This is a genomic window from Woeseia sp. D3-10 (genome assembly GCF_055809415.1).
Map to the genome: position 1 here is coordinate 1,095,760 of NZ_JBVVTW010000007.1, position 114,466 is coordinate 1,210,225.

A 114,466-nucleotide genomic window follows, 5' to 3' on the forward strand; every position below is an offset into this window, starting at 1 on the left:
TCGCTTGAAGTATTGAAGCTAAGCGCCGCAGATGCATTGATGATTGGTCGCGGTGCACAGGGAAAGCCGTGGATTTTTCGCGAACTGAATCAATTAATCACGCCGGAAAAAGACTATCGGCCGCTAGAAAAAAATGACGTGCGTGATATCATGCTCGACCACCTCAGCGACCTGTACCGGTTTTATGGGGACACGACCGGCATAAGAGTCGCCCGCAAACACCTCACCTGGTATTGCAAAGGGCTGAAGGACTCCACTGAGTTCCGATCCAAGGTGGTTCGTGTGGACAGTGCAGCGGAACAGGTACGATTGACGCAAGCGTTTTTCAACGAACGCATCGACGACGACCTGCTAGCCGCCTGAACTGCATCGCACTGGGGGAGGCGCCAAGCCTGAAATAGTCATTCTCAATCGGGGAAATTTCAGATCGTGGCTAAACAGAACACAACAAAGTCTAAAGAATTGAGAACACTCAACACAAAAAAGCCGTTGCGCAAGCACACCGAAGAAGCACTGGGTCAGTATTTCGCCAGTCTTAATGGCGACCGGCCCGGCGATCTGTACGACCTCGTCATGGGCGAAGTTGAACAGCCGCTGTTCAAGGCCGTCATGGATTACACCGGCGGCAACCAAAGCCAGGCGGCAGGCATACTCGGCATCAATCGCGGAACGTTACGCAAAAAGCTCAGAACTTACTCATTGCTGCAATAAAAGGCCGCAAAGCATGACCACAGTGACCAGGGCGCTTGTCAGCGTTTCGGACAAGCGGGGACTCACTGATTTCGCCAGTGGGCTCGCCAAACTCGGTATCGAGATTCTTTCCACCGGCGGTACAGCGCGACAGCTCGATGAAGCCGGCATTCCTGCCATTGAAGTCGCCAGTAAGACAGGCTTCCCCGAAATCATGGGCGGACGCGTGAAGACGCTGCACCCCGTGATACACGGCGGGCTGCTGGGACGCCGCGGCACGGATGAAGCGGTCATGGCCGAACACGGCATCGAAGCGATCGACCTGCTCGTCGTTAATCTGTACCCCTTTGAAGAAACGATCCGCAAGCAGGACGCCACGGTCGACGACGCTATAGAAAACATCGATATCGGCGGTCCGGCCATGATTCGTGCGGCATCAAAGAATCACGCCAGTGTTGCCGTTGTCGTTGATCCTGAAGATTACGCCAGCGTACTGACCGCATTGCAGGACGGCAGCCTCGACGCTGACATGCGCCGCCGCCTCGCCGCCAAGGCGTACGCGCACACAGCGAGTTACGACACGGCCATCAGTCGCTACCTGTTCGGCGTACTCGGCGACGATCCGCTCGGCGAGCGCGCGCTGTACGCCGGTGAGCGTATAGAGGCATTGCGCTATGGCGAGAACCCGCACCAGTCGGCCGCGTTTTATCGTGACCAGACAGCCGCTGCGGGCAGTCTTGCAAACGCCGAACAGTTGCAGGGCAAAGCACTGTCCTACAACAATATTGCTGACACTGACGCCGCACTGGAATGCGTGCGCCAGTTTGCCGAGCCGGCTTGCGTAATTGTCAAACACGCCAACCCCTGCGGCGTAGCAGTCGACAAAGACATAGCGAGCGCGTACGAACGCGCCTTCAGCACAGATCCCACGTCCGCTTTCGGCGGCATAATTGCATTTAACCGACCGCTTGATGCAGCCACGGCCAAGGCAATTATCGACCGACAGTTTGTTGAAGTTATCGTCGCACCCGAAATTGACAGCGCTGCGCGCGATGTACTCGGCAACAAGAAAAATGTGCGGGTACTGTGCACTGGTGCGCACGTCGCCGTCGAAGGCGGTCTCGACTTCAAGAAGGTGTCAGGCGGACTGCTCGTGCAAACCGTCGACAATGGCAAGGTTACGGCCGCTGAATTGCGTACCGTAACGAAAAAAGCACCGGATGCCGCGCAATTGAAAGACCTGCTGTTTGCCTGGCAAGTTGCGAAATACGTGAAGTCGAATGCCATCGTTTTCTGCAAGGACGGCATGACCATAGGCGTCGGCGCAGGTCAGATGAGCCGCGTCTACAGCACGCGTATTGCAGCAATCAAGGCGGCCGATGAAAACCTCGAAGTCAAAGGCTCGGTCATGGCATCGGATGCCTTCTTCCCGTTTCGGGACGGCATCGACGCAGCCGCCGCTACCGGTATAGCCGCTATAATTCAGCCGGGCGGATCCATGCGTGACGACGAAGTCATCGCCGCAGCCGACGAACACGGCATTGCGATGGTCTTCACCGGCATGCGTCATTTCCGGCATTGAGCACAAGTCCATGAAAGTACTGATCGTAGGCGGTGGCGGCCGAGAACATGCGCTGGCATGGAAATGTGCCCAGTCTCCGTCGGTCAGTGAAGTCATCGTCGCACCTGGCAATGCCGGCACTGCTCGCGAAGCCGGAATTCGTAATGCCGCGGTCGCGGCCGACGACATCGACGCTCTGCTCAATCTGGCTAAAAGCGAAAATATCGGTTTGACGATAGTTGGCCCTGAGGTGGCGCTTGTTGCGGGCATCGTCGACCGCTTCCGCGATCACGGTCTGCCTTGTTTTGGCCCTGACGCCAAAGCCTCGCAACTCGAAGGCTCCAAGTCCTTCACCAAGGATTTTCTGGCCCGGCACGCCATTCCAACGGCAGCCTACGCCAGCTTCTCCGACATTGAACCGGCACTGGAATGGATACGCGCGCGCGGCGCGCCCATTGTCATCAAAGCCGACGGACTCGCTGCCGGCAAGGGCGTCGTCGTAGCACAGACTCTCGCCGAAGCCGAACAGGCCGTGCATGACATGCTCGGCGACCGCCGCTACGGCAACGCCGGTGCAAGTATTGTTATCGAAGAGTTTCTGGCCGGCGAGGAAGCGAGCTTCATCGTCATGTGCGATGGCCAAAGCGTCCTCCCTCTCGCCACCTCACAGGACCACAAGGCCCGCGACGACGGCGATCAGGGCCCGAACACCGGCGGCATGGGTGCCTATTCACCCGCGCCGGTCGTTACTGAGGAACTCGAACAGCGCATCATGCGCGAAATTATCGAACCGACATTGGCCGGCCTTAAGAGCGACGGTATCGACTACCTTGGCTTTCTGTATGCCGGGCTGATGATAGACAGCGAAGGCACGCCGCGCGTGCTCGAGTTCAACTGCCGTTTCGGCGATCCGGAAACCCAGCCCATTTTGGCGCGACTGAAATCAGACCTTGTCGAACTGTGCATCGCCGCACTCGATGGCAAGCTCGGTGAACAAACCATCGAATGGGACCCGCGCGCCGCGCTCGGGGTGGTAATGGCTGCCGGCGGATACCCAGAGAAATACGCGAAGGGTCGTCCGATCAGCGGCCTGTCAGACTCCAGCGCCAGCAAAGTCTTTCATGCCGGAACCGCACTGATCGACAACACGGTGGTCACTGCAGGTGGTCGGGTACTGTGTGTGGTCGGGCTCGGTGACAGCGTCGCAGAGGCCCGCGATACCGCTTATGCCGGGGTCGATAAAATCAGTTTTGACGATGCCTTCTGCCGCCGGGACATCGGCTACCGAGCCATCGCCCGCGAGGCGCAATAAGCGGCATGTTGACCGTTACCGCCGCCATCGAAGCAATACTGGCAGCGCTAACCACCTGGCCTGAAGAAACTGTGCCGCTGGATGTTTCCAACGGCCGCGTATTGCGGCAAGACGTGCTGGCTGAGCGCGACCAGCCGCCGTTCGACCGCGTCACTATGGACGGCATTGCCGTGCAGCACAGCGCGTACGCCGCAGGACGTCGCGAATTCGCCATTGCAGCCTCGCAACTTGCCGGTGACCCGGTGCTGACACTCACATCGGAAGACGCGTGCATTGAGGTCATGACCGGCGCGGTATTGCCGGTCGGCAGCGATTGCGTCATTCCCGTCGAACGCACTACCCGTGCCGGCGGCACTGTTCATGTAGAGCCGGACTACGACGCCACAGTCCGACAATTCGTGCACGCGCGCGGTTCGGATCACAGCAAGGGATACCGCCTGCTTGCAGCGGGACGCCGGATCTCGGCAATCGACATTGCCTTGCTGGCTTCAGCCGGTCTTGCCGACATTCAGGTAACAAAACTCCCGCGCATTCGGGTGATATCTACAGGCAACGAACTTGTAGCGCCCGGTGCCAGCCATCGAAGCACACCAGATACGCATGTCGAACGGCCCATCAATCGTCGCCATGCTGCAGCAACAGGGCTTCCGGGACAGCCTGCATCTGCATTTGCGCGATGACCAGAGCGTGCTCGAAACCCGTATTGGCGAACAATTGGCGGACAGCGATGTGCTTATCCTGAGCGGCGGCGTATCGATGGGTCAGGCCGATTTTGTGCCGCAGGTACTCAGCAATTTGCGGGTACGCAAAATCTTTCACAAAGTAAGCCAGCGCCCTGGCAAACCAATGTGGTTCGGTACGGGTCCGCAAGGGCAATTGGTGTTTGCGTTACCCGGCAACCCTGTATCGGCACTGACTTGCTGCCGACATTACGTACTGCCTGCGTTGCTCACGGCGTCGGCAACTACGCCGCAACGCGCGACGACGGTGCAACTTTCAGAGTCGTTCCGCTTCGCGCCAGCGCTGACCTGCTTTCTACCCGCACGCCTGACCGTCGATGAGCACGGCCAGGCATGGGCGCAGCCAGTACCTACCAACACCTCGGGTGACTTTACAACGCTGGCCAGCACCGATGGTTACCTGCAACTAGCCGCCGGTGAAACAGAGTTCGCGGCCAACAGCCGGCAACCGTTTTTCTACTGGGCACAAGCCTGAGAGACTGCGCTCAGGTTCGGGAATAACCCTCTGCGTAGTTTGGGGTAGCAGGGGCATCGGTCATAGCAGGGTCCGGCAGCGGCTTGCCTGAAGTTAACGACAACGGAATAACGCCCGCCCAATGCGGCAACCCGTAGTCACTTGCTGTGTCCTTCGGCGGACCCGACCGCACCTTGACGCTGGCCTCGTCTATGCGCAGGGACAACACCACGGTGGCGGCAACTTCCTTGCGGTTCGGTTGCCGCGAATCGTCCCAGCGCCCCGGCAACATATGATCGAGAAATGCCTTAAAGGCATGTCGCTTCTCTTCGTCGTCGCGAACCGTCGTCGCCGTACCAAACGCCACGACCGAGCGATAATTCATCGAATGAGAAAACGCTGACCGTGCCAACACCAGGCCATCGAGCAGCGTGACACAAACACTGACATCGCTGCCTGCGTCGAAACTCGCTAACCAACGGCTCGCAACAGCACCGTGCAAGTACAGCTTGTCGCCAATGCGCGCGTAGGTCATCGGCAGCACCACAACCCCGTCCGGCATCGTAAGGCCGACATGCGCCACCAAACCTTCGTCCAGAATCGCAAAGGCCGTGTCGAGTTCGTAGGATGCCCGCTCAGAATGCCGGCTCATTGTTGACCGTTGGGTTTTCGTTAGCTCGGCAGTCACGTGCGCAGCCTCCACAGTTGCTGTAGCACTGAAAGTAGCGCGTGCCGCAGGCCCTCGCCAATGCACAATTGCCGGACAATAACGGCCACACAGTAGCGCAATTGTGCTAATTCATGCAGTCTGAGCAAGATCGAATACAGCCCGCCGACTAACTACGAAGGGATCGAACATGCTAAAAGTAACTGCGCGCTTCCACGAACAAGCGTATGCGCTGATGCGCATATTCACTGGCTTTCTTTTCTTATGGCACGGCAGTCAAAAGCTGCTCGGCTACCCACCAATGAGTTACGAGCCACCCGCCTTTGTCACCTGGGTGGCGGGCGGCATCGAATTGGTCGGCGGCGCACTGGTGATGATCGGTCTCTTCACGTCGCCCGTTGCGTTTCTCTGCAGCGGCCTGATGGCTGCAGCGTACTGGATGGCACACGGACCGGACCCCTTTCTGCCAATCCTGAACGGCGGCGAACTCGCGGTGCTGTATTGCTTTGTCTTTCTGTATATTTCCACGAAAGGCAGCGGCATCTGGAGCATCGACAACCTGCGCAAATAGCCGATACACAGTCCCGACCGACGGCTCACTACTGCCAAATACACAAACGGCCGCATAAGCGGCCGTTTGTTTTTCCACGATAGACTGAACGTCAGCGCTTCATTGCTTCGAAGAACTGGGTGTTGGTCTTCGTGTCCTGCAATTTGTTCAGCAGGAACTCGATTGCCGCCAGCTCGTCCATCGGGTGCAGCACCTTCCTGAGTACCCACATTTTCTGCAGTTCATCAGGCTGGGTCAGCAGCTCTTCTTTGCGGGTACCGGAGCGGTTGATGTTGATCGCCGGGAACACACGCTTCTCAGCAATACGGCGATCCAGATGGATTTCCATGTTGCCGGTGCCTTTGAATTCCTCGTAGATCACTTCGTCCATCTTCGAACCGGTATCGACCAGTGCCGTAGCCAGAATAGTCAGACTACCGCCTTCCTCGATATTGCGCGCCGCACCGAAGAAGCGCTTCGGACGGTGCAATGCGTTCGCATCCACACCACCGGTAAGCACTTTTCCTGATGAAGGTACAACCGTGTTGTAAGCACGCGCCAGCCGGGTGATCGAATCAAGCAGGATGATGACATCGCGCTTGTGCTCGGTCAGCCGCTTGGCTTTCTCGATCACCATCTCGGCAACCTGCACGTGACGGCTGGCAGGCTCATCAAACGTCGATGACACCACCTCACCACGCACTGTGCGCGCCATTTCCGTCACTTCCTCAGGCCGCTCGTCGATCAGCAATACGATCAGGTCGCAATCCGGGTTGTTGGCTGAAATCGCGGTCGCAATGTTCTGCAACAGCATTGTCTTACCCGCTTTCGGTGGGCTGACAATCAAACCACGTTGTCCTTTACCAATCGGCGCCACCATGTCGATGATGCGAGCGGTAAGGTCCTCGGTACTGCCATTGCCCTGTTCGAGGGTTAAGCGATCGCGAGGAAACAGCGGGGTCAGGTTTTCAAACAGGACCTTGCTGCGAGCGTTCTCGGGTGCGTCGTGATTGATCTGGCCGACTTTGAGTAACGCGAAGTAGCGCTCCCCGTCTTTCGGCGGACGAATCAGGCCACTGACGGTATCGCCCGTGCGTAAATTGAACCGACGTATCTGACTGGGAGAGACATAGATGTCGTCTGGCCCCGCCAGATAGGAGCTGTCCGAAGAACGCAGAAAGCCGAAGCCGTCCTGCAGGATCTCCAGCACACCATCGCCATATATATCTTCGCCATTCTTCGCGTGTGCCTTGAGAATGGAAAAAATAATGTCCTGTTTGCGCGAACGCGCCAGGTTTTCGAGGCCAAGGCTGGTGCCAAGATCAACAAGGTCGGATGCCGGACGGTTCTTTAGATCCGTCAGATTCATCGCGTTCTTGGTGAGCTCGAGCTGATCCGGTGGAATTACTTCGAGGTTATCCTCGTCGTCAGGAAACTCTTCCGATTCACGCCGTCTTGGTCGACGACGCCGGTTCCCCTGCCCCCCGCGTTTTTTGATTTTGCCGGCTGTTTAGGGCGGCTTCTAGTTTGATTACCCAAGTATCCTCTCACAGATTGGTTTCCAGAAACTCTGTCAGTTGCGACTTCGACATGGCGCCCAGTTTCTGCGCATGCACGGAGCCGTCCTTGAACAGCATTAAGGTCGGAATACTACGAATACCGAACTTGGGTGGAGTGTTCGGATTCTCGTCAATGTTCAGTTTTGCCACAGTAATGCGGTCAGCGTATTCCATCGCGACCTCATCCAATAACGGTGCAATCATCTTGCAGGGGCCGCACCATTCAGCCCAGAAATCCAGCAGTACAGGCTTCGCTGACTGCAGTACATCGGCCTCGAATGAGTCGTCATTGGTGTGCACAATATTGTCGCTCACCGGCATCTACCTCCAAAATTGGCTTCGTGTGGTTGGCTGTTTGGCATCGCTCGCAGCCGCCGTACGGCGTAGTGCGAACTGTGCAAAATGGATGACGCTGCCCGTCCAATCAGGCAATATGTCGCAGCTTTACCGCGGCTTCTCTTGGATTTCGTTGAAGGCGAAACTGGCAGGTGCGACGACTGTCGCGTCGATATTGACCAATTTGACCGGTTCACGAACCAATTTGCAAGCCCAAATCCGCAATTTCTCTATGGAGTCTCATGTCAGACAATCACCTGAGCGACCTCAAATTCGACGCACTTGACCTGCACCCGGACCTGCGCGCCGGAATCAAAGCCGCAGGCTTCGAATATTGCACGCCAATCCAGGCCAGTACGCTGCCGATGGCGCTGAAAGGAAACGACGTTGCCGGCCAGGCCCAGACCGGTACCGGCAAGACTGCCGCCTTCCTGATCGCTGCCTATCAGCGCTTGCTGACCACGCCACCCGCTGAAACCGAGGGGCAAAAGCAACCGCGCGTATTCATACTTGCGCCAACCCGCGAACTCGCTGTGCAGATCGCGAACGACGCCGAAGTCCTGAGCGAACACACGGGCTTCACCATCGGACTCGCGTACGGCGGCACCGATTATGAAAAGCAACGCAATCGCATCGCGAATGGCATCGACCTGTTGATCGGTACGCCCGGCCGCATCATCGACTACTACAAGCAGGGCGTATTCAAACTCGATCAGGTACAGGTCGTCATCCTTGACGAGGCCGATCGCATGTTTGATCTGGGCTTTATCAAGGACATTCGTTACCTGCTGCGCAAACTTCCCGAACCGGACCAGCGCCTGAACATGTTGTTCTCGGCAACCCTGTCACAACGGGTGATGGAGCTGGCGTACGAGCACATGAACGAGCCTGAGTTAATTCGCATCGAACCGGACAAAATGACGGCGGACCGCGTACGACAGGCCATCTTCTTCCCGTCCAACCCGGAAAAAATTCCGTTACTGGTTGGTTTGATCCGCGAAATGGGCACCGGACGAATCATGATTTTCGTCAACACCAAACGTGAAGCCGAACGCATACAAGCCTATCTGCAAGCCAATGGCATTGATGCCGAGGCAATCTCCGGTGACGTGCCACAGAACAAACGCCTGAAGATGCTGCTGCGTTTTCAAAGTGGTGAATTGCCGGTATTGATCGGTACCGACGTGGCCTCGCGCGGTTTGCACGTTCCCGAAGTGCAGTACGTCATCAACTACGACCTGCCGAATGACCGCGAAGACTACGTGCACCGCATCGGTCGAACCGCACGCGCCGGGGCATCGGGTGACGCCATCAGCTTTGGTTGCGAAACCTATGTGGAGTCGTTACCGGATATCGAAGATTACATTGGCCACAAAATTCCGGTGGCGAGCTACGACCCGGATCTGTTGCCAACCCTGGAGCGTCCACCGCCCAGACCGCGCAAAGACCGCAACAGCAAGCCACGCCGCAGTGGCGGTGGCCGTTCGTCTCGTCCACGCCGCTAAGCGTCAACAGGGACCCGTTGCCTCACGAGGTCCCTGTCAGGCAGGCAGCAGCTCCGCCACACCTTCCACGCTGAGGTAAGTTCCGCCATCCCGTACAGCGGCGGATGTATCCGGGCGCGTAATCCGCACAACGTGCTTCACGCCATATTCGCGCGCGCTCGCCAGTACCGTTTCCGTATCATCAACAAACATGGTTCGTTGTGGATCGAATCCCTCTGCCGCGGCAAGTGCGTGCCAAAAACGTTGATCTTCTTTCGGATAGCCGAACTGATGGGACGTGTAGACCCCGGCGAAATAATTTTCGATTCCCGTTACTTCGGACTTGACGGCCAGCGTGTCCGGGTGTGAATTCGTCACCATCAAGACCCGCGGTCCGCTCTGCTGCACGGTCTGCAGAAATTCCATAGCGCCGGGCAACCAGCCGATGCGCGCTCGTTCCGCGCGATGCAGAGCCAGCACATCGAGATCGAGGCGCTCGCTCCAGTGATCGAGGCAATACCAGTCCAATTGCCCCTGCAAACTCCGAAACGTTGCGTGCAATTGCCGCGTCGCCACTTCATGTTCGAGACCGTGCTTACGTGCGTACTCCAGCGGAATGTGCTGCAGCCACATGAAGTTATCGAACGCGAGATCCAGCAGGGTCCCGTCCATGTCCAGCATCAAAGTGTCGCAATCCCGCAATAATTGGCTGGTGCTCATGGTTTTTCGTCTCTCCCGCATACGTTTATCAGTGATGCTTTATACTGCCCCGCCCAGCGACAGGCAATCGAGTACACCATGCAGTTAGAGCCCCTGATTCAGCCCGTTACCGACCTGGCACATGCAGCCGGCGCAGCCATACTCGCAGTTTACGGCAGCGAATTCGCCGTCGAACAAAAAGATGATGACTCGCCGTTGACCAAAGCCGATCTGGCCTCCAATCGCATCATTGTGGACGGTTTGCAGGCGCTGACGCCGGATATTCCGCTGATCTCCGAAGAAGTTGGCCTGCCGCCGTTCGCCGAACGCCGACAATGGCCACGCTACTGGTTGATAGACCCGCTCGACGGTACCCGCGAGTTCGTCAACCGGAACGATGAATTCACCGTCAACATCGCGCTGATAGACAACCACCGACCCGTTCTCGGCGTCGTTTATGTGCCGGTACTCGGACTTACTTATGTAGCCGCCGCCGGCGTCGGTGCAAGCCGCCAGATTGGCGAGGAGGCGCCGGAACCGATTTCTGTAGCAGCACAGTCAGCCACACCGCCGCGCATCGTGGGTAGCCGCTCACACCGCGGTACCAGTCTGGATGCCTACCTTGCCGCGCTGGGCGAATTCGAGTTGCTGCCAATGGGAAGTTCATTGAAGTTCTGTCGCGTCGCCGAAGGCGCCGCTGATCTCTATCCACGGCTGGGCCCTACCTCGGAATGGGATACGGCGGCAGCGCAGGCCATCGTTGAACAGGCCGGCGGCCAGGTTTTGTGCCCCAACGGCGAGCCGTTGTTATACAACACCAAAGAAGACATACTCAATGGTCACTTCTTTGTCATCGGACCGCGCGATCGGAACTGGCTGGAAGCGGTTATCACCGAGCATCGCGCGTAACGCTAGACTAGAATTACTATGTCGTTAAACATTTTCGGCACCCCCATGAGAGACAAGATCGACACCGAATGTTTTCGCGAATACGCGAAACTGCGCGAGCTGCGAATCGACCATCGCGATCTCAACGATCTGATCGACCGTCTGTCGCACGATCCACTGGTTGATCAGCTGCAAATCCGTCGCCTGAAAAAGCGTCGCTTGATACTCAAAGACATGATCACTCGTCTCGAAAGCGACATCATTCCGGATCTCGACGCCTGACCTGTATCAGGCGTCTTTCTTCGGCAGCTGCGCTGCGCCGATGTGATGCCCGCCCCGCTCGCGTGCCAGTTGCACCTGCCGGCGCCGCTCTTCCAGACGCACCTCGCGATCACGTTCCAGTTCATTGATGCACTGCGGGCAGGACACACCCTCGCGGTAATCCGGCGACTTCAGGTCGTCGGCAGACAACGGCCGGCGACAGGCATGGCATTGTTCGTAGCCGCCCTCTGAGAGGTCGCGATCAACGGCAACCCGGCTGTCAAAAACAAAACACTCACCGTCCCAGCGATTGTCGTCGTCGGCTGTCGTGGACAGGTAATTCAGTATGCCACCCTGCAACTGATAGACCTGCGAGTAGCCGAGTTCCTGCATCAGGGCGCTGGCCTTCTCGCAGCGTATGCCACCGGTGCAGAACATAGCGACGGGCCGGTCGCGATCGCCCGCATCCAGCTGTTCAACGAATTCGGGGAATTGCCGAAAGCTGTCGGTGCCAGGATCAAGCGCCCCGGGAAACGTACCCACTTCAATTTCGTAGTGATTGCGGGTATCGATGACGAGTGTTTCAGGATCGTCGAGCAGCGAATTCCATTCGCCGGGACTGACGTGCTGGCCGGTACGCTGTTGCGGCCGGATGTCTGGCCGGCCGAGGGTCACAATTTCGTTCTTGATGCGTATCCGCAGTTTTCGAAACGGCGCGGTGTCAGCCTCGGTCCAGCGGGCATCGACCGGCGTCGGCAATGCCAGCGTGTCCTGCAGCCATTGCAGGACCGCGGCTATGCCCTCGCCAGCGCCCGCAAGGGTGCCATTGAAGCCTTCGTCGGCCAGTAACACGGTGCCCAGCAAATGCTCTTTCTCACACAGCAACTGCAGATCACGCTGAATCGCGGCAGGCTCAGGTACATCGACAAAACGATAAAAGGAAACAACGTTTAACACGCGTGAACTCGCAGGTCTGGCTCAGGAATTATCCGTCGCGTCGGAAAAAGTGAGCGAGAGAATACTATGGCGTATCTCTTCACCCAAGACGAGTCGCGCGTCTTCACCGATACGGGTGATGTCCTCATCGAACTCGAGCCGGCCCTCGTCGTTGCGCCGCAGGACGTCCTGCAATCTGAGCTGCGCGATAAAGTCGCGGAACAATGCCCGGTCGAAAAAGTCCGGTGAATGCAGTCCGTAGATCATCGCCAACCGCTGGGCACTTTGCTGACATAACGACTCCAGCGCCGCGCGCGTCAACTGGCCGGAACCGTTACGCACCAACAAGGCAATGACGAGATAAAAGCGCTGCAGCATTGGCACCATGGAATGGCCGAGCATCAGCAGTTGAAATGCCTTACCTGAACCTGCCGTAGGCCGTACCAGTGTCGAACCGTCGGCGTCGCGCTTGAGTATTTCCAGATCGATCAGCGCGTCAATAGCCGTCGTGGTTACGTCATCAATGGCTTCGATATCCCATTGCAACGTCAACTCTTTTTTCATGAACGGGTAAATCAGCCGAACGAGTCGTTGCAGTTCCGTGTGCGCCAGCCGCCGGCCCTGAATAAAGCAGCAGGCAATAGACGCCGGGATAGCAAACAAGTGCTGAACGTTATTGCGGAAATAAGTCATGAGCACGGCTTCGCGCTCTTCCATGCGAATTACATCACCCAGCGCGTGCTTGGTGCGACTGATCACACCAAGCTTGACGCCGTGCTCGATAATCTCGGACGGCGTCCAGTCCGGCAGCGTTACCGAATCGGAATAGTGAAAATGCCCCAGCAGATCAATGCTCAGTTTCAGTTGCCGCTCCAACTCCCGCTCACCCATGCTTTGCTTGGGCGTCGACAACAATGCGGTAGCCAACAGGCTGATGGGGGTGACTGCAGCTGCGGAATTGATGCCGGTCATGATTTCGGCGCCGAGCTTATCGACGACCTCGTTCAACCACAGCGGTCGGTCTTCACTTTGTTTCGCTTCTTCGCGCCAGTTCGGATTGTGTGCGTCCAGTAGCGGCTCAACAGCAATCGGCTCGCCGACGTTGACATAGACCTTGCCGAAGTTCTCGCGCAATGCGCGCACGCTGCGAATCAACCCAAACAGCGACTCTTTTTTCTTTTCTGCACCGCTCAGCTCCTGAATAAAAGCATCGCCTTCGATCAGCTTTTCATAGCCAAAATAAACCGGCGCAAATACGACCTCGCGTTTGGGGTCCTGCATGTAGGAATGCACCGTCATGGCCAGCATGCCGCCTTTCGGCGCCAGCAATCGCCCGGTGCGGCTGCGGCCGCCTTCCACGAAATACTCGATGGCATGTCCGCGCACCAGTATCTGGTGGAGATACGCATTGAATACAGCCGCGTACAGACGATTGCCACGGAAGCTGCGCCGCAGAAAAAATGCACCACCGCGGCGCAGGATGGGGCCGATAACGGGCATATTGAGATTAATGCCTGCCGCGACGTGTGGAATCGTCAAGCCCTGGTGATAAACGGTAAAGCCCAGCAACAGATAGTCGATGTGACTGCGATGGCAGGGCACGTACACCACTTCTTTTTCTTCGGCAATCTTCTGCAGGCGCTCAACGTGCGACAACACGATGCCGTCGTAGATTTTATTCCACAACCAGCCGAGGAAACGCTCGAGTATGCGTATTGCCGGATAGGAAATATGCGCGGCAATTTCCTCAACGTAGTAGCGTGCTTTCTTACGGGCTTTTTCCATGGCCGCCGGGTCATCGCCAGCTTCCGCTTCGATGATTTTCTGTACCTGCGGATCCCGCAACACAACGTTTGCCAGCGTGCGCCGATGCGATAAGTCGGGACCAAGCGTCGCCGTACGTCGCTGGCGAAAATGCACACGCAAAATTCGCGAGACCTTGCGCCAGGCGACCGACTTATCCGTTTCTTCCTGCACGATCTTGCTTAGCGCTAAAGTCTCACTGAAACGCAGCAACGTATTGCGACCATGCAGAACCGTTGCCAGCAACTTGCGCGTGCGCCCTGCCACTTCCCAGTTTTCCGAGAACAGCAACTTGAACCAGGAGCGTTCCTTATCCGGTGAACGTCCCCAGTAGATAGCGACCGGCACGAACACCAGCAACTGGTCGCGTTCCCGAACGCCGGCATCAACGAGCCGGCGCAGGCGGGTTGAACCCGCGCGGCTGGGGCGTTGCACCAGCAAGCCGCGGCGCCGGCGTAATACGACGGTGCGACTCGACTCTGTAATACCCGCAAATTCGAGCGGCTCCGACGGCGATGGCAAACCGTGCCGACGGCACTCCTGTTCCAGCGCCAGCATGTCAGCGAGGCCACCGCTTTCCAGCACGTAGCACACTGCGCCGTCGCAATTGGCGAGCACTTCCGCCGGCACTTCCGGCTGCACCGTTGGCCGGGCCCACAGGCTGAATACCCAGCCGGTTAGCAAGTACAGGGGACGCAGCAGAATACGAGCAACGTTCATGCGCGGACCGCGACTGTGGCGACGGAATTGGTCATTGGGGTGTTGTACATCAAGGGCGCGGCTCGTCCGCTTCGCCGTCAGCCGCCTTCAGCGCTTCGTCCATGCGCTGCTTTTGCTCCATGAGCTGGCGTTCGACATCCTCGGCCTTGTCAATCGGCTCGTGCAGCCCGTCAAACGGCGATGCCGTCGCTTCGGTGGTTTCAGCCGGCTGCTCAGCGCCACCGCAGGCGGCCAGCATCAGCAACAGGCTCAGTGTTATGCCTTTCATGCGCTCTCCTGGCCTGCAATACGCAGCAAGAACTGAGTCAATAGCTGATTGATCTCATCGATGTTATCCGTCAAGCGGTGATCACCGTCCAGCACGTGCAGGGTTGCCCGGCACTCGCGAGCGTAGCGGATGCTGTTTTCAACGGGGACGATGTCATCTTGCCATCCGTGCACGATCATCATCGGCATTTCGGGTGCGGCAGGTGTCAGGTCTTCATAGCCTTCCATGTAGTAAGCCGGCGCGAGCACAAACAAGCCACGTGCAGCCAATGCGGCCGCGGCCGCCGTCGCCACGTGTCCGCCCATGCTGGAACCAACCAGCACCAGCGGCTCTTTGACATCCGCGCATTCGGCCAGCAGCTTTTCGACCCGCTCGGTCGGGTCCGCAATGCCCTGGTAGTCCACACTTTCCGCACGGCAACCCAGCTTGCGCACGGTATCAGCCATGCTGAGGATCTTGGTTCCCCAGGGACCACTTTCCTGACCGTGCGAAAAATACACAGCCGGCATCGCCGCGTTGTTGTTGTTCGACACTCTTGAAACCTTTTGTAGTTGTTATTGGGCCGGCGTTCCGGGCCGGGCGAGCCCGCCTCGGCGAAGAGCCCATTCTAAACGCCTGCAGGCCAGACTTCCTGTGCGCTGGCCTCCGCGGCCCTGATTGTCGTCAATCCCAGGCGGCAGAAGGCTTCCAGAGCAGTTCGTCAAGGTCCGGTTGCCAGCGATACAGCGCCATATTCACCCGTCCGTTGGTCAGAACCACCTCCTCGGCCGCCAGTTTGTCCACTTGCCGCCGCCACGCCTTGCTGCCCACCGCAAACGCCAGCCGGCCGGAAGCAGTGACGATTCGGTACCACGGTACGTCGTGGCCCGCCGGCAATTCGCGCAATGCGCGACCAACCTGACGCGCCCCACGCGGGATACCGGCGATCTCGGCAATCTGCCCGTAGCTCGCGACCGAGCCAGGTGGCACGTCGCAGATCGTCGCGTAGATGCGCTCAAGGCGGCGTTCGCGTTCTTCTTTCGCGGATAGACCCGACGTCATGCGTCAACTCGCCGCCATGCCAAGCCGCTCGCGTATGTCGCGGCGCGCTTCCTGGAGTACCGACTCCTTGCTCAGGCTGTCGAGGATTTCGCTGACCACCTGTTTCGGTCCGCCATCGCCCCACGACTTGCCTTTGGACAAATACTCCCCCGCGACCCGCCCGACGAGGTAGGTGCTGTACCACGCGATCGCACCCTGGGCTGTCGCGGTCAGTATCGTCGACAAACCCAGCGTACCGACTTTCAGTGCGCTGGAAAGCAGGTGCAGGGCCCAAACGGTCCCCATCAGCGCCGCCGCCTCAGCCGCAATCACGGCGACCAGCGAACCGGCCTCGCGGCGTGACAACGGCAGGCCGTACACACGGGACAAATGCATCACCATGCCGACATCGATGAACGCGGCGGCAAACAAATCCGCAACAGGCACCGGGTTGAAGGCCACCGCCACGCCTTTACCAATGCAATACGTGCGCACGAGGCGATCCGCGATCTCGCGTCGTGCTTCGAGTATCCGTCGTCCAACCTGGTCGCTCAGGTTTGCGGCGAACAAACTCGCGTTCAGCGCAACCAGTGTCATACCCTCGGCTTCCACTATTTCCCAGAGTCGCAGGCGCAGTTCTTCGATCATCGGTTCACGGGCGCGCGAACTTTTTGTCTCGTTGCCGGCTGCGTCAATCTCGACGACCTGTTGCGCGCGCGGCTCAGCCGCCACGGCCAGCACATGTTGCGCGGGCACGATACCTGCGCACTTCTTGCGTATCGCGTTTAACAGACTTGCCGCTTCGTCGGCGGTGTACAGATCGCGCTTGTTCAGCGCGACGAGCACGGGACGACCGGTTTCAACTATCGTTCGCAATGCCTGCAGTTCCGTGTCGGTAATGTCACCGTCGAGTACAAAGATCACGAGGTCTGCACGTGCTGCCGCTTCGCGCGCGATGCGTTCGCGATCTTCACCGCCTGCTTCGTCGAGGCCTGGCGTATCGATCAGAAAAACCCCGCCCGCACTGACCTCATTCCACTCCGCCATTGAGGAGTGGCGGGTTTCGCCGTGCAAGGGACTGGACGCGAAGCGCGTCTCACCGATCAACGCATTGAGCAGCGACGACTTGCCAGTACTGACCCGACCAACCGCAGCAATGTGCAAGTGACCGTGCTCGAGCTTATCGAGCATCGCCTGCACCTCGGCATAGTCGTGCGCCAGCGATTCACGCACACCGGGCGGCAGGCGCGAGTCGTCGATCAGTTCGGTTAGTGATTCGCGGGCGAGCGTCAGGTGGCGAGAGCCGTTGTTGTCAGTCTCCGCTACGCTCTTTTTCGGAGAGCGCAATCCCGACAACTTGCTTAACACCCGCTTGAATATGCTCACCAATATTGTCCTCAAAGGCCTTCGCCGCCACATCCGGCTGCAATTCGCCGTGCTGCTGCAGGGTCAGTATGAGACTTCTGCCCAGCGCGTCGAATATCAAACCGTAGGCTACCGCATGAACCAGACCACCGGCGACCGTACCGATACCCGGGAATGCCTTCAGGCCATTGCCCGCCACGGCCAGCGACAGCGGCAAAGCCCGGCCTACCCGGCTCTGACTCAGGCTAAGGAACTCCTCGACATCCAGGTCGCGCGGTGCCGCACCGTACAGGCGGCACAGTTCCCGCGTCATGGTCGTACCGATGTAACCCTGGATGATGACGTCGGTACCGGGACTGACTGCCGCCAGCGCCCCAATGACCGCCTTGCGTGTTGAGTTGCGCGTAATTTGTTCGGCGCGCTGCTCGCGATATCGCGCCTCCGCTTCCGCGAGCTTGCCGGCCGCCAGCCGAAACACGGCGCGGTCGCGACGGCTATCAATAGCGCTCGACTCGCGTTCCATGAGCTGGTTGATCGCCACGACCAGCACGCCAACGTCGGCGGGGCGTTGCCGGCGCGTTGTCAGCTCAGTGCCGTCAGCGTGTTTTTCGATGACCTCGGTTTCACCACCGGCCGACACGGCCACTACCTGGTCGCGCGCCCATTCGCCACCGAGTTCTTCCACGTACTGCAACAAACGCGCGATGAGCTGCGCCTGTTCGGCCGCGTCGTACCGGTCGGATTTGTTCAACACCAGGATCAGCGGCTTGCCTATCGCAAGCAGTCGCTCCAGTGCCTGCTTTTCTGCCCGGGTCAGATCCCCGTCGGTCACGAACAACACGATCTGCGCCCGCTGTGCTTCTTCTTCGGCGACCCGGTCCAACCCGTCGGCTGTACCGCCGGTACCGGGCACGTCGGTCAACAGAACTTCGTTGCCTGCGCTGTTGGTCCAGCGGTAATGCTGTATGTCGAAAGTCGAACCGCCAACCGCACTGACCGCCACGTTCGCATCGGGGATCAACGCCCGAACCAGCGAACTCTTACCGGTACTGATTTCACCAAAAAAACACAAATGCACATGACCGGCCGCTTGACGCGATGCCAGCTCATCGAGCTCGGCGCGTGCGGCCTGGGTGTCCACACCACTGGCGTCCGCCGCACGCAATCGTGCTTCGATTTCTTCGCGCGTCAACGGAACGTTCTGCGACGAATTCTTTTTGCGAGGCTGACGTTTAACCACCAGCCGAACCATGAACCAGATCGCCGCGACGATCAGCGCAACCACGACGAATACGTAACCGTAGAGCAGCAGCCGCGGTCCTTCGAGCAGACGGTCCCAGACGTTCAGCGCCGATTCGGTGACGAACAACAGGGCCGCCAGCGCGATAAGGAACACCAGCAGGATCAGGAAGCCTAGCCCCAGGCGAATGAATCTATCAAGCGTCATGGGCGCAGAGACTGCCCGAAAATCAGCAACATAGGAAGCGAAAAGCGGTCCGCCGGACAACCCAACTGTCGCGGAAAAGAGACAGTATATTGTTGATTTTTTTATAAATAACAGCAAACTTCGCGCCCACTTCGGGACTCTAAGGGTAACGAAGAGCGACAGCCTGTTTCGAAATCACTGCCCGGGCGTGCGTGACGCAAGGTGCGGCTGATCAATAAGCAATAATCACGCATAGGAGATAACTAAGGATGAACAAACGACTTGGGCAAACAGTCGTGCTGGCAACAGCAGCAACGTTGTTCGCAGGCGTTGCAAACGCTGAACTCAACTACGACTACCTCGAGCTGCGTTACGTTGATGCAGAGCTGGACGCTGGCAGCAGTGATGTTGACGGAGACGGCTTCGAATTTGGCGGTTCCTACAAGATCGCGGACAACTGGCACTTGTTTGGCAGCTACGAAACGCTGGACTTCAGCGGCGTTGACGTCAATGCATTGCAGATAGGTGGTGGTTACATGACGGCCATTTCTGCCGACACTGATCTCGTCGCACGTGTGTCGTACATCGACGGCGAAGTTGAGTCAGGCGGCGCCGATTTTGACGACAGCGGTTTCGGTCTGTCGGCTGGCTTCCGGCGCATGTTCACGCCGGAATTCGAAGGTCGGATTTTCGTCAACTACGCCGACCTTGACGAATCCGGCAGTGACACCACGCTGGAACTGGCGGGTGACTACCACTTCAATAACCAGTTCGCCGCCGGCCTGTCGCTGGATTTCGGTGACGATGCAACCTCATGGAGCATCGGCGGTCGTTACTTCTTCGGTGCACGCCGTTAAGTAATACTCGCAATGACCGGCGACCTTACGGGTCGCCGGTCTTTTTTTTTGGCCTGACTGAAACGCAACGGATACCTGTATTGGCACCCAGAAAGAAACCTCGCCGTCCTTTCTTACGTTACCTGCTGGCCGCACTGCTGGCAGTGATCGTCGCGAGCGTACTGTTGGTACTGCCCTTGCGCTGGGTCGCGCCTGCCACCTCGGCGTTCATGCTGCAGGACCAGAGTGGCCGGGTGCCGGTCGCGTGGCAATGGAGTGACTGGGATGCGATCAGTTCGCAGGCAGCACTCGCGGTGGTCGCCGCCGAAGATCAAAAATTCTCTGACCATGCCGGCTTCGACGTCGACTCAATACTGAACTCTGTGGAATCACGGCGCGACGGTGGACGCTTGCGTGGCGCATCAACCATCAGCCAGCAGGTCGCGAAAAATTTATGGCTATGGCCAGGCCGCAATTTTGTGCGCAAGGGTCTTGAAGCATGGCTGACCGTGTTCGTAGAACTGTGCCTGCCGAAGCGCCGCATTCTGGAAATCTACCTGAACATCGCCGAGCTCGGCCCTGGCGTGTACGGCGTGGAAGCCGCCAGCCGCGCGTATTTCGGCAAACCAGCCGCCGCGCTCAACCGGCCTGAAGCCGCGCTGCTGGCTGCCGTACTGCCCAGCCCGAGAAACTACAATGCCCGCCAGCCGTCGGCCTATGTCCGTAACCGGCAACAATGGATCATCACGCAAATGGCTCGCCTTGAACGGGAGGGTTGGCTGACAACGCTGAACTGAGGTGACCCGCGGAGTACACTGCGCACAGCAGAACTCATCTGACCGGGGGAACCCATGCAGCAACGAATCCGCAGTTCGTTCGCAATCTTAATAAGCACCGCAGTACTCGTCGTCTCGTTGGCCGCGTGCAGCAAGTCTGCCGATACGCCCGCGGCCGCTACCCTGGTCGTTCGCAATGCCATTGTCTGGACAGGCGACCCGAATAAACCATGGGCCGAAGCCATCGCCAGTCGCGGCGAGGATATCGTGGCCGTCGGTACAGACGCCAACGTCGAACCGTTCATCAACGAATCAACGGAAGTGATCGACGCCAACGGCGCGATGCTGGTGCCCGGCTTTATCGACACCCACGTGCATTTCGCCGACGGCGGCTCCAGCCTCGCCTCCGTGCAACTGCGAGACGCAAAAACACCGGCAGAATTCACGCGCCGCATCGGCGCATTCGCGAAAACAGTGCGACCCGGTGAATGGCTGCTGGACGGCAACTGGGATCACGAAAACTGGGGCGGCGAACTGCCGACGCGCGAGTGGATCGATGCCGTAACGCCTGACAACCCGGTGTGGCTCTTTCGGCTCGACGGCCACATGGCGCTCGCCAATTCGCTGGCACTGAAGCTGGCCGGTGTTGATGCCGACACGCCCGATATCGACGGCGGCACCATCGTCCGCGATGCCGACGGCTACCCGACCGGCGTACTCAAAGACAACGCGATGCCGCTGGTCATGGCGGCGGTGCCGGCACCCGGCAATGAACTCATGGATCGCCAGATCGAAGCGGCGATGCAATACGTTGCCGCGCAGGGCGTGACCACCGTCCATGACATGGCGAGCTGGACGTCACTCGCCAGCTACCGCCGCCTGAAGGCGGCCGGCAAACTTCAGACCCGCGTTTATTCTGTCGTGCCATTGAGCGAATGGGCACAGTTACGCGATGAGGTGGCAAAGAACGGCCGTGGCGATGACTGGCTTCGCATCGGCGGTTTGAAGGGCTTCATGGACGGTTCGCTCGGCTCGCACACCGCTGCGATGCTGGAACCGTTTACGAACGCGCCGGAGGAGCGCGGCTTTCTGATCAACACGCTGGACGATATGCGGCAATGGGTCAGCGATGCTGATGACGCCGGCTTGCAGATCATGGTGCACGCGATCGGTGACAGCGCCATACGCGACCTGCTCGACATCTACCTCGATGTAACAGATGCGAAAGGCCCTCGCGACCGGCGCCTGCGCATAGAACACGCGCAACACATACACCCGAACGACCTGCCACGTTTCGCCGCGCAGGACATCATCGCCAGCATGCAGCCTTACCATGCAATTGACGACGGACGCTGGGCCGAGAAAGTGATCGGCGCAGAGCGTTCTGCAACCACCTACGCGTTTCGCAGCCTGCTCGATTCAAACGCTCACCTGGCGTTCGGCAGCGACTGGCCGGTTGCACCGGCTGAACCGCTGCTCGGTATCTACGCGGCGGTTTCCCGGCAAACACTCGACGGCGCCAACCCCGGCGGCTGGACACCGGAGCAAAAGATCACGGTCGAGGAAGCATTGCGCGCCTACACCACTGAAGCGGCTTACAGTTCGTTCGAGGAAAACCGCAAGGGCACGCTCGCGCCGGGCATGCTGGCCGACTTCGTGCTGCTTGACCGGAACCTGACCGCCATACCACCGGAAGACATACGCAACGCCAAAGTGCTGCGTACCGTCGTCGGCGGTAAGACAGTTTACGAAGGTCCGTAGCGCCGGCCGCTAGTCGGGCACCGGGTTCAGGCGGTTGTGCTCGGCGAGTACGCGCTGCAGTTCTGCATGATTGATCGCACGTACGGTGTGACCTTTATGGCCAGTCATGTCGCGTCCCGCGATCATCGCATTGATGATGGCTTCTTCGGTCGCTTCTACTGTTGCCTGGAAGAACGGACTGATGTTCTCGTTTGATACGGTGCTGACCTGCTTGATGGGCCCCGACTGGCTGGCGGCCTCATTGGCGGTCGAAAATGCTACAAAAATATCGCCGGAGCCATTACTCGCGATTCCGCCATTACGTGCCAAACCCAGTGCCGCGCGTTTTACTACGCGCTTCAGCTGATGTGGCAGCAATGGCGCATCGGTAGCGACCACGATAATGATGGAACCCAGTTCGCGCGGCCCGCCCGGCATCGCGGCGTAGGCCCGATCGCTCGTCAGGAATTTGCCAACCGGCACACCCGCAATTCGCAGCGTGTCACGCAATCCGTAGTTCGCCTGCACCAGCACACCGACGGTGAAATGACCATCGTCCACGTCCAGCGTGCGCGACGCGGAGCCTGTGCCGCATTTGAACTCGTGGCAGGTCATTCCGGTACCGCCGCCCACGTTGCCCTCGGGCACGGGACCGCCTTTGGCGGAACGCAGCGCGCTGAACACGTGCTCTGCGCGCACATGAAAGCCATTGATATCGTTCAAAAATCCGTCCCAGGTTTCCGCGACGACCGGCAATGACCACCAGTAGCCACTGTCGTCCGGGCTGCCCTGCTCGACACGCCAGCGGATCGCGGCTTCGTGCACCGTACCCACGCTGTGGGTGTTAGTGATCAGCACCGGACCTTCCAGAAAACCGGATTCTTCAACCCAGGTTGTGCCGGTCATTTCGCCGTTACCGTTCAGCGCAAACCAGGCTGCGAACACGGGCTTCTGACTGGTCGCTTCGCCGCGCGGCAGGATCGCAGTAACGCCCGTGCGCACAGCGACGCCCTCTTCCGGGTCAGCGATGATGGTGTGCACACCGACTGTCACACCGGCCACGTCAGTGATCGCGTTCAACGGACCGGGTTTACCGTCGAAGGGAATACCAAGATCGCGGGCGCGTGGCGCATCATCTGCAGCGCTAGCAGGCAGCGCTGCGCACGACATTAAGGCCATGAAAAAACCGAGTCTGACGAGTTGCATAATTCCCCCGAAACTTTGGAATAGTGAAGTTGCGTCCATGATACCGGCAAAACCCGAGACAACGTCGAGCGGATAAACGGCGCTGTTGAAAACAACGACGGGAGAGTTCGTCGATAGCGGGCGAGCAACGCCGTTCGTTCGCACAGAAAGCGAGTGTTCGGCGCATCGGAACGTCGGGCGGCGACGGACACATTCTCAAAATCAATATCAGCATCCGTTCAGGCGATCGGCCAATTGCGCATTCCGGGAGTAAACAGGCAGGGCTTTCGCAGTCCCGATTCGGCACAACAGCGCGCTCGACTGGAGCGCTGGCAGTCGACGAATACGCACCCTTTGGTCGTCGGGCTCACTCTCAATTCCGGACTCGGTGCAGCAGCGCGTTCAAGCGCAGCGACGCAACGACTCCTATTAGTCAGCCCGGTTCCGACGGTCTTTGCGGTCAGTCATCGCCCGCGTGAGAATGTCCCGGTGCGCGTCACTGATCGGCATCGCTTTGAACGGATTGACGTTAGCACCGCCGGTGTTGCCATGCGGCACGAGACCGATGCCCGTCTTTGTTGCTGCCCCGACGATACGCAACAGCTGACCGGCGATTTCCCGTACGTCGCGGCGCTTGATGGCCCACTGCAGCATTCGCACGTGCACGAGCGTGTGCAACCGGGTGGAAGCCTGACCCAACACGTGCGCTGATTCGAGATGCCTGAATGCTGCCTCGGCCTCGCCCTGTTCCAGCAGCCCGGCAGCAGCGTGCAACTCGGACTCTACGAACGGCTGGATATTCCGGGAAAATGACATAGCGATATCTCCTTAGTGTCAGGCAGAGATCGAAACCGCCGCACTCCTACAGCCAGCGACGAACCCGGGATTTGTACGCAAGGTATTCCTTACCGAATGTCTTCTCAAGGTAGTCCTCTTCCGGCCGGATGGCAGCGAGCCACAGGCCCCAGGCCACCAGCGGCGTCAGCATGATCGTCCACAGGCTCATCAACGCGATGCCAACACCAAGACAAACCAGCACCATCTGCAGGTACATCGGGTTGCGGGTAACTGCGAACGGCCCGCGTTCTTCAATGTTGGGTGTTGGTCGCCACGGGTTGGCACTTTGGCCGCTTTTCCTGAACAGCAAGAAGGGCCAGAGCCCCAGCAGCAGAATAGCGCAGACGATGACCGCGCCGCCGATAAAGTAACGTTCCGGCACCGCAATCGACCAGCCTGACGACAGCGGCACGTAACGGTCAAGAACGTAGCCGGCGATGATGGCAATCAACGGAATACCCGGCGGAAAAAACTTCACCTTTGCTGCATCGGCCTGTTCATTCATCGGGTGACTCCGGCTGTGTGGCTCTCTAGCGCTCTTCGGGCGGCAAATGCCGAATGTTTTCCACGAATACCGCGTGCTCGGCGGGATCAACCGGTCGATGCCGGACTTCTGTGCTCGCCGGATCGTTGCCAAGGTAGTTATTGCGCCGCCAGTTTATCGCCGGACGAATCGGCCGTTGCACAAAGCCACCGCCGCAATTGGGGCAGACGTTTTTGAGTATGCCGTCCACGCAGGTAGCGCAAAACGTGCACTCGTAGGTGCAAATGCGTGCTTCCAGTGAATCTGGCGGGAGAGGTTTGTTGCAATTCTCACAACTGGGACGAAGTTCGAGCACGTGCGATCTCCTCGTCTAAAACGGTAGTTTCAGTTATAGCGTTGCCAGGAGCAACACCGTGCATATTCTACTTTACGACTAACACCGGCTCCGACAACCAACGACTCCAGCAGCACGTTACCGCGTTTCTCCGGTAAAAAAGAACATTGTTCGCTAAACTGCGAATTGCTGATACTCGGAGGACTGCGAAATGAATGTACCTGGCTCACTGAAACGTCGCTGTCGAACGTCCTGCTGGGCTGTGCTTTTGCTGTTGCCGACCCTGTCCGCGTCTGCGGCAACAATCACCAACACTGATCGCAACCTGAATATTCGCGTAGACGATGCACGCGAATTCGACGGTGGTACGCGCTTGCTGTATCACACGATGCCTGACATCACCCAGGCGCATGTCAGTGAAAAATGTGCGACTAACTTTTACACCGTCGATCTCAAGCCGGAACTAGCCAACGTAAAACCGCAAGCACTCGCCGAAAACTACTGCGCATACACCGGATTTACCGGAACGATCACCGACTCCGGTGACGTAGTGATTGTTGCCAATGACCGGGTTGAAACCTGGCGTCCCGGCATCGGCAACATCGGCATTTGGGAGTTATCCGCAAGTGAATGGGACGCTGGCTACGGGCGTACTGTGAATTCCGACAACATCATTTACGACGTAAGCCACAACGGCGAACTGCTGGTCTGGCGGATGCTGCCGCGAAAGAGAAATGACACGACCTCACCATCCGGCACGGTTGTACGTTTCACTGCGAATGGTGAGCCGCTCTGGAAAAAGGAACTGCACACGCCTGACGTTTTGCTGGGTGTCACAAAACTCTGGGCCTCTGCGGACGGTGGCGCGCTGTTACTCGTCGCTGCATCGCCACTCAAAGGCGGTCAACTGGCCGATGTCGAGCCTCCGGCAGGCTCGGTCGTCGGACAGCAAGACAGGCTCTACCGCGTGGATTCCACCGGCACGATTGTGGGTCAGATTGCCCTGACAACCAACAAGATGCCGGACCCGTCAAAGCCAATGGAGATGCCTGACCTCAGCACGATCGGTAGCGACCCTGATGCGTTCAAAGCGATACTGGAACGTCAGCAGTCCATGTCACAGATCGAAAATGTAGATCAGATTGCAGCACGCGCGAGCGCTGACGGTCGGGTGCATGTTCTGTTCAGGCGTGGCAGTAGTGACAAGGCACGCAAGGGAACCGCGTACCTCGCCTCTCAGTCCGATGGCACGTTTTCCGATGAATTTTCTTTGCAGCCTGCGCTGGATAACCAACAGCTACGAACCTGGGTCGACTTCGACTACAAAGACCAGAACGTGCTCCTGTACGGCGTAACAGGAACACGTGCCAATCGATTGCCGCAGGGTTACATCAGTCAGGTTGATTCAAAAACAGGTAACGTTCGAACACAGCTTGTGCCGCTCAACCCGATGGGGCTGCAGGAAGCACGCAATGCCCGTGACGAGGAAGTGCAGAACCTGGAACACAATCCCAGTCAGGACGCCGTCATGCTCAGCTCATTGAACGGCAAGCCGCTACTGATTTCCCTGACTCGAATGGCGAAACGTCCGACGATTCAAGTCGATGAAGGCACTGCTGCGCTGCCCGCGTACGACCCGGCGCAGTAATCACGCTTGTCCGGCCACATACCGGCAACGCGTTACTTATTGCACTTGGCACAACAACAAGCGATCCATGGCCGGGTTACACCAGCCCGGCCAGCGACTGCTCACATGAGCAGTCGCATCGGTTATTCCAGCACGACGTTCTTGCCTGCCGCGATCTCAACCCGGTCATACGTTCGGGCCGGTGAACTCCGCACCACAACGCGGTAATAACCCTGCGCAAGCTCCAACGCTGCACCCCCGACCTGCCCCTCGGCCACCAGCGTACCCGCCTGATCGTAGACGCTGTACGGCACGGTCAGCGCATCCTTGATCGCCGCGCTGAGTCCGGCCTGATCTTTCGCCTGGAAGTAACGACCACCACCGAGTTCTGCCCAGCTTGCGAAGGCGGCTTCCAGTTGTTCGTCGTCAATGGCGAAACCCACCACATTCAGCGTTACATTGATGTCCTTGTCCTGCAGCGCTTGCACGACCGCGGCCGGATCCCCTTCGCAGGTTTCTTCGCCGTCGGTCAGCAGGACAACAATTTTACGGCCACTCACGCCTTTCAGGTCCGACTCGACGGCAGCGAGTGAATCCGCAATCGGCGTCTTCGCCAGATTCATCGCGTTGATGGACTCGATTTGCTTCAGAATGGCAGCAGGCTCAAGCGGGGCCAACGGCACTTCCAGATCGCTGCGGCAAGCATTCGGCTCCTTGTGACCGAACACCCGCAGCGCGACCGGCGTGCCGGATGGAATGTGCTCGGTCACCGCTTCGGCCAGTACTTCCTTGGCAATTGCGATGCGGCGCTTGCCGTCGAGACGTTTGAGCATCGAACCTGATGCATCCAGAATCAATTCGATGGCGGCACCGCCGGTTGAACCGCTGCCGGCAGCGCCGCTGCCGTCGCGAACGCTCAGGCTGCCAGGGCCGGGTGCTTCGATGAATGACAAGCTCGCGTCCAGCGTGTACCCGGCCGGACGACGCAACATCGTGATGGCGCGGTCAAACGCCACTTCCATTTCGCCTTCACTTTTCATGAGGCTGTAATGGCCGCCATTCACGCGCGACCAGTCCTGCATCAGGTCCTGCTCGCGCACCGGGTTGCGCCCGAACGCGCCTTCCGAACCAACACCAAGTGCAAAAATCCGCGGTCGTACTTCACGAAAGGCATCCCACACTGGCGCGTGGAGACCGGTTGCCGCATCCGTAACCATAACAATAGCTTTGGTACCCGCACGGTTCGCCAGCGCCTTGGCCGCCGTGTTAAGGGTTGCCTCGGCCTCGCTGGAACTCTCCTTGCGCGGATAGTCATTAAGTATCGTCTGCAAGATATAAGGCTCGCTGTACCAGTCGCGGGTCAGCAACTGGCCGCCGAACGGCAGCAGGTTGGCGGCATCCCGGCCCGGCACCACGTCTTTCGCATACTCAAGCATCGCGTTGTAGATCACTGGCAGATAGGCACCGACACTCGCGCTGGTATCCCACAGGAACACGACATTGCGCGGCGGTTCTTCAACCTGCAGGAACACGGTTGTACCCGGCTCAACGACAGCTTCCAGCACGTGCAGCTGCGGTGTGGTTTTCGAAGAATTCTGAGTCAACGGGATCTCTGTGCCAGCATTGGTCTCGAGCCGCAGGCGGGTCCGCACAGTCGGATCACCCGCGAGTTTCAAACTGAGGAAGTTTTGTTCAGCCGGGACTTCCAGCCGGTACCAATGCGTATGCTTGCCGAGTAAGACCTGACCGCCCGCCTGCTGTCCCGCCACCAGTGGCGTTGCTTTCGCTTTGGAGTCGTTGCTTGCAGTGACGAACGCCTTGTCGAGTTGCAGCGGCTGCAGTTCTTCGAAAATGGCGGACTGACTCGCGAAACCCCACTCGGTCATGATCGAGCGATAGGTATCGTCGGTCGGCTGTTCGTGAATGCGAATGACATCGGGCAAAACGAAGTTGGTCAGCTCGGCAACGGGCGCGATCGTAAACTTGACGAACCGCGCCCAGGTCGCTTCATCCAGCTGGAACACGGACGGTGTTGTTCCGGCGCTGTGCTGCCACTCACCTAACGAACGCCACGGCCCTATCGGAGAATCTGTACTGACAGAAACCGTGACGTTCGGAATCCTGTCTTCGACGGCCGCTTGCGCTGCATCCAGCCACTCCAGACGGGTGATCTGCGCCGCCCGGTTGTGGTTGAAACCGATCACCCATTCATAAGACTCACCGGCTCGTACCCGCCGGCGTTCGAGTGCGTCGTCCTGTACCAGCAATTTCCGGTCCGTGGTGGATGGCGGTACCGGCCTGGACCACACGGTATGACCGCCGAGCTCGGGGTCGGCGAGGTTATAGCCTTTGCCGTTCGAAATATCCTGACCCGGTACTGCGATGACTTTGAACTCGCCGAGGCTTAACGCCGGACCCGAGGTCCCTTGAAATGAATGCTTCAAAACCAATCGTGCGTAACGCGCGGCCACCGGCTCGTCCAGAACGAAGAACTGCTCGGCTTTGATTGGCAACAATTCGTCGCTCAACACCTGCGTGTAGCTCGTGCCGTCCAACGACAGAAACACGTCAAGGTTCTTAAGGACGCCCTCGGCCGAAGTCATTGCAAGGGCATTCAGCGAGACTCCGGCAACCTCAACAGCTTCGTCGCCAGCCAGGTCTATATCAATATTGATTGAGTGCAAGGCGGTCTGGCCACGGAGTTGCATCCCGGCATTTTTAACAGCCAAGCCATCAAACAGCTCGGCGAAACCCCGACCGACAGCCGTGTCATAGTCGTTCAGCCATTTGGCGCCTAGTGCCGCCCGCGCCACGTTAAGTCCGCCGCGTAGCTCGGTGGGGATTTCAAAGGCTCGATGCGCCCGCACCGGTGGCGCGTCTCTGCTTACCTCGACATCGATCGATGTACTGCCGCGCGAACCGTTATCCGCTACCGACTGCACGGCAAGGTTCACCGGTCTGTCGGCCCATACATCGGGTGGAACGTTGACCGTAACCGCTACCTTTGTAGTTCCGCCTGCCGGCACAGTTGCCTGGCGCGATGCAAACTCGAGTTCCCAGCGCCGGTCACTCGCCGCCGCATTGAGTGTTACTTCGCGCGGCGTGGCACCGCGGTTGGTCAGTTGCAGCTCACCCGTCAAACGCTGGCCAAACTGTCGATAAGCGCTGACCGCATTGCTCTCCACTGTCAGGCCAAGCTCTAATTCGGATGCCGTAATTGTTTGAGCTGCCGGCCCGGATGGGAACGCGACCTCGACGCGATAGGGACCAACGTGATCTATCCGCACATAGGTCTGCTTACCGGCAGGAATTGTTGCGCGCAGCACGCCAGCTTCATTGTCCCATTCGATTGGCACACGGGACGCGTATTCGCGGGTTGCGAGATGCACCTTCGGCCGTTCCTCGGCACTGAAGATCACTGCGGTCGGCGCATCGAATACCGGCAGGCGATACCAGTCGTAATCACGCCAATCCATAGCCACGCCTTCCAGAACGTGATCGGCGGGCAACGGATTTGCAAAATCAATGTTGTCGTTCGGTTCACAATCACTCGAGCAAGCAAAGCGCGGCAAGCGCTCCAGACCGAGTGTGTATTCCGCATCGCTGGGCTGCTTCGCTTCCAACCGGAGGCGGTAGTCGCCCGGCGGGAACAAGCCTTCAAGCACAACCTCTTTGCCGACTTCGGGCTTGTTAAACAGTTTGAAATTGCTGTGATCCCAATAAAGCTGGGCGACGATCGCGCCGTCGACCGGCGGTTGCAGCGTCACGCGGATACGGTCCCAGTTCGCGAGATGAAAACGGTAGTTGTCCTCATCCTGATCGTCATGCAACAGGCCGGTGCGGGTTTGACCAAAGCCGAGTGCGTGCATCCGGCTGGTGTCATCATTCGACTCCATCTCGCCATTGGGATTCGGCGGGCCAATGGGCCGCGCGAGTAAGGTGTAGTCCCCGCCATCGCGTCCCGTCACCCGGAAATGGTGTATACCCGGCAGCAAAAACAGGTTTTCGAGCCGTACCCGCCGCTGCCCCTTGGGTATCCGGTAACGTTGACTCTGGATACCGGCGCCATCGTAATAAGCCAGCTCAAAAGATCTCGTCGCCAATAACCTGGACACGCCAGAGTTGCGGCTCGTCAGTGACCAGCAGCTTGTAGAAGTCCGTGTCATCACCGGTGAAACGACCCTTGATTCGGTTGTTGCCGGGGATAGCAACGGCATTTTCAATTTTGTCGTTCGGCTCGAACTCCGCGCCGTTGACAATGGCACCCTGCTCCACAAGCTGCACTGAATATTCAGCGCCTTCTTGGCCACGCTCAACGACAAAGCCCCAATCGCCAGCATTGAATACCAGGTCCGGAAGCGCTACACCGCCTTCGCTTTCCCGGCATTGCAGCCTCGCTCCCTTATCGCTGGTTATACACAGTGTGAATTTGACGCCCGGTGCGGCATCGAGCTGCAACGCGTACATCGTGTCGGCGGCAGACTCGTCCAGCGTGAAGGTGAAAAAGTCAGACTCGTTGACCTTCGCCATTTTTCCGCTAAGGGGCTGCAGCGGATCGACCCTGTTGGCCAGCCCCCGGTGGTCGTTGGGCTCCGCTTCGGCACCTTCAACGCGCACGCCGGCAGGCCGCGCTTCCATTCTGCGCAAGTAGGCGCCCGGGCTCGCGTTGAGTTCGACGAAATACTTGCCCGGCTCCAGGGTCAGATCCGGGAACGACAGTTTGCCTTTGTCGTCAGTCTTCGCCGTTGCCAACTTGGTGTCATCGGCGGCATAAAGACTGCCACTGGCGGATCGACCAACCGGCACCTGGGCCATCAAGTCCCACTTGGAGAGACTGTGTTTTTCGGTGACGTCGAACTGGTACCAGGAAATCTCGTCGGCCGTTAACAGCGCCAACTGGGTGTCCATTCGAACCTCAAAGGCCTCGTCGCGAGTGGGCAGCGAGTGGACGCCATTCCTGACGTGGGTGGTGTCACCCTCGCGTATCGTTAAGCGATAACCGCCGGGTTGTTCGGCAACCTCGCCCTGGTCGCTGCTGCCAAGCTCGTCAAACTTGATACTGCCCACCGGTGGCCGGAACGCACCTCCCTGAGATTGTCCGGCAAAGGCCACACCGAGCAGGTACTCGCCGGCTTCGAACAACAGGTCTTCGTGTATCGATGGTTGTGAGCCATCGCGCGTGCCCATGGTGAACAAGCGTTCACGCGCAGCGACGTCAACGCCGTTCTCCGCGTACTCAATGCGCATGACTTCGACGATGGTGAGCGCGCCCGGTATGCCCTGCAGTTCGAAGTTCCAGCGCTTGCTGGAGTCGGTGTCAGAAACGCTCCACTCGTAGGCATCCTGATCTTTGCCAACCATCGAGCCGATAAGCACAACTTCTCCGGCCACCTGCACGGCATTGGCAGGCTCATTGTTCGGCTCCGACTCATAGACAGAGGTCTGCGCTGTGACAGCAATTGGCAGACAGGAAACAAACAGGATGAGTGACGCGGAAAGCAGAGGTCGGAACTTGAGCATGAATAAGACTCTCATTCGGCCGTGCGTGTTACGAATGCACGTGAGTACACGGAAACGGGATTATGGAGAATAACAATACTGTCACTGCGATGCAGGGTAACCCAGATTAGAATACGCACAAATTGAACAATCATTCTCAGCGCGGCATGAGACCGCTGAATTCGGTTAATCCGGATCGGTTCAGAGACGAGCGGTCACACGTCTTGAGAATAGCGCTCTGTTAATCCGCGACCTACTGGATGAAACCCGCATTGTTGTACACGGGTGGACCGACTAACTCCGGGCATTGAGCCGGCACCGAGCCCTGTCGTTTCGACAGCCATGCGTGAATCAAATCTGCCTCAAGAACAACACGGATGAATCGATTCCAGCGGCAGTGACTATTTCTTTTTGGCCTCCATTACTGAGCCCAGTCCGGCACCAATCGCAATACCAATACCAATGCCCGCACCGAGGTTGTCAATTGCGAGGCCAAGGCTGACACCCAGTGCGACTCCCATGCCGATACCAATGGCAATGTAAGAGCCACTTGCCGCATCGCCTGCTGCTTTATCGTCGTCCTTATCGTCGCGCTCGGTCATGCCGTCATCTCCGGGGGTTGTGGTCGCCGTCGACCAACAACTGAAAGTATATGCCTCATCGGCCAAATGCCGTTGCAATATCCTGAGCCGATTGGCTGCCGATTTAGAAGAGACTATCGCTGGCTATCATCCCCTGCAGTTGTAGCCGGCCTGTTTCATGTATTGTCCACTAACAGACTCCCGAAATAGTCCGGCCACGACTGATGCTTTCGGTCGGCTGCGATTTCAAACTGACTTGGGTTGTCCACTGCGCCCAGACGAATACCGGCGTAGATACCCGCGATGATCCCACCTAGAAACTCCCCAAGTTCCGCTGTCCGTTCACGCCGGTAGTCCTCAATTGTCATTTCCCGGTACGGTAGATCGACCCCGGACAACTGGCTCAGATAGTCGGCCAATTGAACCTGGGTCAGCCCATCGCCGTGCAAATTGTAGGTTTCGCCGTTGTGTTTGTCGTCGATCAGCATGCGTGCGTAGGCGCAGGCAAGTTCGGGACGGGTCGTGTATCCGCACTTTGCATCACCCGCGCAATTGGCTACGCATCCCGCCTTCTTGTAGGAATCCATATATTCAATGTCGGGTTCGATATAAATGCCGTTGCGACCAATAACCCACTCAAGGCCGCTGTCACGAACGTCCTGCTCTGTTTGCCGATTACTCTGCACGACCGGCGAAAACCCGGTTCCCGTCTCCGCACCCTGGATGCTGGTGTACACGATCTTTTGAACGCCCGCACTCCGGGCCGCCCGAATGACGTTTCGGTGTTGTTCGATTCGCTTCTGCGGTTCGTCCATGCCGGACACCAGCAGCAGCGTTGAGACTGAACCAAGTGAAGCTGCCAGATCGTTCGGCGAATTGTAATCACCTTTTCTGATCTCGATACCAGGGTGTTGAGCCTTGGCCGGTGTGCGCGCCAGGCCAACCACCGGCACGGAATTCGATCGGGAAACGGCTTTGAGAACTTCCGAACCCAGCTTGCCGCCGGCTCCGGTCACTGCAATGGTCATCCCCTGTTTCTCCCCGACTTTGCGGTCGATTAATTTAGTTGACACAGTCAATCATCCAGAATATGGTTGATACTGTCAACTATTTACCGAGCCGACTATGAAGAGCTCTCTCCTTAAGTGATGCACTGCACCGTCTGATGCATGCCTACAAGAAACAGATACGGGACGGCATTGAGGAACAACAAGTCTCGATTCCGGTAACACAAATCCGCGCATTGAAAGGAATTTGCCGGCGTCCCGACATCACCGCACAACAGATCGCAAAACGGATGCGGCAAGACAAGGCGCAGATTACCCGTGCCATCAATGGGCTGATCGAGCCTCGGGCTCGTTGAGAAGGCGGAGAACCCCGACGATGGCCGCAGTCACTTCTTAAAACCTACGTGGAAACGACTGCTGTCGAAAATCGATCGCCTCGAAGAACAGGCCAGCATTCGTATGACCGGCAACCTGAGTGAGAAAGAACTGAAGACATTTATTCGCATTGCCAGCGTCATGACCGAAAACTCGGTTGGCGTCACTGATGCAGAACAAGGAACTCACTCCTATGGCTAAACCACCCATGCAAGAACTGGAAGTCGTTCGCTCCGAACGGATTACCGAGCACATGCTGCGCATCACTCTGGGCGGCGAGCCGCCGCCCTCTATTCCAGACAATCACGAGAGCGCTTACATCAAACTGGTTTTCCCACGCGGTGATGACGAGCGGCCTCTCTTGCGCACGTACACAATCCGCCACCAGCGAGCGACTGAGATCGATGTGGATTTTGCGCTGCACGGTCAAATGGGCCGGCGACCGCATGGGCCGTCAATTCGCAACCGGGGGACCGGATACTGATTGGTGGCCCGGGTCCAACTCGATCGCTCAGGATGCTGACTGGTACTTGCTGGCGGGAGACATGACTGCGCTGCCTGCAATCAGCGTCAACCTGCAGGAACTGCCGACAGATGCTCGTGAAGATGCCGTCCTTGAAGTTCCCAGCGAAGCAGACATCCTGCCATTGCAGCACCCGGAGGGCATGATCGTGCACTGGGAGATTAACCCGCAGCCCGATCCGGACGGCGCGTTCCTGTTGTCGAAGATTCGCGCGTTACCGTGGCTGGAGGCCAGCCTGCCGTGTGGGCGGCCTGCGAGTTCAACAGCATGCGCAGCCTGCGGCGTTACTTCAAGCAGGAGTGCGGCATTCCCAAATCGCAGCTGTACGTTTCGAAGCTACTGGAAGATCGGCCTTGCCGAAGAAGAACACAAGCAAGCGAAAAACAGCAGGATGCGGCGGAGGCAGAGGCGGCATAACGACTCAAGCCGATGCCATTTGAATGGCTGCGCTGAAAGAACAAACAGGGGTTCTGCAAATCGTTCGCCGCGAGCAGGCTCTTTCTGCAAAACCACGCCGCGCCACCAGATTCCATGCAGAATGACGTCCGCGTTGGCTAGTGGGAAGCGACCGTGAAACCCTGACCAACGCGCCTGATACCTTTCTGGGCCTGTGTCGTGCCGATGGACGGGCTACGCGCCAACTCCGGTTTTTCTATACAATTGAGCGACCACTAACTCGCCGTCCGGGGGAACACCATGACAACCGAGCAACATACAGGTAAGTGTTTTTGCGGTGCGGTGGAAATCACCGCAACGGGTGCCCCATTCGCCATGGGCTATTGCCACTGCAAGGATTGCCGCGCCTGGAGCGCCGGTCCGGTAAATGCATCGACGCTCTGGAAGCGTGACGAAGTGAACGAAGGACAACTACTGGCCAACTACGCGCTAACCGATGCAAGTCAGCGCAAGTACTGCAAACAGTGCGGTGGTCACGTCATGTCTGATCACCCGGGTGGCGATTTCATGGATGTTTACGCCGCAATTCTACCCACTTTGAAATTCGAACCGGGTATTCACGTCAACTACGAATCGGCTGTGCTGCGTATGAAAGATGGCTTGCCGAAGATGAAAGATCTTCCTGCCGAGATGGGCGGGTCAGGCGAAATATTGCCTGAGTAGAACCAGGCGAGCCCGTTCAACCATTTTCGTCGTTTTTCCAAAAGTGCGCAGTGGATGGATCGCTATCTACAGCTCGATGCCCGAAATCGTTGATCCGTTCGGGAAAAAAGTATATTTGATCCAACTCTTTCTCATCGACGAACAGAAAAACCGATTGATGCTGGTATATTGATAGCTCACTCACCAACACGGACACTTGGGGAATACGAAAATGTTGAAGAATAAAAAGGTGGCTGTAAAAGGTCTCGCGCTCTGCGGATTGGTCGTCGCAGGCCTGGCACTGGCGCAACAACCTACAGGGCCGATGTCCTTCTTTTTAACCAGCGCGGGTTCCGGGAAGGCGGAGACCTGGGTGGCCTTAAAGGCGCCGATGCCATTTGTCAGAATTTGGCGGAAGGCGCTGGCAGTAGCGGCCTTACCTGGCGCGCTTACCTCAGCACTCAGGGCGAGAACGCGGTAAACGCCCGCGACAGAATCGGCAAAGGTCCGTGGTTCAACGCCAATGGCAACCGGATCGCCGCCGACGTGGACGAACTGCACACCGTGATGAATCGCGTAAACGCCTATACGGCAGTCGACGAACGTGGCCGCACCATTCCTGGCAGCTGGTCTGCATGAACTGCATGACATTCTCACCTGCGCCGAAAGCCGACGGAACGGCCTACCCCAGTGGCGAAGACATGTCCTGCGCCAACTGGACGAGCAGTTCGACAGTGGCAAAGCCCGACTCGGCCACCATGACTACGAGCACTGAACCGACCATGACTCCAGAGGTTGCAGCCAGTCTGCACTGATCAGCACGGGCGGCGACGGCCTGTTCTACTGTTTCGCTGTGCAGAATTAAGCCAGCGTCGACATGCCACATTGGCCGCTGCTTGAGGTTTTTACTGGCTGCCATTGAGGTCTGGAGTTTGCGAGTAATGAGTGAGCTGCTGTTTACTGCGCATGGCAGCTGGCTTCTTGCATTTAGAGCGTCCCCTATTACGCCTTTCGCGCGGACCGCACCGCACTTAACTTCAGGGCGCTGCTGCATCCGGCGCACGTAAGGCTTTGCTGTAAAAGCCCGACGGGATTCGAACAACACACCCGCTTCTTGCCATCAGCCAGCATCTCGCACGCATCGACGATCTGGGCCCGGTCTCGGCCTGCTGGCGAAACAATCCAGTGTATCCAGTCCACCCGTGCGATGGTCGTCGTGGCTTTCCACACCTTAAGCGCCTCAGGCGCTGCGGATAGTGCCTTCTGAAAATCTGCGGGACTTTGGGCTCCGGCTCTTTCTTTACCGGTGCGATCTCCAGAGTGACGGTATCGCCAATCTCCGCGCCAGCCGCTTCACGCAACGCCGCACTGATTTTTAGCCAATGGCTCTGTTGGCCATCGGGTTCGAGCGTTTCCTGGAATGCATGTCCGTTGAGCGTGCCGTCTATTGTGGTCCTGTCCTTCGTGGGAGCTTGTCACTCGCGCTTTTTGGCAGCACTACGAATGACCACCCGTCATCGCTGCCGGGCTTGGCGGGGCGAAACAGCGTCGTTTTGAACTGCGATCGTGAATCGGCCATAGGCATGTAGACTCCAGCGGGCAACACCGCTGCGGTTAATGTCTGTTTTCAACTCGGGATTTTGACCAATGGTCGCAACGCCCGTTGAACCGAGTCAAGTCGGGAGATTCTCCGCATAGGTGCGTACCTAAACTCAAAGGCTCCCAGGCATCCTCAGTCTTCTTGAATGCAGTGGGAACTTGACGGACCCCACTAACTGACCTGGAACTGGCGACGAAGTTGATGCTAGAGAGAACCAAATCCAATCGCAGCCAATTTATCAAAGCACCGGCGTACGTGGTGGCGCTCCCCGCGAGCCGTCAATACGCCAGCTGTTGCCTACTCGCAACCTGCGCATTGATGAATTCAACTTGCGCCGAATCCTCGCCGTACTTATCAATAAATCGCTTGGCAAACCGGGCCTGGTCGCGAGCCATGCTGTGGCACAGATACGGGCGGGCAAGGTCTGAATCCACCGTTTCGGGGAGATCAACAGCGTCGCAGAGCAAAAGCCGGGCGTGCCAGAAATCGATATCACTGCCGAGGCCCGTTGGGTTGGCAGCGGCGAGTGCGGCAAGTTCTTCGTCAACCGTAAGGTGATCGGCGAAGCAGTCGTGGTAACCGCCAAAGGGTGTGATCGAGCGATCTTCTTCGTAGAGGCAGATTGTCGCTATCGTGCTATCACTCTCGGCCTGATCGGTGCGGGCCCATTTGATTGCCTGCAGACTGTTCCGTGAAAAAGCACGGCAACGTGTTCGGCATTGGTATCAGACCAGGGGTGCGCGGAGCGGTAATCCTGCGTGACCCAGTTTACGAACTTATCTTCATGGTAGTTCTCTGACGTAAAAACCATGATGGATTTTTCACCGCGAACCGTCGTGGGCATCGGCAACCCAGCCTCAAAAACGGGCCCACCGGTTTTATAGCTAACGACACTGAACGCGATGATTGCCACCGGAACCACTGGAATCGCGAGCCACGATCGCGCGGAAGATGAACACCCTCTCATCAAACCGTAGAGCGCAACCCAGAACGCATCCGTTGCGACGAACAACAACAGTGGATTGCCATCAAGCCTGAACGGCGAACCGGCGGGCTGGTAGTCGGTGAACATCCAGGCATGCAGCCGATCGAACTCAAGCATCAAGGACAGCGACGCGGCCAAGACACTGAAGCCGATAACCGGCAGGTAACGATACAAACCCTCTGTCGAATTGCGGCAAGCAAGAATGAGACCCGCAGCGATGACAAAACTCGGGCACGTGAAATACACCACCGGCAACGGGCACCGGAATCAGGTATTCCGCAAACGCGGATCCCGTACCCCAGATGCCGGACCAGCCCAATGCGCCAGCGATGGCGGCGGGCGTTATCCATGCAAATACCAGTATAAAGACGTGCATGCCTGTACCTCGGTGATGACCTCGGGCCCCTAGATCTTTTTGGCCGTGAACCCGAAATTGCAGCGACACCCATTGTAATAAGGGGCTCAGAATTCGACTGTGACCCAAGCCTCAAGCAATAGTTGCGAAGGCCAATTGCATAGAGAGAGAGCGCTAAAGTGTTAGGTTGGTTTCAACCCGGTGACCCACACAGGCGAACCCCGGGGCCGCAAGAAATAACCCTGACTCCATTCTTTGATCTACTCGAAACGGTAGATTGGACTAGGGCGAATCCACAAATTCCGGGTAGAAGATCTGGACCACCACACTCGCTATGAGCAGTCCACCCAGGGCGAGACTCCACATATTTCTGACGACGTAACGGCAGCGATCACGGTTTGCCACTCCGATCAGACGCCAAAGGCGTCCAACGATCCAGAAGCAAGCGACAACTACCAGAATAATCTTTACGGTGTTCCCGAGGTCCTGTAGGACCCCACCGGACTTCATGTTTTGAAACAAGAACGGTACGGCGAAAATACTGCTGACAAACGCCAGTACGAATTCGGCGATGACGCCCGGCGCCTGCAGCCGCAACGCCCGAAACTTCCTTACTGCCCCGAATAGCTTGTTGCGATACTCGGCGGACAGCCTGCGAGAGGTCTGCTTTTCCGCGGCGATATCGTCGGGCAGATGGGAGTCAATCTCTATCATTTGGCCAGTATCGACGGATCCAATAGCCGAATTCTGTGCTTGCCGTCTCAGTCATTGACGGTGCCTGAATCATAGCTGCAACGAAAAAGGCCTCAGGCATATTTGGACCTGGCGACGCTCACCGGCTTTTTCTGACGCCACGAAAATAAACCTGACACCCTTTCTGCATTGTTGGTCTGCAACAACGTCTCTATCGACATGTGCCGACCGAAGCCGATGCATACACGCCAACCAGTGACCCGACTTGCGCCCGAGAAAATTTCCCAGTTGTCTTGTCAAGAACGATAGAATCCACACTACCGGTCCCAGTAGCCACAAGCTGCAGAACCATAGTTTTCTCGGTTTCATAGACTCTCTGCATTGGAGACGTGTTTCCACTCTCGAACAAGATGCGGACTTTCTCATCATCTAAACCTTGCATCGTTATTGCCATTCCAACTTCGGCAGTTGTCGACGATCGTGCAACGGAACAAACAAGAGCGTCTTTCATTGTGAAATCCGCAGCGAAGGTCAACCCGCTATCATTGATCTCCTGCGAACATCCAGAAAGCAACAGAACAATGTTAAGAATCAGCAGCGCCGACGGCGAATAGGGTGCGCAATCCATCGTTTCAATCCTTCATTTGCCAGAATAAACGACAGTCGCGTATTAACGAACACTACGATCCGCACGCATAGAATAGGTGCGGAATAGTTCCAAGTAATGCGACGACCGGTAAATGATTTCAACACCGCATATGTTTTGATGCTCAGCACCGAAGTTGCCTATGCAGCCAAACTTCTGATATTACACGCACTTGACGCGGGCCGCCTGGAGCGGCAGCGCAAGGCGGGCCGGGTCAAGTGAGGGATGCAGCGCATTTTTGGGCGTCATTACCCGCCTCAGCATAACGGCATGACTTCCGGACTTTGACCGGCAACGACTACTGTTTTCGTACAGCAGCATCCAAGGACGGAAATGGCCCGAGCCATTTCGCATGACTTGGATCATATCCTCCAACTCTTCCCGCACGATCATTGCAGAAGGTGCATTCACCGATATGAATTACGGCCTTATGAAGTGCGGCCTGCCCATTTTCATGAATGAAAAAACTCATGACGCTGCTGTCCCGACCTTCCTACCGAAGGTCTTCAAATCCAGAAATACTTGCCTCCCCGATCTTGTATAGGCCCTTCGTCCCTTTGTCTCGGCTCGAGACACGTACCGCCCACCCTTGAATAGTGACCTTATCAAAGACGACAGATTCGTCTTCCTCTTCCGAACCGGCCGTCTTCGTATTTCCATATTGTCCACCTGGAGAGATGCGAAACGCAATCTTCCCCGTCTCACGATTCTTTACACGAACGGGGTAGAGGCGTTGTCCGCTTTTGTGGACAAGGCAAAATGTTTTACCTAAGACTTCGTCAGACAATATGTTCTCCAAAACTTCAGAATGGTGCGAATTCCTTCGCAAATAGCAGGTGACGCCACAGGTCTAAACTCAGTCGCACGTGACGCAGGTCGCCTAGAGCGGCAGCGTAAGGCGGTCTGAGTCAAGTGACGAGTACAGAGCATTGTTAGGCGATCCCACGACTAAGTCTGAATTATGAAGTGGGTGTATTTATGATGTCATAGCTGCTAGTTCTAATAAACTGTCTCCCAGTCATCTCTGTGGCGATTGCAAAAATAAATTGTGCAGGCGCCATACGAAGAAACTCTGTGATCAGCCAATTCTGCCTCGCGTCAAGATGTTTGTTTAGGCGATCCGGTGCGTATCGGGTTAATTCGCTAAGCCTGTGCATCGCCGCAAACGTCATGGCCAATTGCGATCGCCTTATCACTCGCGGATCGGCAATTGCTTTACGAAGATACCACCGCGTTTTGGTGGAGTGTATGGGCGTAATAAATCGGCGAGTGTAACTATGGTATTTTTGAAGTCGCGCCACACTCGCTAGTTTCTGTTGCCCATTCCACTCAAAGCGCGCCTTTCTTCGGACAATCATCGATTCCGACGAGCTTGGAATGCGCTCCCAGCCAGCTGGCAGAACACGGTCAAAGTGCGAAGATGCATACTGTCCGGCGACCTTCCCCTGAATCCAGGTTTCCTTAGACTTTCTCCTCCGAACGAATTTAAGGTCAAAGACTGGAAGAAATAGTTCAGTCGTCGCAGGATACGTAAGAACGAATGCCCGATGAACCCATGGAATATTGTAAAGAAGCCTCTCGAGATTATGTGACTCCTTAGCTCCAACAGGTTGCCCCATTACACCGCACAGCATCGGAAGTACGCCGCCGGTGTGAAAGATTGCTATTTCGTTCTGTAAAGCGGCCCGGGAATCGGGAATATGATAGCCACTGACACCGTGGCGGTCAGTAAAGGGCACTGACTTTAGGATTAGAAGCGCTTTGGTCGCATTGAGAAAGCAATAGTAAGCACTTAGTGGCGCTGAAATCCCGGGAAGCAGCTCGGTGGCTTTATAGAACGCAGCCGCCTGATTCCAAAAGAACAATGCTTCTTTCTGATTCTCTCTGCGAAGCCAAAGCCGAACGAAATCCCATGGGTCTGAGCACAAAACATTCGGTGCGCCGAATACCGGACTGGAGACGGCTGTATGCGGCCTTAATGGCTTCTTATTGACGAGGAGAGTATCAGCCATGATCAATTTTCTGCCTACGATTAAGCTCACCGGCACTTAACGGAGATCGCCTGGAGTGACAGGGTAAGGCGGGCTGGGTCAAGTGACAGGCCAACATAGTTGCGTATTAGGCCGTGTCATTCGATTATTAGTCCGACTGTTCCACGTCGGTTTGCACTCTTGAAAACTTGGTAGTCCATTCTTCCGCGCGAGTCTCTTATTACATCATCATCATTACGGAAAGATTCTTTCGCGCAGCCTTGAACTCGGATTCAGCCTCCGACAACTCTTCAGGCAATCCAGTCTCACGGAGTTTGGCTACTTTAGTCGCACAAGTCTCGAACCTTTCCAGAGCAGATTCGAGCCGAGTGCCAGGAAGGCTTTCCAATACCTGAGTTAGGTCTTTATGGTTCTTACTAGTAATTTTCGAAGCATCACCTCGAAGCAACGCAATTCGATGTCTACAGAAGTTGCCATATTTTCCGGCGGGGCAATCGCAATCTGCATTCAAATACCCCTTTCCAATATAGAAAGTCACTATGAATTTCGCTCTCCCCTCGGCTATGAAAAAAATAATTTCCGTAGTAGTGGCTGCCATTGACTATGCACCTTGCTCGTAGCGAAACCGGTGATTGGCCGTGCTAAAGCCTTCGTCACGAAGTTGCACGGTACCGATCGTTCTCATTACTTGCATATCCGGCCGGGGGCGTAATTGTTTCTGCTGCGGCCTAACTACATGTAGTAAATAAAAATACAAACTAAAACTCTAACTTTCCTACATTTCTCCGTACGGAGGTCTGGACAAGTTACTCATTCGACTACAACTCGACTTTCGAAACATTGTAGATAAACGGTATGTAGAATTTGCGCTCAAAACTATGGCCGTTAAACAACCAACGCGGACAAACTCAAGCACAAGCCTCAACCACCGGCGCGAACGCCGTACTGGCTATCCGGCTTCCCGAAACAGTTTGGTACAACGTCAATGCCAGTACCTCTGCACTGCTCACTGGCGTAAAGCTCAGCAAAATCGTCAAGCCACGCTCCGTACCCGGCGCGTTAACGTCTCGCTGCAGTTCGCACTGCACGGTGTAGTGGTCATCGGCAAACGCACCGGCGGCGGCCAGTTCGTGCATGTACTCCTCGACCTGGCAGTGCACGCGCTCCAGTGCATGGGCGCGGTCGTTGTCGAAGATTGCCCAGCGGGTGGCGCTTTCTATCGCTTTGCCAATGAACAGGCACATTCTGCGTATCGTCAGTCTTGCAAACTGCTGGTCTGATTGGCCGCTGCAGCCCAGCGTTACGCCGCCGGTGAAATGCAACCGGCCGTCGTCGCCGGTGACGATGGCGTTCAGGCCGGCGCGGTGCAGCCAGCGTTCTTCTTTTTCTTCTATTTCAACTTCTGCTTGCAGACGGCGGTTGAACGCAAACTGTCGGCCGCTCAATTCCGCCCACGGTCCGTCGTGTACATCCAGTTTGCACAACAGGCCTGCGAGTGCGCCGCCGGCCGGTTGGGTTTTGCCTTCCACGTTCAGCCGCGGAAAGTAGGAAACGATATTGCAACTGGTGAAGCCCGCGTTGCGGGTGCCTTCGGCGGCCGCTCGTGGTGAATCCCAGTTGCTTGGTGGGTCCACGATCAGCATCGCGCCGCGTTTGCGGCAATAGAGTTCGGCCGCCAGGGTTGCCGCCGGCCCCGGCTCGCGAGCACCTGAGGGTGGCGGCATGTACAGGAGATCGAATTCCGCTATCGCGTTCAGGCTGAAGATTCCGGTGCCGCGCACGGCCGAACCAATGAGATCGTAATCGCACAATTCGCCACCATCCGAGCCGCGCTCGTTGGGGCCGATGTACGGCGATCGGGAATCCGCATTGCGGCCCATCGTCGCGTTCGGGCGGCGCGCGGGCAGCGGCAGGTTCAGCTCCACTATGGCGGACTCTTCCAGTGCTTCGACAATACTTGCCGTGCTTTCCGGGTCGCAGCTGATGCGCTCGAAGATTTCCTGGTCAACCACCACGCCGTTCGCGGGCGAAAGGCGCTGCACAATCAGGTTGAAATGTTCGTCATCGTCGATGCCGTCGTAATCGACCGCCGCACGCAGCAGCTCGGTCGAGCCCGGCTCCACCGCACGCATCATCAGGGCACCGTCACCGGCGGGAAGCTGCAAGCCCGCGCCGATGGCATTGTTCGCCACCCGTATTACGTAGAGTTTGGGTCCGCCGTGGGCGAAGAACTGCTCCACCGCGTGGCTCAGGCTACTGCGTTTCCAGGTGCCACCGAAGCGACGCGTGAAGGCCGCGTAGCTTTCAATCAGCACCGGGGTATCGAGTGGGCCGCGCAATGTTCGGCCGATGAATGCTGGCAGCGTGTGAGCCCGAACTCCGATGGGCTCGTCCATCGGCGGAATCTCAGTCACGGTGATGCCGTGATCCACCTCACCCAACATCATAGGCGAGCAACCTCAGAAACCCGGGCGAAGGTGTAAGCGGACGAAACCAGCAGAGGATAAATCGCGTCGGCGCCAGGGAAGCTGGCACGCAGGTCGGGTGAGCAATACTCGGGCGACGCTACATCTGACAAATCCGTCTCCGCGATTTCCTGTCAGATAAAGATGCGCTTCATTCTAGAGAGCGAATCGCAAAGATGCCATTTTATTTGACAATAATTGATCCGACGACCGCATCTGTTAATAATCGGAGCATGCCGGAGCAAGATGAGTTGCAATCAACCTACCCCGTACTCGGACGGCAACTCCCTCGTTTGTCGCTCACGAGTTTGCCAACGCCGATACGCCTCGTGCATCTCGAACACAACAGCGGCACGCGTCGCATACTCATCAAACAGGACGATCGCAGCGCCCTGCTCTACGGCGGCAACAAAGTGCGCAAACTCGAGTACATGCTCGCCGCGGCGCGCAAGAAAGGCCGCAAAACTATCGCCACGTTTGGCACCACCGGTTCGCACCATGCACTGGCTACAGCGCTTTATGCGCGCCAGCACGGCTTTGCGAACATCGCGTTTTTGTCGCGACAGACACATACGGATGCGGTCCGGCCGGTGCTCAACATGCACCAGAAAATCGGCAGTGAAATCGTGCCGTTCGACGGCGATCGCGCTACGCGTATCGCCACACTCCGCCGGCACTTGCGCGGACGAAATGCCATGGTGATTCCCGCTGGCGGCTCGTCCTGGCTGGGTACTTTGGGCTTCGTGAATGCCGCGCTCGAACTGTCGGCACAGATCAGTCGCAGGGTCTGCGACTTGCCCGATCGGCTATACGTCGCCACCGGCACAATGGGCACGGCGGTCGGACTTGCGCTCGGTTTTGCGCTGGTTGGCATGCCGATAGACGTGCACGCGGTGCGTATCTCGCACAACTCGATCACCAACGATGAAAAACTGGCGCGGCTCGCGGCCAAGACCGTGCTGATGATTCGCAGACTTGATAGCAGCATTCCTGCAAACCTTGCCGATGAAATGCGCTTGACGCTGCGTCATGAATTCTTCGGCGATGGCTACGCACAAACCAACGCCGCCACCGAGCACGCGATTCGGGTCGCGCGTCGTGGTCTCAATTTAAAACTGGAACCTACCTACACGGGCAAGGCCATGGCGGCGATGCTTGCGGATCTCAAAGACCCGGCAACCGCTGGCATGAGCATGATGTTCTGGCAGAGCTATCACGCGGCTGATTTGCCGGTGAGCGCGGATGCGCCGTTGGACCGGGCAACGATGCCCGCAGAGTTTCTGCCTTACTTTTCCTGAGCGGTCGCCTGTTCAGCCGCTTGCGCGCGGCGCGCGGATTCTTCTTTGTCTTCCTGATCTTCGTCGCGACGCCGGTCTATTTCACCCAGCATGATGTCCAGCCATTCGCTCATCAGTTTACTGCCTCAATAATTACGGGGTCGGCGTCCGGTAGCTGATCGATCATCTCCCGCACTTCAGACAAGGTCGGTACGTCCGGGTCCAGCTCCACCGTGTTGTGAACCAGCACGGCACGCTCAAAAATTTCGTCAAGGTCGCCGCGGGCCAGTTGCACCGGCACGCCGCGCGCTTCGCTGGCTGCTGCCTGCATGTGCGCACTCAGCTCCGGGTCAGCGACAAACGTTTCGTCACTCTCAGCCATTGCCGCCAGCAAGCCGGCGATACGTTCTTCGGCGGGCTGCTCATCTTCTTCCAGCGGCGGATGACTTTCGAAATACAACTCGCCGTCACGCTCACCGAGCAGGTACGGCTGATTAACGATAGTGACTTCGAGACCAAGACCCACCAGCTCGTAAAGCGTCTCGATATTCTCCGGGTACATGCGTACGCAGCCGTGACTGACCCGCATGCCCACACCGTAAGGCTGGTTGGTGCCGTGAATCAGATAACCGGGAAGACCGAGTTTCAGCACGTGGCGACCAAGCGGGTTGTCCGGACCCGGCGGCACAATGGCCGGCAGCGGGTTGCCGAGTTCCGCGTGCTCTTTGCGCACCGAGGTTGGCACATACCAGTGCGGATCGCGTGCTTTCGCCGTGACCGTGGTTGCGCCGGTCGGCGTTTCCCAGCCGACGCGACCGATGCCGATCGGGTAGGTCATGACTGTCTGTGCTTCACCTTCAAGCGCTTCCGGGAAATAGAACAAACGTTTGCTCGCAATATTGAGAACAACGCCGCGTCGCGGTGTTGCTGGCAACACGTACTGCGTCGGCAACAACACGGGTGTTCCGGCCGGCGGGATCCACGGGTCTACCGTCGGGTTGGCGGACACAATTTCGTCGTAACCCAAACCGTACTCGCGGGCGAGATCGGAGAACGTGTCGCCTTCGTTAATGCGCACGACCTGCAATTCGCCGATGACAGACTGCGCTTCGTCATCGAGCTGAAAATAATTGCGGCTGATCGGATCAGCGAGCGGCAACTCGGCGTCGGCGAAGATTTCCTCACGTACCGGCGCGCTGTCTTCGCGGCCCTTGTCGAGAAAGCCCTCGAACGTGGAGCACGCGGCCAGCGGCAGCAGGAATACAAGGCTGGTGATTCGAAGGCGAGATAGTGACATGGGCATCGTGTTTCAGGACTGAGAGAGGGAGTTTCGCAGAAATTCGTCGTGCGCACCAAAAGCCGTGTTCATGCGGGTCGGCGTGCCGCCTTCAGGTACAGCGGCCAGTGCACGGCCCGCTTGGCCGCGCCCCAGGCTGCGCGCAACGGCCCGGCAATCGCCAGTACCGGGTCTTTGCCCATTTCGCGCAAACAATGCTGGCTCGCGGACCAGGTGGCAACGTAATCGAGCATGTCGTCAGCGGTCCACTCGACCGACATGGAAAAGCGCGGACAGTCGATGGCCTCGAACGGCATTTGAATATCACTGTAGCCGCGCTCGACGATGCGCCGTTCCGGCGGCCACCACGGCGACAGTCGTTCGTAGAGGTCATGCACGATACGATCGCAAGTGGGCTCAATCATGCACGTGCCGTAACACCAGACGGCGAGCACACCGGTGGGTTTCAGTACCCTGCCGGCTTCGGCGAAGAAACGCTCGATGTCGAACCAGTGCAACGCCTGAGCAACAGTGATGAGATCGACACTGGCGTCGGCCAGCCCTGAGGCTTCCGCACTCGCCACACGAAATTCGATGTTATTGGCGCCGCTCGCCGAGGCAATCTGTGTGGCACTCGCGTCCGTCGCAACGACATTCTGAAAGTCGGCGGCCAGCATGCCGGCCGCCTGTCCGTTGCCGGTCGCGCAATCCCAGGCCAACTCGTGCTCGGCACAGCAACTGCTCAGAAAGTGGTACAGCTCAACCGGGTATACCGGGCGGGCGCGGGCGTACGCAGCCGCGTGGCCAGAGAAGTGATCTTTAAAAGCGCCGCTGTCCGTCATGGCGTTATGCCGCTGGCGACTTGGTGCGTCGTGGTTGCGTGGCAGCGCCGCTTATCTGTCGCAGTTAGGGTTCTTACCCTGTGCCTGTGCTTCGTTGTACAGCGCCAGCGCTTTCGGGTACTGCGCAACCAGGTTTTCGATACGGGTTTCACCGGAGGGGTGAGTCGACATGTATTCGGGAATGTTGGTCTTGTTCTTCTCGTTCATGATCTTCCACAAGGCAACACTCTCGCGCGGATCAAAACCGGCGCGTGCCATGTACTCCAGGCCGACGACGTCAGCCTCGGTTTCCTGTTTGCGGTTGAACGGATTCATGATGCCGAGCGAGGCACCGGCTGACAGTGCCTCGTAGGCACCACGGGTCTGGTTGCTGTAGCCGCCACCGAGCAGGATGGCAGCGACATCAATGCCAACACCGGCGAGCATCGCGCGCGAGGCGCGTTCGTTAGAGTGATGCGCCGTGACGTGCGCCACCTCGTGGCCCATGACGGCCGCGAGCTGATGCTGGTTTTCCACTATGCCCAGGATGCCCGCCTTAACGACGATCTTGCCGCCCGGCATGACAAACGCATTGACGTCCGGCTGATCAACCACAGCCAGCTCCCAGTACAGGTCGGCGTAGTCGCCTTCAAGCTCTGCCACGATGGCATCGGCCACGCAGGCAACGAAGTCGATCGTGTTGCCGTTCTTAACCAGCGGCACCTGCTCCTGCAGTACGCGGAACTGGCGCGTGCCTTCCTGCTCAAGCTCCGCATCGGATTTCAACACCAGCTGTTTGCGGCCGGTCGGCGATGAGCTGCAGGCGCTCACGACCAGGGCCATAAACAAGGTGGTCAACAGGCTCAGTCGGATCGTCTTGGTCATCGCTTAGTCCTCGGTTCAGGCACGTATTATAGCCGCGCGCCATTGATCGGTGAGACAGAATTTGCGCCGGCAGGTTCCCGTACAGCGCCTCAATCAGCGCGGCAGACGGGACTCAAACTCGCGCCGCCAGCGGGTTGTGTCGAATTTCTCAAAAGCGGCATCCACGCCACCCATCAGGCGTTTTTGCAGCGGCTGCTTCACTTTATAGCTGACCCGGTACAGGTCGCGCTCGGCCGCCATGGCCGCCAGTTGTTCGTCACTGGTGGCGAGCTCATCGGCCAGCCCCAGTTCCAGCGCACGGGTTCCGTACCAGTACTCGCCGGTCGCTACTTTCGCGAGATCGAGCTCCGGCCGGTAGCGGCTGACGGCAGCTTTGAACAATTCGTGCACTTCTTCGAGCTGCTCTTTCAGGCGCGCCCGGTCTTCGTCCGTGTTCTTGCCGAACATCGTGACGTTGCGTTTGTACTCGCCGGCCGTGACCTGTTCGAAATCAACGCCGTGGCTGTCCAGCAAGCGGTTGAAGTTCGGCAACTGGGCCAGCACGCCTATCGAACCGAGAATTGCGAACGGTGCGGCAACGATTTTATTGGCCACACAGGCCATTAGATAACCGCCGCTTGCAGCGACCTTGTCGACGGCAACGGTCAACGGAATATTGCGTTCGCGTATACGCGCAAGCTGAGACGCCGCCAGACCGTGTTCGTGGACGACGCCACCGGAGTTGTCGAGACGCAGGTAAATTTCATCCTGATCAGTCGCCACCGCAAGGATCGCGCTGACCTCTTCGCGCAACGACGGTACGGCACTGGCTTTCAGGTCACCTTTGAAATCGATAACGAAAGTGCGCGGACGTTTGCTGGTGGATTTCTCAGCCGCTTTGGCTTTTTCCTTGCGCGCTTTAACGTCGGCTTTGAAGTCACTCTTGTTGAACACGGCCTGTTTGACCGCGCCGGCAAGATTGCGAAAACGCTCGTTGAGGTTTTCGATTTCAATGCTTTCGTCTTTGGAGGCTTTGCGCCCTGCCGCTGCAGCAAAACCAATGATCAGGATAATCGCCACAACGATGGTGACGGTTTTCAACAGGAACAGGCCGTAATCGGCAAAAAAAGCAGTCATGTCAGCAGTGCCTCAGGATCCGCAGGCAGCAAAGCCAACGTTGTTCTTTTCAAGTACGCGCTCGGCACGGTAGCTGGAACGCACCATGGGACCGGATACCACTTCAAGGAAGCCTTTCTCTAGGCCTTCGGTACGGTATGCCGCGAATTCGTCGGGCGTTACGTAACGCTCGACCGGCAGATGATTCGGCGTTGGCCGCAGGTACTGGCCGAGGGTCAGAATATCGACACCCACTTCGCGCAGGTCATGCATGGTTTGCACAATTTCATCGTCACGTTCGCCAAGACCGAGCATCAGGCTGGTCTTGGTCAACACGTCGGGGCGGTATTTCTTGGCGTGCTCAAGTACGCGCAGCGTTTGCTCGTAGCCGGCACGCGCATCGCGGACCGGGTGGGTCAGGCGGCGCACGGTTTCGACGTTCTGAGCGAACACTTCCAGGCCGGAATCAACCACGGTTTCAATGTGCGCCTGAACGCCGTCGAAATCAGGCGTCAGTGCTTCGACCGCCGTTTCCGGCGTCAGCTCCTTGATCGCCCGCACGCAGGCGGCGTAGTGAGCGGCGCCGCCGTCGTCGAGATCGTCACGATCTACGGAAGTAATAACGACGTATTTGAGCCCCATGAGCTGCACAGCCAGTGCCGTGTTCTGTGGTTCCTCGGCATCCAGCCAGCCGCGCGGGTTGCCGGTATCAACAGCGCAGAAACGGCAAGCACGCGTGCAGACAGAGCCCATGACCATGATGGTTGCGGTGCCGGCATTCCAGCACTCGCCGATATTCGGGCACATCGATTCTTCACAGACCGTGCTCAGGCGGTGATCGCGGACGGTCTTGCGGGTAGACGCAAAGCCCGTACCGCTCGGCATTGGCGCTTTCAGCCATGACGGTTTGCCACCGGTAAGCCGTGCCGGAGCGTCGGCGCGCGATTTCATGCCGTTCTTGATCGCCGTAAAGCCGACATCAGTGCGGTACTTGCTGCCCGATTGCACAATCGGGATACCACGAAAATCTTTGGTCTCGTTACTCATCAGGTCTGGGACGATTCCGGAGTGGATGGTGGGCGGGCCCGTAGAAGTGGGGGCATTTTCGCACGAATCAAACCCCTGCGACAGGCCCTAGCAGCCCGCCACGCCACGGATCACGGGCTTTTCGGGCAAAAAAAATCCCGGCACAAACCGGGACAATCAGGGGGAAATCTTGCCAGAAGAGTAATCAGTGCAAACGGGACCAGCTCACCAGCTTGACCGCATCGCGATGCAGGTCGAAATTCTTGGCCAGCACGGCTTCAATGTCGTGGACATCCGAGTCCTTTTCCATCGGCCGGCTGAGCTCAACTACGCCGCTAAACTCATTGCCGTCGTGGTAATTCACGTCGGTGAGTAAGAACTGTGTGTAGTACTTTGCGGACATGGGCACAGCCTACGCCCCTCCCTGGGCCCGATCTGTGAGCCAAGGCACATATTCCTGCCGACAGCCTCCCCGGGCTGTTAAATCGGTGATTTCCGTCACAGGTGGAAAAGGCGGGTTCTGACTGGAAAAGCGCGAATCTTTAGGCAATCGATTACAAGGATAGGTAATATTCGCCAGATTGGAGCCTTCTATGGCGCCACGTAAGTCACACAGGATCGTGTTATGAGCCTTAAATTGCGTTTTATCCACACTCTGTTTCTGACGGTTCTGCTGATCGGCAGCGCCAGCGCGCAGAGCCCGCTACGCGAAACGTTTTTCAAAGACGCTGACGTCGCAATGGCTGCAGCCGAAGCAGCCAATGCCAGCTTGCTGTCGCCGCGCAACTACGAGCGCGCCAAGAAAGCCTTTGACGACGCCGAGGAAGGCCTGCGTCGCGGCCGCAATATCGAGTACGTCCGCGACAAGACCGGCGAAGCCACCGAATACTTCAACAATGCTGTCGAATCCGCAAAGCTGGCCCGTACCGCGTTGGCACAGGTCATGAAGAGCCGGCAGGACGCTGCCAATGCGCGCGCGCCCGAGCTGGCTCCCGACTTATGGGAAAAAGCGCAGCGCGAGTTCGCTGATGCGATCCGCTATCTCGAGCGCGGTGACCTGCAGCGCTCCAAGCGTCAGGACATTGAAGCAACCACGCTGTACCGCGATGCCGAACTAATCGCGATCAAGACCCAGTACCTGAGTGAAACGCGGCAACTGCTGGCTGACGCCGATCGTGCTCGCGTTGGTCGTTATGCACCGGTCACGCTCGGTCGCGCGCAGCAACTGTTGGCTGACGCCGAGCGCGAGCTTAGTGAAAACCGCTACGACACCGACCTGCCGCGCAGTCTCGCGCAGCGTGCGAACTACGAAGCGCGTCACGCGTTTTACCTGTCGGAGGTGGTTCGCAAAGTTCGCGACAAAGACCTCACCGTAGAAGAGCTGGTTCTGGAATGGGAAGACCCGCTGGTTGCTGTTTCGGGCGCGGCAGATATCGTTCCTAACATGGCCGGCGGTCACGACGAATTGCAGGCCACGCTGGTCGAATTCATCGAAACGCTGCGAGCTGACAAGCAACGACTCGAACAACAGTACGAAGAAAGCACCGTTCGTCTCGCCGAGATGGAAGAAGAGATACGCACGCTGGACGAACGTCTGGGCGGCGCTACCGAAGAGCGTGCCGCACTGGTGCAACGTCTCGAAGCGCAGGCACGTATCAAAGAACAGTTTGAGCAAGTTGAGAAATTGTTCAGCCGCGAAGAAGCACGCGTATTTCGCGAAGGCGACACCGTTATTCTGCGCCTCGTTGGCCTGAGCTTTGACAGCGGCCAATCCGAGATCAAGCAGGAAAACTTCAATCTCCTGTCGAAAGTCGAGAAAGCGATTGACCTGTTCCCGCGCAGCGAACTAACCATTGAAGGTCATACCGATTCGCATGGCAGTGACGACCTGAATCAAACTTTGTCGCAGGCTCGTGCTGAAGCGGTGCAGCAGTACATGATCAACGCCATGCGTATTCCGAGCTACCGCCTGATTGCTACTGGCTTCGGTGAAACGAACCCGGTCGCCAACAACGAAACAGCATCGGGTCGCGCAAGCAATCGGCGCATCGACATTGTGATTACGCCCAATCTGGAAACACCAGCCAGCTAGAACTGCCGACTGATAAGCGGGTAGCTGCGACAGCAGCTACCCGCTTTTTTTGTGCCCGCGCCACCATTCAGCGATATGCACCGCCGTATCGCGATTCGCCAGATAACCGTACTCGGCGTGCACGTTTAGCGCGCCGTGGTCGCGGTACCAGTTGTAGATTTCGTAGTCTTCAATCGAACTCACCAGATTCAGCTCAACCATTTCGCCGAAGTCCCGGCGCAGCGCGCGATCAAGCGCAGTCAACTCGCCGACCGCAGCAATGTTTTTCCAGCGGCCGATATTGTTTGGATAACGCGCCCTGCCCGTTTCGCACCGCCCCAGCAGACGACGCTGGATGTAGCGCTGACCAAGCGGGCTGCCCAGCGTCATTAGCAGGTCCAGCGTGAACTCGTTTTCGGGGTTCTGGCTGAGTTGCCACAGGACATCCCAGGCAATCACAGAGCCCATGCTGTGTGCGAGCAACAGGACGGGGCGACCCGCTGCCGCCGCCGCGAGTAACGGCACCTTCAACTGGCGCCGCGTATTCTCCGCAACGTCGTTCTCGTTACGTACGTAGCGCCGCAAGTCGCGCAGGTGCAAAGCGACGTTTTCATCCGCAAGCCGCGGAATCAGAAACGGCAGACGATCACCGATGTGATAAAGCCAGCGCAACGTTCGGCGACGCCAGGAACGCGCCGACTTGCGATCGTCATCATCCGCTGCCTCTTTATCCAGCAACGCATTGATACCTTGACGGTCATGCGCCATGTCGCGGCTTTCGCCGTAGAAATCGTAGGTCCAGCTAACAATGTCGAATATGGCGTCGCCGCTGCGCACCTCTGCCGCAATTTCCGAATCGACTTTTTCGAGCCCGGCCAGCAGGCAGCGTCGTAATGCGTCGCGATGCACCGACGGTTCCGGCTTCGGTTTAAGGCCGGGTATGTAAAGTATCAGTGGCGGGGGCGTTGCCATGATCAGTCCTGCCGTAGCGCATTCACCGGCTGCAACCAGTCGGCGAGCTCTTCGATCGTGCTGACCGTAATATCGGGACTCAGCATGGCTTCAGGCCAGACACTACCGATACGATTGACCCACGCTGCATGCATGCCGACTGCGCGAGCGCCGTCAACGTCCAATTCAGGGTGATCACCGACGTGCAAAATTTCCTGGGCGCTTACGCCCGCGCGTTCGCAGGCTGCCGCGAAAATTCGTTTGTCGGGTTTGGCCGCACCGACCTCAGCCGCCGTAACGACATCGTAGAACAGGTGGCGAATACCGATCTTCTCCAGATTCGCATTGCCATTGGTCAGCGCCAGTACACGAAAATTCTGTGATAACCGTTCCAGGCCCGGAATGACATCGGCAAACAAGTTCACCGTATTGCGTTGCTCGTCGAAGACCTCAAACGCGGCATCAACAAAGTCATCACTGTAACCCGCTGCTTCTGCCATGCGTGCCAGTACGGTACGCCGCAGGAAGCGCAAGTCGTGCAATTTATCGGCATGCTTCGAGATAACGTCGCCGCGTAGCGCTATAACCGCATCTTTGTCAAAGTGGCTGCTGATACGCGGGTAGTGTTCGTCCAGCCATTGCGCGAGTGTGCGTTCGGCGCGGGCTATAACCGGCGCAATTTCCCACAGAGTGTCATCAAGATCGAGTGTAATGGCGCGAATCGTATGCATCTTGCTGGTTGACCCAATGGCCGCGGGGCTGCAAAGCGGACCGGCATTGTGTTCTCATATGCGCTGATGATTCAACTCTGGCTATAGCGATATGAAGTATTTGCACACTATGGTTCGCGTCCGCGACCTCGATCAGTCATTGGATTTCTACTGCAATAAACTCGGTCTGCGCGAATTACGCCGCAAAGAAGTTGAGCAGGGACGGTTCACGCTGGTCTTTCTCGCCGCGCCCGGTGACGACGATGCGCAGGTAGAGCTGACCTGGAACTGGGACCCGGAAGAGTACGGCGAAGGCCGCAACTTCGGCCACCTCGCCTATCAGGTCGACAACATTTACGACGCCTGTCAACGGCTGATGGACGGCGGTGTCACCATAAACCGGCCGCCGCGCGATGGTCACATGGCCTTCGTCCGTTCACCTGACAACATCTCAATCGAACTGCTGCAGCGTGGCGACGCATTGCCTGCCGCGGAACCGTGGGCGTCAATGCCGAACAGCGGTCACTGGTAGACCGCAATCGCGGCGACGTATCGAGGAGGTCTAACCCGCCGGCATTAGTGGCGGCAGACCATCGTCCTCGCGCTGTTCAAGCGCTTCTTTCCTGACCGTCACTGTGCGCAACGCTTTGGCCAGCGCTGCGGTATCAAAGCCTGCGGCTTCGCGGCCATAGCGACTGGCTGCCATCTTGCGCAACTCATCGCTAAGCGGCGCACTCACTCGCTCGGCAATTGCACCGATACTGCGCGGTGTGTTTTGCGGCCATTCGAGCCGGGCCCATTCGATTAGTGCTGCCTGCACCCCTGCACTGTCGCCGTCTGTTGCCGCCTTGCGGGCCGCTTTCAGACAACGCGACTGTTGCTTGTGCAGCGGCATGACCGGCGGCTCATTGCTGGCCTCTTCACGCGGACCACGACGTGACCACCACCACGCGCACAGCGTTAGCAACCACGCGACCGCGAGCCCTTCGCTGATGCGCTGCCAAAACGGATCATCGATGTAAACGGTTTCTGCTTCGGCGCTCGGCTCGTCCGCAACCGCGACCGGCTGCTGCGGCAAGGCGATGGCCGACGGTTTGATCTGCAAGGTGCGGGCCGGCAGGCTGGCCACTTTCCATTCGTTCGCGCCGATATCCCACCACGGCAGCTCGACAGCCGGCAATTCGATCGGGCCGGCGTGGACGCCGATCATTGCGTACTGTTCGCTACGAGTGGCAAGTATGCCGCGCGGTACTGCAACGACACTAAGCTCGGGCTTGTCGGGGTAGATTTTCAGCTCGCTCGTTGATTCCGGTTCGATAACCGGAATCTGTGTGGACAACTGACCCAGCGCGGTCACCGTGATGTGCCGGGTGATCGGCTCACCCGCCGGCAGATCGCCAGGCTCACGCGACCAGTCTTCGCTGAGCTCAACATTGTGCGCCGGCAACCACACGGCATCCGGGTACGATGCGGGCGGCGGCGGTATAGGCTGCACACTGATGGTCACCGGTTCGGAACGAAACACTTTTCGACCGGTGATGCGGCCGTCGCGCAGTACCCGCGCCTCGAACCGCACAGGCGCAACGCTCAGTTCGCCACTGGCCTGCGGGAACAAGGCGTAAACACGTTCAACGACGTTGTAGGCCTTGCCATTCAGTATTGCGTCATAGCTGCGTTCGTCGCCGGCCATTTCGACCAATACATCCACACCACTGATCTCAGGCTCGGACAAACGTGGCTGCCGCGTCGACACCGCTCGATACACCTTGAGCGTGTACAAGATCTGCGATTGCACGTAGCTCTCGCTGAGATCGGCTTCTGCCGTGATGAAAATATCGGCCTCGCCAGGCGCATCACTGGTCACGGGCTTAACAAAGATGTGCAGCGGGTCACTGCTCTCGGTAGCGACCGAAACGGGCGGAATCTCCAGCTCACCTTCGCGTTTCGCCATCAGCACGTAGGTCCAGGTGCGGCTGCGGCTGATCTGGCCGTTGACGATGGTGGTGTTACTCATGTGACTGCGCGTGCCAATGTAAAAGTCGGCCTCGAGCGCAGCGACGTCGGGTTCGACATCAATGGCAGTGTCGACTGTGATTTTCAGCGTGAAGGATTCATTCAACTCGACTTCGGGTCGGTCAACACTGGCAACGACAGCCGCCATTGCGGGCAGCATTGCCGCGCTTAACAACAGCGCAAACGTCGCCTGCAAAATCCGTCGTGCCATTCCGCTGTCGCACGCAGCAACCGTACTTACCATGGTTTCACCTCGTCGTCAGGCCAGACATTATTGCCGTCCTGATCGCGTCCCTCACGTTGATACTGATAGCGAAATTTGCGTCGCAACAAACCGCCCGGATCATTGGGTATGCGCCGCAACCACTGTTCCATCGCTTGTTCCTCTTCCTGCACGCGACGTGCGGCGGCACCGGCTTCGCCATCCTGTGGATCGGTTTCGTCACCCTGCTCCGCCGCTTCCTGCGCGGCGCGTTCAAGTTCTTCCTGCATCGCGGCGAGATCGTCCTCGCTCACTTCGCGTTCGCGGGCGGAATCTTCGCTTTCCGATTCTTCGCCCGGCGAACCTTCGCTGCCTTGGTCGCCCGACTGGTCCGCTTGACTGTCGCTTTCGGACTGCTGCGCCTCGCCACCGGATTCACCGTTGTTATCCTGAGACTCATTGCTCTGCGAATCCTGCGCGTCGCGCATGTCTTTCAGCAGAGCGCGGTTGTATATGGCGTCGTCATTGGCCGGGTCTAATTCCAATGCTTTGTCATACGCCTCGATCGCCGCATCAAACTGACTCATGCGCGCCAGCGAGTTACCAAGGTTGTACAGCGCCGTGGCGTCGTCGCGACCCGAGAACACCTCAGCACTTTCCGCATACTGCCCGGCGCGGTAACGCGCAACGGCTTGCCAGTCGGAATCCTCAAAACGCTCTGCCGCTGCCTCCGCATCACCTTCCGCAAGCAGTGCGCTGGCTTGCTGATCAGGCGTTTTCCACAGATCGGACCAGGTCAATGCCTGTGCTTGTTGCGGGAATGGCAACACGGCGACTACCAGCACCAGCACCCAGCCACGGCGGAATGCCAGCGCGGCGAGCGGCACCAGCAGCAACAGCAGCCACGGCCCTTCTTCCCGCCACTGATCGGTCGCCCGCTCGTCATCGGACGCCGCGTTACTGCTCGTTGGCGTCGCCAGCAGGCGTTCAATGTCTTCGTCGTCAGTCGTGATGACGCTGTAGCGGCCGCCGCCGGCTTCCGCCAGTTTTTGCAGGCCATCGGCTTCGAGCCGCGGCACGGCGATCTGCCCGGAGCGGTCGGTAACAAACCCGCCTTCGGCACGCGGAATTGGCGCACCGTCGGGCGTGCCAACGGCTAGTACCGACAATCGGTAGCCCGCATTCTGAAGATCGCGGGCTGCCTGTTCTGCAGCCAGTGACGAGCCGCCATCAGCAATTAACAGCACTTCGCCATTGATCGATCCGGCCTGGTCGAGCAACTGGCGGGCTTTGTCGATCGCCGCAACCGGGTAGCTGCCGCGACTCGGCATGATATCGGTACTCACGCTGTTGACGAGTGCGGCGACGGTGTCAGCGTCGGTCGTCAACGGTGTCACCGTAAAGGCATTGGACGAATAGACCACCAGCGCGGTTTGACCCGCCGAGCGCCTGTCGACGATGTCGAGAATCTTGAGGCGCGCACGTACGAGCCTGCTCGGCGTCAGGTCCTGCGCGTCCATCGAACGCGACAGGTCGAGCGCAATGACGAGCGCCTGGTCGGACCGAAATACCGGTTGATCAACGCGATTCCAGGCCGGCCCTGCCAACGCGGTGATTGCCAGCACAGCACCCAGCAACACCAGCCACCAGCGGTATATGCCCTGATGCCGTTGCGAACTCGACAACACGTAAGGCGCCAGCGCCGGGTCAACGACCCGTTGCCAGCTACCGGCCGAAAGACGTCGCTGGGCGAGCAAGGCGATCGCCAGCACGACGGGTGGCAATGCCCATAGCCAGTCCGGTCGCAGGAAATGAAACTCAGCCGGCATCGCGCACTGCTCCGTAACCGCGCTTCAGTTCGCGTGCCACTCGATAGCCGGCCAGCAAATTCGCCAGCGCCATCAACATCGCCAGAACCACCGCGCCACCGAGCGGCCAGTAAAAGAGCGCCGTCACTGGCCGGAAACCCGCTTCTGGCTCAGCGACCGGTTCCATTTCATCCAGCAAACGATAAATATCTTGTAACGACGCCGTATCGCGAGCGCGGAAGTAACGACCACCGGTCTGATCAGCAATCGTCGTTAAGGTTGCTTCATCAAGGTCCGCCGACGGATTAACGCGGCGCAAGCCGCCGGTAATTGACGGGACCGAAATTGTTTCGGCGCCAATACCGATCGTGTAAATACGCAGGCCGATCTGTTGCGCAAGTTCGGCTGCTTTGAGCGGATCAACCGCGCCAGCGGTGTTTGCGCCGTCCGTGAGCAGGATCAGGACCTGCTCACCGCCAACATCGCCCTGGTCGTGTATGCGCTTAACGGCCAACGTGATTGCATCACCGATCGCGGTTTTCTCGCCGGCGAGACCGATGAACGCTTCCATCAGCAGCACGTTGACAGTCTCGCGATCCAGAGTCAGCGGCACTTGCAGATAAGCACGCTCGCCAAACAGAATCAGACCGATGCGGTCTCCTTCGCGGCGGGTAATGAAGTCGCTGGCAACGGCCTTGGTTGCCGTCAGGCGATCGACCTTGCGACTGCCGAGTTCGAAATCCTTGGCGTCCATACTGCCGGACAGATCCACAGCCAGCATCAGATTGCGACCCGACACCGGCACTTCCAGTTCATCGCCAATGCGTTCCGGTCTGGCGGCCGCGAGTACGAGTAAAGTCCAGGCGATCACGGCCAGCCAGAAGCGCCAGTTCAGCAGTTGCTCAACTTCGGAACGATCCGCCAGCACCGAGAACCCGGACAAGCTCGGGACCCGCAATCCGGCTTCCTGCGCACCGCTTACGGGCGGCAGGAGCTTGCGCACCAGCAACGGCAGCGGCAGCGCGAGTAACATCCATGGCCAGGCGAGCGACCACATCAGACCTGCTCCTCCGGCAATGGCGTCGCCAGCCGCTGTTTGACCGCGGCAATCAATGCCGTGACATCCACCTGTTCGGTATCCGCTAGTTCCGCGCGATAGGGTAACGATTCGAGATTGCGGCCAGGCCCGGCAACAAACACCGGGCTCTGCAAGCCACGGTCAAGAAACGCGAGCCAGGCCTCGCCGGTCAGACCGGCAATGTCGAGGCGCGGCGCGTAGGCCAGCATGGTGCGCCGGGTCAGCGCCGATAGTTGCCGCGCCAGCAGCAGGGCATTGCCATCCTGTTGATAGTTGCCCTCAAGCCGGTTCAGCTCATGCAATGCAATACGTCGCACCGCGGCGCGTTGCCACTTGCGCCACGCAAGCCACAGCAGCCAGACGATACCGGCCGCTAAGAGCGCGATCAGAACCCACCAGCCGGGCGCGAGCGGCCACCAACCGATAGGCTCGGGCAGGTGCAAGTCGCGTAGTGGCAGGTTCTCAGGATTCATCGTTGCTGTTGCATCCGCTTAGTGGCTGCGACGGCCGAGTGCCTGCTGCAGGCACTCCACCGGATCGTCGTCAGTGGACATCGGCATCATGTGAATCCGGTAGCGTTGGCAATACGCTTCCAGTGCTTCCTGCCGTTCTGCCCAGGCATCGTGATAATCAACGCGCGCCGCTCGCGAATAGGTATCGATGGCCATTTCGCGTTCAGCCGACACCAGACGGTAGTGACCGGGCGGTGGCAATTCGCGCTCCAGCGGATCGCTGACGTTCACGACCAGCACTTCACTGTGCCGCGCAACACCCGATAGATATGCCTGTGCAGTGCGGTCGAAGCCCAGAAAATCGCTGATCACAATAACCAGACTGCCCGGACGCGCAACGCGGCGCAGTGCTGACATGGCCGAAGACAATGGCGCGCTGACGTCACTGTCCGGCACCTGTACTTTGTTTGACCAGTCGGGGTGACTCGCAAGCTGATGCACGTAACGCAATGCTGCCTGACGTCCCAGTCGCGGCTTTAATTCGCGGTGCATGGTGTCGCCAAAAATTATGCCGCCGAGACGATCGCCGCGATGGTGTGCCGACCACGACAACAATGCCGCCGCACGACTCGCTGACACCGATTTGAAACTGCCGCGTGTGGCGAAGTGCATATTGCTGCGCAGATCGACCATGACCAGCACCGGTCGCTCACGCTCTTCGCGAAACAGCTTGGTGTAGGCCTCGGTACTGCGGGCCGTCACGCGCCAGTCAATGTTGCGCGGATCATCGCCGGGCTGGTAGGGACGCGATTCGTCGAACTCCATGCCGCGGCCTTTGAAGTGCGACACGTACGCGCCCGCTTGCAGGGAATTGACACGCAGCACGTCCAGTGCGATTCCACGGGCAGGCCCGGCCAGCCGTATCAGTCCTTTCTGACTGACGCTGACTGGCGATGCATCCGTAGGTAAATGGTCGTGGCGCACGATTCGTCCTTCTGCCGTTCTCCCGCTCAGGGAACGCCGACGCCGTCGAGGATGCGTTCGATGATGGAATCGGAGCTGATGCCATCGGCCTCGGCCTCAAAGCTCAGCACCAGGCGATGCCGCAGCACATCAGAGGCAACAGCCTGGATGTCTTCCGGACCAACATAATCACGGCCGGCAAGCCAGGCATGAGCACGCGAGGCGCGGTCGATACCCATGCAGGCACGGGGGCTGGCGCCATACAGCACTTGACCCGCGAGTGTTGCATCCACGTTCTGTGGGTTGCGGGTCGCGACCACGATATTGACGATGTATTGCTCAAGTTCGTCGGACAAATGCAGGTTGAGAATTTCCTGGCGACCGGCCATGACGCTGGCCTGTGACAATTGCTCGGGCGGCTTGAACGCATCGCGTTCGCCGGCTTTGGCCTCGTCCCGGTTCAGACGCAGGATTCGGCGCTCGTCTTCAACGCTCGGATAGCCAACCTGCACATGCAGAAGGAAGCGGTCAAGCTGGGCTTCGGGCAGCGGGTAGGTACCTTCCTGCTCGATCGGGTTCTGGGTCGCCATCACCATGAACAACGGCGACAGCGGGTAGCTCTTCTCACCAACCGTGATCTGCCGCTCTTCCATTGCTTCAAGCAGCGCAGACTGCACCTTGGCCGGCGCACGGTTGATTTCGTCCGCGAGGATCAGATTATGGAACAGCGGACCGAAGCGAAATTCGAAACTGCCATCAGCGGGACGGTAAATCTCGGTACCCGTCAGATCGGCCGGTAATAAGTCCGGAGTGAACTGCAGGCGGTGGAAATCACCTTCAATGCTCTCGGAAAGCACCTTGATTGCGCGGGTCTTCGCCAGACCGGGCGCGCCCTCCACCAGCAAATGACCGTCACACAGCAACGCAATGAGCATGCGGTTAATCAGGTGCGCCTGGCCGATAATCAGGCCGCTTACATGCGCTTCGAGCTTTTGGAATTGTTCTGCTACGCTCATCCGGTACTCCGACTTTGAAAACGGGCTTGCCAAAAGGCGTGCCATTGTAGGGCCTGCTCCCGCTTATTTGAACCAGACAGTTTTTCGGCTGCGATGTTCACGGCGGCGGCATTGCCTGCCCTGCTTGTTGCAAGCGAAACCGCCAATCCAAAATGGCCAGGCAACAGTAAATGCATTACGACCATCATTTGAGCCAGACATTGCATAAACTAGGCGCTTTTCCACGATTGACCGAATCGATGCGATTGATTTTTGTTTTCGCCGCGCTCATCGCCGCCCACTCCGCCGGCAGCGAGACGGCCGCCACAGCCTGTGACGAAGAAGGCCACTTCGCAGTGCAGCTCTACGGTGATTTGCGCACAGAGCTTAGCTGGACCGCGGCAGATTTGACCTGCGAGGGGATGCCACGCCCGTTCGGCAACGGCGCACGATTGCGTTTTGCCGGCACGGCCCAGATCGACGGCAGCGATCGCCAGCTCGCCTTTATTGTCGCCCTGCCCGCGCTCGAGCCCGGCAAGATTGCCACCGAACTGGTCACCACCATCACGCTGATAGAAGAAAACAGCGGCCGCTTCTACAGTAATCAGGACAGTGAGATCTGCTGGTCTGATGTCACTGAGCAGCAGGCTCTCGACGATTCCGGCGAGCAATACGCTGTCACAGGCATCGCCTATTGCCTCGCGCCACTGGCCGAACTCAACGGCAATGGCAGCGTCACCCTTCGCGAGCTGAGTTACAGTGGCCGCGTGAACTGGCAAGCGGCAAAATGATGAAGAACTCCGGACTTCTGATCGGCGCAAGCCTCCTGCTCGCATCGGGTCTCGCTTTCGCGGACGACGCGCTGGATGCATTTTTCCCCAAGAGCAGCATCGTCATCAGCGCCACTGCGAACGCCTGTTACCGCTTCGACATACACGTCGCCGTCAATGATCAGCAACGTCAGCGTGGCCTGATGCACGTCCGGCATATGGATCCGTGGCGCGGCATGTTGTTCGTCTACCCGGACAGTGACATGTACTCGATGTGGATGAAGAACACCTTCATCCCGCTCGATATGCTGTTCATTCGCAAGGACGGCGCAATTTCGTCGATTGCCCGCGATACCGAACCGCAATCGCTGAAGTCAGTGCGATCCATCGAGAACGTGAGCTACGTGCTGGAGCTGAACGCCGGCACCAGCGATCGCCTCGGCATCAGCGCGGGCGATCGCATGTGGTGGGCGGGCGACCTGGTACCGCCACAAGGTTCAGAGAACTGAAGCTATCGATTCCGCGAGATATTCAACGTTTGCGGGTGTGATACCGGCGACGTTGATGCGGCTGGAACCGACCATGTAGACGCCGCAATTCTTTTTGAGTTGCTCGACTTGCTCTTCCGAAATACCCACAAAGCAAAACATGCCCTTGGCGCGCTCGATGTGTGAGAAGTCGTGGTCCGGCGCCTTGTCGCGTAACTTTGCTACGAGACCTGCGCGCATCGCGTGCAGCCGCACGCGCATTTCTTTCACTTCGTTCACCCAGGTTGCACGCCGCTCGGCATCGCCGAGGATCGTGCGGACGACAGCCGCGCCATGATCGGGCGGCATTGAGTACATGGTGCGCACCAGATTGTGCGCCTGGCTGCGGACGATGCCCGCAGTCTTGGCGTTGCTGGTGACGATGGACAGCGAGCCAACGCGATCTCGGTAAAGCGCAAAGTTCTTGGAGCACGATGTGGCAACGATCATTTCCGGCACCATTCCGGCGAGCAGGCGTATGCCATAAGCATCTTCCTCGATGCCCTCGGCAAAGCCCTGGTACGCAAGGTCCACGAACGGCAGCAATTTGCGACTGGCCAGCAACTCCGCAACGGTCTGCCACTGCTCACGGCTGAGGTCCATGCCGGTCGGGTTGTGGCAACAACCATGCAATAAAACGATATCGCCTTCCGGTGCCTGCGACAGCGCCTCCAGCATTTGCTCGAAGCGAATGGTCCGCTTGTCGGCATCGTAGTAAGGATAGGCTTTGAGCTTCAGGCCCGCGCCGGCGAGCAAGGGCACGTGGTTGGCCCAGGTCGGGTCCGAATGCCAGACCGTCGCGTCTTCGCGCGCCCGGCTGATAACCCCGGCCGCTACCCGCAATGCGCCGGAGCCGCCCGGCGCCTGCAACGTCATCACCCGCTCCGCCGCAACGTCGTCGCCAAAGGTCAGTTTCTGAATCAGCGCATTGAACTCGGGATCGCCACCGGAGCCAAGGTAGGTCTTGGTGGTCTGCGTTTCGAGCACATGGCGCTCAGCCGCTTTCACGGAATTCAGGACCGGCGTTGCGCCGTCTTCGGTGCGATACACACCCACACCGAGATCGACAGTATTGCTGCGGGCATCATTGGCATGTTCGGCAATAAGCCTGAGGATCGCGTCGGATGGCAACGCATTTAGCGAGTCAAACAAGGTAGTTCTCCACGGACTGAAGCTGCTGGTGTGTAGGCCGGCGAATTGTACACAGGCTGCAGCGTCCGTGAAGTGCGGAAAGCACTCCGGTCGGGTCAGACGAGGTCCAGCGGTATTTTCAGGTAGACGACCTGATTGTCCTCGGCTGGCGGCAGGTTGCCGGCGCGTATATTGATCTGCAGGGCTGGCAGTATCAGGGCGGGCAGGTTCAGGCTTCGATCGCGGGTCTCACGAAGCTCAATGAACTCTTCGCGGCTGCGGCCATTGCCAATATGAATATTGTTCGCCGCCTGCTCACTGACCGTCGCCTGGAATTGCAGCTCACGGCCGCCGGGCTGGTAATCGTGGCAAACGAACAGCCGGGTATCCGCCGGAAGACTGAGGATTTTGCTGATTGAATCAAACAACAAACCTGCATCGCCGCCTGGAAAGTCACAACGTGCCGTGCCCGCATCGGGCATGAACATCGTGTCGCCGATGAACGCGGCATTGCCTATGCGATAGGTAACACTGTCGCTGGTGTGACCCGGCGTCGCGATGACCTCAACCGGCAGCGAACCGATCGAGAAACTTTCGCCATCGGCGAACAATTGATCGAACTGATGACCGTCGGCGCGAAACGGTGGCTTCAGATTGAATATCTTGCCGAAGTGTTCCTGAACATGGCGTATGCCTTCGCCGATAGCCACGTCGCCACCGAGACTTGCGCGGATGTACTGCGCGCCGCTCAGGTGATCGGCGTGGGCGTGCGTTTCAAGTATCCACTGCAGCTTGAGGTCGTGCGCGCCGAGGTATTCGACGATGTCGCGCACCTGGCTCGCATCGCTTCGGCCCGACACGATGTCGAATCCCAGCACCGGGTCGATTACGGCCGCCGCGGCCGTCGCCGGATCACTGACCACGTACGACAGTGTGCCGGTACCGGCGTGATAAAAGTGTTGGATATCCACGTTGGTCATTCGATACATAGCCCCGGCCAAGTGCCGGGGCATGTTTCAAGTCAGGCTTTCGGCGCCCAAACGGAACACCAGCCATTAGCATTGACCAGTTTGCCTGGGAATATCTGGCAGGGTCGCCACTCGTCGCCATCCGCACCCTGTATCAGCGCGCAGTTAGAGCAGTTCTGGTTCTCGGCGGGATTGGCGCGCGCTGCAGCATCCACCGTGCTGGTGTCGTGCGTGTACTTCATCGCCTGTGCGGTCGGATCGTCTTCAGCCAGATGCGGCGCATCCTGTGCCTTGGCTTCCCGACCCGGACTGACGAAATAACCGGCAGTAGCCACTGCCGACAACTGTATAAACTGACGTCTCGCGATTTTACTCAAGGGTCTCTCCTTTTTACGTGCGCATAACATGCGAATTTCTAACCAGCCCGCCGCGCCATCTTAAAACATTTAGAGCGCCTGACGACACGCCAGCATCGAGATGCGAATGCATCTCATTTGTAACTCTGGCCTGCCGTACAGCCGATCATGCCTTAACGTTCCTGAACGGCAGCAAAACCGCCGTGTGATCTGTGCCGTCATTGCAGACTTACGATTGTGACTCTAATCACAGTCATAAAGTGCCGCACTTACATGCCAGTGGGACAGCGGCATAATGTCTCGCAGTGCGGCGCCACGCGGAATAAGTACATGACGCAAGCGGCGCGCCCGGGTCCAGGGCCTGGAAACTCAAGAGCGATGCAACGCAACCACGGCGTGAACCCGACAATGACTACAAGCAAGACAACGAAACACCTTGCGCTGGCGGCGATACTCAGCCTCGGCGGGCTGTTGCCATTGACCAGCAATGCGTTTGACAGCGTAGCGCCCGCGTTGCACCAGTACACCGTCACCGTCAGTGATGATCTCGAACACATGACGGTCGAGGCGCGCTTCGACGGACGGGTACACAGTGTCGCCGCACGTTCTCCTCGCGCCGGCCGCTACCTTGCAGACTTTCAAAACTGCGATGACGATCCGCGGTTGCGCATGCGCAACCGGCGCATGATCGTGCCCGCCGAGGGCATACGTTGCATGAGCTATACCGTTAACTTGCGCGACGCGGCCAGCGAGCAACGCCAGAATCACGGCCTCAGCGCCGACAACATCATCGTGTCACCGTCACTCTGGTTGTGGCGTCCGGAAATCACATATACGTCCGAGTTGCTGGTCGACTTCAAGTTACCGCCCGGAATTGATGTCGCCGTGCCGTGGCAGCCTGTGGACGAACACCGCACGACCTATCACGTAAGCAAGTCACCAGAGAACGCCGACGTTGCCGCGGCATTCGGTCGTTTCGAATACCGCGAGCTTGCCGTTCCCGGAGCAACCTTGCGGGTTAGCCTGTTGCGCGGCAAATCGGTCGTCGACAACAGTCAACTTCTGCGCTGGGTAACAGCGGCAGCTACCGATGTCAGTCTCGCGTACGGTCGTTTCCCGAACCCGTCCCCGCAGGTACTCGTCATTCCTGTCGCCGAGAACTCACGGCGCGGTGGTGGTGCGGTCCCGTTCGGCAGAGTAGTTCGCGACGGCGGAGAATCGGTTGAACTGTATGTTGACCCGGCGCAACCGCTGACAGCGTTCCTGAACGACTGGACTGCAACTCACGAATTCAGTCACCTGATGCTGCCTTACGTGAACCGCAATCATCGCTGGATTTCCGAAGGCTTTGCGCAGTACTACCAAAACGTTCTGTTAGCACGTTCCGGCACTTACGATGCACAGCACGCGTGGCAAAAATTGTACGAAGGCTACACCCGCGGACGTTTGTCACGGCCGGAGTTGTCGCCGAATGATGCGGCCGAAGGCGGCAAACGTGACGCGAACATGAAGGTTTACTGGAGTGGTGCCGCACTGGCTTTGATGGCCGATGTCGCCCTGCGCGAACAAAGCAACGGCGAGCAGACGCTGGATAGCGTGCTGCAACAATTGCAAACCTGCTGCTTGCCGTCGGACCGCGTCTGGAGTGGCCCTGAATTATTCGCCACCCTCGATGACCTCAGCGGGCGCACGGTATTCATGCCGCTGTACCGGCGCTACGCGGACACCGCGGGATTTCCGGACACGGGCCCGGTATTTACTGACTTGGGACTGAAGATCGACGAAGGTCAGGTCCGGTTGCTGCGCGATGCGGAACTCATGGCCATACGCAGTGCGATTACCGAAGTGGATTCAGAAACCGCCAGCTGGCGTCAGCAACTCGCGTCAAACGTTCGCTAAGCCGGCTTATCGCCGTTGTCATTGTTACCCGACGTTTGCGCGACGGCCGGCAATGCAGAATCTGCATCGGCAAACAACCATTCCGTCATCGGCGCTTTCAGAAACTGAGAAAACAGGAAGTAGCTGATCGCGATACCGCCGAGGCCCCACCACTCGTACTCGCCGATGACAAGCGCCGGCCAGATAAACGCCTGTACGGTATTGCCGATGGATTGCAACGAGAAACGAAACAGGAACTCAAGGAGTTGATCACTCAGGAAAGAGCCAACTCCGCTCGCTGACGCCAGCTCGGAGAACAACGTGGTTATTTCGAGCCAAATGAATGTGAGCGCGAAGCCGCAGGCGTAGTAACCACCACCGCGGGCTTCCCACATCGTACGGAACGAACGTTTCAGCAGACCGCCGCAGGCACCAGGAAAGGCGCGCGGCTCATGTACCAGCGTCTGGCCAAGGCCATAGGTTTCCCGGCCACGGCGTTTCATCTTCGCGATGAACGGCTCTTTCGGCTTCTTCGCTTTCTTCGGCTTTTTCTTGTCTGTACGCGCCATATCTGCCAGTCCGGCGATACCCGCAAGCGCTGCGCGTCAGCTCTTGTCCAGCTTGCTGATCTTTGAACCTTCCAGAGTCAGGTTGTACATCAAGCCTTTGGAGCCAAACACGAAACCCACCACGGGGTCTTTTACGTTTTGTGAATCAATCGATTTTCCTGCGCCGATATCAATTAATGCCACCGAGCCATCGACACCCACTTTCCAGCCCGAGCTGTTGCGAAATTTGTCCAGTGCGGCACTCGTCATGAAGACAATCACGATGGACTTGGCCTGCGCACCCAACTGCAGCCCGAACGAACCGGCCGAGGTGCGAAAGTAGTCAACGCTTTGGCCATTGACAAGCAGCGCACCTTCGCCGGTTTCACCGCCAATGCCGATACCCACTTTGATTACCCGGGGAAATACCAGGTAACCCGCGGCGTTGTTGAGAAAAACTTCAGCGCCGTTTACTTCTTCATTGAACTTGACCAGCGTCTCACGAACTTCCGCGTCAATTTCAGCGGCGCTTGCGGCGAACGCAGTGACCGGCAATGCGGCAAGCAGTAACAGAGCAAGGCAAGCTCCAAGGATTCGATAGTTCATGTACTGCTCCTCTTACCGGTACCGCGTTCAGCCGCCGCTGTCAGCGGCAGGTCGCGGTGGCATTAACTGTGGCGGAATGGGTGGGCGCCGACGATCCGACTGCGGTGCGTAATTTGCCGCAAGGTAATCGAGTATGCCCTTCTCAGTTGCATCATCGAATTGCCAGAGATTCTGTGTGGCCTGCATCCAGCGGATGATCGCGAGCCAGGTCTGCCGGTCTGCACGCTGCCCGGTGACCAGCTTGTGCGAATGACAACCGCCGCAGTGAATGCGCACGAGCTGCCAGCCATCGGCTTTTATCAGGCCGCTGGCCTCGTCAACTTCCTGCGCGGAAACCGAGACTGCCAGCAGGCAAAGCAACAGCGTAACAGCGCGCATCACGCCGTCACCTGCACCGCAATTCTGTGGCAGGCATTGTTGAGATAGCCGCGCGGGTTCCAGCCCGGCAAGACCATCGGCTGCTGCCTGCCCTGGGCATCTTCAGCCCGCGCCCACACTTCGTAATAGCCGGTCTGAGGAAAGCGCAGGCTGGCGTCAAAGTGTTGCCAGGCCAGACGGTTCGCTGCTTTTTGCAGGCGGGCACGCTGCCAGCTCGCACCAAAATCAATCGAGGTATACACCTGACGTATGGCGTCATCGCCAGCCCAGGCGTGGCCGCGCACCGCGAGCGCATCCGCCATACTGTGAGTAATGCCCGACTTCGGCATCGTGATGAGCGACTTCACCGGCATAGATTCGATAATGCACATGTCTTCGTCGGCGACTTCGGTGCCCGGCGCAACCGGTTTGCACGGTACGCGGTAAGACTGGCCGGTCATTTTTTCGCCGTCATGCACCCGATCGCGTATCAGCAATTTGTTGAGCCATTTGCCACTTACGGAAGCAGGCCAGCCGCCGCACACCATGCGCAATGGATAGCCGTGCAACAGCGGTAATGGCTCACCGTTCATGGCCCATACCAGCATCGATTCGTTTTCGAGCGCCTTTGCCACTGGCACACCGCGCGATATCGGTCGCTTCGATGCATCGCCGGACAAATGGCTGTCGGCACCTTCATACGCCACGTAAACAGCATCGTCTTTCATGCCCGCATGCCGCAAAACGTCTTTCAGTCGCACGCCTGTCCATTCCGGGCAACCAACCGCACCGGTACTCCATTGATTGCCGCGGGCGGGAGGATTGAATTCCGCGCGGCCGTTACCGCCGCACTCGATCTGCAGTTGCAGCGTGTGCTGTTTGAATTTCTGCTTCAGCTCACCGACCGTCATGCGCATAGGTGTCGCGCAGGATTCGCCGCCGATCTCGAACACCCAGTCATCAGCCGATGTATTGGCAGTGGCGGGAGGAACGCCGTTATTTCGCACGAACAGCCGACTTGCCGGAGTGACGTTGTCGTTCAACAGGTGCGCAGGAGTTTCTGCGTTGATGGGCCGATCATTGAGGACGATCAAGCCCTCTTTGCCCGGCAATGCGAACGGTTCGGCGCTTTGCGCCAGGGCCGCGGGGATCAAGCCACCGGGCATGTATTCAGCAAACGGGATGGAGGCGCCTACTGCCGCTGTCATCGCGGCCAGCCCGCTGCCCCGCAGAAAACCGCGACGCGATAGCGGGTCAGTCTTGCGGCCCCACAATTGCCGGTCAGCCTCTGCGGCATCTGCCGCGTATAATTCGTGTATGCCTTTCTCGTCGCTCATCGTTCCCCCGGAGCGCCCACCTCGCTATACGGGCGCGAATTCAGATTTTGCGCTCTGCATGAATACCTCAAGCAAACCGCGCAGCGTCTCAGCAAGCTCCTTGCTGCGGCTGGCATCATAACGCAAAGTCTTTTCATTCATGTAACTGCGCTGCGCCAGCTCCAGTTGCACAGCATGCACGGCGTTTGCCGGTTGGCCATAGTGGCGGGTGATAAAACCGCCTTTAAAGCGACCATCGCATACCGCTGAAAACGACGACCGAGCCAAAAAGCCTGCCAGTTCGCGGCGGATATGCTGGCTGCAGCTCTTGCCATCGAACGTTCCGAGGTTCAGCGCAGGTAACTCCCCGGCGAACAATGCAGGCACTTCACCGGCAATCGAATGTGCGTCCCACAGCAACGCGTAACCGTGTTGCCGCTTCAGTTGTGCGAGCGTCAACTCAATTTGCTCGTGATAAGGCCGCCAGTACTGCTCAATGCGTTGTGCAGTTTCTTCCGCGCCAACGACTGCCGCGTCCTGATAGATCGGTTCACCGCTGAACGTCCTTGCCGGGCACAAACCAGTGGAAACCTGGCCCTCGTACAAAGGCAGGTCAGCTGCCGGCCGATTGAGATCGACCACGTAACGCGATTGACGTGCAATGATGAGACTGGCACCGAGCGACTTCGCAAACTCGTACAGCCGGGCGACGTGCCAGTCAGTATCCGGCAACTCCCTGCCCACGGCGGTCATGCGATTGGCAATCGCTGCCGGCACTTCGCGGCCGTCATGCGGGATGCTGATCAGCAGTGGCGCAGCGCCTTCATGCAAGGTGAAAACAGAATCGCTCATGCGGGAAAGCTGGGTAGCACGTGCTGGCAATATTCCGAAAACGAACCGCCATCGATCAACGCAGCAAGTTGCTCAATCTCTCCGGACAAAGAACGGTCCGAGTCATAGGCCGGCGAAAACCGGCGCACCTGCCCGATGATTTGCTCTATCGTCTTCGAGCTTTTTTTCGGCCGGTGAAAGTCGATGCCCTGCGCTGCCGCCAGAATCTCGATTGCGATAATGCAATCCACGTTGTCGAGCATGCCGTGCAAACGATTGCCCGCGAACGTTGCCATGCTTACGTGGTCTTCCTGATTGGCCGACGTCGGCAGACTGTCCACGCTGGCCGGGTGCGCCAGCGACTTGTTCTCCGACGCCAGTGCGGCGGCGGTCACTTGCGCCATCATGAAACCGGAATGCAGCCCGCCGTCCCTGACCAGAAATGCGGGCAGCCCGCTCAGGTGGGAATCGATCAGCAACGCCGTGCGCCGTTCTGCCAGCGCGCCGGTTTCTGCAATAGCCAGTGCCAGGTAGTCCGCTGCCATGGCGACAGGTTCGGCATGAAAATTACCGCCAGACAGGACGTCACCGGAATCGGCAAAGACCAACGGGTTGTCACTGACGGCATTCGCCTCAATCTCAAGCACGCGGGCAACGTGCTGCAGCACATCGACACACGCGCCCATGACCTGTGGTTGACAGCGAATTGAGTACGGATCCTGCACGCGCTGACATTCGATGTGGGAAGCACGAATCTCACTGCCTGCCATCAGTTCGCGCAGTACCCGCGCGACGGCGATTTGCCCGGGCTGGCCGCGCACTTGCTGGATTCGTGCATCAAACGGCGTATCGCTGCCCTGTACAGCATCAGCGGACATCGCGCCGGCGCTGAGTGCAGCCGCAACGACGTGTTCGGCCCGGAACAACGCGGCAAGAGTCAACGCCGTGGACACCTGCGTGCCGTTCAGCAAGGCCAGCCCTTCCTTCGGCGCAAGCTGCAGTGGTTCAAGCCCCGCAGCGGCCAGCGCCGCCTCGGCCGGCATCACTTGCCCACCGACACTGACCTCACCAATGCCGAGCAACGCTCCCGACATGTGTGCAAGCGGCGCCAAATCACCGGATGCGCCGACAGACCCTTTGACCGGAATCGACGGATAGATGTCGTGGTTGAGCAACGCGCACAACGCATCGACCAGCGCTTCGCGAACGCCGGAGTAGCCTTGCGCCAGCGCCACGACTTTCATGACCATGATCAAGCGCACGATAGCGTCAGGCAGCAAGGCACCAACGCCGACCGCATGCGAGCGCACCAGATTCTCCTGCAGCTTCACCAGGTCGTCGTTGCTGATTCGCACCTGGGCAAGCTGCCCGAAACCGGTATTGACGCCGTACACGGAATTGCCGCCGGCGACGACCTTTTGAATCTGCGCCGCTGAGGCGCTGATGCCGCGACGGGCATTATCCCCCAGCGTGATTCGTGCAGGCTCTGCCCATACCGCGCGCAGTTCGGCGAGCGTAACGGCCTGGCCATCTATGTGCAGGTTCATGAGGGTTCTCCCAGCATCGGCATCTTGAGTTTGTTTTCACGGGCACAGTCGATGGCTATTTCGTAGCCGGCATCGGCGTGCCGCATCACGCCAGTGGCCGGGTCGTTCCACAGAACCCGGGCAATGCGCCGGTCCGCGGCGTCCGTGCCGTCACAAACGACGACGAGACCCGCGTGCTGTGAATAGCCCATGCCAACACCGCCGCCGTGATGCAGCGACACCCACGTCGCCCCACTGGCCGTGCTTAACAAGGCATTCAGCAACGGCCAGTCGGAAACGGCGTCGCTGCCATCGCGCATGCTTTCCGTTTCGCGATTGGGACTCGCCACGGAACCGCTGTCGAGGTGATCACGACCAATGACAACCGGCGCTTTGAGTTCGCCGTTACGGACCATTTCATTGAAGGCCAGACCCAGGCGATCGCGCTGCCCAAGGCCCACCCAGCAGATGCGTGCGGGCAAACCCTGAAACTGAATGCGCGCACGCGCGGCATCGAGCCAGTTGTGCAGGTGCGGGTCATCCGGGATGAGCTCCTTCACCTTGGCATCGGTCCTGTAGATATCCTCCGGATCGCCCGACAACGCTACCCAGCGAAACGGCCCGACACCACGACAGAACAACGGCCTGACGTAGGCCGGGACAAAGCCGGGGAAATCGAACGCGTTGCTGACACCTTCGTCGAAGGCCACCTGACGAATGTTGTTGCCGTAATCGAAGACCGGAATGCCTTGCGCCTGGAATTCCAGCATGGCTCGTACGTGTTGCACCATCGATGTCGCCGCTTCTCGAGCCACCCGCTCCGGGTCATGGCTACGCGCAGCCAGCCATTCGGCGATGCTCCAGCCTGCCGGCAAATAGCCGTTTGCGGGATCGTGCGCCGAGGTCTGATCGGTCACGGCATCCGGTCGAATGCCTCGTCGCAGCATCTCCGGCAACAATTCGGCCGCGTTACCCAGCAATCCGACCGACACTGCTTTCTTGCCGGATACAGCACGCTCGATGATGGCCATCGCGTCGTCCAAAGTGTCAGCACGCTCATCGAGGTAGCCGGTCTGCAAACGCATATCGATACGGTCCGACTGACATTCAATTGCCAGCATCGACGCACCAGCCATGGTCGCCGCCAGCGGTTGTGCGCCACCCATACCGCCGAGCCCGGCCGTCAGTATCCATTTGCCGCTGAGGTCACCGTTGTAATGCTGGCGACCCATTTCCACGAACGTTTCGTACGTGCCCTGCACGATGCCCTGACTGCCAATGTAGATCCACGAGCCCGCGGTCATCTGGCCGTACATCATCAGGCCTTTACGATCCAGCTCACGAAAGTGTTCCCAGTTGGCCCACGCGGGGACAAGATTGGAATTCGCAATCAATACGCGCGGAGCATCCGCATGGGTAGGAAATACACCCACTGGCTTGCCCGATTGCACCAGCAAGGTTTCGTCATCGCGCAGTTCGCGCAGCGCTTTGACAATGGCGTCAAAGCACTCCCAGTTGCGGGCCGCTTTGCCGATACCGCCGTAGACAACCAGGTCTTCCGGGCGCTCGGCAACCATCGGGTCGAGGTTGTTCATCAGCATTCTGAGGGGCGCTTCAGTCAGCCAACTTTTTGTCTGCAGCGTGGACCCTGTGGGCGCTCTTACAATTCTCGTGTTGCTCATAGGTCGTTCACCGAATGTGGGTTGTGCGCCCCGGCAACGCTTTGCTGTGGTTTGCTGCGCGGCGTTCCTGGCGGTGTGTAGTGCCCGGTCAGTTCAAAGCGACTGCCGGGATGACTGAGTCGGCCGAAACTCACCGGCCGGCCGTGCGCCCAGGTACGACGCACAATGACGAGACAGGGTTCACCCGTCTCCATGTTCAGATGTTTGCGAACAGCCGCGTTCGGAATGACGGCTCGTACTACTTGCTCAGCTTCCTGCAGAGGTGCGATAGCGCTGAGATAGGCACTCGGTGTGATCTGCGTGAAATCCTGTTGCAAACAGTCCGGTGCAAACTCCGCAACGATATGCCGGTCTTCAAGCTGCACAGGCTGTTCGTTTTCTTCATGCACGATTAACAGATGAAACACGTCACTGCCCGGGCTCACCTGCAAAGAGCGCGCAACCTCGCCGCGGGCGTGTTGTTTCGATAGCCGCAGCACCCGCGCTGAATGCGTGTGTCCCCGCAGCGTGATTTCATCGGCGATACTGCGCACTTCGAGCACGTTCGAGGTCGCACGCAAGTCAGCGACGAACGTGCCAACGCCGGCCACGCGTTCAACGTAACCTTCAGCGTGTAATTCACGTAGCGCGCGATTGGCGGTCATCCGCGAGACGCCGTAGGTGTCGACCATTTCATTTTCAGACGGCACCCGGTCGCGTGGTCGCAGCTTGCCAGCGGAGATACTTGCGATGATGCTGTCTTTGAGTTCGCGATAGCGCGGTTTGACTTTGGCGGCCATCAGTTTGTCGCCCCGAGAATGGCGGAAATTTCCGAAACGGTTTCGCGATATGCCGAGCGAGCCTGGTCTCTGTTCAGATGGCGTCCGCCAACAAACTGCCACTCGCCGTTCACCATGACCCGATCCAGCGGCAAGGAGTAGCCCGAAAAAACCAGCGCATCCAGCACCGTATCGGCATCGTGACCAGCAAGCATCGGATCATCTCCGTCCAAGAGCAGAAGGTCCGCCACGCAGCCCGGCTCTATGCGGCCACTGTCTGTGCCGGCAGCGAAAGCGCCACCGATCGCAACACGTTCGAACAGGGAACGACCGGTATTGCACTGGCCGATGGCGGCGATGTTGCGTTGTTCAGCAAGCAGGCGCTGACCGTATTCAAGCCAGCGCAATTCCTCGAAGGGGTTGATGGAGATATGACTGTCGGAACCAATCGCTATGTGCCCGCCCTTCTCCAAAAACGCTGCCAGCGGAAACAATCCGTCGCCAAGGTTCGCCTCTGTGCTGGGACACAAACAAACTACCGCACCGCTCTCGGCGATAGCCGCGACTTCGTCTGCATCGACGTGGGTTGCATGCACCAGGCACCAGTTCGAATTCAGCGCATACTGCTCCAGTAGCCAGCGCACGGGGCGGCGATGACGTATAGCCAGACTCTGCTCAACTTCACGTTGTTGCTCAGCGATATGCAGGTGTAGCGGGGCATTGTCGCGGGTCGCTGCCGCGACGATTTCCTGCAATGACTCTGCCCTCACGGCACGCAGACTGTGCGCACCGATCCCTACCGTGGCATCGCTACCGGCACGCTCGCGGCAACGGCGGTAGTGATTGAGAAACTCCGGCAGCTCGTGATGAAAACGCTGTTGCTGCGGGGACAGCGGTTCGTTGTCAAAACCGCCGCGTTCGTAGAGCACCGGCACGTAGATCAAGCGGATCCCGCTGTCGCGCGCGGCCTCCAGCAAGGCGTCGTACATCCGGTCGTCAACTTCACCCTCGCCTTGGGCGTGCAGGTAATGAAACTCGCAGACAGACGTGTAGCCACTGGAGACCATCTCTGTGTAGGCCTGGCGCGCAATCGCGGTCAACCGCGGCCCATCCACCAGCGCCGACAATCGATACATTCGTTCGCGCCAGCTCCAGAAGTTGTCGCGGTGCGCCGCAGCACGTTGTTCGGTATGGCCAGCCAACGCGCGCTGGAAGGCGTGACTGTGTGCATTGCACAAGCCCGGAATCAGGATATCTGCGTGGTCGTCATCGCCTGCATGCCGGCTGTCGGGAGTCACCGCAGCAATCCGTCCAGCCGTGATCTGCAGCCGCACGTTGGCGCGCCAGCCATCTGGCAGCAAGGCTTTGCGGGCAAATATCGTCGTCACCGAACGGGCTCCCAATGGTTGTATATACAAGTTGCCGCATGCTACCGTTTGCCTCCACTGAAATGCAACAGGGATTGCGCACACCATGTCGCACTGGGACCTCTTGATCACTGACGCGCGAATCGCGAGCATGCGTGCCGATGCCGACGCTTACGGCATCGTGGAGGACGCCGCACTGGCCGTGCGCGACGGCCGCATCGCCTGGCTGGGCGCTGCTGCCGAACAGCCAGCGGCAACGGCAACACGAACCGTATCCGCTGCCGGACAGTGGCTGACACCGGCGCTGATCGACTGCCACACTCACCTCCTGTTCGGCGGCAACCGCGCGGCCGAGTTCGAACAGCGCCTGCAGGGCGTCAGCTACGAGACGATTTCGCGCGCTGGTGGCGGAATCATGTCGACTGTCAATGCGACACGGGCAGCCAGCGATGCTGAATTGCTTGCCGAAGGCTGCAAACGTATTGATGCCTTGCAGCGCGACGGCGTCGCCACCGTGGAAATCAAATCCGGTTACGGTCTCAATCAGGAATCCGAGTTGCGACTGCTGCGATTGGCCACACAACTCGCTGACTTGCGCCGGGTCACAGTCAGCACGACGTTTCTGGGCGCGCATGCGGTGCCGACGGACTACGACAGCAGCGCCGATGAGTACATCGACATGCTGTGCGACGACATGCTGCCGCAAATCGCGGCCGAGGGTCTCGCCGACGCAGTCGATGCCTATTGCGAATCCATCGCGTTCTCAACGGCACAGGTCAGCCGCCTGTTTGCCGCGGCCACCGCGCTGGGGCTGCGCGTCAAACTGCACGCCGACCAACTGAGCGACACGGGTGGCGCGGCCCTCGCTGCCCGCTACAACGCACTGTCGGCGGATCACCTCGAGTACAGCGCGACCGACGGCATCGCAGCCATGGCCGCTGCGGGTACCGTGGCGGTTCTCCTGCCGGGTGCGTTTCTTACATTGCGCGAAACTCAACTGCCCCCTGTTGACGCACTGCGCCGGCACGGCGTGCCCATCGCCCTGGCAACAGACTGCAATCCCGGTACATCGCCGGTCGCCTCGCTCCGCGCCATCATGGCCCTCGCCACCAGTCAGTTTCGTCTAACGCCGGAGGAATGCCTGGCCGGCGTCACACGCGTTGCAGCACAGGCGCTGGGACGGCAGGACAGCACGGGTACGCTCGAAGTCGGCAAGCGTGCAGACATTGCTCAATGGGATATAGAGCATCCGCGCGAGCTGAGTTACTGGCTGGGGCTGAACGAATTGCGGCAACTATATGTCGGCGGCCGGGCAGTGCACGAGAGTCTCTGAGCGGTTACGAGCCACGCCGGACGGCAACGCCCTGCTCTGGCATACTTCGACCCCTACTCCGCAATACCTGATGAAACCGCAATGAATTCCGGACTCGCCGGCACGCGCCGCTTTGTTCTCGTCCTTGGCTGCCTGACGGGCCTCGCTGCCATATCGATCGACATGAGCCTGCCCGCCATCCCGGAAATGGTGCGCGAGCTCGCAACCAGCCTGTCGCTCGGCCAACAGATAGTGACCTGGTTCATGGCCGGTCTCGCACTGGGACAACTGCCCGCTGGACTGGTGTCGGATCGCATCGGTCGCATGCCGGTGCTGTACGCGGGCGTGCTGACCTTCATCGTCGGCGGCGCCATCTGCGCGTTCACAGGTTCAATCGAACAAATGCTGGCAGGTCGTTTCCTGCAAGGCCTTGGCGCGTCTGCCGGCGCGGTCGTCGCCCGCGCTATCGTGCGTGATGTTGCCAGCGGCAAGGAAGCCGCCCGCCTGCTGACTATCATGGTGATGATCTTTACAGCCGCACCCATGCTGGCACCCATGGTCGGCTCTTTGCTGGTCACGGTATCCGGCTGGCGTGCGCCGTTTATCGTGATCGCGATTTGTGGCGGACTGATGCTGGTCGGTGTCAACCGGGGCTTGCGAGAAACGCGCCTGCCGATGCGCGACCACCACATTCTTCGGCAATTGTGGATCAGCGTGCGCGAGTTCTCGCGCCACCGTCAGTGCCTGTTTGGTGTCTTACTTGTGCTGCTGACCGCCAGCGGCTTCATGTCATTGATCACCAGCTCATCGGCGCTGATCATCGAAATTTACGGCTACCCCGTCTCCCAGTTCGGTTTCATATTTGCGCTCGCCGGCTTCGCGATCCTGCTCGGTTCGACGTTCAATCGCCGCCTGCTGCTGACCTGCAGCTCGATGCAGGTGATGGCTGTCGGCGCGGTACTGATCGGCATCGCCGCGTTGCAGATGCTCCTGATCGGCTGGCTGGATGCCGCACCATTCTGGTGGCTGTGGGGCAGTGTCTGCCTGTACATGTTTGGCACCGGACTATTGTTGCCAAATGCCACCGCTATGGCCCTGGACCCGGTACCCGCCTTCGCCGGCGTTGCGGCTTCCATTATCGGCACAGTGCAAAATCTGGCCGCCGCACTTAGCTCGATGGTCAGCAGTCTGCTCTACGATGGCAGCGTGCGTAACGCGGTTATCAACATGGGTTTCTGCGGTACAGCGGTGCTCATTTGCTTCCTGCTGCGTGCACAGATTTTGGGCAGCAAACCGTTGTTTGCCGAAGAAGGCGCGGACTAAGTTTCGGGCTGGCGGCTGACCGTTTATTCACGGATACACGACCTCCGCAACGACTGCGCGGGTCCGGTCAGCGTATGGCCTGCCGACCGGCAACAAGCTATGTAGCGTCGATGCCCTTGCCGTACGAGCCGGCTTTCACGAACCTGTGGGCCAACGCAGGTGGCATAGCGACGACAACGTGATCGGCTAGCGCACCATTGTTGCGCCGGCGTGGTCCGGCAAAATGCCGGAAACACACCTGTAACGGCTCAGGGTAACTGCGTAGAAATTTCAGCTACCGGCCGCCGTTTCTGTTGCGGTGTGATCTTGGGGTAGCCGTAGAAAATCAGGCCAACGACAAATTCTTTCTCCGGATCTATACCCAGTGCCGCAAACAATCGCGGGTCGCGGTTGATAGCGCCCGTCGCCCATTTCGACGCGAGCCCAGCCTCCGACAGGTACAGCATCAGGTTCTGAATCGCACAACAACAGCTCGCGTAATCCTCTTGCTGGGTCAGTTCGTCGGCAGAATAGCGGCAGGTCACGACCAGCCAGCCGGGACGGGCGGCGGCCGCTTCGGCTTTGAAATCGCCTTTTTCCGCGCCCTTTTTCTCGGTCACGATCGTGCGCGTCAACTCAACACATTTCGCAATAGCCTCTGGCCCGAGGATGTAGAAATGCCACGGCTCGGTCACGTGGTGATTGGGTGCCCAGCGGGCGACCTCTATTGCATCCAGAATTAACTTGCGACTGACAGGCTGCTTGAGAAACAGGTTGATAGTTCGTCGCGCCCGAATGCGCTCCGCCAGCAGGCGCAACGATTTCTGCGTCCCGTCCGGGTAATTATCTTTCATTTGCATTCGCCTGCATTGTCGGGCGGACTGAAGTGCCGCTCTGCTGGATAGTGATGCCTGCCTGAACAGGTTCGCGGCGGCGATTATAGCAACGCGCTGTAGCTGAACCATCGAAGATTCACGCTGCCCAACAAAAACGGGCCCATCCGGGCCCGTTTGCCTGGCACGTTACTGCATTGAACTAATCAGCCGCGTTCTTCGCAGCCGCCAGCAACTCGTCGGCAGGCAGGCGCACTTTGTAATCCGCGTTGACGAAATCAAAAACAATTTCGCCATTTTTGCCGATGACGTATACGGCCGGCACAGCCAGTGCGTTGTGTTGTCCTATCGACGAGCCACTGTAGTCGCGACCTTTCTGGCCCAGATAGTTGGTCAGTCCGCCGTCGACCAGAAACGCCGTGCCCAGCGCGCGTGCCGCATTGACATCAGCATCGGACAAAATAACGTAGTCGCGTCCGTCTATGTCTTCCTGCGTATCGGCTTGCAGGCTGCTGTAGAGCTGGTCCGGCCTGTCACCGCTGAGGAACAGCACATCCACGCCCAACGCGTTGATCTCGGGAATGACGTTGCGCAATTCAGACAAATGCAGGTTGCAATACGGACACCAACCGCCGCGGAAGGAGATTAGTATCGTTGGTTTGGCCAGATTGTTCGGATCAAACTGATAAATTTCGTTGTCGACGGTACGGACTGTGAACGCGGGCGCGTGATCGCCGCTTGTAAGGGGCTTAACATCGGCAGCACTGGCGGGCAGCGTCTCTGCATCCGCGGCGGACGCAGACGTAACCAGGGACAGGCCAATACTGGCCAGCAACATAGCGAAGAAAGTCGAGCGATTGCGGGTGCGCCGTAAATTCATTCCAGATCTCCATGGGAACCGATGCAACTGACCGGCCTTTGGGAATGAATATACAGCACTGCAGGGCGAAGCCAATCCGCCACTCAAAGCCCGCCACTGACCTCCAGAATACTACCAGTGACAAATCCGGCGCGGTCGGATGCCAGCCACAGTATCGCTTCGCCGATTTCACCAGGCTCGCCACCGCGACCCAGCGGAATATTTTTGGCAACCCGCGCCACCCGCTCAGGTTCGCCGCCAGCAGCGTGAATCTCCGTGTGTACCGTACCCGCCCGTACTGCATTGACTCGAATGCCCGCATTCGCGACTTCTTTGGCCAAACCAATGGTCAGCGTTTCGACAGCCGCTTTGGATGCCGCGTAGTCGATGTACTCGCGAGGCGCACCCAGTCGTGCCGCGACGGAAGAGACATTGACGATCACGCCGCCATCGCCACCGCGGGCCGTGGACATGTGTCGAACGGCTTCGCGCGCGCACAACATGGTGCCTATTGAGTTGCTGGCAAAGACGCGGTGCAAGCGAGCCGCTTCCATGTCTTCCAGTGGCATCTGCTGCTCCAGCGTGCCGGCGTTGTTGACCAGCACAGCGACCCGGGGAAAAGCGCTCGTTACCGTGCTCCACGCACGGACTATCGAGGTTTCATCGGCAAGGTCGACCGGAACCGCCAGGGCTCGACGACCGCGGGCTTCTATTGCCGCGCAGACTTTGCCGGCTTCGTCATCGCGTTGTCGGTAGGTCAACGCCACGTCGTAACCGGCGTCGGCCGCCAATATCGCAGTCGCCGCACCGATGCCCCGGCTGCCGCCGGTAATGAACATCACGCGGGCGATGTCAGTTCGTGGCTGTTTCGTGCTCATGCCGCGGCTCTCGTCTTGCTGCTGCTCATGCAACGATTCTAAGCGCCAGATAGGGTGCAATGAAAAACAGGATGTTGCCGAATTTGAACACAGCCATGCCGGCGTAGTGAATGCTGTCGAACTGCTGTCGTGGAATATCAAACCAGCGACCGTGCAAGCGATGCATAAAGTCGTGTGCGAATACGAAGAACAGGAACCAGACCAACATTACAGTCATATTGATCAGCGCGGTCCAGCCAAGAACGGCACGTAAGGTTTCGGTAAGCATAGTCAGTCCTCTTGTGTGGCCAGCCTAACTCAGAATATCCACCAGCCGTCGTCGAGATCTTTCTCACAGCGCTTTATCTGCGCACCCCATTCTTTGGCCCGGTACTCGACCTTGCCCGCCACATCGCGCAACCAGCGCTTCTTGTTGTAGCTCTTGCGTTTCCAGCCATTGTGGCCTTCGTGATACGCAAGATACTGGTTGTAAGGGTCCCATTTCGATATGCCCAGCGTTCGCTGGGATACACTCGTATACCAGCCGACAAAGTCGATGGCATCGCCAAAGTCGTCGCGATCCGCAAACATCCCCCCCGCTTCGTCCTGATACCACTTCCACGTGCTGTCGAGGACCTGTGCATAACCGTAAGCATTGGAAGGGCGGGTCCAGGGGATGAAGCCAAGTAATTTACGTCGCGGTGGTCGTGCATCAAACTTGAATGACGACTCCTGCCGAATGATCGCCATTTGCACGTGCACCGGCGTGCCCCACTTTTTCTCGGATTTTTTCGCGTCTTTGTACCAGGCACTTTTTTCTTTGAAGATCGCGCAGATGTTTTCGACATTTTGCGGCGGCGTGGTTGCGCAAGCCGCCGCAATCGCGAGCCACAGGAGTCCAAGACCCACTGCCAGCAACCGCAGCTTCACGAGTTTGCCCCCGAAACTATCGCGCGAACGTCCATGGATTGATTCGTTTGCATAGGCAGGGAGTATACCGGCCTGATCACGATGCGCGTGGAAGTATGCGGACCGCGCGGCCACTGCCCGGCGATGACGAATTCCATGCTTTGAGAAGGCACTACGCTAATCCGCCATCTGGTCGTAAGATGCTTCTGTTGCGCACCGAGACACGCAGCCAGCAGGCTGTGCCGGCGCGCCCCCTAACAAGAGGAAATAGCTGATGCACTTTCGCTACTTGTCGTTCCGGCCTGTCACCGCGGTACTCTTCGCCCTGTTATTCGCCAGTGCCGCCAGCGCACAGACTGCAAGCCCCGATAGGGCACTGACTATTGACGATATTCTGGCACTCACGCATGTCTCGGATCCCGTAATCAGCCCCGACGGTGCCTGGGTCGCTTATATCGTCGAACAGGTCGACAGCGAAAAGGACGAGAAGGTCAGCAGCCTGCGCATGGTGTCAGCCGACGGCTCGGAGACCGTGCAACTCACCTCAACCGATCGATCGGTTTCGAATCCCGCGTGGAGCCCGGATGGGCGCTACATTTCGTATCTGGCGGGCAAAGCCGGCGACGAAGACGCGAAACCGCAGGTCTGGACACTGGACCGGCGTGGCGGTGAGCCGCAGGCCTATACCAGCGTCGAACAAGGGGTCAGCGACTACGGCTGGGCACCCGACAGTCAGCGCATGTGGCTGTTGATCAAAGACCAAAACGCTGAAGGGCTGGAAGCCTTGCGCGCCAAAGAGGTCGGCGAAGAACCAAAACCCATGCCGTGGGTTATCGACCGCCTGCAGTTCAAGCGTGACGGTGTCGATTACCTCGACCGCAGCCGTGTACACCTGTACGTCCTCAATGAACGCGACGGCACACCGCTGCAACTCACCTTTGGCGATTACGACGATAGTCAGCCAGCATGGCGACCGGACGGTCAGGAAATTGCGTTTGTCAGTAATCGTACCGAGGACCCCGATAGCAGCGACAACAGTGATATCTGGGTGGTAACTGCAACGGGCGACCAGGCGGAGCGCAACGCTCGCCAGGTCACGCGCAATCCCGGCGCGGACTATGCACCGGCCTGGAGCGACGATGGCAGACAGCTTGCGTACGTTACGGTCGTGGAACCCGAGCTGATCTGGTACGCGACCAATCACCTTGCAGTCATTCCCGCACGCGGTGGCAATCCGCGCGTGCTGACCGCCGATCTCGACCGTAATGTGAGCTCGCCCCGGTTCGCAGCGGGTGGCAAGGCCATCTATTTCGTCGTAGAAGACAGCGCCGAGCAGCACCTGGCACTGTATGACCTCGGCAGCAACGCCATCAGCCGACCAATTCAGGGCCAGCTCAGCGTCGGCCGGTTCGACATCAACAGCGCCGGCGACATTGCCGCGACCGTCTCGTCGCCGCACATGCCGGACGAAGTGTTCCTGCTACAAGGCAACCGGCAGAGCCGTCTCACACATTCCAATGACGAGGTATTGAATGCTGTGCAGCTTGCCGAGGTGAAGAACATTACCTTCCCAAGCAAAGATGGCACAGAAGTCGAGGGCTTCATCTTCACACCACCGGACTACAACCCGCGCCGTCGTTACCCGACTATCCTGCGCATTCACGGTGGACCGGTATCGCAGTACGACTTCTCATTCAATGCCGACGCGCAACTGTTCGCGGCAAATGGTTACGTGGTCGTAATCTCCAACCCGCGCGGCTCCAGCGGTTACGGTCAGGACTTCTCAGCCGCACTGTGGGCCAACTGGGGCAACCCGGATTTTGAAGATGTATCGGCGGCAGTCGACTACGCCATCGAGAATGGCTATGCGGACCCGGACCGACTGGGCGTTGGCGGCTGGTCTTACGGCGGCATTCTGACCAACTACGTCATTACCAAGTCCACTCGTTTCAAAGGCGCGATCACCGGTGCCAGCGAGGTGTTGTATGTGGCCAACTACGGTCACGATCACTACCAGCACGAATGGGAAAAGGAACTGGGCCTGCCCTGGGAAAACCGCGAAGCCTGGGAAGCAATCTCGCCGTTCAATGATGTCGACAAAGTCACCACGCCTACGCTGATCATGGGCGGCAAGGAAGACTGGAACGTGCCGATCGCCAACTCCGAACAGTTGTATCAGGCATTGAAACGGCGTGGCATCGATACCCAGCTCGTTGTCTATCCGGGTGAGTCACACGGCTTTGCGCGGCCGAGCTTTATCAGCGACCGCTATCAGCGTTACCTCGACTGGTACGACAGTCGCGTACGCGGCGAGTAGTCAGCGCTCGAAACGGGCGAGGGTTTCCTCGCCCAGCGCGTCAATAAGCGGTTGCAACTGGCTCTCAAAATGCCGCCAGTGTGCAACCCCTTTGCGATAAATCGGTTGCCGCACCTGCTCGCTGCTCGCCGTACGCACCGGTCGTCGGTTCTCGAAAAAGCGCAAACAGGATTCCTCGTAAGGGAGTTCGCAATGTTGCAACAAGCGGCGCACAGCCGCTTCCGTATCAGCAACGACGTCTTCGTAGAGCATGCACAGCACCTTGCCGGCGAGCACCCGATCCCAGTGATCCATCAGCGCGAGGTAGCTGTTGTAGTACGCCGCGATATGCTCCAGCTGGTAACTCCACAAATGACCGCCGGCAAAATGCTGCTTGAACGCACTGAAACCACAGTCAAGCGGATGCCGGCGCGCATCGATGACGATGGCATCCGGCAGGATCTTGTGTATGAGGCCGATCTTGTCGAAATTGGTAGGCAGCTTGTCGATGAAATAAGATTTGTCGCTGCGGTACATCGCCGTGTCATCGAGATAGGACTGCCCGTACGCGGCCAGTTCGGCAGCGGAAAAACACACCATTGACGACGGGTATTCGATATTGCGTTTACCGCCGTCGATCGTAATTCGACGCACGATATCGGGCAGCGTCGCGAGCTCCATCGTGCCTTCCACCTGCGTATGGCTCGCGAGTATTTGTTCAATCAGTGTCGAGCCGGAACGTGGCAGACCAACGATAAAAATCGGTCGAGGACCGTGCGGACGCGGTTCCGCTTGTACGGTAAGTCCCGACGCATCAAACGCCCGAACAATTTCCGCAACGCCCTGACGCTGCTGTTCCGTGCTGAAATTGACGCCATCGCGCATGGCGTTTGCCTGGGCATAGCTGTCGAAAGCCTCGGCGTAGCTGGCGCGGTCTTCGAATGCCTTGCCGAGCGCGAATGCCGCTTGTGTTCGCTGTGCATTCTTTGCCGACTCGTTGGCCAGCAAAGATTGCAGTGCGACGATATCCGCATCTGAGAACGTCACGGTCTTCATGTCGGCCAGGCCCCACCAGCCAGCACCGTTATTCTCACTGCTGGCAATACTGCTGCGATATGCCGCCACACTGTCTTCGTATCGGCCGAGAATTTTCAGGATATGACCGCGCAGCAGCTGCACGTTGCCGATCAACTTCGGGTCATTCGCACACAACCCCAGCGCCGTGTCGTAGCCTGCAAGCGCTTCGCTGTAATTGCCGCAATGACCGTGCACGCGGCCGAGTATCAACCAGGAAGCGAGCTTATCGGGTTCGAACGCGACGACCTCCTGTGCCGCCGCCAACGCACGACTGTAGCGCCCTGCTTCTTCCTGACTGACCACATAGGCAGCACGCAAATTCACATCAGCTGGATAAATAGCGATAGCACTTTGCAGAATTTCGCCACCCTCCTCGAACGCGCCGACGCGCGCGGCAAGTTGCGCCAGGGTGTACGCGGCTCGCGGGTAGCCCGGCTGGGTGTTGAGCAAGGTGCGGCAGCGCTGTTCGGCTTCTGCGAATTTTTCCGCGCGCATCAGTTGCTGCACATCGTGAAAAGATTCCAGTAAAGGATCGCAGGTTTCAGCGCGCTCGAAGGAGGCCCGTGATGCCTTGAGCTCATTGCGGCCGAACTGCAGGCGGCTCAGGTAACACCAGCCATGATAGAAATCCGGGTTCAGCTCTACCGCTCGCTGAAACGCCGACAGCGCCTCGTCTTCACGATCAGTTCGAACGCAAGCGAACCCTAGGTCGCCGAACGCAGCAAACGAATCGGGATTGCGCTCGCAGGCCGCGCGAAAAACCTCAACGGCCTCGTCCGGCTGATCACTGCGTAACAGTGCCGAACCCAACATGCTGGTGCCGACCGGGTCGGCCGGCTGCGCCTGTAGCCATACACGAAGCTTTGCGACCGCATCCGCGCTGCGACCGCTGCGAATCAGCTCGGACACTTGCTGGTAAAACGCCTGCGGGTCGCCACTCACGCTGAATTACCTGCCGCCAAATGCAAAACGGCGAGCCAGATGGCTCGCCGTTCTGGTTTGCGTTGCGAACTGTCAGAACGTGAAATCAAACCGCAACGAGTAAGCACGCTGTTCACCGTAGTAGTAATACTGATCGCCAAGCGCCCAGTCACCACGCAGTCTACTTCTCTTGTAGGTAATGATTTCGTCATTCAGCACGTTGTTGACGTAGAAGCCGAGGCGAACATTATCATTCAGGTCAAGGCTGGTGGACAAATTCAGCACTTCGTAGGCCGGGGATACATCCTCGTCCTTGGTGTTGAAGTGTGATTTGTATTCACCGTACCCGGCATAGTCGAGCCGGACCGAACCTTCACGATTCCAGACATTCACGGCCTGATCGAGCGCGATATAGAAGTTGTACTCCGGCACCATCGTCATGCTGTCGCCGTTTTCCGCACCGAGAGTGGGCACATCGGAGGTCATGCGAGAGTCTGTATACGCCGCATTGATCTGTAACTGGAGGTTGTCGGTCAGTAAGGTTGTACTCTCGAATTCGATGCCTTCAGACACCGCGGATGCTGCGTTTGCGGTATAGCTGAAGCCGCAACTCGGCATGTAAACGCTGGCCTGAACACCAGTCCAGTCGATACGGTAAACCGCTGCCGAGAACTGGAAGCGGCGCTCGAAGGCAAGCCCCTTGAAGCCGATCTCAGTATTCTCGATCTGGTCTGACTGATAGCGATCGACGTAACCACCAATGTTTGTATCGCCGAGGCAATCATTTGGCGCGTTCGGACCATTGTTACCGCCCGGACGATAGCCCTCTGAGTAAAGCGCGAAAATCGACATGGAATCGTTCGGCATCCATGACGCGGCGAACTTGTATCGGTTGCCGTCCTCACCGTCATTGGTAATCGTCTGCTGCGCATCCGGACCGATCCAGATACCGGAGACCTCAGTGTGTATGTCGTCTTTCAGATCATAGTTACGTATGCCCGCGGTAAACTCGAGGCTTTGACCATTACTTAGCTCGAAGGTGTAGCCGATCTCGCCAAAGAGGGCCGTTTCCTTGCTGTTGTACCTGATCTGGTTGTAGTTGTAGTTTTTGGTCGGATCGCCGTACAGATCAATTCCGATCTGAGTCGGATCGCCAAGGCCCCAGTAGTAGCCCCACAAGTACTCGGCTATGGCCCGGCTGCGATTGTCGCTGGCGTGATACTGCCACTGACCATTGGGCGTGCTCTTCCAGTCCGTCTCATCGAAGAACGCACCAACCGTCCATTCAAACGGGCCATCGCCATTGGACTGCAAACGTAGTTCGTGAGAAGTACGATCGTAGCCGTCATCGTTGATAATCCAGGTCCGGAACATGTCATTCGCGTCGTTACGCGACCAATTGTCGAGCGAATCGTGCTCGTACTTCTGGAAGGCACCGGCGTAAACAAGATCCGCACCGGCGAATACATTGTCTTTGGCCACTCGTACCGAGAATACGTCTTTCTTGTCGTCGGTCCAGGGGTCAAGCGTCTCCCAGACCGAAAACTTCGCGTTATCGACCTGACCACCGGTACGGCACGCTGCGCGCTCGTCCGTGACGTTAGGGCAATCCGGGAAGGTCAGTGCAACGTCGTAGCCATAAGTTGCAGCCGGGTTCTCGGTCAGTTCGGCCTCGTAGTAGTAGCCCGGTGTCGAACGGTCAGCATAGTCATAACCCGAAGTCTGCTCACGTTCGTTAATGAACGTCAGGTTGATGTTCCAGTCATCAGTGGGTTGAAACATCAGCTGAGCGCGGAAGAAATGGTCTTCTTCGCGGCCATCGTTGTTGGTAAAGGTATTGCGGATCTTTCCGTCTTTATGGCCGTAGCTGCCAATGACGCGTGCGGCAACGGTGTCACTGATCGGAATGTTGACGCCGGCATAGACCCGCGTTGCTGTGCCTGAGCGATTGACTTCGTCACCAATGACGGTCGCACCAAAGACTTCAAACTTATCGAAATTCGGCTTGTTGGTGATGATACGAACCGTACCGCCGATCGCGTTCGAGCCGAACAGGGTGCCCTGCGGTCCGCGCAATACTTCCACACGCTGCACGTCGAACAGGTCGCTGGAGTCGTAGGGGATATCGTCGGTCCAGGCGCTCGTCGTGTCCGGTGTTGAATCGTTGCCGCCGGACAGGCCACGCAGAATCAATTGCCCGCGCGGGCTCGCAGCACCGGCTACCGTTCGGTAGATGTCTTCTTTCTTGAAGAGGTTGCGCGCCAGAATTTCCTGTGCGTTGACGGTCGCGATATTCATCGGGACCTCAACCAGCGATTCTTCGCGTTTGCGGGACGTCACGATGATCTCTTCGATCATCAGTTCTCCAACTTCCGAGTTCTGAGCGTATGAGATCGACGCAGGTGCGGTGGCGAACAAAGCTAGCTGTACTGCAGCACTTATCGGGTTGCGAATGCGCTGCAATGAAATCTCTTTCATGACCTTCCCCTATGCATACAAAATTGACGAACAACCGACCGGATCTTGCAGTCCGGTTTTGCAACATCTTATGCCGCCGCCGTCACGGCGTCTAATAGTATTCACCACTAACACAACAAATTCGCGAGCAAATACTATTAATTATTGAATTATATGGAGTTTACTAATATTTATAGCGTGTTGTTTTAGCAACACACGCCGGAAATACCTCGCTGAATGGGGCCTCGGGCGGTCGGCAAGTCCGCGATAACTCGGCCGCATACGGCAAGCGGCTGGCCGCCAGATACTCAGCTCAAATGGGGTGATTAAGCGGGACACAGTCAGGAATGGCGCGCCGCGGGTGGAGGATCGCTTTCGCGTCCGGTTTAGCCGGCTTTTTCCAGGAAATCTGCCCGGTGCATTTCGGTAACACCGCGGCTGCGCTCCTTAGCGCGGTACATCGCCTGATCAGCGGCCCTCATTAGCCCCGTCAGCGTATTCGCATGCTGCGGATAGAGCGCCATGCCGATACTCGCCGAGCAACGCAGCCGGGCGTCACCGATACGGTACGGCTGCTCCAGAGTCTGGCTCAGGCTGGCAGCGAGAGTATCGGCCTGTTCGGAAGAGACATCCGGCACCAAGGCGACGAACTCATCACCACCGGGCCGACCAATGATGTCGCAACTGCGCAGCGTCTTGCGCAAACGATCCGCCGCGATGGTCAGGAGCCTGTCGCCCACTTCGTGCCCACAGCGATCGTTGATTTTCTTGAAGTCGTTCAGATCGACGAACAACAACGCGCCGCTGGCCGAGTCGGCACTGTCTGACAGTCGGCGCGCGGCGTCCCGCTCGAAGCCGCGCCGATTGAGCACGCCGGTCAACGGGTCCGACCAGGCGATGGACTCCATCTGCAATTCCTTGGCCTTGCGGTCCGTAACATCGACGAACGTAACCGCCACATTGTCGCCAACCGGCTCACCAATGACGCGCAACCACTTCCCGTCGGTACGGCTGTGTACGCAAGCCTCGAAATCGACCACCTCGCCCTGCGCCGTTTCACTCAGGAACTTATCGACCGTAGCCCGCGCATCGTCAGCCGACATGCCACTGCAGGCGAGCTCGATGATTTCGCCGGCAGGCCGATTAAGCATGCTCACCGGACTCACGCGCAGGAATCGCCCGGCGGCCCCATTGGCAAAGACACAGTGCAATCGCCGGCAGCCGGATTCCGTCGACCAGCGCAGGCGTACCACGCCGTTAACCGAGTGATCGATCAACGTCCGTAGCAATTTCTCGCTGGTACGCACGTCCTGCTGCGCTTGCTCGACATCACTTACATCGCGAAACATCAACACCTGACCGGTGCGACCGCCATTGCGCCGGTCGTGCAACGGCGATGTTTGCAGGTGCAGAAAGCGTCCGGTGGAGGTCAGCATTTTTTGTGGCAGGCCGGTCTTCAGTGCGTCATAAATCTCTGGCATGTCCGTACCGAACAATGAACGCAAGGACACTCGAAGCGCATCGGTCTCACTAACTTTCAACAACCGCTCGGCGCCGCGATTCAAGCCGATAACGCGTTGCCGCTCATCTACCACTACGACGGGGTCGTGCATGTTCTGGAAAACGGTCTCGTACGCCAATGGCACGAACTCAACAACCTGCGCCTGAAACACCAGCCAGGCGAAAGCAGGAAGCAGAATGGCCAGCACCGCCGGCAGCGTGACGGCCGCAGTAACGCCTGCGCCGAAGTCATGGCTGATCAATGCCGCAAACACGACGAACACGATGGTCGCCAGCAACAGGATAGTACTGCGACTCCCCGGAATAACGGCCTTGCTGTGCAGCACCAGCGACAACATCGAGGTCGAAAGCAACAGGTAGCTGTACGGTGCGTGCACATAGAGGAACCAGGGGCCCCATGCCTGCAGCGCCGAGTTCACGCCGTTTTGCCAGAGCCAGCCGTGCAACGGGTTCGTCAATGCAACGATGATCGATGCGATCGGAACAATTGCCAGCAGCCCGAGAGATGTGCGGGACAGCGCGCGGCCTATGTAATGCCGGAATATGACCAACGCAATGAAAGGCAGCACGGCCGCGGCAGTAAAATGACTGATGCGACCGACCAACAGCATCGTCTCATTTAATGCGAGGAAACGCGCTGTGCCGGCTACGATCAAGCCCGCAATCAAACCAAAGGAAATACTGACCCGCCGATTGCCAACATCAGCCAAACGCCAGAGGCGCGCCGCCAGCAGCAAGTAGCCGCTTGCACTGGTCAGAAACAGGGCTGTAAGAATAGCGTCGGGGTTCATGCCGCAAAGGCCTGCGGAAATAGGTCATTCCAAGCCTACGCAGGTACCGCAACGGCTTCGCGGACCTGGCGCACAAATTAGCCGGTCGCCGCCAGGTCAAAATCCTTCGGCGAACGTACAAGTACCGGCTGCCACCCCGACTTTGAGGGTTTTGGCCCAATAAAATCAGTGGCTTGTTACAAAAAAGTTCGCTGACAAAGCCCACCTCCCCGCCGTATACTGGTGCGACAGTCGACACCCGGTAAGGAGCCGACCATGTCCGATACAGTGAAAATTCAGCGCCCAGGTGACGTCAAGAAGAAAGTCGCAGTGGACGATCGCGGGCGTTCCGTGTGGACCGATACGATAGAAACCTGCAATTTTGAGCTCATCTCAACGCAGGTTCTGAAGAAACTGATAGCGGATGACGAGCAACAGCGAGACGCTGTTTCCGAACTCGCCGCAACCAATCCGAACGGCTACCTGGCCAAGGACAGCGCCACAGGTATGTTCCGCATCATTGACGACGATGACCTGCAAAGCTTGCTCGACAGCAATGCCAGCCCTGAAACTCCGGCGCGGGCGGCCGAGGTAGTCCTCGAACTCAGCCCCTCGCTGGAACAGGACGACGACGATTTATCACTGGTCAGTACCCAGGCGCTGCGCAAAATCCTGGACATCCCGGACACGTCGCCGAAGAAGGCCAGCCCCAAACCGGTCAAGGACAAGCTCGGCGGATTCGACCCTTACAACACGGGCTAAACCGTTGCGCCCTCGCTCACCGATGCGCATACCTGCCGCAGACGTCGACTGACGTCATCGCGCGGCAACTCGCGCAGGCGGGCAAGGAAGGGACCCGCACTACTCTCGGCAACCGTCGCCGCGTTAAGGTAATCATCACCCTCCCGCCCCTGGCCGGTACGCCACGCCAGTATCGCCACCGTGGTCGCAAGCCGCGTGCACACGAGGTCGTAGAGCAGGCCGGTTTCTGTCGCGCTGAGCGGCGTCACTGCGTGATACCCGGCAACTAGCTCTGCAATAAGCGCCAGGGGGTCGCCGGCATTATTGCGCCAGTACGCCGCCGCAACAGCGACATCGACAATCAACGGTGAGAACTGCATATCGCCGAAATCAATAACCCCCGCGACTTCATCAGGACGCTCAGCGTTGACCAGAATATTGCCCGGGTTGAGATCGTTGTGTATTACCTGGCTGCGCAACGCCGGGAAAGCCGGCAGCGCGTAACGCTCAAAATCATCCAGACAGGCCGCGAGCTGTGCACGCATCGACTGGTCGTTTACCGATCCCAGCAACTCCCGAAGCGCGAGTGCGTGCTTCATATCCCAAAGCAGCGTCTGCGCCGGGCCACGGTGTGAAAAATGTTGCAGTGCCTGCCCAAGCAGCGCGAGAGTGCGTCCAACCGCCCTGGCGAGCGGCGCCGATAAACGCCGGTTCTCCAGCGGCTTGCCTTGCAGGTACGACACAAGGCGAACCGTGTGTCGGGCCCCATCACGCTCGACAACAACACTGTCCGCGCCATCGAGCGTAGGACGCAACACCGGTGCGGCAAAGCCCCGGCCATGCGAGGCGATGTGCTGCAACGCTTTGATCTGAAAAACGGTAACCGCCGGATCCTCATCCGCATTCGCTATCTTGAGCACCCAACGACCGCAATCAGCCCCTTTCAGCAGAAAGTTTTGGTCCCGCTCGCTGACCAGCAGCGTCGGTGCAGCGCTAAATCCGTAGTAAGCCTGAGCCAGCTCACGGGCTTCGGCAGGGCTGAAACAGGGGGGATTACAGGCAATTACCTGCAGCGGCGTACTCATCGACACGGTTGTGGGCGTCTCCAGGCAAGGCTGGCGTGATCGGGCCCGCGAGTATGGTGCGCGGCCCCCGGCGCTTCAAGGGCTGCAGCCACCCATGGATCGCGCGTAGCCGCTGGCAGCGGTTCCGTATACAATTGCCGGACTGCGTTTGCCGGGCCCACCCAGTGGGTGGTGCTGGGGGGAACTACAGGTACCACAGGGTGCCGCCAGCCCAGGTGAAAGCAGGTCCGAAATCCACCGAAAAATCAAATAAGGACGGTAAGACATGCCTCTCGACATTACCTTTACCCTGAGCGACCAGGATCTAGAGCATTTTCAGGCGATCGTGGACAAGGCCAAATCGGCCATAGAAAGCGACAACAATGCCAACCAGATCGAAGATGCCGCCAGAAAACTGATCGACGAGGCCCGCTCCTCTGATCTGCCCGAGTTCATTTCCGACCGCCTCACCAAACTGCAGGTCGTCATCAACATGCTGGGCGACACTGAATGGCAGTTGAGCGCCGAAGACCGCAAACGTGTGTTAGGCGCACTGGTCTACTTCTGTGATCCGGAAGACATCATTCCTGATTCAGTACCGGGACTCGGCTTCCTGGACGATGCCATATACGTGGAAATCGTGCTGAAGGAACTGAAGAACGAAATCAGCTCCTACGAAGAATTCTGCAGCTTCCGTATCGCTGAAGAGAATCGCCGACGCGCCAAGAACGAAGACACGCACGTTAACCGCGAAGAATGGCTGTCCGACAAGCGCGCTGCCTTGCACACCCGCATGCGCAAGCGCCGCCGGAACAGTGCGATGAACATTCGCTGGTAAATCAGCGAGCGCCAGAAACAAAAAAAGCCGCGCATCGCGCGGCTTTTTTTGGCTCTGACAATCTGCAATTGCTCGTGTTACCTCACGTCTGCCACTTGTCCCGTAGCACCGGCTGGCAACTGGCAAAGCTCTCCAGCAATGTTTCCGGCCGCTCTTCTACCATCAGCATAGTCCGGTGCTCACGGCGGACGAAGCCTTCTGCAACCGACCGGTCGATGAAGGCGAGGAGAGGTTCATAGTAGCCGGCAACATTGAGCAGCCCGCACGGCTTGCTGTGAAACCCGAGCTGCGCCCAGGTCACGGTCTCAATAATCTCTTCCAGCGTCCCGAAGCCACCAGGCAACGCGATGAAGCCGTCGGCCAGCTCAGCCATCAGCGCCTTGCGTTCGTGCATTGATGCCACCACGTGCAACTCGCTTAAATTCGGGTGCGCAATTTCTTTGTCACTTAAGGCCTTTGGAATAACGCCAACTACCCGGCCTCCCAGCTCGAGAACCGCGTCGGCCAGCACGCCCATAATGCCTTTCGACGCGCCACCGTAGACCAGCGCGAGATCGCGCTCGGTCAATGCAACGGCAAGAGATTTGGCAGCGCGGGCATAGTCGTCGCGAACGCCAGGCGATGACCCGCAATAAACGCAAATCGCGTTCATCGTCAGCGAGTCAGCCGACAGGCGCACCAGCGCCGAACACGATTTCGTGCAATTCAGGCTTGATTGCTTTCATCTCATCGGGCGTCAGCGCGTCCAGTTCATGCGGAAATACCAGCCATTCGCTGGTCTCGTACAGGTAAAAATCCGGCACCAGGTCCGTTTCGTTGCGGGTCGGCTTGTACCACGGCACAGCCATCCGGACCTCTTCAGGGTTGTTGGCCCTGGCGCGCAGCCGAATTTCGTTGATCACCGCTTTAAACGTATTGCCGGTATCAAATACATCATCAACGATCAGCACCCGATCGTCGTGGCAGATCTTGTCGATAATGTAGTCCAGCCCATGCACCGCGACCGTACTGCGCTCATCAACGCCGGTGTACGACGATGTGCGAATGGCAATGTGATCCGAATGCACACCGCAGTAGGACATGATTTCCTGAACGGCCATCCCCACCGGGGTTCCGCCACGCCAGACGGCGATTATCAGGGTTGGCTCGAAACCGCTCTCCAGAATCTTGACGCCAAGCCGAAATGAGTCCTGCAATAGCTGCTCGGCGGTGAGAACGGTCTTTTCCATCAGTTTGCCTCAGCGCGACTTGGGCGCAGGGTTGTCGTTGTGCGGCTAAGCCGCAATACTACAGCACCTGCCAGCCGAGCTGAAAACCCATGCAAAAAACTTTCGTTGCCGCCGACGACCTGTTGCTCGATTCGTTTCGCCTTGCGCGCAAAATCGCGGAGGCCAACTTTCAACCTGACTTCCTCGTCGGATTGTGGCGTGGTGGCAGCGCCGTCGGGATCGCTGTGCAGGAAGGTCTCGAGCACTTCGGCATCGCCACAGATCACATTGCGATTCGTACGTCTTATGCCGGTCAGGCCAGTTACACGCAAATGGTCGACAAAGCCGATGCCATACGCGTGCACGGCCTGCAGTACCTGCTGGAACACACGGGCGCCGAACATTCGTTGCTGATCGTGGATGACGTCTACGGTACGGGCAGGAGTGTCCAGGCGGTCATTAACGAACTCACCCGAAAAACCCGCCGAAACCTGCCGCACGACATCCGCACAGCGGCTGTCTGGTACCGGCCCGGAGAACGGACCGTACGCCCGCCCGACTATTACCTCCACGAGACTCAGGACTGGCTGGTCCTGCCGTACGAGCTGTCCGGACTCACTGTGGACGAGTTAAAGGCGCACAAGCCCGAGTTGCAGCCGGTAATAGAGCGACTCCGTGAATTGGCACCCGGCGGCGGCAACAGCTAGCGTTAATCTGGCTTAGCTGATCTTCGCGTAAACGGGCTCGCCGTACACATAAGTCGCCGCAACGGCACGATCATCGCCCAGCGTTAACAGCGCGAACAACCGCTCTTCAATGGTTGTTGCGTGTTCGCGGCGACGCGCCGTCAGTTCGGTTGCACCGTCATCCAGCACGACGAAGTCAGCCTCGCGACCGGCCGCAAAATTGCCGATTCGGTCATTGAGATACAGCGCCCGCGCGGCCCCCAGCGTGGCAAGGTACAACGCGTGATACGGCGAAAGGGACTGGCCTTGCAGTTGCAGGACCTTGTAACCCTCCGCCAGCGTGCGCAGCATATTGAGACTGGTGCCACCCCCTACATCACTGCCCATACCCACCCTGATGTTGTGCTGTCGTGCTGCCGCGAGATCGAACAAGCCACTACCCAGAAACAGATTGGACGTCGGGCAAAAAGCCATCGCGCCACCGTGTTTCGCCATCACTGCCCGGTCTTCTTCGTTCAGGTGCAGACAGTGTGCGAACACGGAGCGCTCACGCAGCAGGCCATTGGCATGATAAACGTCGAGGTAACTGCGTTTGTCGGCAAACCGCTTTTCCACTGCCGCCACTTCAGCGGCATTCTCGGCAAGATGCGTATGCACGTGGGTATCAGGAAACTCCGCGGCAAGGCGGCCGGCTGCGGCCAGTTGTTCGGCCGTAGAGGTCACAGCAAAGCGTGGCGTAATGGCGTAGCCGAGGCGGCCCTGTCCGTGCCAGCGCTCAATCAGCTCGCGACTGGCATCGACCCCACTGTCAGCATCGTCGCGCAAGTCTTCCGGACAGCCGTGGTCCATCAGTGTCTTGCCTGACAACAGGCGCATGTTGCGCTTCTCGGCTGCTGCGAATATCGCATTGACCGACTGCGGGTGCAGCGTCGCAAACACCAGCGCGGTTGTGGTGCCGTTTTTTAACAACTGCCGAGTGAAATAGTCAGCCGTGTCTTCCGCATACGCTTCATCCACAAAGCGCCGCTCGGCCGGGTACGCGTAACGCTCGAGCCACTCCAGCAACTGCTCACCGTAGGAGCCGATCATGTCGATCTGCGGAAAGTGCACATGGCAGTCGATGAAACCCGGCACGATCAGTTTGCCGCGGTAGTCGTTGATCGGTGCATCGGCGGGCATCTTGTGCAGGACATCGGCCGCCGGACCCACTTCCTGCACTTTGCCATTGGCCACCAGCAGAATGCCGTCCTCAAAATACTCCACGGCATCCGCGCCGGCAGAACCCGGGTCCTGCAAACAATGCAGAATTGATGCGCGGTAGGCCGCCAGCTTGCGTCGGCGACTCATGGTGCCTGCAGTATCACGGCGTCACTCAGGACCAGCTGTTCGCAATTGTGGCTGCTGCCGGCGCGATCAATGAGCAGAAAATCCTGATTCTCTGCCAGCGCGATCAACGGCATGTGCCAGACTCCGCGATGATAGTTAATGCCTTGCGCACCGTTGGTAACAAATGCCTGCAAGTCCGCCACGTCAACTGCTTCGCCGGCTTTCGCCACGACAACGATAAAGCGAAAACCCGCTAACGGAATGAATGCCTGGCTGCCCAGCGGATGCCGCTCGATCATGTCGAAACGATAGGGCAAGACCGTGGCCGAACGTGACCTGACAATACTCACTGCCACATGCCCATCGCCGCTTACGTCAATGTCGAGCTGCGCCAGATCATCAAAACGTTCGAAGCGAGCTTCGTTCATCGATGAGCGTTCGGTGGACGTGGCGCCCACAACATCGCCGTACGGCGCAAAGCGTTCGGACGTTAACGGTAACGGCTTCAGTATTCGGTCTGCCATGCTTCAGCTCCTGGCAATGCGTCCGTAAACCCGCAGGCGACTTACACCGCCGTCCGGAAAGATGGACATTCGTACGTGACTGACAGGGCCTATGTCTGCCAGTTCGGACTCAAAGAAATGCTGTCGATCAGCCTCGAGCTTGCTTTCAGCCAACAGGCTGGGCCAGGAATTGCTGACCTCAGGGAGATCAACCAAATTGACACTGGCATCGTCCACATTGGCCGCTTGCAACAGCACGCGATCAGGGTAGTTGCCTTTGAAGTGCGCGGTATCGACTTCAACCCGCTCGATGATGCCCGTGTGACCCAGCGCCAGCACACACCAGTCGTTGCCAGGACCGCGGCGGCGAGCGGTCTCCCAGCCATCGCCCATGTTAATGCCGCGACCCGCCACGTTGAGGTTATGCATGGAACCGAAATGCTCGTCACTGGCTGCAAGCGCCCGACCGCCGCGCTCAACCGCCAGCAGATCAAACACTTCATCGTCGGCCACTTGCGTCCAGTCGGGTCTCACCTCACCAAAAATACGCAGTCGGGCAATGCCACCGTCCGGAAAAATATTGAGGCGCAGGTGGGTGTAGGAATTGTCGTCGTCGATCGCCTGCCAGTGATGTGAGTCACCCTGCAGCGGCGTTTGTGGCAGCAGCGAAACCCACCCGGCATTGTCATTCGGCACATCGTCAGTCGCGACACAGGCGTCAATCGATGCGGCCGGCGGATAGTTGCCGGTGAAGTGACTGGTGTCGATATCCACGCCGCGAATGACGCCGGGTATGCCCAGTTTGATGATGCAGAAATCGTGGCCCGGGCCGCGCTTGCGACGCGACTCCCAGCCGTCCATCCACTTGCCGTGGTCGTCGTACTTTTCCGGGATGAAGACCGGCGGCGCGGGCTCTATCAACCGTTCCTTGGCGGCAAAAAACTCATCATTGGCATAGACCACTCGCGTGCCCAATCGCGGGTGCTCCAGTGGCAACCACTGGTGAAACGGGTTCTTGCTCAAGCCTCTGCTTCCTTTTGGCAACGCTGCGCAGCCAGACGCAGGCGCGCGATCTTGTGTATCTCACTGATTGCTCGCGCGAATTCTGCCTGCATATCGTTCTGCAGTCGCTCCTCGAACGCGGCAAGAATAGCGTGCCGGTTGCTACCGCGCACCGCCATAACGAACGGAAACCCGAACTTGTCCTTGTAGCTGTCGTTCAGTTCCTGAAAACGCGCAAACTCTTCTGCGGTGCACTGATCGATACCTGCGCTCGCCTGCTCGCCCGTTGACTCTTCCGTCAGTTCACCGCGTACCGCCGCTCGTCCGGCAAGATCCGGATGCGCCCGAATGAGTCGCAGTTTCTCAGCGTCACTCGCAACGTCGACGCAGTAGGCCAGGGTCGTGGTTATATCTGCGTCGTTGCTTGTTGCGTCGAGCAAATCCCAGGCCCGTTCAGCAACCCAGCTCGAGTGCTCGTAAATACCGCCATAGCGTGTGATGAACGCCGCTCTCCCCGCATCCTTCATGAGCGCCGACCGTTGGCAGGCGGGTGTTTGGCTCGCCAGTGTTCGGCGATATCAATACGCCGGCAAACCCAGACATCGGCATGCTCCGCAACGTAATCAAGAAAACGTACCAGCGCCGCGGTACGTCCGGGTCGACCCGCGAGTCGACAATGCAGGCCCACTGACATCATCTTCGGCTTGTCAGCACCTTCTGCGTAGAGGATGTCGAAACTGTCTTTCAGGTATTCGAAGAATTGCTGACCAGAATTAAAACCCTGGGTTGTTGCGAAGCGCATGTCGTTGGCATCCAGCGTGTAAGGCACCATTAACTGCGGCGTCCCGAACTGGTAGTCCCAGTACGGCAGGTCATCGGCATAACTATCGGCGTTGTAGAGAAAACCGCCTTCTTCCGCCACCAGTCGGTGACTGTTCGGACTGCAGCGACCAAGGTACCAGCCGGTCGGCCGCTCGCCCGTAACGCTTTGGTGAATTTTTATCGCTTGCTGCAGGTGCGCCCGCTCCGTGTCGACATCGACGTGTTGATAATCGACCCAGCGGTATCCGTGACTCGCCACTTCCCAATTCGCCGCCCACATGGCATCGACAACGTGCGGGTTGCGCGCCAGCGCCATCGCGACACCGAACACGGTCACCGGCAGATTTCGTTCTGTGAACAAGCGATGCAATCGCCAGAATCCGGCGCGCGCACCGTACTCATACATCGATTCCATGTTCAGGTGACGCATACCCTCGATCGCCGCCGCACCCACGATTTCGGACAAGAAAGACTCGGATGCTTTGTCGCCATGCAGCACGCAATTCTCGGCGCCTTCTTCGTAGTTGATAACAAACTGTAACGCGAGGCGCGCACCTTGCGGCCAGTCGGCATCCGGCGGCGAATCGGCATAGCCGCACAAATCGCGGGGGTAGTGATCAGTCATCGTGGTTTACTGCGCTCCGGTACCAGGCTTCGACCTGCAAACGTTCGTCATCGCTCATAGCGGTCAGGTTACCGATCGGCATGACCCGGGTAACTACCGTTTGCTGATAAATGCGTTCGCGTTCAGCCAGGATTTGCTCATCGGTTTCCAACAACACGCCGGCAGGTGCCGCTGGAAACGCAGGATGCGTTGGCGCCGCCGCGTGACAAACCGTGCAGCGCTCCTCGATAACCGGGCGAAGCTCGGCAAGCGTCACGCTTTTCTCAACCGCCGTACTGGCGCTTGGCGCTATTGCAACAGCAACCGCCAACAGCAATGCGACGGCAGCGACCAGCGGTAACGGCGTGGCACGACCTTTGTGTCTTGCGACGAACCAGACGCGAATCAGTGCGCCGGCCAGCGAAATCGCAATGAGGATCAGCCAGTTGTATTCGTGATTGAATGTCATCGCGAAATGGTTGCTGGTCATTACGAATAACACGGGCAACGTAAAGTAGGTGTTGTGTACAGAACGCTGCTTCGCTCGTACACCGTCAGCAGGGTCAGGAAGCCTGCCCTCTTCCGCAGCAGCAACCATGCGTCGCTGCCCGGGAATAATCACGTAGTAGACGTTCGCGACCATGATCGAGCCGAGCACGGCGCCGTAATGAATATACGCGCCGCGACCACTGAACAACTGGCACAGACCCCACGCGAGCAAGGCAACCAGTGCAAACAGCACCGCACTCAGCGCGAGCTCGTTCTTGCCCAGCGGTGAGCGACACAAGCCATCGTAGATTTTCCAGCCGAACAGCAGAACGGCCACGCCGATGCCCACCGCCGCGAGCGGTGACAGATCAGCGACCGTCGGATCGATCAGGTAGATGCTGGCGCCATACCAGTAGATCAAGGCCAGCAGGAACATGCCGGAAAACCAGGTGCTGTACGCCTCCCATTTAAACCAGTGCAATGTGGGAGGGATCGTCGCCGGGGCGACCCGGTACTTCTGCGCGTGATAGAAACCACCGCCGTGCACCGCCCAGAGTTCTCCGCCAACGCCTTTTGCGTCATCCGCCGCCGCGGCCGGCGGCGTCAAATGATTATCGAGCCAGATGAAATAGAACGACGAACCGATCCAGGCCACGCCGGTAATCAGGTGCACCCAGCGTCCCAGCAGGTTGAGCCAATCGACTATGTAAGCTTCCATCTAGTTGTTCTTGTGTCGGGGCCGCAACGTGTGAACGCCAGCCGTATTATTCGTGAGTGCCGCTTGCCGGCGTTCGCGGCGCCGCAACAAGTCCGCTGCCACCGCGATGGCGATTTCCTGCGGCTTCTTGCCACTGATGCCGATTGGGCACGTGAGCCGCTGCAGCTCCAGGTCGCTCAGGCCCGCCTGTCGCAGGCGGCTTTCAAACCGGCGCCGCTTGGATAAGGAACCAATCAGACCGCAGTATGCGAACTCACCGCGGCGGAGTATGGCCGCTGTTATCTCGAAGTCCAGCGCATGACTGTGCGTCATCACCAGGCAGTAGGAGCCCGTCGCCAAAGCGGCTACTTCGCGCGCAGGGTTGGCCGTCTCCAGGACCTGCACATTGTGCGGCACGCGTGCGGGAAACACATCGCGACGGCTGTCGATCCAGCGCACCGTAGCATCCAAACCCGATAGCAACGGAATCAGCGCACTGCCAACATGGCCGGCGCCGAACAGAGCAATCTCAAACGAGTTCGCCTGCAACGGTTCGAGCAGAACAAACGGCGCATCCCGACCCGGTTTGCCGAGGCGTAGCGCAACAGTTGTGTCAGCGATGGCCGCGACCACGGTCGCGTCAACCTTATCTCCGTCCGTCGCTCGCCCGTCGCCGGCCAGCAGCCGGTTGTGCGGCTGACCGTCGACATCGAGCTGCGTCATCAAGACGCTGTTGTCACGATCCCGCCAGTGCGCAAACAAATCGTCGATACAAGCGATGGCATCGAGACGCTGGAACAAGACGTCAACAACACCGCCACAACACTGTCCACAGTTACTGCCCAGCGGGAACCGGCGCAGACCACCGGACCGGCTGTCGTCGCCACGCAAGTAGCGGCTCGCGATCTGAGCGCACTGGAACTCGAGTTGGCCGCCACCGATACTGCCGCAGAGGTCATTGGCAGTGACCAGCATGCTGGCACCCACTTCGCGAGGTGCGGAGCCACGAATACCCGCTACCGTTACCCGCACGGCCGGCGTTTGCGTTTGCAACAGCTCGTGCGCTGCGCGCAGCCAACGGGTCACTGCGATTCCCGCACGGCACTAACAGCAGCAAGCACCGATTCTGGTGTAGCTGGCGCGCGTAATACCGGCTGACAACCGTCCGGCCCGACCGCCGCAATTGCGTCGCGCAACGCGTAGAAGACCGACAAACCAAGCATCAACGGCGGCTCACCAACGGCCTTGGAACGAAAAACCGTATCTTCGCGGTTCAGTCCCGACTCCAGTATTTCGACGCGAAAATCCTCCGGCACATCAGAGCAAACCGGAATCTTGTACGTTGAAGGAGCATGCGTCTTTAGCTCGCCCTGCGCGTTCCACCACAACTCTTCACTCGTCAGCCAGCCGACACCCTGAATGAAACCGCCTTCAATCTGGCCCATATCGATTGCCGGGTTCAGCGAACGACCGCAGTCGTGCAGGATATCGACTCGCAGCGTGCGGTATTCACCGGTCAAGGTATCAATGATGACCTCAGACACAGCTGCGCCGTAGGCAAAGTAAAAGAACGGGCGACCACTGAACGTGCTGCGGTCGTAGTTGATCTTCGGCGTGCTGTAGAAGCCGGTGGACGACAGGGAAACGCGCGCGAACCACGCCAGTTTTGCCAGCTCCGCAAAGCTGACTGTAGCGCTACCCGCCTGCACAACGTTGTTACGGAAGACCACCGCGGTTTCCGCTACCCGAAAGTGCTCCGCCGCAAAGCGGGTCAGGCGGGCCTTGATAGTCTGAGCAGCCGCCTGCGCCGCCTTGCCGTTCAGATCCGTGCCACTCGATGCCGCCGTTGCCGAGGCATTGGGCACTTTGCTGGTATCGGATGCGGTGATCTTGATGCGATCAATGTCAATCTGCAGCTCGTTCGCAACCACCTGGGCGACCTTGGTAAAAAGGCCCTGGCCCATTTCCGTGCCGCCGTGGTTCAGGTGCACGGTACCGTCTGTGTACACGTGCAACAGCGCACCAGCCTGATTCAGATGCGTTGCCGTAAAAGAAATACCGAATTTAACCGGCGTAAATGCCAGGCCGCGTTTCAGTAACGGGTTTACGGCATTGAATTCACGAACCTCGGCACGGCGCTGTGCGTAGTCTGATGTACGCACAAGCTTTTCCGTGATCTCTTCGAGGATGTTGTCGTCAACCACTTGCTGGTACGGCGTAACGTTGCGCTCGTCCACACCGTAGTAATTGGCACGTCGAACGTCGAGCGGATCTTTGCGCAGGTAGCGCGCAATATCGTCGATGGCATACTCGATACCGAACATGCCTTGCGGGCCACCGAAACCACGAAACGCGGTGTTGGAAACCGTGTGGGTTTTGCAGCGGTGGGAGAGAATTTTTACGTTTGGCAGGTAATAGGCGTTGTCGCAATGGAACATGGTGCGGTCATTGATCGCACCGGATAAATCAGCCGACATGCCGCACCGCGATGCGAACATGAAATCGATACCCTCGATACGGCCGTTGTCATCGAAACCAACATCGTAGTGAATGATGAAGTCGTGTCGCTTGCCGGTCATGACCATATCGACATCACGATCGAGGCGAAGCTTGCACGGCTTCTTGGTACGGTCCGCCATTAGTCCCGCGATACACGCTATCAGCGCCGCCTGACTTTCCTTGCCGCCAAACGCACCGCCCATACGTCGGCACTCAACCACAACGTCTTTGGAGTGACGGCCCAATGAGTGCGCGACAAGGTGCTGTACTTCACCCGGGTGTTGGGTTGAGCTGTAGACGAACATGTCACCATCTTCACGCGGCAAGGCCAGTGCAATCTGCCCCTCCAGGTAAAACTGATCCTGCCCGCCCAGCTCAATCTCACCACGCAAGCGGTGGGTCGCTTTTTCGAGTGCAGCGCTTGTGTCACCGCGCTCCAGAGTTTCCGAGGGCAGCACAAAGGATCCGCTGGCGACGGCAGTCGGAATATCGAGTACCGCTTCGAGATCCTCATATTCGATTCTAGCCAGGGCTACAGCCTTGCGAGCCTGATCGACGGTCTGCGCAGCAACTGCAAATACCGCCTGACCCACGTACTGCACCAAACCCGGCGCCAGTATCGGGTCGTCTGCGACAACCGGACCACAATTGTTGTCACCGGGGATATCGTCCGCCGTGATGACCTCGACCACGCCGGGCGCACGGCGAACGGCATCGAAGTTCATGTCAACGATGCGTGCGTGCGGCCGCGTGCTCATACCCACCGCCAGATGCAGTACACCGCGCGGCTCAGCAATGTCATCGGTGTACGTCGCCTCACCGCTGACGTGCAAATGACTGCTGTCGTGCGGGATCGCGCTGCCGGCCGCGCCGGCAACGGACTCGCCAGCTTCAGGCTTCGCGTGCGCGTCCATACTCGTAAATCCCGGTGAAGTCCGCGCCGTTCTGCGCTGCGGAAATATCCATGAAGAGTCGTTGCAGAAGATTTCCCGCAACCTGCCGGCGGTACTGGTTGCTCGCACGCATGTCGCTGATCGGCGCGAAATCTTCGAGCAATGCACGTTGTGCCTCGTGGGTCAGAGCAGCGCTTGGCAGTGCGCCCTGCAACACCTTCTCGCAACGACTTGCCCGCCGCGGTGTCGCAGCGAGACCGCCATACGCAACCCGCGCTTCCGCGATCCGGCCATCGTCATCAAAACGTAACCGGTACGCGCCACAAACAGCGGAAATGTCCTGGTCAAAGCGCTTGGAAATTTTGTACGTTCGCAATTCGTCGCTGGCCGTAGGCAACGGAACGATTATTTGCTCGACGAACTCGCCGGATTGCAGCGCGTTCTTCTGGTAGTCGAGGTAAAACTCGGCCAACGGCAAGTCCCGAGCGCCACTCGCACTGCGCAGTCGTAAACGGGCATCAGCGACGAGCAGTGCCGGCATCGAGTCGCCGATAGGAGAACCGTTCGCCACGTTGCCGCCCAGCGTACCGGCATTCCGTATCGGTGGCGAAGCAAAGCGCAACAACAGCTCACTCAGTGTTGGAAAATGGTGCAGAAGCAGTGGCATCACATCGGTCAGCGTCACGGCGGCGCCAATGTGAATGGCTCCAGCTGCTACACGCTGCCCGCACAGCTCTGCAACCCGGCCAGTGTAAATCAACGTATCGAGTTCACGGTGCTGCTTGGTGACCCACAGACCAACGTCGGTACCGCCCGCCAGCAACCGCGCATCCGGCCAGTCCTGCAGCAAGGTCGCCAGCTCGGCGCTGGAGCGTGGTGCGAAATACCGTTTCGCACCGTACTCAAGAGCGACCGTGTCGTCATGCTGAATGGATTGCAGCAGTTCGACCCGCCGCTGCTCGTCCGCGCTCGCCGGTCCCGTATTGCAAGCCGCTAACAACCAGTCATCGTCGCGTTCGGGCGCTCGCCCATACATCGCTCTGGCAGCATCCACGATAGGCCGATAACCGGTGCATCGGCACAAATTTCCCGCCAGCGCATTGTCGATGGCCACACGGTTCGGCGACTGCGCATTCTTGTACAGCGCGAACAAGGACATGACGAAACCCGGCGTACAGAAACCACACTGCGAACCGTGGCAGTCAACCATGGCTTGCTGCACCGGGTGCAAACGGCCATCACTACGGCGCAGACTTTCAACCGTTAGCAATTCCTTTCCGTCAAGGGTTGGCAAGAATTGTATGCAGGCATTGATGGCACGCGCGTGCAGACGCTGGCCTTTACCAACCTCCGCAAGCACTACGGTACAGGCACCGCAGTCACCCTCGGCACAACCCTCTTTGCTGCCCGTCCGATGCAGATCCTCGCGCAGGTACTGCAGCACAGTCCGGGTTGGATCAACATCGTGCAACTCGACGACAGCGCCATCCAGTACAAAACGAATCTTATGGGTGAGTTGATTACTCATGTCAGCATGCGACTCAACTTCCACGGTAAGTCGAGTAACTCCACGGCGATACCAGCAACGGCACATGGTAGTGCGAGTCTTCGGCCAGCGCGAAACGGATTATTACGTCCTCAAGAAAAGGCGGATCGGATTGCGGCAGCGTACTGCGCGCGAAATATTCGGCAACGGCAAACTCCAGTTCATAGCGTCCCGCCTGCCAGACCGCCTCGTCGAGCAACGGCGCATCGGTACGGCCGTCTTTATTGGTGGTCGTACGCGCTACCAGCGTTCGCTCCGTACCTAGCCGCCACAGGGTCACCTCAATGCCCTGCCCCGGTCGGCCTTCTGCCGTGTCCAGCACGTGCGTGGTCAGTTTGCCCATCAGGTGTCCGCAACCGTCATAGTCTGCACTTCGTGTCGCTTCTATTGCAGACCATACTAGGTGATCTCGGTTCAGGTCGGTAGTCAGCAGACTCAGAACTAACCGGGAAACGCACTACTGTGATAGCGTCACGCAAGCTAGCCAGTCTATTAATCGGGGGAGAATATGGACGGCAACACGGTGTCACGACGCCTTTTCTTGCAGGGCACGGGTTCACTTACAGGCTCGGCTGCTTTACGAGCAGGGATTCCAGGTCTCGCTGCTCTGGCCCAGGCGGCTTGCTCAGCACGCGACGAAGGTGCGGCCTTCGACATACTCCGTGCCGATGAAGCGCGCGAACTTGAAGCCATTAGCGCCAGCATCCTGCCGACAACCGACACACCCGGGGCAAGAGAAGCGGGCGTCGTCTGGTTCATTGACAAGGCACTTGGTGATTTCGCCGCCCCGCAACTCGAGTTCCTGCAGAGCGGCCTCGCTGACTTCCAGCGGCCGATCGCTGACAGCTACGCTGGAGCGGAGCGCTACTCTGACCTCGACGAATCGGATCAGGAAGTCTATTTAGCCAATCACGAAGACACACCTTTCTTCGGCTACGTTCGTGTTCTGACCTTGATGGGCATGTTCGGCATGACCAGTTATGGCGGCAATCGCGATCACGTCGGCTGGAAATTGCTGGGGCTCGATCCAATGCAGCACGGCCATCAGCCACCCTTCGGTTACTACGACGCGGCCTACCGGGAGGGGCAGAAAAATGGCGAATGAATCCCAAACGAAGTACCGCAACGAGCAGGCCGTCGACTTCGTTATTGTCGGCTCGGGTTCCGCAGGCGGCATACTCGCCCGCGAATTATCCAGCAAGGGTTTCGATGTCGTGGTATTGGAGCAGGGCCCGTTCCGTACCGCCGCGGATTTTACCCACGATGAAATCGGTGTCGCTTTCAACGGCGAACTGTTGGGTGGCGACGCGTCACGTGCAGGTCAGACCTTCCGCCACGACGAAAGCGACGTGGCAGAACCGCAGCCGTTTCGCCAGCCGGCAGAGTACGCGAAGACAGTCGGCGGCAGCAGCGTTCACTTCACCGGCAACTACTGGCGTTTTCGCGAAATCGATTTCAAGGAACGCAGCAAGCTGGGTGCGATCAGCGGTACCAACTTTGCCGACTGGCCCATCAGTTACGACGAACTGGAACCCTATTACACACGGGTGGACTGGGAGATCGGCGTTTCAGGCACGCCCGGCCCTTTCGATGCACCGCGCTCCAGGCCGTACCCAACGCCACCGATGCCCATCAAGTCTTCCGGCGCTTTGCTCGAACGCGGCGCATTGAAGCTCGGTCTGCACCCGCAGCCCGCGCCCGTGGCGATATTGTCGAAACCACACAACGGGCGCGCACCGTGTATCCATTGCGGTTTCTGCATGGGCTTCGGCTGCGAGGTCGGCGCCAAATCATCCACGCTGGCCACTGTCATTCCGCAGGCACTGGCCACGGGAAAATGCGAGATACGGCCGCTCAGCACGGTTTACCGGCTTGAAACGAACGAGGCTGGCAAGGTCGAGGAAGTGCTTTACTTCGACGCTGACGGCAAGCAACGGGCGCAAAAAGCGAAGGCGGTTATCCTGTCGGCAAACGGCGCCGAGACGCCACGGCTGCTGCTCGATTCGGCCAGCGCACAACACCCCGACGGCCTTGCCAACTCCAGCGGCTTCGTCGGTCGCAACCTGATGTTCAATGGTCACTCGCTGGTCAATGGCGTGTTTGCAGAGCAGCTGAACGACTACAAGAGCATTCAGGTCACGCGCATCGTTCACGACTACTACGAGTCGGACCCGCAACGCGGCTTTTACGGCGGGGGTGGTATTGATGCACGACCGCTGTTTTCCGCGACACCGATCATGTTCGCCATGGCCGGGGCGCCGCCGAACGTGCGCTCGTGGGGCCGCGAATACAAGGAAGCGCTGGCGCACAACTACACGCGGCAAATGACGATACTGGGGAATACGACGTCGCTCGCACTGGATCGCAACAACATCAGTCTGGACCCGACCTACAAAGATCAGTGGGGTCGCGCGGCCTTGCGCCTGACGTACAGAGACCACGACGATGATTTGGCAATCTCCGAATTCTTTCGGAAAAAGTCACTGGAACTGATGGATGCAGCAGGCGCGGAGCAATCGTGGTCGTTCCCCGTTGAAGCACAATCCAGCGGCGCCCACTTGCTCGGCACCTGCCGGATGGGTGACGACGCTGACACGTCAGTGGTCGACAAACACCATCGCAGCCACGACGTTAAGAACCTGTTTATCTGCGACGGCTCGAGCTTTGTAACCTCTGGTCGCGGTCAGCCAACCATGACCATCATGGCATTGGCCTTTCGCGCCGCTGAGCACATCGCCGCCGCGGCAAGAGCCAACGCCATATAGCATCGGGCGTGTTGCCTGCGGAGACAGGCGATGCGACGGCCAAACGGCGGCCAGGCCGCGAACAGCCGTTTGGCCAATGTACGCTCAAACAGGTTGCGCGCCATTCGGCCTACGGCACGGCTCCTGGTGTAATAACCAAATGATTGCAGGCTTGGCTTGGATTGCACGAGTCCGACGCAATAACATTCTGTGCAGCAAAGCCAACTTCCGCCCGGCACCGGCCGCTGTAGTTGTTGATCTGCGACCTCGCATTTTCAGCTGAATAATCCACCGACGGTGGTACGCTATGCCCCTTTTTTGCCCGGAACCTGCACCACATGACTGTCAAACTCCTCGGAATTTCCAACGCCATCGTCGATATCCTTGCCAATGTAGAAGCCGACTTTCTAAGCAAAGTCGACGCACCGCCTGGCTCGATGATGCTGATCGATGAAGCCCGTGCCCACGAGATTTACGAAATGATGGGTCCGGCAACGGAGATGTCCGGTGGTTCTGTCGCCAACACGGTCGCTGGTTTCGCCAGCCTCGGTGGGCGCGCCGCCTACATCGGGAAGGTCAAAAACGATCAGCTCGGCGATATTTTCAGGCACGACATGCAGTCCATTGGCGTTGACGTAAGACTGCCACCAGCAACTGACGGTGCAGCGACCGCTCGCAGCCACGTACTGATCACGCCGGACGGTCAGCGCACAATGCAGACCTACCTGGGTGCCTGTACGGAACTGGCCGTAGCCGACATCACTGCGGAGACGATCGGCGAACCCGCCATCACCCTGCTGGAAGGCTATGTCTGGGATATCGCTGAAGGTCCCGCGCTGGCCGCCGCAGCTGTCGAACTGGTGCGCAAGGCGGGCGGTAAAGTCGCGCTTTCTCTGTCCGACTCCCTGTGCGTCGAACGCCATCAGAAAGAATTTGCCAAATTCGTCCGCGACAATGCTGATCTGGTATTTGCTGATGAAGACGAAATGATGGCATTGCTGCAGGTTAAGACCTTCGATGAGGTTCCCCCGCTGGCCGCACAACTGCCACCGTTGTTCGTCATTACCCGGTCTGCCAAAGGCTCCGTACTTGTCAAAGGCGAAAAGCAGATCCGGCAGGATGCTATACCGGTAGACAAGGTTGTCGATTCTACCGGCGCAGGCGATTCCTTCACCGCTGGCTTTTTGTACGCCTACACCAATGGCATGTCGTTGGACAAATGCGCCCGGGCCGGCACGTTCTGTGCGACCCAGGTCATCCAGCAAATCGGTGCCCGCATAGACAAGGACGCACTAAACGCACTCGACTAGATGGAGGATTCACCGTGCGCAACAAGCTAACCGTACTATTCATTGCGCTGGCTCTGCTGACATCCGCGCACGCTCACGATGACGATGCCGTTGCACATTACCTTGCGAACGAAGGGCTCATGGTTGCGCACGGTGACACCAAGATATTGTTTGACCCCTTGTTCCGCGAGGACTACGGCCATTACCGTCTGGTCCCCGATGACATGCGCGCTGCCCTGATTGACGGCAGCGCGCCCTGGGACGGCATCGATGCGGTGTTCATCAGCCACTACCATGACGATCACTTCGCACCTGATGAGATGGTCACGTTGATGCGTAAACAGCCGCAGATATTGCTGTTCGCGCCGCGCCAGGCGGTGGCGGCGATGCGCGAGTTCGACCCCAACGAGTCTCTGAATTCGCGCATCACAACCGTCAATCTTGCGTACCGCGATGCGCCCGTCAGGTACACAAGACCGGGCCTCACGATCGAGGCAGTGCGTATCCCGCATTCAGGATGGCCGGACCGGCGAACGGACGTTGAAAACATCGCCTGGCGAGTAACCTTGGATGACGGCCCTACCGTGCTACACCTTGGTGACGCCGATACCCGTGACGCCCACTTCGCGAATGATGCTGAGTACTGGCGTGAGCGATACCCGGACATGGCGTTTCCGCCCTACTGGTTCTTTCTTTCAAACAGTGGCAAAGACGTTCTGACCACGAGAATTCGGGCCGGCCATGCGGTAGGCGTGCACGTGCCGGTCAGCGTGCCGGCACAAGCTGATAAACGGGACCCTGCATTACAGGATGCCGATTTATTTACGACTCCCGGTGAAACGCGGGTGATCAAGCACGCGCACTAGCCAGGCTGATGGCTAGCTGCCGATCGGGTGCCAGGTCGTCTTGGTTTCCTGCACGTCGGCAACGAGATACGGACTAGCCGCAGCCGCCTTGCTCCAGTTGATGCCGTCCCGCGCGATAACCCGTTTGATGTTGTCAGCGGCCTTTACCTGAATCTCGGCCGCCGTGTCGTCATCCGCATCGCAGTAGATTACGGCGTTCACGTCCATGTGCGAGGCGAACTGCCCGGCAAGTTCACTTCGGTAACCGGTCAGCAGGTTTACAACACCACCGGGTACGTCGGACGCGTGCAGCACCTCGGCAAAACTAACGGCATTCAACGGCAACGTTTCCGACGCCAGCACGACGCAGCTATTGCCGCCCACGATCGTCGGGGCAATGTTCGAAACAAGACCCAGCAGTCCACTGTTCTCGGGCGCCAGTATCGACACCACGCCAGTCGGTTCCAGAACGGAAAAATTGAAGTGCGCTGAAGCAACCGGATTGACCGCGGAAAAAATCTGCTGGTATTTGTCGGCCCAGCCTGCGTAGTAAATAAGCCGGTCAACAGACGCATCGACCTCATCAGTCGCCGCTTTTTTGCTGACACCCTGTGCCGTCATCTCGGCGATGAACTGCTCCCGACGACCTTCCAGCATTTCGGCAATGCGATACAGAATCTGGCCACGCAGGTAGGCACTCGCCGACGCCCAGCCGGGCTGCGCGGCGCGCGCGGCCACTACGGCGTTGCGAAAGTCCTTACGACTGGAACGGCAGATATTGGCAATAACCTCGCCCTGGCATTCTGCAGATCGTAGAAACGCCCCGACTCGGTACGCGGAAACTTGCCACCGATGTAGATCTTGTAGGTCTTGGCGACCGGGATGCGTGCTGCTTGTGTTGCCATCTCAGGACTCCAGATTCAGGTAAGCGCCAAGACCGTGCAAACCGCCTTCGCGACCTACACCCGATTCCTTGTAGCCACCGAAGGGGGACGTCGGATCAAACTTGTTAAACGTGTTCGCCCAGATCACACCAGCACGTACGCTCTGCGTCATCTTGAAAATCTTGGAACCTTTGTCGGTCCAGATACCGCCGGATAGACCGTACTGCGTATTGTTGGCTTTGCTCAGGCCTTCCTCCAGCGTGCGGAATGTCTGTATTGCCAGCACCGGCCCGAAAATTTCTTCCTGAACCACCCGATTGGATTGTGACACGCCGGTAAATATCGTTGGTCGGCACCAGTAACCTTTGGCCGGCACCGCGCAGGAGCTTTGGTGCATTTCTGCGCCTTCGGCAACACCCAGTTTCAGGTAGGACTCGATTCGGCCAAGCTGTTGCTTCGAGTTGATCGCGCCGATGTCGGTGTTTTTGTCCAGCGGATCACCGACGATGAGCGTTTCCATGCGGTCACGCAGTCGTTCCACAACATCGTCGGCCACGGATTCCTGCACCAGCAGGCGCGAACCCGCACAGCACACGTGGCCCTGATTGAAGAAGATGCCATTGACGATACCTTCCACCGCCTGATCGAGCGCCGCATCAGCGAAAATGATATTGGCAGCTTTGCCGCCGAGTTCCAGCGTGTATTTCTTGCCGCTGCCAGCGATCGACTTCATGATCGCCCGACCCACGCCGGTTGAACCGGTGAAGGCTACTTTGTCGACATCATCGTGATTGACGATGGCAGCGCCGGTATCTCCGGCGCCAGTGACAATATTCACAACGCCGTCCGGCAGACCGGCCTCGCGAATCACTTCAGCCAGTTTCAATGCGGTCAACGGCGTGGTTTCCGCCGGCTTGAGCACGACGGTATTGCCGCAGGCCAGTGCCGGTGCAATCTTCCAGGCGGCCATGAGCAACGGGAAATTCCAGGGTATGACCTGGCCCGCCACACCCAACGGTCTTGCCGTGCGACCGGGATACGCGTACTCGAGTTTGTCCGCCCAGCCCGCGTAATAGAAAAAGTGCGCCGCCGCCAACGGAATATCGATGTCACGTGATTCCCGGATAGGTTTGCCGCCGTCCAGCGATTCAATAACTGAAAACTCGCGTGCACGCTCCTGCAGTATGCGGGCGATCCGGTAGATGTACTTGCCGCGCTCGGCCGCCTTCATCTTCGACCACGGACCATTAAACGCTTTCCGTGCGGCTGCCACGGCCTTGTTCACGTCGACAGCGGTTGCCAGCGCCACGCGACTGAGTTTTTTCTCGGTTGCCGGGTTAACGGTATTGAAGTAGCCGCCTTTCGCCGGCGCGACAAACTTACCGCCGATGAACAGCTCGTATTGCTTGTCGATCTTCACGTGATCCGTGCTTTCCGGGGCCGGCGCGTACTCCCAGCCACCGTCGAATGCGAGTTTGTTTGCTTGTGTGTCCACTCTTTGGCCCACTCAGTCTTTAGAGAAGTAATCGGCCGACTGGTAAACGCCGGTCGCCTGTTTCTGCAGCTGCATCAATACGTCGTTCGCCAGTGAACTGGCACCGAAACGAAACCACTCCGGCGTCATCCAGGCATTGCCCAGCGTTTCACGCAGCATGACCAGATAATGGATGGCAAGTTTTGAATTCGAAATTCCACCCGCTGGTTTCATGCCCACCATGCGGCCGGTCTCACGATGAAAGTCGCGAATCGCCTGCAACATGACGAACGTGACCGGCAACGTCGCAGCGGGCTGAATTTTACCGGTTGAAGTCTTTATGAAATCGGCGCCCGCATGCATGGCCAGCACACTCGCACGACGCACGTTATCCAGCGTACTCAACTCGCCGGTCTCGAGGATAACTTTAAGGTGCGCTTCGCCGCAGGCTTCTTTTACGGCTGCGATCTCATCAAATACAAACCGGTAGTCGCCTTGCAGGAATGCACCGCGCGAAATCACCATGTCGATTTCGTCGGCGCCCTCGGCTACGGCAATCTTGGTTTCATCAATCTTAA

General features: G+C 58.5%; 107 protein-coding genes and 5 pseudogenes (2 of these 112 running past the window's edge). 36 read left to right on the forward strand and 76 right to left on the reverse strand.

Annotated elements, in window-relative coordinates; translation table 11 throughout:
* From dusB to AC0L8N_RS05685, 6 genes are all read left to right on the forward strand, one after another.
* Window positions 1-363 carry the 3' portion of a tRNA dihydrouridine synthase DusB gene (dusB, locus tag AC0L8N_RS05660; RefSeq protein WP_473666597.1) on the forward strand. Its footprint begins 624 nt before the window's first position, so only the last 363 of its 987 coding nucleotides appear in the window; the start codon falls outside the window, past its left edge; its stop codon occupies window positions 361-363.
* 66 nt (window positions 364-429) lie between these two features.
* Window positions 430-711, forward strand: a complete 282-nt coding sequence (gene fis, locus AC0L8N_RS05665; RefSeq protein WP_197493102.1) for a DNA-binding transcriptional regulator Fis — start codon at window positions 430-432, stop codon at window positions 709-711.
* Between the two features lie 13 nt (window positions 712-724).
* On the forward strand, window positions 725-2,272 hold the full coding sequence (gene purH, locus AC0L8N_RS05670) for a bifunctional phosphoribosylaminoimidazolecarboxamide formyltransferase/IMP cyclohydrolase (RefSeq protein ID WP_473666598.1): 1,548 nt from the start codon (window positions 725-727) through the stop codon (window positions 2,270-2,272).
* Window positions 2,273-2,282: 10 nt separating this feature from the next.
* Window positions 2,283-3,563, forward strand: a complete 1,281-nt coding sequence (purD, locus tag AC0L8N_RS05675; protein ID WP_473666599.1) for a phosphoribosylamine--glycine ligase — start codon at window positions 2,283-2,285, stop codon at window positions 3,561-3,563.
* Between the two features lie 5 nt (window positions 3,564-3,568).
* Complete coding sequence (locus tag AC0L8N_RS05680) at window positions 3,569-4,243, forward strand: molybdopterin-binding domain-containing protein (RefSeq protein ID WP_473666600.1); 675 nt, start codon at window positions 3,569-3,571, stop codon at window positions 4,241-4,243.
* On the forward strand, window positions 4,191-4,778 hold the full coding sequence (locus AC0L8N_RS05685; protein WP_473666601.1) for a molybdopterin-binding protein: 588 nt from the start codon (window positions 4,191-4,193) through the stop codon (window positions 4,776-4,778). The genes AC0L8N_RS05680 and AC0L8N_RS05685 overlap by 53 nt, the downstream gene beginning before the upstream one ends.
* A 10-nt stretch (window positions 4,779-4,788) precedes the next feature.
* On the opposite strand, the gene AC0L8N_RS05690 is transcribed toward AC0L8N_RS05685, so the two are convergent.
* Window positions 4,789-5,409 (reverse strand): pyridoxamine 5'-phosphate oxidase family protein, encoded by a 621-nt coding sequence (locus AC0L8N_RS05690; protein WP_473666602.1) that lies wholly within the window; start codon window positions 5,407-5,409, stop codon window positions 4,789-4,791.
* A gap of 205 nt (window positions 5,410-5,614) precedes the next feature.
* On the opposite strand from AC0L8N_RS05690, the gene AC0L8N_RS05695 reads away from it, so the two are divergent.
* A complete protein-coding gene (locus AC0L8N_RS05695) occupies window positions 5,615-5,995 on the forward strand; it encodes a DoxX family protein (protein ID WP_473666603.1) in 381 nt (126 codons plus the stop codon).
* A 91-nt stretch (window positions 5,996-6,086) separates the two neighbouring features.
* Here the strand turns inward: AC0L8N_RS05695 and rho are convergent, their stop codons facing one another.
* Together rho and trxA are read right to left on the reverse strand one after the other, a co-directional pair.
* Window positions 6,087-7,343 (reverse strand): transcription termination factor Rho, encoded by a 1,257-nt coding sequence (rho, locus tag AC0L8N_RS05700; RefSeq protein WP_068617473.1) that lies wholly within the window; start codon window positions 7,341-7,343, stop codon window positions 6,087-6,089.
* Window positions 7,344-7,521: 178 nt separating this feature from the next.
* On the reverse strand, window positions 7,522-7,848 hold the full coding sequence (gene trxA, locus AC0L8N_RS05705; RefSeq protein ID WP_473666604.1) for a thioredoxin TrxA: 327 nt from the start codon (window positions 7,846-7,848) through the stop codon (window positions 7,522-7,524).
* 263 nt (window positions 7,849-8,111) lie between these two features.
* On the opposite strand from trxA, the gene rhlB reads away from it, so the two are divergent.
* Window positions 8,112-9,374: an ATP-dependent RNA helicase RhlB gene (gene rhlB, locus AC0L8N_RS05710; protein WP_473666605.1), complete on the forward strand. Its 1,263-nt coding sequence runs from the start codon at window positions 8,112-8,114 to the stop codon at window positions 9,372-9,374.
* A gap of 36 nt (window positions 9,375-9,410) precedes the next feature.
* Here the strand turns inward: rhlB and yrfG are convergent, their stop codons facing one another.
* The gene (gene yrfG, locus AC0L8N_RS05715) at window positions 9,411-10,073 is read right to left on the reverse strand and encodes a GMP/IMP nucleotidase (RefSeq protein WP_473666606.1); all 663 of its coding nucleotides are present in this window, start codon (window positions 10,071-10,073) and stop codon (window positions 9,411-9,413) included.
* A 78-nt stretch (window positions 10,074-10,151) separates the two neighbouring features.
* Between yrfG and cysQ the strand changes: the two genes are divergently transcribed.
* Both cysQ and AC0L8N_RS05725 read left to right on the forward strand, forming a co-directional pair.
* A complete protein-coding gene (gene cysQ / locus AC0L8N_RS05720; RefSeq protein WP_473666607.1) occupies window positions 10,152-10,961 on the forward strand; it encodes a 3'(2'),5'-bisphosphate nucleotidase CysQ in 810 nt (269 codons plus the stop codon).
* Window positions 10,962-11,006: 45 nt separating this feature from the next.
* Window positions 11,007-11,222, forward strand: coding sequence for a YdcH family protein (locus tag AC0L8N_RS05725; RefSeq protein WP_473666608.1), 216 nt, complete (start codon window positions 11,007-11,009; stop codon window positions 11,220-11,222).
* A 6-nt stretch (window positions 11,223-11,228) separates the two neighbouring features.
* Here AC0L8N_RS05725 and trhO read toward each other — a convergent pair whose 3' ends face one another.
* From trhO to AC0L8N_RS05760, 7 genes are all read right to left on the reverse strand, one after another.
* Window positions 11,229-12,158 (reverse strand): oxygen-dependent tRNA uridine(34) hydroxylase TrhO, encoded by a 930-nt coding sequence (trhO, locus tag AC0L8N_RS05730; RefSeq protein ID WP_473666609.1) that lies wholly within the window; start codon window positions 12,156-12,158, stop codon window positions 11,229-11,231.
* A 21-nt stretch (window positions 12,159-12,179) separates the two neighbouring features.
* Window positions 12,180-14,660 carry a glycerol-3-phosphate 1-O-acyltransferase PlsB gene (plsB, locus tag AC0L8N_RS05735; RefSeq protein ID WP_473666611.1) on the reverse strand — a complete coding sequence of 827 codons (2,481 nt, stop codon included), beginning with the start codon at window positions 14,658-14,660 and terminating at the stop codon, window positions 12,180-12,182.
* Between the two features lie 49 nt (window positions 14,661-14,709).
* Window positions 14,710-14,928: a hypothetical protein gene (locus tag AC0L8N_RS05740; RefSeq protein WP_473666612.1), complete on the reverse strand. Its 219-nt coding sequence runs from the start codon at window positions 14,926-14,928 to the stop codon at window positions 14,710-14,712.
* Window positions 14,925-15,461 (reverse strand): alpha/beta fold hydrolase, encoded by a 537-nt coding sequence (locus tag AC0L8N_RS05745; RefSeq protein ID WP_473666613.1) that lies wholly within the window; start codon window positions 15,459-15,461, stop codon window positions 14,925-14,927. The genes AC0L8N_RS05740 and AC0L8N_RS05745 overlap by 4 nt, the downstream gene beginning before the upstream one ends.
* A gap of 130 nt (window positions 15,462-15,591) precedes the next feature.
* Entirely contained in the window at window positions 15,592-15,969 is a 378-nt protein-coding gene (locus tag AC0L8N_RS05750; protein WP_473666614.1) for an MGMT family protein, read from the reverse strand.
* Window positions 15,970-15,972: 3 nt separating this feature from the next.
* Window positions 15,973-17,334, reverse strand: a complete 1,362-nt coding sequence (locus AC0L8N_RS05755) for a YcjF family protein (RefSeq protein ID WP_473666616.1) — start codon at window positions 17,332-17,334, stop codon at window positions 15,973-15,975.
* A complete protein-coding gene (locus AC0L8N_RS05760) occupies window positions 17,261-18,760 on the reverse strand; it encodes a GTPase (protein WP_473666617.1) in 1,500 nt (499 codons plus the stop codon). Before AC0L8N_RS05760 ends, AC0L8N_RS05755 begins: the two co-directional genes overlap by 74 nt.
* A 248-nt stretch (window positions 18,761-19,008) precedes the next feature.
* Here AC0L8N_RS05760 and AC0L8N_RS05765 point away from each other — a divergent pair, with 248 nt between their 5' ends.
* The 3 genes from AC0L8N_RS05765 to AC0L8N_RS05775 all read left to right on the forward strand — a co-directional run bounded on the left by AC0L8N_RS05765 (window position 19,009) and on the right by AC0L8N_RS05775 (window position 22,112).
* The gene (locus AC0L8N_RS05765) at window positions 19,009-19,596 is read left to right on the forward strand and encodes a hypothetical protein (protein ID WP_473666618.1); all 588 of its coding nucleotides are present in this window, start codon (window positions 19,009-19,011) and stop codon (window positions 19,594-19,596) included.
* 71 nt (window positions 19,597-19,667) lie between these two features.
* Window positions 19,668-20,372, forward strand: coding sequence for a monofunctional biosynthetic peptidoglycan transglycosylase (gene mtgA / locus AC0L8N_RS05770; RefSeq protein WP_473670055.1), 705 nt, complete (start codon window positions 19,668-19,670; stop codon window positions 20,370-20,372).
* A 54-nt stretch (window positions 20,373-20,426) separates the two neighbouring features.
* Window positions 20,427-22,112, forward strand: a complete 1,686-nt coding sequence (locus AC0L8N_RS05775; RefSeq protein ID WP_473666619.1) for an amidohydrolase — start codon at window positions 20,427-20,429, stop codon at window positions 22,110-22,112.
* 9 nt (window positions 22,113-22,121) lie between these two features.
* Here AC0L8N_RS05775 and AC0L8N_RS05780 read toward each other — a convergent pair whose 3' ends face one another.
* From AC0L8N_RS05780 to AC0L8N_RS05795, 4 genes are all read right to left on the reverse strand, one after another.
* Window positions 22,122-23,297, reverse strand: coding sequence for a DmpA family aminopeptidase (locus AC0L8N_RS05780; protein ID WP_473666620.1), 1,176 nt, complete (start codon window positions 23,295-23,297; stop codon window positions 22,122-22,124).
* Window positions 23,298-23,705: 408 nt separating this feature from the next.
* Window positions 23,706-24,092 (reverse strand): DUF3703 domain-containing protein, encoded by a 387-nt coding sequence (locus AC0L8N_RS05785; RefSeq protein ID WP_473666621.1) that lies wholly within the window; start codon window positions 24,090-24,092, stop codon window positions 23,706-23,708.
* A gap of 46 nt (window positions 24,093-24,138) precedes the next feature.
* Window positions 24,139-24,618 (reverse strand): methyltransferase family protein, encoded by a 480-nt coding sequence (locus tag AC0L8N_RS05790; protein WP_473666622.1) that lies wholly within the window; start codon window positions 24,616-24,618, stop codon window positions 24,139-24,141.
* 25 nt (window positions 24,619-24,643) lie between these two features.
* Window positions 24,644-24,952, reverse strand: a complete 309-nt coding sequence (locus tag AC0L8N_RS05795; protein WP_473666623.1) for a DUF1272 domain-containing protein — start codon at window positions 24,950-24,952, stop codon at window positions 24,644-24,646.
* A gap of 190 nt (window positions 24,953-25,142) precedes the next feature.
* On the opposite strand from AC0L8N_RS05795, the gene AC0L8N_RS05800 reads away from it, so the two are divergent.
* A complete protein-coding gene (locus tag AC0L8N_RS05800) occupies window positions 25,143-26,579 on the forward strand; it encodes a hypothetical protein (protein WP_473666624.1) in 1,437 nt (478 codons plus the stop codon).
* A 122-nt stretch (window positions 26,580-26,701) separates the two neighbouring features.
* On the opposite strand, the gene AC0L8N_RS05805 is transcribed toward AC0L8N_RS05800, so the two are convergent.
* The 4 genes from AC0L8N_RS05805 to AC0L8N_RS05820 form a co-directional block, all read right to left on the reverse strand.
* A complete protein-coding gene (locus AC0L8N_RS05805) occupies window positions 26,702-30,661 on the reverse strand; it encodes a VWA domain-containing protein (protein ID WP_473666626.1) in 3,960 nt (1,319 codons plus the stop codon).
* Window positions 30,642-32,078, reverse strand: a complete 1,437-nt coding sequence (locus tag AC0L8N_RS05810; protein WP_473666627.1) for a hypothetical protein — start codon at window positions 32,076-32,078, stop codon at window positions 30,642-30,644. Before AC0L8N_RS05810 ends, AC0L8N_RS05805 begins: the two co-directional genes overlap by 20 nt.
* Before the next feature lie 380 nt (window positions 32,079-32,458).
* The gene (locus tag AC0L8N_RS05815; protein WP_473666628.1) at window positions 32,459-32,659 is read right to left on the reverse strand and encodes a hypothetical protein; all 201 of its coding nucleotides are present in this window, start codon (window positions 32,657-32,659) and stop codon (window positions 32,459-32,461) included.
* A 155-nt stretch (window positions 32,660-32,814) separates the two neighbouring features.
* Window positions 32,815-33,666, reverse strand: a complete 852-nt coding sequence (locus AC0L8N_RS05820) for an NAD(P)H-binding protein (protein WP_473670057.1) — start codon at window positions 33,664-33,666, stop codon at window positions 32,815-32,817.
* Window positions 33,667-33,803: 137 nt separating this feature from the next.
* On the opposite strand from AC0L8N_RS05820, the gene AC0L8N_RS05825 reads away from it, so the two are divergent.
* From AC0L8N_RS05825 to AC0L8N_RS05850, 6 genes and pseudogenes are all read left to right on the forward strand, one after another.
* Window positions 33,804-34,001: a MarR family transcriptional regulator gene (locus AC0L8N_RS05825; RefSeq protein WP_473666629.1), complete on the forward strand. Its 198-nt coding sequence runs from the start codon at window positions 33,804-33,806 to the stop codon at window positions 33,999-34,001.
* 272 nt (window positions 34,002-34,273) lie between these two features.
* Window positions 34,274-34,569 (forward strand): annotated as a pseudogene (locus AC0L8N_RS05830) (siderophore-interacting protein).
* Window positions 34,566-34,832, forward strand: a pseudogene (locus AC0L8N_RS05835) (SIP domain-containing protein); the annotation flags it as partial. The pseudogenes AC0L8N_RS05830 and AC0L8N_RS05835, both read left to right, overlap by 4 nt.
* Window positions 34,811-34,960, forward strand: coding sequence for a hypothetical protein (locus AC0L8N_RS05840; protein WP_473666630.1), 150 nt, complete (start codon window positions 34,811-34,813; stop codon window positions 34,958-34,960). The pseudogene AC0L8N_RS05835 and the gene AC0L8N_RS05840, both read left to right, overlap by 22 nt.
* Before the next feature lie 279 nt (window positions 34,961-35,239).
* The gene (locus AC0L8N_RS05845) at window positions 35,240-35,662 is read left to right on the forward strand and encodes a GFA family protein (protein WP_473666631.1); all 423 of its coding nucleotides are present in this window, start codon (window positions 35,240-35,242) and stop codon (window positions 35,660-35,662) included.
* A 211-nt stretch (window positions 35,663-35,873) separates the two neighbouring features.
* Window positions 35,874-36,506 (forward strand): annotated as a pseudogene (locus AC0L8N_RS05850) (hypothetical protein).
* Between the two features lie 172 nt (window positions 36,507-36,678).
* On the opposite strand, the pseudogene AC0L8N_RS05855 reads toward AC0L8N_RS05850, so the two are convergent.
* From AC0L8N_RS05855 to AC0L8N_RS05880, 6 genes and pseudogenes are all read right to left on the reverse strand, one after another.
* Window positions 36,679-37,226 (reverse strand): annotated as a pseudogene (locus AC0L8N_RS05855) (YdeI/OmpD-associated family protein).
* 643 nt (window positions 37,227-37,869) lie between these two features.
* Window positions 37,870-38,475, reverse strand: coding sequence for a hypothetical protein (locus AC0L8N_RS05860; RefSeq protein WP_473666632.1), 606 nt, complete (start codon window positions 38,473-38,475; stop codon window positions 37,870-37,872).
* A 388-nt stretch (window positions 38,476-38,863) separates the two neighbouring features.
* A complete protein-coding gene (locus AC0L8N_RS05865) occupies window positions 38,864-39,295 on the reverse strand; it encodes a hypothetical protein (RefSeq protein ID WP_473666633.1) in 432 nt (143 codons plus the stop codon).
* A 1,584-nt stretch (window positions 39,296-40,879) separates the two neighbouring features.
* Window positions 40,880-41,932, reverse strand: coding sequence for a YaaC family protein (locus tag AC0L8N_RS05870; protein WP_473666634.1), 1,053 nt, complete (start codon window positions 41,930-41,932; stop codon window positions 40,880-40,882).
* A 199-nt stretch (window positions 41,933-42,131) separates the two neighbouring features.
* Window positions 42,132-42,509: an SWIM zinc finger family protein gene (locus AC0L8N_RS05875; RefSeq protein WP_473666635.1), complete on the reverse strand. Its 378-nt coding sequence runs from the start codon at window positions 42,507-42,509 to the stop codon at window positions 42,132-42,134.
* 310 nt (window positions 42,510-42,819) lie between these two features.
* Entirely contained in the window at window positions 42,820-44,358 is a 1,539-nt protein-coding gene (locus tag AC0L8N_RS05880) for a phage tail sheath C-terminal domain-containing protein (protein WP_473666636.1), read from the reverse strand.
* A gap of 251 nt (window positions 44,359-44,609) precedes the next feature.
* Between AC0L8N_RS05880 and AC0L8N_RS05885 the strand changes: the two genes are divergently transcribed.
* A complete protein-coding gene (locus tag AC0L8N_RS05885) occupies window positions 44,610-45,674 on the forward strand; it encodes a 1-aminocyclopropane-1-carboxylate deaminase/D-cysteine desulfhydrase (RefSeq protein ID WP_473666637.1) in 1,065 nt (354 codons plus the stop codon).
* Here the strand turns inward: AC0L8N_RS05885 and AC0L8N_RS05890 are convergent.
* From AC0L8N_RS05890 to AC0L8N_RS05920, 7 genes are all read right to left on the reverse strand, one after another.
* On the reverse strand, window positions 45,662-45,787 hold the full coding sequence (locus AC0L8N_RS05890) for a hypothetical protein (protein WP_473666638.1): 126 nt from the start codon (window positions 45,785-45,787) through the stop codon (window positions 45,662-45,664). The two genes, AC0L8N_RS05885 and AC0L8N_RS05890, sit on opposite strands and share 13 nt — an antisense overlap.
* The gene (locus tag AC0L8N_RS05895; RefSeq protein WP_473666639.1) at window positions 45,787-46,950 is read right to left on the reverse strand and encodes a L,D-transpeptidase family protein; all 1,164 of its coding nucleotides are present in this window, start codon (window positions 46,948-46,950) and stop codon (window positions 45,787-45,789) included. The genes AC0L8N_RS05890 and AC0L8N_RS05895 overlap by 1 nt, the downstream gene beginning before the upstream one ends.
* 68 nt (window positions 46,951-47,018) lie before the next feature.
* Window positions 47,019-47,771, reverse strand: a complete 753-nt coding sequence (locus AC0L8N_RS05900; RefSeq protein ID WP_473666640.1) for a class I SAM-dependent methyltransferase — start codon at window positions 47,769-47,771, stop codon at window positions 47,019-47,021.
* 51 nt (window positions 47,772-47,822) lie between these two features.
* On the reverse strand, window positions 47,823-48,635 hold the full coding sequence (locus AC0L8N_RS05905) for a M48 family metallopeptidase (RefSeq protein ID WP_473666641.1): 813 nt from the start codon (window positions 48,633-48,635) through the stop codon (window positions 47,823-47,825).
* A 93-nt stretch (window positions 48,636-48,728) separates the two neighbouring features.
* On the reverse strand, window positions 48,729-49,751 hold the full coding sequence (sohB, locus tag AC0L8N_RS05910; protein WP_473666642.1) for a protease SohB: 1,023 nt from the start codon (window positions 49,749-49,751) through the stop codon (window positions 48,729-48,731).
* A 12-nt stretch (window positions 49,752-49,763) separates the two neighbouring features.
* Window positions 49,764-50,777 (reverse strand): lipoyl synthase, encoded by a 1,014-nt coding sequence (gene lipA / locus AC0L8N_RS05915; RefSeq protein ID WP_473666643.1) that lies wholly within the window; start codon window positions 50,775-50,777, stop codon window positions 49,764-49,766.
* Window positions 50,778-50,961: 184 nt separating this feature from the next.
* Window positions 50,962-51,165, reverse strand: coding sequence for a hypothetical protein (locus AC0L8N_RS05920; RefSeq protein ID WP_473666644.1), 204 nt, complete (start codon window positions 51,163-51,165; stop codon window positions 50,962-50,964).
* A gap of 216 nt (window positions 51,166-51,381) precedes the next feature.
* On the opposite strand from AC0L8N_RS05920, the gene AC0L8N_RS05925 reads away from it, so the two are divergent.
* Window positions 51,382-52,848 (forward strand): OmpA family protein, encoded by a 1,467-nt coding sequence (locus AC0L8N_RS05925; RefSeq protein ID WP_473666645.1) that lies wholly within the window; start codon window positions 51,382-51,384, stop codon window positions 52,846-52,848.
* A 36-nt stretch (window positions 52,849-52,884) separates the two neighbouring features.
* Here AC0L8N_RS05925 and AC0L8N_RS05930 read toward each other — a convergent pair whose 3' ends face one another.
* Window positions 52,885-53,799: a hypothetical protein gene (locus AC0L8N_RS05930; RefSeq protein WP_473666646.1), complete on the reverse strand. Its 915-nt coding sequence runs from the start codon at window positions 53,797-53,799 to the stop codon at window positions 52,885-52,887.
* 2 nt (window positions 53,800-53,801) lie between these two features.
* Window positions 53,802-54,509, reverse strand: coding sequence for an HAD family hydrolase (locus tag AC0L8N_RS05935; protein ID WP_473666647.1), 708 nt, complete (start codon window positions 54,507-54,509; stop codon window positions 53,802-53,804).
* A gap of 91 nt (window positions 54,510-54,600) precedes the next feature.
* Between AC0L8N_RS05935 and AC0L8N_RS05940 the strand changes: the two genes are divergently transcribed.
* Window positions 54,601-55,020: a VOC family protein gene (locus AC0L8N_RS05940; protein WP_473666648.1), complete on the forward strand. Its 420-nt coding sequence runs from the start codon at window positions 54,601-54,603 to the stop codon at window positions 55,018-55,020.
* Window positions 55,021-55,050: 30 nt separating this feature from the next.
* On the opposite strand, the gene AC0L8N_RS05945 is transcribed toward AC0L8N_RS05940, so the two are convergent.
* Genes AC0L8N_RS05945 through AC0L8N_RS05970 form a run of 6 tightly spaced genes read right to left on the reverse strand, consistent with a single transcriptional unit; the run spans window position 55,051 to window position 62,020 of the window.
* Window positions 55,051-56,745, reverse strand: a complete 1,695-nt coding sequence (locus AC0L8N_RS05945; protein ID WP_473666650.1) for a BatD family protein — start codon at window positions 56,743-56,745, stop codon at window positions 55,051-55,053.
* Complete coding sequence (locus AC0L8N_RS05950) at window positions 56,739-58,532, reverse strand: VWA domain-containing protein (RefSeq protein ID WP_473666651.1); 1,794 nt, start codon at window positions 58,530-58,532, stop codon at window positions 56,739-56,741. The genes AC0L8N_RS05945 and AC0L8N_RS05950 overlap by 7 nt, the downstream gene beginning before the upstream one ends.
* The gene (locus AC0L8N_RS05955) at window positions 58,522-59,568 is read right to left on the reverse strand and encodes a vWA domain-containing protein (protein ID WP_473666652.1); all 1,047 of its coding nucleotides are present in this window, start codon (window positions 59,566-59,568) and stop codon (window positions 58,522-58,524) included. The genes AC0L8N_RS05950 and AC0L8N_RS05955 overlap by 11 nt, the downstream gene beginning before the upstream one ends.
* The gene (locus tag AC0L8N_RS05960; RefSeq protein ID WP_473666653.1) at window positions 59,568-60,062 is read right to left on the reverse strand and encodes a DUF4381 domain-containing protein; all 495 of its coding nucleotides are present in this window, start codon (window positions 60,060-60,062) and stop codon (window positions 59,568-59,570) included. The genes AC0L8N_RS05955 and AC0L8N_RS05960 overlap by 1 nt, the downstream gene beginning before the upstream one ends.
* A gap of 18 nt (window positions 60,063-60,080) precedes the next feature.
* Window positions 60,081-61,025: a DUF58 domain-containing protein gene (locus tag AC0L8N_RS05965; RefSeq protein WP_473666654.1), complete on the reverse strand. Its 945-nt coding sequence runs from the start codon at window positions 61,023-61,025 to the stop codon at window positions 60,081-60,083.
* A gap of 26 nt (window positions 61,026-61,051) precedes the next feature.
* A complete protein-coding gene (locus AC0L8N_RS05970; protein WP_473666655.1) occupies window positions 61,052-62,020 on the reverse strand; it encodes an AAA family ATPase in 969 nt (322 codons plus the stop codon).
* A 170-nt stretch (window positions 62,021-62,190) separates the two neighbouring features.
* Here AC0L8N_RS05970 and AC0L8N_RS05975 point away from each other — a divergent pair, with 170 nt between their 5' ends.
* The gene (locus AC0L8N_RS05975) at window positions 62,191-62,790 is read left to right on the forward strand and encodes a hypothetical protein (protein WP_473666656.1); all 600 of its coding nucleotides are present in this window, start codon (window positions 62,191-62,193) and stop codon (window positions 62,788-62,790) included.
* Window positions 62,787-63,278, forward strand: a complete 492-nt coding sequence (locus tag AC0L8N_RS05980) for a DUF192 domain-containing protein (RefSeq protein WP_473666657.1) — start codon at window positions 62,787-62,789, stop codon at window positions 63,276-63,278. Before AC0L8N_RS05975 ends, AC0L8N_RS05980 begins: the two co-directional genes overlap by 4 nt.
* On the opposite strand, the gene AC0L8N_RS05985 is transcribed toward AC0L8N_RS05980, so the two are convergent.
* From AC0L8N_RS05985 to AC0L8N_RS05995, 3 genes are all read right to left on the reverse strand, one after another.
* Window positions 63,267-64,448 (reverse strand): amino acid aminotransferase, encoded by a 1,182-nt coding sequence (locus AC0L8N_RS05985; RefSeq protein ID WP_473666658.1) that lies wholly within the window; start codon window positions 64,446-64,448, stop codon window positions 63,267-63,269. The two genes, AC0L8N_RS05980 and AC0L8N_RS05985, sit on opposite strands and share 12 nt — an antisense overlap.
* Before the next feature lie 95 nt (window positions 64,449-64,543).
* Window positions 64,544-65,440 (reverse strand): MBL fold metallo-hydrolase, encoded by an 897-nt coding sequence (locus AC0L8N_RS05990; RefSeq protein ID WP_473666659.1) that lies wholly within the window; start codon window positions 65,438-65,440, stop codon window positions 64,544-64,546.
* 8 nt (window positions 65,441-65,448) lie between these two features.
* Entirely contained in the window at window positions 65,449-65,772 is a 324-nt protein-coding gene (locus tag AC0L8N_RS05995) for a high-potential iron-sulfur protein (RefSeq protein ID WP_473666660.1), read from the reverse strand.
* Window positions 65,773-66,159: 387 nt separating this feature from the next.
* On the opposite strand from AC0L8N_RS05995, the gene AC0L8N_RS06000 reads away from it, so the two are divergent.
* Window positions 66,160-67,650: a M61 family metallopeptidase gene (locus AC0L8N_RS06000; RefSeq protein ID WP_473666661.1), complete on the forward strand. Its 1,491-nt coding sequence runs from the start codon at window positions 66,160-66,162 to the stop codon at window positions 67,648-67,650.
* On the opposite strand, the gene AC0L8N_RS06005 is transcribed toward AC0L8N_RS06000, so the two are convergent.
* The 9 genes from AC0L8N_RS06005 to AC0L8N_RS06045 are packed head-to-tail and all read right to left on the reverse strand — an operon-like array spanning window position 67,647 to window position 76,641.
* Entirely contained in the window at window positions 67,647-68,198 is a 552-nt protein-coding gene (locus AC0L8N_RS06005) for a hypothetical protein (protein ID WP_473666663.1), read from the reverse strand. The genes AC0L8N_RS06000 and AC0L8N_RS06005 overlap by 4 nt on opposite strands.
* A gap of 36 nt (window positions 68,199-68,234) precedes the next feature.
* Entirely contained in the window at window positions 68,235-68,783 is a 549-nt protein-coding gene (locus AC0L8N_RS06010; RefSeq protein WP_473666664.1) for a lipid-binding SYLF domain-containing protein, read from the reverse strand.
* 27 nt (window positions 68,784-68,810) lie between these two features.
* A complete protein-coding gene (locus tag AC0L8N_RS06015) occupies window positions 68,811-69,161 on the reverse strand; it encodes a hypothetical protein (RefSeq protein WP_473666665.1) in 351 nt (116 codons plus the stop codon).
* Window positions 69,161-70,477 carry a sulfite oxidase gene (locus AC0L8N_RS06020; protein WP_473666666.1) on the reverse strand — a complete coding sequence of 439 codons (1,317 nt, stop codon included), beginning with the start codon at window positions 70,475-70,477 and terminating at the stop codon, window positions 69,161-69,163. The genes AC0L8N_RS06015 and AC0L8N_RS06020 overlap by 1 nt, the downstream gene beginning before the upstream one ends.
* Window positions 70,478-70,501: 24 nt before the next feature.
* Complete coding sequence (gene hutG / locus AC0L8N_RS06025; protein ID WP_473666667.1) at window positions 70,502-71,308, reverse strand: N-formylglutamate deformylase; 807 nt, start codon at window positions 71,306-71,308, stop codon at window positions 70,502-70,504.
* Window positions 71,305-72,834, reverse strand: a complete 1,530-nt coding sequence (gene hutH, locus AC0L8N_RS06030) for a histidine ammonia-lyase (protein WP_473666668.1) — start codon at window positions 72,832-72,834, stop codon at window positions 71,305-71,307. Before hutH ends, hutG begins: the two co-directional genes overlap by 4 nt.
* Window positions 72,831-74,495, reverse strand: coding sequence for a urocanate hydratase (gene hutU / locus AC0L8N_RS06035; protein ID WP_473666669.1), 1,665 nt, complete (start codon window positions 74,493-74,495; stop codon window positions 72,831-72,833). Before hutU ends, hutH begins: the two co-directional genes overlap by 4 nt.
* Complete coding sequence (hutC, locus tag AC0L8N_RS06040; protein ID WP_473666670.1) at window positions 74,492-75,274, reverse strand: histidine utilization repressor; 783 nt, start codon at window positions 75,272-75,274, stop codon at window positions 74,492-74,494. Before hutC ends, hutU begins: the two co-directional genes overlap by 4 nt.
* Window positions 75,274-76,641 (reverse strand): formimidoylglutamate deiminase, encoded by a 1,368-nt coding sequence (locus AC0L8N_RS06045; protein WP_473666671.1) that lies wholly within the window; start codon window positions 76,639-76,641, stop codon window positions 75,274-75,276. Before AC0L8N_RS06045 ends, hutC begins: the two co-directional genes overlap by 1 nt.
* An 85-nt stretch (window positions 76,642-76,726) precedes the next feature.
* On the opposite strand from AC0L8N_RS06045, the gene hutI reads away from it, so the two are divergent.
* Together hutI and AC0L8N_RS06055 are read left to right on the forward strand one after the other, a co-directional pair.
* A complete protein-coding gene (gene hutI / locus AC0L8N_RS06050) occupies window positions 76,727-77,953 on the forward strand; it encodes an imidazolonepropionase (RefSeq protein WP_473666672.1) in 1,227 nt (408 codons plus the stop codon).
* A gap of 81 nt (window positions 77,954-78,034) precedes the next feature.
* Window positions 78,035-79,255, forward strand: a complete 1,221-nt coding sequence (locus AC0L8N_RS06055; RefSeq protein ID WP_473666673.1) for a multidrug effflux MFS transporter — start codon at window positions 78,035-78,037, stop codon at window positions 79,253-79,255.
* 248 nt (window positions 79,256-79,503) lie between these two features.
* On the opposite strand, the gene AC0L8N_RS06060 is transcribed toward AC0L8N_RS06055, so the two are convergent.
* The 5 genes from AC0L8N_RS06060 to AC0L8N_RS06080 all read right to left on the reverse strand — a co-directional run bounded on the left by AC0L8N_RS06060 (window position 79,504) and on the right by AC0L8N_RS06080 (window position 82,713).
* A complete protein-coding gene (locus AC0L8N_RS06060; RefSeq protein ID WP_473666674.1) occupies window positions 79,504-80,088 on the reverse strand; it encodes a nitroreductase family protein in 585 nt (194 codons plus the stop codon).
* A 181-nt stretch (window positions 80,089-80,269) separates the two neighbouring features.
* Complete coding sequence (locus AC0L8N_RS06065; protein WP_473666675.1) at window positions 80,270-80,947, reverse strand: redoxin domain-containing protein; 678 nt, start codon at window positions 80,945-80,947, stop codon at window positions 80,270-80,272.
* Window positions 80,948-81,030: 83 nt separating this feature from the next.
* Window positions 81,031-81,777 carry an SDR family oxidoreductase gene (locus AC0L8N_RS06070; RefSeq protein WP_473670059.1) on the reverse strand — a complete coding sequence of 249 codons (747 nt, stop codon included), beginning with the start codon at window positions 81,775-81,777 and terminating at the stop codon, window positions 81,031-81,033.
* A gap of 52 nt (window positions 81,778-81,829) precedes the next feature.
* Complete coding sequence (locus AC0L8N_RS06075; RefSeq protein ID WP_473666676.1) at window positions 81,830-82,072, reverse strand: DUF6868 family protein; 243 nt, start codon at window positions 82,070-82,072, stop codon at window positions 81,830-81,832.
* Window positions 82,073-82,101: 29 nt separating this feature from the next.
* On the reverse strand, window positions 82,102-82,713 hold the full coding sequence (locus tag AC0L8N_RS06080; protein ID WP_473666677.1) for a transglycosylase SLT domain-containing protein: 612 nt from the start codon (window positions 82,711-82,713) through the stop codon (window positions 82,102-82,104).
* A 253-nt stretch (window positions 82,714-82,966) separates the two neighbouring features.
* Between AC0L8N_RS06080 and AC0L8N_RS06085 the strand changes: the two genes are divergently transcribed.
* The gene (locus AC0L8N_RS06085) at window positions 82,967-85,009 is read left to right on the forward strand and encodes a S9 family peptidase (protein ID WP_473666678.1); all 2,043 of its coding nucleotides are present in this window, start codon (window positions 82,967-82,969) and stop codon (window positions 85,007-85,009) included.
* Here AC0L8N_RS06085 and AC0L8N_RS06090 read toward each other — a convergent pair whose 3' ends face one another.
* From AC0L8N_RS06090 to AC0L8N_RS06100, 3 genes are all read right to left on the reverse strand, one after another.
* Window positions 85,010-87,007: a sulfotransferase gene (locus tag AC0L8N_RS06090; RefSeq protein WP_473666679.1), complete on the reverse strand. Its 1,998-nt coding sequence runs from the start codon at window positions 87,005-87,007 to the stop codon at window positions 85,010-85,012. It abuts the gene before it with no gap.
* Between the two features lie 72 nt (window positions 87,008-87,079).
* A complete protein-coding gene (locus AC0L8N_RS06095) occupies window positions 87,080-89,464 on the reverse strand; it encodes a TonB-dependent receptor (protein ID WP_473666680.1) in 2,385 nt (794 codons plus the stop codon).
* A gap of 365 nt (window positions 89,465-89,829) precedes the next feature.
* A complete protein-coding gene (locus AC0L8N_RS06100; protein ID WP_473666681.1) occupies window positions 89,830-91,755 on the reverse strand; it encodes a diguanylate cyclase domain-containing protein in 1,926 nt (641 codons plus the stop codon).
* A 255-nt stretch (window positions 91,756-92,010) separates the two neighbouring features.
* On the opposite strand from AC0L8N_RS06100, the gene AC0L8N_RS06105 reads away from it, so the two are divergent.
* Complete coding sequence (locus AC0L8N_RS06105) at window positions 92,011-92,496, forward strand: hypothetical protein (protein ID WP_473666682.1); 486 nt, start codon at window positions 92,011-92,013, stop codon at window positions 92,494-92,496.
* Here AC0L8N_RS06105 and AC0L8N_RS06110 read toward each other — a convergent pair.
* Window positions 92,493-93,560, reverse strand: coding sequence for a phosphotransferase (locus AC0L8N_RS06110; protein WP_473666683.1), 1,068 nt, complete (start codon window positions 93,558-93,560; stop codon window positions 92,493-92,495). The two genes, AC0L8N_RS06105 and AC0L8N_RS06110, sit on opposite strands and share 4 nt — an antisense overlap.
* A 265-nt stretch (window positions 93,561-93,825) precedes the next feature.
* On the opposite strand from AC0L8N_RS06110, the gene AC0L8N_RS06115 reads away from it, so the two are divergent.
* Complete coding sequence (locus AC0L8N_RS06115) at window positions 93,826-94,377, forward strand: YkvA family protein (RefSeq protein WP_473666684.1); 552 nt, start codon at window positions 93,826-93,828, stop codon at window positions 94,375-94,377.
* Window positions 94,378-94,459: 82 nt separating this feature from the next.
* Here the strand turns inward: AC0L8N_RS06115 and AC0L8N_RS06120 are convergent, their stop codons facing one another.
* Both AC0L8N_RS06120 and AC0L8N_RS06125 read right to left on the reverse strand, forming a co-directional pair.
* Window positions 94,460-95,029 carry an LOG family protein gene (locus AC0L8N_RS06120; RefSeq protein WP_473666685.1) on the reverse strand — a complete coding sequence of 190 codons (570 nt, stop codon included), beginning with the start codon at window positions 95,027-95,029 and terminating at the stop codon, window positions 94,460-94,462.
* Between the two features lie 10 nt (window positions 95,030-95,039).
* Window positions 95,040-95,606 carry a phosphoribosyltransferase gene (locus AC0L8N_RS06125; RefSeq protein ID WP_473666686.1) on the reverse strand — a complete coding sequence of 189 codons (567 nt, stop codon included), beginning with the start codon at window positions 95,604-95,606 and terminating at the stop codon, window positions 95,040-95,042.
* An 89-nt stretch (window positions 95,607-95,695) separates the two neighbouring features.
* On the opposite strand from AC0L8N_RS06125, the gene AC0L8N_RS06130 reads away from it, so the two are divergent.
* Complete coding sequence (locus AC0L8N_RS06130) at window positions 95,696-96,292, forward strand: phosphoribosyltransferase (RefSeq protein WP_473666687.1); 597 nt, start codon at window positions 95,696-95,698, stop codon at window positions 96,290-96,292.
* 12 nt (window positions 96,293-96,304) lie between these two features.
* On the opposite strand, the gene guaD is transcribed toward AC0L8N_RS06130, so the two are convergent.
* The 10 genes from guaD to uraH are packed head-to-tail and all read right to left on the reverse strand — an operon-like array spanning window position 96,305 to window position 106,995.
* The gene (gene guaD, locus AC0L8N_RS06135) at window positions 96,305-97,618 is read right to left on the reverse strand and encodes a guanine deaminase (protein WP_473666688.1); all 1,314 of its coding nucleotides are present in this window, start codon (window positions 97,616-97,618) and stop codon (window positions 96,305-96,307) included.
* Window positions 97,615-98,121 carry an ureidoglycolate lyase gene (locus tag AC0L8N_RS06140; protein WP_473666689.1) on the reverse strand — a complete coding sequence of 169 codons (507 nt, stop codon included), beginning with the start codon at window positions 98,119-98,121 and terminating at the stop codon, window positions 97,615-97,617. Before AC0L8N_RS06140 ends, guaD begins: the two co-directional genes overlap by 4 nt.
* Before the next feature lie 3 nt (window positions 98,122-98,124).
* Window positions 98,125-99,123 (reverse strand): allantoicase, encoded by a 999-nt coding sequence (gene alc, locus AC0L8N_RS06145; RefSeq protein WP_473666690.1) that lies wholly within the window; start codon window positions 99,121-99,123, stop codon window positions 98,125-98,127.
* Entirely contained in the window at window positions 99,120-99,629 is a 510-nt protein-coding gene (uraD, locus tag AC0L8N_RS06150) for a 2-oxo-4-hydroxy-4-carboxy-5-ureidoimidazoline decarboxylase (protein WP_473666691.1), read from the reverse strand. The genes alc and uraD overlap by 4 nt, the downstream gene beginning before the upstream one ends.
* Window positions 99,626-100,549: an allantoinase PuuE gene (gene puuE / locus AC0L8N_RS06155; protein WP_473666692.1), complete on the reverse strand. Its 924-nt coding sequence runs from the start codon at window positions 100,547-100,549 to the stop codon at window positions 99,626-99,628. The genes uraD and puuE overlap by 4 nt, the downstream gene beginning before the upstream one ends.
* Entirely contained in the window at window positions 100,542-101,735 is a 1,194-nt protein-coding gene (locus tag AC0L8N_RS06160) for a urate hydroxylase PuuD (RefSeq protein WP_473666693.1), read from the reverse strand. Before AC0L8N_RS06160 ends, puuE begins: the two co-directional genes overlap by 8 nt.
* Window positions 101,736-102,800 (reverse strand): xanthine dehydrogenase accessory protein XdhC, encoded by a 1,065-nt coding sequence (xdhC, locus tag AC0L8N_RS06165; protein ID WP_473666694.1) that lies wholly within the window; start codon window positions 102,798-102,800, stop codon window positions 101,736-101,738.
* On the reverse strand, window positions 102,797-105,127 hold the full coding sequence (xdhB, locus tag AC0L8N_RS06170; protein ID WP_473666695.1) for a xanthine dehydrogenase molybdopterin binding subunit: 2,331 nt from the start codon (window positions 105,125-105,127) through the stop codon (window positions 102,797-102,799). The genes xdhC and xdhB overlap by 4 nt, the downstream gene beginning before the upstream one ends.
* The gene (gene xdhA, locus AC0L8N_RS06175; RefSeq protein WP_473666696.1) at window positions 105,105-106,634 is read right to left on the reverse strand and encodes a xanthine dehydrogenase small subunit; all 1,530 of its coding nucleotides are present in this window, start codon (window positions 106,632-106,634) and stop codon (window positions 105,105-105,107) included. The genes xdhB and xdhA overlap by 23 nt, the downstream gene beginning before the upstream one ends.
* Before the next feature lie 13 nt (window positions 106,635-106,647).
* Window positions 106,648-106,995: a hydroxyisourate hydrolase gene (gene uraH, locus AC0L8N_RS06180; RefSeq protein ID WP_473666697.1), complete on the reverse strand. Its 348-nt coding sequence runs from the start codon at window positions 106,993-106,995 to the stop codon at window positions 106,648-106,650.
* A gap of 165 nt (window positions 106,996-107,160) precedes the next feature.
* Here uraH and AC0L8N_RS06185 point away from each other — a divergent pair, with 165 nt between their 5' ends.
* The 4 genes from AC0L8N_RS06185 (at window position 107,161) to AC0L8N_RS06200 (ending at window position 111,551) form a co-directional block, all read left to right on the forward strand.
* Window positions 107,161-107,757 (forward strand): gluconate 2-dehydrogenase subunit 3 family protein, encoded by a 597-nt coding sequence (locus tag AC0L8N_RS06185; RefSeq protein WP_473666698.1) that lies wholly within the window; start codon window positions 107,161-107,163, stop codon window positions 107,755-107,757.
* Window positions 107,747-109,417, forward strand: coding sequence for a GMC family oxidoreductase (locus AC0L8N_RS06190; RefSeq protein ID WP_473666699.1), 1,671 nt, complete (start codon window positions 107,747-107,749; stop codon window positions 109,415-109,417). The genes AC0L8N_RS06185 and AC0L8N_RS06190 overlap by 11 nt, the downstream gene beginning before the upstream one ends.
* Before the next feature lie 317 nt (window positions 109,418-109,734).
* Complete coding sequence (locus AC0L8N_RS06195) at window positions 109,735-110,706, forward strand: adenosine kinase (RefSeq protein ID WP_473666700.1); 972 nt, start codon at window positions 109,735-109,737, stop codon at window positions 110,704-110,706.
* Between the two features lie 14 nt (window positions 110,707-110,720).
* Window positions 110,721-111,551 carry an MBL fold metallo-hydrolase gene (locus AC0L8N_RS06200; protein WP_473666701.1) on the forward strand — a complete coding sequence of 277 codons (831 nt, stop codon included), beginning with the start codon at window positions 110,721-110,723 and terminating at the stop codon, window positions 111,549-111,551.
* A 12-nt stretch (window positions 111,552-111,563) separates the two neighbouring features.
* Here the strand turns inward: AC0L8N_RS06200 and AC0L8N_RS06205 are convergent.
* The 3 genes and pseudogenes from AC0L8N_RS06205 to deoC form a co-directional block, all read right to left on the reverse strand.
* Window positions 111,564-112,435: pseudogene (locus AC0L8N_RS06205) on the reverse strand (aldehyde dehydrogenase family protein).
* A gap of 1 nt (window position 112,436) precedes the next feature.
* Complete coding sequence (locus AC0L8N_RS06210) at window positions 112,437-113,909, reverse strand: aldehyde dehydrogenase family protein (protein ID WP_473666702.1); 1,473 nt, start codon at window positions 113,907-113,909, stop codon at window positions 112,437-112,439.
* Between the two features lie 12 nt (window positions 113,910-113,921).
* A protein-coding gene (deoC, locus tag AC0L8N_RS06215) for a deoxyribose-phosphate aldolase (protein ID WP_473670061.1) crosses the window boundary here: on the reverse strand, window positions 113,922-114,466 show its 3' portion. 367 nt of this gene lie beyond the right edge of the window; 545 of the gene's 912 nt are visible here — the last part of the coding sequence; its start codon lies off the right edge, out of view; its stop codon occupies window positions 113,922-113,924.

Excerpts from the sequence above, each read along its gene's own strand:
- AC0L8N_RS05865 (WP_473666633.1), bottom strand. The coding sequence starts at position 39,295 with ATGATAGAGATTGACTCCCATCTGCCCGACGATATCGCCGCGGAAAAG.
- guaD (WP_473666688.1), bottom strand. The coding sequence starts at position 97,618 with ATGAGTCGCCGACGCAAGCTGGCGGCCTACCGCGCATCAATTCTGCAT.
- AC0L8N_RS05845 (WP_473666631.1), top strand. The coding sequence starts at position 35,240 with ATGACAACCGAGCAACATACAGGTAAGTGTTTTTGCGGTGCGGTGGAA.
- hutC (WP_473666670.1), bottom strand. The coding sequence starts at position 75,274 with ATGGCCGCCAAAGTCAAACCGCGCTATCGCGAACTCAAAGACAGCATC.
- AC0L8N_RS06005 (WP_473666663.1), bottom strand. The coding sequence starts at position 68,198 with ATGGCGCGTACAGACAAGAAAAAGCCGAAGAAAGCGAAGAAGCCGAAA.
- AC0L8N_RS05685 (WP_473666601.1), top strand. The coding sequence starts at position 4,191 with ATGCTGCAGCAACAGGGCTTCCGGGACAGCCTGCATCTGCATTTGCGC.
- AC0L8N_RS06120 (WP_473666685.1), bottom strand. The coding sequence starts at position 95,029 with ATGAACGCGATTTGCGTTTATTGCGGGTCATCGCCTGGCGTTCGCGAC.
- AC0L8N_RS06075 (WP_473666676.1), bottom strand. The coding sequence starts at position 82,072 with ATGCTTACCGAAACCTTACGTGCCGTTCTTGGCTGGACCGCGCTGATC.
- AC0L8N_RS05980 (WP_473666657.1), top strand. The coding sequence starts at position 62,787 with ATGATGAAGAACTCCGGACTTCTGATCGGCGCAAGCCTCCTGCTCGCA.
- AC0L8N_RS05800 (WP_473666624.1), top strand. The coding sequence starts at position 25,143 with ATGAATGTACCTGGCTCACTGAAACGTCGCTGTCGAACGTCCTGCTGG.
- AC0L8N_RS05840 (WP_473666630.1), top strand. The coding sequence starts at position 34,811 with ATGCGCAGCCTGCGGCGTTACTTCAAGCAGGAGTGCGGCATTCCCAAA.
- plsB (WP_473666611.1), bottom strand. The coding sequence starts at position 14,660 with ATGAACGTTGCTCGTATTCTGCTGCGTCCCCTGTACTTGCTAACCGGC.
- AC0L8N_RS05900 (WP_473666640.1), bottom strand. The coding sequence starts at position 47,771 with ATGACGGACAGCGGCGCTTTTAAAGATCACTTCTCTGGCCACGCGGCT.
- purH (WP_473666598.1), top strand. The coding sequence starts at position 725 with ATGACCACAGTGACCAGGGCGCTTGTCAGCGTTTCGGACAAGCGGGGA.
- AC0L8N_RS06015 (WP_473666665.1), bottom strand. The coding sequence starts at position 69,161 with ATGCGCGCTGTTACGCTGTTGCTTTGCCTGCTGGCAGTCTCGGTTTCC.
- AC0L8N_RS05955 (WP_473666652.1), bottom strand. The coding sequence starts at position 59,568 with ATGTGGTCGCTCGCCTGGCCATGGATGTTACTCGCGCTGCCGCTGCCG.
- sohB (WP_473666642.1), bottom strand. The coding sequence starts at position 49,751 with ATGACTGCTTTTTTTGCCGATTACGGCCTGTTCCTGTTGAAAACCGTC.
- AC0L8N_RS05895 (WP_473666639.1), bottom strand. The coding sequence starts at position 46,950 with ATGTCACTATCTCGCCTTCGAATCACCAGCCTTGTATTCCTGCTGCCG.
- AC0L8N_RS05945 (WP_473666650.1), bottom strand. The coding sequence starts at position 56,745 with ATGGTAAGTACGGTTGCTGCGTGCGACAGCGGAATGGCACGACGGATT.
- AC0L8N_RS05930 (WP_473666646.1), bottom strand. The coding sequence starts at position 53,799 with ATGGCAACGCCCCCGCCACTGATACTTTACATACCCGGCCTTAAACCG.
- AC0L8N_RS06065 (WP_473666675.1), bottom strand. The coding sequence starts at position 80,947 with ATGAATTTACGGCGCACCCGCAATCGCTCGACTTTCTTCGCTATGTTG.
- AC0L8N_RS05950 (WP_473666651.1), bottom strand. The coding sequence starts at position 58,532 with ATGCCGGCTGAGTTTCATTTCCTGCGACCGGACTGGCTATGGGCATTG.
- AC0L8N_RS06010 (WP_473666664.1), bottom strand. The coding sequence starts at position 68,783 with ATGAACTATCGAATCCTTGGAGCTTGCCTTGCTCTGTTACTGCTTGCC.
- yrfG (WP_473666606.1), bottom strand. The coding sequence starts at position 10,073 with ATGAGCACCAGCCAATTATTGCGGGATTGCGACACTTTGATGCTGGAC.
- purD (WP_473666599.1), top strand. The coding sequence starts at position 2,283 with ATGAAAGTACTGATCGTAGGCGGTGGCGGCCGAGAACATGCGCTGGCA.
- AC0L8N_RS05760 (WP_473666617.1), bottom strand. The coding sequence starts at position 18,760 with ATGACGCTTGATAGATTCATTCGCCTGGGGCTAGGCTTCCTGATCCTG.
- AC0L8N_RS05940 (WP_473666648.1), top strand. The coding sequence starts at position 54,601 with ATGAAGTATTTGCACACTATGGTTCGCGTCCGCGACCTCGATCAGTCA.
- AC0L8N_RS06190 (WP_473666699.1), top strand. The coding sequence starts at position 107,747 with ATGGCGAATGAATCCCAAACGAAGTACCGCAACGAGCAGGCCGTCGAC.
- AC0L8N_RS05740 (WP_473666612.1), bottom strand. The coding sequence starts at position 14,928 with ATGAAAGGCATAACACTGAGCCTGTTGCTGATGCTGGCCGCCTGCGGT.
- AC0L8N_RS05925 (WP_473666645.1), top strand. The coding sequence starts at position 51,382 with ATGAGCCTTAAATTGCGTTTTATCCACACTCTGTTTCTGACGGTTCTG.
- AC0L8N_RS06020 (WP_473666666.1), bottom strand. The coding sequence starts at position 70,477 with ATGAGCGACGAGAAAGGCATACACGAATTATACGCGGCAGATGCCGCA.
- AC0L8N_RS05775 (WP_473666619.1), top strand. The coding sequence starts at position 20,427 with ATGCAGCAACGAATCCGCAGTTCGTTCGCAATCTTAATAAGCACCGCA.
- AC0L8N_RS05970 (WP_473666655.1), bottom strand. The coding sequence starts at position 62,020 with ATGAGCGTAGCAGAACAATTCCAAAAGCTCGAAGCGCATGTAAGCGGC.
- AC0L8N_RS05725 (WP_473666608.1), top strand. The coding sequence starts at position 11,007 with ATGAGAGACAAGATCGACACCGAATGTTTTCGCGAATACGCGAAACTG.
- cysQ (WP_473666607.1), top strand. The coding sequence starts at position 10,152 with ATGCAGTTAGAGCCCCTGATTCAGCCCGTTACCGACCTGGCACATGCA.
- AC0L8N_RS05790 (WP_473666622.1), bottom strand. The coding sequence starts at position 24,618 with ATGAATGAACAGGCCGATGCAGCAAAGGTGAAGTTTTTTCCGCCGGGT.
- AC0L8N_RS06140 (WP_473666689.1), bottom strand. The coding sequence starts at position 98,121 with ATGGCAGACCGAATACTGAAGCCGTTACCGTTAACGTCCGAACGCTTT.
- AC0L8N_RS06130 (WP_473666687.1), top strand. The coding sequence starts at position 95,696 with ATGCAAAAAACTTTCGTTGCCGCCGACGACCTGTTGCTCGATTCGTTT.
- lipA (WP_473666643.1), bottom strand. The coding sequence starts at position 50,777 with ATGAGTAACGAGACCAAAGATTTTCGTGGTATCCCGATTGTGCAATCG.
- AC0L8N_RS06125 (WP_473666686.1), bottom strand. The coding sequence starts at position 95,606 with ATGGAAAAGACCGTTCTCACCGCCGAGCAGCTATTGCAGGACTCATTT.
- AC0L8N_RS06115 (WP_473666684.1), top strand. The coding sequence starts at position 93,826 with ATGCCTCTCGACATTACCTTTACCCTGAGCGACCAGGATCTAGAGCAT.
- AC0L8N_RS05780 (WP_473666620.1), bottom strand. The coding sequence starts at position 23,297 with ATGCAACTCGTCAGACTCGGTTTTTTCATGGCCTTAATGTCGTGCGCA.
- AC0L8N_RS06055 (WP_473666673.1), top strand. The coding sequence starts at position 78,035 with ATGAATTCCGGACTCGCCGGCACGCGCCGCTTTGTTCTCGTCCTTGGC.
- rhlB (WP_473666605.1), top strand. The coding sequence starts at position 8,112 with ATGTCAGACAATCACCTGAGCGACCTCAAATTCGACGCACTTGACCTG.
- AC0L8N_RS05975 (WP_473666656.1), top strand. The coding sequence starts at position 62,191 with ATGCATTACGACCATCATTTGAGCCAGACATTGCATAAACTAGGCGCT.
- AC0L8N_RS05890 (WP_473666638.1), bottom strand. The coding sequence starts at position 45,787 with ATGAGCGAATGGCTGGACATCATGCTGGGTGAAATAGACCGGCGTCGC.
- AC0L8N_RS06095 (WP_473666680.1), bottom strand. The coding sequence starts at position 89,464 with ATGAAAGAGATTTCATTGCAGCGCATTCGCAACCCGATAAGTGCTGCA.
- AC0L8N_RS05785 (WP_473666621.1), bottom strand. The coding sequence starts at position 24,092 with ATGTCATTTTCCCGGAATATCCAGCCGTTCGTAGAGTCCGAGTTGCAC.
- hutH (WP_473666668.1), bottom strand. The coding sequence starts at position 72,834 with ATGAACCTGCACATAGATGGCCAGGCCGTTACGCTCGCCGAACTGCGC.
- hutG (WP_473666667.1), bottom strand. The coding sequence starts at position 71,308 with ATGAGCGATTCTGTTTTCACCTTGCATGAAGGCGCTGCGCCACTGCTG.
- AC0L8N_RS05695 (WP_473666603.1), top strand. The coding sequence starts at position 5,615 with ATGCTAAAAGTAACTGCGCGCTTCCACGAACAAGCGTATGCGCTGATG.
- hutI (WP_473666672.1), top strand. The coding sequence starts at position 76,727 with ATGTCGCACTGGGACCTCTTGATCACTGACGCGCGAATCGCGAGCATG.
- xdhB (WP_473666695.1), bottom strand. The coding sequence starts at position 105,127 with ATGGACGCGCACGCGAAGCCTGAAGCTGGCGAGTCCGTTGCCGGCGCG.
- AC0L8N_RS05935 (WP_473666647.1), bottom strand. The coding sequence starts at position 54,509 with ATGCATACGATTCGCGCCATTACACTCGATCTTGATGACACTCTGTGG.
- AC0L8N_RS06195 (WP_473666700.1), top strand. The coding sequence starts at position 109,735 with ATGACTGTCAAACTCCTCGGAATTTCCAACGCCATCGTCGATATCCTT.
- AC0L8N_RS06185 (WP_473666698.1), top strand. The coding sequence starts at position 107,161 with ATGGACGGCAACACGGTGTCACGACGCCTTTTCTTGCAGGGCACGGGT.
- AC0L8N_RS06100 (WP_473666681.1), bottom strand. The coding sequence starts at position 91,755 with ATGAACCCCGACGCTATTCTTACAGCCCTGTTTCTGACCAGTGCAAGC.
- puuE (WP_473666692.1), bottom strand. The coding sequence starts at position 100,549 with ATGACTGATCACTACCCCCGCGATTTGTGCGGCTATGCCGATTCGCCG.
- AC0L8N_RS05765 (WP_473666618.1), top strand. The coding sequence starts at position 19,009 with ATGAACAAACGACTTGGGCAAACAGTCGTGCTGGCAACAGCAGCAACG.
- AC0L8N_RS05810 (WP_473666627.1), bottom strand. The coding sequence starts at position 32,078 with ATGCTCAAGTTCCGACCTCTGCTTTCCGCGTCACTCATCCTGTTTGTT.
- AC0L8N_RS05690 (WP_473666602.1), bottom strand. The coding sequence starts at position 5,409 with ATGAGCCGGCATTCTGAGCGGGCATCCTACGAACTCGACACGGCCTTT.
- AC0L8N_RS06105 (WP_473666682.1), top strand. The coding sequence starts at position 92,011 with ATGTCCGATACAGTGAAAATTCAGCGCCCAGGTGACGTCAAGAAGAAA.
- AC0L8N_RS06110 (WP_473666683.1), bottom strand. The coding sequence starts at position 93,560 with ATGAGTACGCCGCTGCAGGTAATTGCCTGTAATCCCCCCTGTTTCAGC.
- AC0L8N_RS05875 (WP_473666635.1), bottom strand. The coding sequence starts at position 42,509 with ATGGCAGCCACTACTACGGAAATTATTTTTTTCATAGCCGAGGGGAGA.
- AC0L8N_RS05870 (WP_473666634.1), bottom strand. The coding sequence starts at position 41,932 with ATGGCTGATACTCTCCTCGTCAATAAGAAGCCATTAAGGCCGCATACA.
- AC0L8N_RS05750 (WP_473666614.1), bottom strand. The coding sequence starts at position 15,969 with ATGACGTCGGGTCTATCCGCGAAAGAAGAACGCGAACGCCGCCTTGAG.
- AC0L8N_RS05815 (WP_473666628.1), bottom strand. The coding sequence starts at position 32,659 with ATGACCGAGCGCGACGATAAGGACGACGATAAAGCAGCAGGCGATGCG.
- uraH (WP_473666697.1), bottom strand. The coding sequence starts at position 106,995 with ATGGGCAAACTGACCACGCACGTGCTGGACACGGCAGAAGGCCGACCG.
- AC0L8N_RS05825 (WP_473666629.1), top strand. The coding sequence starts at position 33,804 with ATGCATGCCTACAAGAAACAGATACGGGACGGCATTGAGGAACAACAA.
- rho (WP_068617473.1), bottom strand. The coding sequence starts at position 7,343 with ATGAATCTGACGGATCTAAAGAACCGTCCGGCATCCGACCTTGTTGAT.
- AC0L8N_RS05905 (WP_473666641.1), bottom strand. The coding sequence starts at position 48,635 with ATGACCAAGACGATCCGACTGAGCCTGTTGACCACCTTGTTTATGGCC.
- AC0L8N_RS05680 (WP_473666600.1), top strand. The coding sequence starts at position 3,569 with ATGTTGACCGTTACCGCCGCCATCGAAGCAATACTGGCAGCGCTAACC.
- AC0L8N_RS06085 (WP_473666678.1), top strand. The coding sequence starts at position 82,967 with ATGCACTTTCGCTACTTGTCGTTCCGGCCTGTCACCGCGGTACTCTTC.
- AC0L8N_RS06000 (WP_473666661.1), top strand. The coding sequence starts at position 66,160 with ATGACTACAAGCAAGACAACGAAACACCTTGCGCTGGCGGCGATACTC.
- AC0L8N_RS05880 (WP_473666636.1), bottom strand. The coding sequence starts at position 44,358 with ATGATGTTGGGTGAGGTGGATCACGGCATCACCGTGACTGAGATTCCG.
- hutU (WP_473666669.1), bottom strand. The coding sequence starts at position 74,495 with ATGAGCAACACGAGAATTGTAAGAGCGCCCACAGGGTCCACGCTGCAG.
- AC0L8N_RS05990 (WP_473666659.1), bottom strand. The coding sequence starts at position 65,440 with ATGCCCCGGCACTTGGCCGGGGCTATGTATCGAATGACCAACGTGGAT.
- xdhA (WP_473666696.1), bottom strand. The coding sequence starts at position 106,634 with ATGAGTAATCAACTCACCCATAAGATTCGTTTTGTACTGGATGGCGCT.
- AC0L8N_RS05885 (WP_473666637.1), top strand. The coding sequence starts at position 44,610 with ATGCCGGAGCAAGATGAGTTGCAATCAACCTACCCCGTACTCGGACGG.
- AC0L8N_RS06060 (WP_473666674.1), bottom strand. The coding sequence starts at position 80,088 with ATGAAAGATAATTACCCGGACGGGACGCAGAAATCGTTGCGCCTGCTG.
- uraD (WP_473666691.1), bottom strand. The coding sequence starts at position 99,629 with ATGAAGGATGCGGGGAGAGCGGCGTTCATCACACGCTATGGCGGTATT.
- AC0L8N_RS06160 (WP_473666693.1), bottom strand. The coding sequence starts at position 101,735 with ATGGAAGCTTACATAGTCGATTGGCTCAACCTGCTGGGACGCTGGGTG.
- AC0L8N_RS05820 (WP_473670057.1), bottom strand. The coding sequence starts at position 33,666 with ATGACCATTGCAGTGACCGGAGCCGGCGGCAAGCTGGGTTCGGAAGTT.
- AC0L8N_RS05960 (WP_473666653.1), bottom strand. The coding sequence starts at position 60,062 with ATGAATCCTGAGAACCTGCCACTACGCGACTTGCACCTGCCCGAGCCT.